At 50.6% G+C, this 115,343-nt stretch carries 100 protein-coding genes, 1 tRNA gene and 3 pseudogenes (2 of these 104 cut by a window edge); 42 read left to right on the top strand and 62 right to left on the bottom strand.

Annotated elements, in window-relative coordinates; genetic code table 11:
- Positions 1-1,557, bottom strand: partial view of a two-component regulatory system sensor histidine kinase BtsS gene (btsS, locus tag PS053_RS06035; protein ID WP_002461809.1) — the 5' portion only. The gene continues 129 nt to the left of window position 1, outside the view; 1,557 of the gene's 1,686 nt are visible here — the first part of the coding sequence; the start codon lies at positions 1,555-1,557; the stop codon falls past the left edge of the window.
- A gap of 221 nt (positions 1,558-1,778) precedes the next feature.
- Here btsS and mlrA point away from each other — a divergent pair, with 221 nt between their 5' ends.
- Positions 1,779-2,510 carry an HTH-type transcriptional regulator MlrA gene (gene mlrA, locus PS053_RS06040; RefSeq protein WP_001240387.1) on the top strand — a complete coding sequence of 244 codons (732 nt, stop codon included), beginning with the start codon at positions 1,779-1,781 and terminating at the stop codon, positions 2,508-2,510.
- Positions 2,511-2,569: 59 nt separating this feature from the next.
- Entirely contained in the window at positions 2,570-2,677 is a 108-nt protein-coding gene (locus tag PS053_RS06045) for a protein YohO (protein ID WP_001216963.1), read from the top strand.
- On the opposite strand, the gene PS053_RS06050 is transcribed toward PS053_RS06045, so the two are convergent.
- The 5 genes from PS053_RS06050 to bglX form a co-directional block, all read right to left on the bottom strand.
- A complete protein-coding gene (locus PS053_RS06050; protein ID WP_044709284.1) occupies positions 2,658-3,389 on the bottom strand; it encodes an ABC transporter permease in 732 nt (243 codons plus the stop codon). The two genes, PS053_RS06045 and PS053_RS06050, sit on opposite strands and share 20 nt — an antisense overlap.
- Positions 3,390-3,393: 4 nt before the next feature.
- The gene (gene yehX, locus PS053_RS06055; RefSeq protein WP_000569309.1) at positions 3,394-4,320 is read right to left on the bottom strand and encodes a glycine betaine ABC transporter ATP binding protein YehX; all 927 of its coding nucleotides are present in this window, start codon (positions 4,318-4,320) and stop codon (positions 3,394-3,396) included.
- Entirely contained in the window at positions 4,313-5,470 is a 1,158-nt protein-coding gene (locus PS053_RS06060; protein WP_000940764.1) for an ABC transporter permease, read from the bottom strand. The genes yehX and PS053_RS06060 overlap by 8 nt, the downstream gene beginning before the upstream one ends.
- Before the next feature lie 6 nt (positions 5,471-5,476).
- Positions 5,477-6,394 (bottom strand): glycine betaine ABC transporter substrate-binding protein OsmF, encoded by a 918-nt coding sequence (gene osmF / locus PS053_RS06065; protein ID WP_001131409.1) that lies wholly within the window; start codon positions 6,392-6,394, stop codon positions 5,477-5,479.
- A 273-nt stretch (positions 6,395-6,667) separates the two neighbouring features.
- Entirely contained in the window at positions 6,668-8,965 is a 2,298-nt protein-coding gene (gene bglX, locus PS053_RS06070; protein WP_159386905.1) for a beta-glucosidase BglX, read from the bottom strand.
- A 195-nt stretch (positions 8,966-9,160) separates the two neighbouring features.
- On the opposite strand from bglX, the gene dld reads away from it, so the two are divergent.
- Positions 9,161-10,876 (top strand): D-lactate dehydrogenase, encoded by a 1,716-nt coding sequence (gene dld, locus PS053_RS06075; RefSeq protein ID WP_000097339.1) that lies wholly within the window; start codon positions 9,161-9,163, stop codon positions 10,874-10,876.
- 263 nt (positions 10,877-11,139) lie between these two features.
- On the opposite strand, the gene pbpG is transcribed toward dld, so the two are convergent.
- A complete protein-coding gene (gene pbpG / locus PS053_RS06080) occupies positions 11,140-12,069 on the bottom strand; it encodes a D-alanyl-D-alanine endopeptidase (RefSeq protein WP_010342723.1) in 930 nt (309 codons plus the stop codon).
- 173 nt (positions 12,070-12,242) lie between these two features.
- Positions 12,243-12,830, bottom strand: coding sequence for a Yip1 family protein (locus PS053_RS06085; protein WP_000020074.1), 588 nt, complete (start codon positions 12,828-12,830; stop codon positions 12,243-12,245).
- A 169-nt stretch (positions 12,831-12,999) separates the two neighbouring features.
- Here PS053_RS06085 and PS053_RS06090 point away from each other — a divergent pair, with 169 nt between their 5' ends.
- Entirely contained in the window at positions 13,000-13,557 is a 558-nt protein-coding gene (locus tag PS053_RS06090; RefSeq protein ID WP_000354103.1) for a DedA family protein, read from the top strand.
- A gap of 52 nt (positions 13,558-13,609) precedes the next feature.
- Here PS053_RS06090 and mdtQ read toward each other — a convergent pair whose 3' ends face one another.
- The 8 genes from mdtQ to mhbT all read right to left on the bottom strand — a co-directional run bounded on the left by mdtQ (position 13,610) and on the right by mhbT (position 22,054).
- Positions 13,610-15,049 carry a multidrug resistance outer membrane protein MdtQ gene (gene mdtQ / locus PS053_RS06095; RefSeq protein WP_001078185.1) on the bottom strand — a complete coding sequence of 480 codons (1,440 nt, stop codon included), beginning with the start codon at positions 15,047-15,049 and terminating at the stop codon, positions 13,610-13,612.
- A 296-nt stretch (positions 15,050-15,345) separates the two neighbouring features.
- The gene (gene dusC, locus PS053_RS06100; RefSeq protein ID WP_001264857.1) at positions 15,346-16,296 is read right to left on the bottom strand and encodes a tRNA dihydrouridine(16) synthase DusC; all 951 of its coding nucleotides are present in this window, start codon (positions 16,294-16,296) and stop codon (positions 15,346-15,348) included.
- A 122-nt stretch (positions 16,297-16,418) separates the two neighbouring features.
- Positions 16,419-16,877 (bottom strand): IS200/IS605-like element IS200C family transposase, encoded by a 459-nt coding sequence (gene tnpA / locus PS053_RS06105; protein WP_000526135.1) that lies wholly within the window; start codon positions 16,875-16,877, stop codon positions 16,419-16,421.
- A gap of 191 nt (positions 16,878-17,068) precedes the next feature.
- A complete protein-coding gene (locus tag PS053_RS06110; protein ID WP_000170165.1) occupies positions 17,069-18,262 on the bottom strand; it encodes a 3-hydroxybenzoate 6-monooxygenase in 1,194 nt (397 codons plus the stop codon).
- A 14-nt stretch (positions 18,263-18,276) separates the two neighbouring features.
- The gene (gene maiA / locus PS053_RS06115; protein ID WP_000781179.1) at positions 18,277-18,921 is read right to left on the bottom strand and encodes a maleylacetoacetate isomerase; all 645 of its coding nucleotides are present in this window, start codon (positions 18,919-18,921) and stop codon (positions 18,277-18,279) included.
- 8 nt (positions 18,922-18,929) lie between these two features.
- The gene (locus PS053_RS06120) at positions 18,930-19,631 is read right to left on the bottom strand and encodes a fumarylacetoacetate hydrolase family protein (protein WP_000196037.1); all 702 of its coding nucleotides are present in this window, start codon (positions 19,629-19,631) and stop codon (positions 18,930-18,932) included.
- A gap of 15 nt (positions 19,632-19,646) precedes the next feature.
- Complete coding sequence (gene gtdA / locus PS053_RS06125) at positions 19,647-20,684, bottom strand: gentisate 1,2-dioxygenase (RefSeq protein WP_256879032.1); 1,038 nt, start codon at positions 20,682-20,684, stop codon at positions 19,647-19,649.
- A gap of 11 nt (positions 20,685-20,695) precedes the next feature.
- Positions 20,696-22,054, bottom strand: a complete 1,359-nt coding sequence (gene mhbT / locus PS053_RS06130) for a 3-hydroxybenzoate transporter MhbT (RefSeq protein ID WP_025238722.1) — start codon at positions 22,052-22,054, stop codon at positions 20,696-20,698.
- Positions 22,055-22,180: 126 nt separating this feature from the next.
- Here mhbT and PS053_RS06135 point away from each other — a divergent pair, with 126 nt between their 5' ends.
- From PS053_RS06135 to preA, 8 genes are all read left to right on the top strand, one after another.
- Positions 22,181-23,089 carry a LysR family transcriptional regulator gene (locus PS053_RS06135; protein WP_000024640.1) on the top strand — a complete coding sequence of 303 codons (909 nt, stop codon included), beginning with the start codon at positions 22,181-22,183 and terminating at the stop codon, positions 23,087-23,089.
- Between the two features lie 130 nt (positions 23,090-23,219).
- Positions 23,220-23,618: a CidA/LrgA family protein gene (locus PS053_RS06140; RefSeq protein ID WP_002461795.1), complete on the top strand. Its 399-nt coding sequence runs from the start codon at positions 23,220-23,222 to the stop codon at positions 23,616-23,618.
- Entirely contained in the window at positions 23,615-24,310 is a 696-nt protein-coding gene (locus tag PS053_RS06145; RefSeq protein ID WP_000968195.1) for a CidB/LrgB family autolysis modulator, read from the top strand. The genes PS053_RS06140 and PS053_RS06145 overlap by 4 nt, the downstream gene beginning before the upstream one ends.
- 129 nt (positions 24,311-24,439) lie before the next feature.
- Entirely contained in the window at positions 24,440-25,324 is an 885-nt protein-coding gene (gene cdd / locus PS053_RS06150) for a cytidine deaminase (protein ID WP_000553540.1), read from the top strand.
- Positions 25,325-25,523: 199 nt separating this feature from the next.
- Positions 25,524-26,243, top strand: a complete 720-nt coding sequence (gene sanA, locus PS053_RS06155) for an outer membrane permeability protein SanA (RefSeq protein ID WP_000920076.1) — start codon at positions 25,524-25,526, stop codon at positions 26,241-26,243.
- 2 nt (positions 26,244-26,245) lie between these two features.
- A complete protein-coding gene (locus tag PS053_RS06160; RefSeq protein ID WP_000383087.1) occupies positions 26,246-26,485 on the top strand; it encodes a DUF2542 family protein in 240 nt (79 codons plus the stop codon).
- A 325-nt stretch (positions 26,486-26,810) separates the two neighbouring features.
- Positions 26,811-28,049, top strand: a complete 1,239-nt coding sequence (locus PS053_RS06165; RefSeq protein ID WP_001136355.1) for an NAD(P)-dependent oxidoreductase — start codon at positions 26,811-26,813, stop codon at positions 28,047-28,049.
- Complete coding sequence (preA, locus tag PS053_RS06170) at positions 28,043-29,278, top strand: NAD-dependent dihydropyrimidine dehydrogenase subunit PreA (RefSeq protein ID WP_044709541.1); 1,236 nt, start codon at positions 28,043-28,045, stop codon at positions 29,276-29,278. The genes PS053_RS06165 and preA overlap by 7 nt, the downstream gene beginning before the upstream one ends.
- A 126-nt stretch (positions 29,279-29,404) precedes the next feature.
- On the opposite strand, the gene mglC is transcribed toward preA, so the two are convergent.
- From mglC to folE, 6 genes are all read right to left on the bottom strand, one after another.
- A complete protein-coding gene (gene mglC, locus PS053_RS06175; RefSeq protein ID WP_044709539.1) occupies positions 29,405-30,415 on the bottom strand; it encodes a galactose/methyl galactoside ABC transporter permease MglC in 1,011 nt (336 codons plus the stop codon).
- Positions 30,416-30,430: 15 nt separating this feature from the next.
- Positions 30,431-31,951, bottom strand: coding sequence for a galactose/methyl galactoside ABC transporter ATP-binding protein MglA (gene mglA / locus PS053_RS06180; protein ID WP_000255045.1), 1,521 nt, complete (start codon positions 31,949-31,951; stop codon positions 30,431-30,433).
- A 60-nt stretch (positions 31,952-32,011) separates the two neighbouring features.
- Entirely contained in the window at positions 32,012-33,010 is a 999-nt protein-coding gene (mglB, locus tag PS053_RS06185; protein WP_001036968.1) for a galactose/glucose ABC transporter substrate-binding protein MglB, read from the bottom strand.
- A gap of 279 nt (positions 33,011-33,289) precedes the next feature.
- Positions 33,290-34,330: an HTH-type transcriptional regulator GalS gene (gene galS, locus PS053_RS06190; RefSeq protein WP_000628621.1), complete on the bottom strand. Its 1,041-nt coding sequence runs from the start codon at positions 34,328-34,330 to the stop codon at positions 33,290-33,292.
- Positions 34,331-34,471: 141 nt separating this feature from the next.
- Positions 34,472-35,629, bottom strand: a complete 1,158-nt coding sequence (yeiB, locus tag PS053_RS06195) for a DUF418 domain-containing protein YeiB (RefSeq protein WP_256879031.1) — start codon at positions 35,627-35,629, stop codon at positions 34,472-34,474.
- 16 nt (positions 35,630-35,645) lie between these two features.
- Complete coding sequence (folE, locus tag PS053_RS06200) at positions 35,646-36,314, bottom strand: GTP cyclohydrolase I FolE (protein WP_001139616.1); 669 nt, start codon at positions 36,312-36,314, stop codon at positions 35,646-35,648.
- A gap of 327 nt (positions 36,315-36,641) precedes the next feature.
- Between folE and PS053_RS06205 the strand changes: the two are divergent.
- Positions 36,642-36,810, top strand: a pseudogene (locus PS053_RS06205) (esterase); the annotation flags it as partial.
- A gap of 31 nt (positions 36,811-36,841) precedes the next feature.
- On the opposite strand, the gene cirA reads toward PS053_RS06205, so the two are convergent.
- From cirA to yieE, 3 genes are all read right to left on the bottom strand, one after another.
- The gene (gene cirA, locus PS053_RS06210) at positions 36,842-38,821 is read right to left on the bottom strand and encodes a catecholate siderophore receptor CirA (protein ID WP_000489208.1); all 1,980 of its coding nucleotides are present in this window, start codon (positions 38,819-38,821) and stop codon (positions 36,842-36,844) included.
- Between the two features lie 292 nt (positions 38,822-39,113).
- Positions 39,114-40,583 carry a lysine-specific permease gene (gene lysP, locus PS053_RS06215; protein WP_000253265.1) on the bottom strand — a complete coding sequence of 490 codons (1,470 nt, stop codon included), beginning with the start codon at positions 40,581-40,583 and terminating at the stop codon, positions 39,114-39,116.
- 205 nt (positions 40,584-40,788) lie between these two features.
- The gene (gene yieE / locus PS053_RS06220; protein ID WP_000548306.1) at positions 40,789-41,670 is read right to left on the bottom strand and encodes a DNA-binding transcriptional regulator YeiE; all 882 of its coding nucleotides are present in this window, start codon (positions 41,668-41,670) and stop codon (positions 40,789-40,791) included.
- A gap of 99 nt (positions 41,671-41,769) precedes the next feature.
- On the opposite strand from yieE, the gene PS053_RS06225 reads away from it, so the two are divergent.
- The 3 genes from PS053_RS06225 (at position 41,770) to PS053_RS06235 (ending at position 44,842) form a co-directional block, all read left to right on the top strand.
- Entirely contained in the window at positions 41,770-42,819 is a 1,050-nt protein-coding gene (locus tag PS053_RS06225; RefSeq protein WP_000182049.1) for a YeiH family protein, read from the top strand.
- Positions 42,820-42,892: 73 nt separating this feature from the next.
- Entirely contained in the window at positions 42,893-43,750 is an 858-nt protein-coding gene (gene nfo, locus PS053_RS06230; RefSeq protein ID WP_059271203.1) for a deoxyribonuclease IV, read from the top strand.
- Positions 43,751-43,753: 3 nt separating this feature from the next.
- The gene (locus PS053_RS06235) at positions 43,754-44,842 is read left to right on the top strand and encodes a sugar kinase (protein WP_059214344.1); all 1,089 of its coding nucleotides are present in this window, start codon (positions 43,754-43,756) and stop codon (positions 44,840-44,842) included.
- Between the two features lie 54 nt (positions 44,843-44,896).
- Here PS053_RS06235 and PS053_RS06240 read toward each other — a convergent pair whose 3' ends face one another.
- The 6 genes from PS053_RS06240 to fruB all read right to left on the bottom strand — a co-directional run bounded on the left by PS053_RS06240 (position 44,897) and on the right by fruB (position 52,341).
- Entirely contained in the window at positions 44,897-46,147 is a 1,251-nt protein-coding gene (locus PS053_RS06240) for a NupC/NupG family nucleoside CNT transporter (protein WP_000353874.1), read from the bottom strand.
- A 92-nt stretch (positions 46,148-46,239) separates the two neighbouring features.
- Positions 46,240-47,178, bottom strand: coding sequence for a pseudouridine-5'-phosphate glycosidase (gene psuG, locus PS053_RS06245; protein WP_103053722.1), 939 nt, complete (start codon positions 47,176-47,178; stop codon positions 46,240-46,242).
- Complete coding sequence (locus tag PS053_RS06250; protein WP_059228017.1) at positions 47,166-48,107, bottom strand: pseudouridine kinase; 942 nt, start codon at positions 48,105-48,107, stop codon at positions 47,166-47,168. The genes psuG and PS053_RS06250 overlap by 13 nt, the downstream gene beginning before the upstream one ends.
- A gap of 457 nt (positions 48,108-48,564) precedes the next feature.
- On the bottom strand, positions 48,565-50,256 hold the full coding sequence (gene fruA / locus PS053_RS06255; RefSeq protein WP_000854462.1) for a PTS fructose transporter subunit IIBC: 1,692 nt from the start codon (positions 50,254-50,256) through the stop codon (positions 48,565-48,567).
- A 16-nt stretch (positions 50,257-50,272) separates the two neighbouring features.
- Complete coding sequence (gene fruK / locus PS053_RS06260; protein WP_000091258.1) at positions 50,273-51,211, bottom strand: 1-phosphofructokinase; 939 nt, start codon at positions 51,209-51,211, stop codon at positions 50,273-50,275.
- Positions 51,211-52,341: a fused PTS fructose transporter subunit IIA/HPr protein gene (fruB, locus tag PS053_RS06265; RefSeq protein WP_137646396.1), complete on the bottom strand. Its 1,131-nt coding sequence runs from the start codon at positions 52,339-52,341 to the stop codon at positions 51,211-51,213. Before fruB ends, fruK begins: the two co-directional genes overlap by 1 nt.
- Positions 52,342-52,708: 367 nt before the next feature.
- Between fruB and setB the strand changes: the two genes are divergently transcribed.
- A complete protein-coding gene (gene setB, locus PS053_RS06270; protein ID WP_000551986.1) occupies positions 52,709-53,890 on the top strand; it encodes a sugar efflux transporter SetB in 1,182 nt (393 codons plus the stop codon).
- On the opposite strand, the gene PS053_RS06275 is transcribed toward setB, so the two are convergent.
- A complete protein-coding gene (locus PS053_RS06275) occupies positions 53,887-54,141 on the bottom strand; it encodes a YkgJ family cysteine cluster protein (RefSeq protein WP_000389029.1) in 255 nt (84 codons plus the stop codon). The two genes, setB and PS053_RS06275, sit on opposite strands and share 4 nt — an antisense overlap.
- A gap of 154 nt (positions 54,142-54,295) precedes the next feature.
- Between PS053_RS06275 and yeiP the strand changes: the two genes are divergently transcribed.
- The 10 genes and pseudogenes from yeiP (at position 54,296) to yejF (ending at position 65,735) form a co-directional block, all read left to right on the top strand.
- Positions 54,296-54,868, top strand: coding sequence for an elongation factor P-like protein YeiP (yeiP, locus tag PS053_RS06280; protein WP_001136826.1), 573 nt, complete (start codon positions 54,296-54,298; stop codon positions 54,866-54,868).
- Between the two features lie 243 nt (positions 54,869-55,111).
- Positions 55,112-55,501 (top strand): annotated as a pseudogene (locus PS053_RS06285) (mannitol dehydrogenase family protein); the annotation flags it as partial.
- A gap of 174 nt (positions 55,502-55,675) precedes the next feature.
- A complete protein-coding gene (locus tag PS053_RS06290) occupies positions 55,676-56,662 on the top strand; it encodes a CobW family GTP-binding protein (protein ID WP_273774818.1) in 987 nt (328 codons plus the stop codon).
- A gap of 38 nt (positions 56,663-56,700) precedes the next feature.
- A complete protein-coding gene (locus PS053_RS06295; RefSeq protein WP_059238882.1) occupies positions 56,701-57,414 on the top strand; it encodes a phosphatase PAP2 family protein in 714 nt (237 codons plus the stop codon).
- A 411-nt stretch (positions 57,415-57,825) separates the two neighbouring features.
- Positions 57,826-58,392 carry a bifunctional murein DD-endopeptidase/murein LD-carboxypeptidase gene (gene mepS / locus PS053_RS06300; RefSeq protein ID WP_000241009.1) on the top strand — a complete coding sequence of 189 codons (567 nt, stop codon included), beginning with the start codon at positions 57,826-57,828 and terminating at the stop codon, positions 58,390-58,392.
- Positions 58,393-58,571: 179 nt separating this feature from the next.
- The gene (locus PS053_RS06305; protein ID WP_256879030.1) at positions 58,572-60,128 is read left to right on the top strand and encodes a cyclic di-GMP phosphodiesterase; all 1,557 of its coding nucleotides are present in this window, start codon (positions 58,572-58,574) and stop codon (positions 60,126-60,128) included.
- An 81-nt stretch (positions 60,129-60,209) separates the two neighbouring features.
- The gene (locus PS053_RS06310) at positions 60,210-62,024 is read left to right on the top strand and encodes an extracellular solute-binding protein (RefSeq protein ID WP_256879029.1); all 1,815 of its coding nucleotides are present in this window, start codon (positions 60,210-60,212) and stop codon (positions 62,022-62,024) included.
- Positions 62,025-63,119, top strand: a complete 1,095-nt coding sequence (locus PS053_RS06315; protein WP_059219501.1) for a microcin C ABC transporter permease YejB — start codon at positions 62,025-62,027, stop codon at positions 63,117-63,119. It abuts the gene before it with no gap.
- Positions 63,119-64,144 carry an ABC transporter permease gene (locus PS053_RS06320; RefSeq protein ID WP_256879028.1) on the top strand — a complete coding sequence of 342 codons (1,026 nt, stop codon included), beginning with the start codon at positions 63,119-63,121 and terminating at the stop codon, positions 64,142-64,144. Before PS053_RS06315 ends, PS053_RS06320 begins: the two co-directional genes overlap by 1 nt.
- A 1-nt stretch (position 64,145) precedes the next feature.
- On the top strand, positions 64,146-65,735 hold the full coding sequence (yejF, locus tag PS053_RS06325) for a microcin C ABC transporter ATP-binding protein YejF (RefSeq protein WP_256879027.1): 1,590 nt from the start codon (positions 64,146-64,148) through the stop codon (positions 65,733-65,735).
- A gap of 3 nt (positions 65,736-65,738) precedes the next feature.
- Here the strand turns inward: yejF and PS053_RS06330 are convergent, their stop codons facing one another.
- The 3 genes from PS053_RS06330 to rsuA all read right to left on the bottom strand — a co-directional run bounded on the left by PS053_RS06330 (position 65,739) and on the right by rsuA (position 68,331).
- Positions 65,739-66,083: a YejG family protein gene (locus PS053_RS06330; RefSeq protein WP_000202798.1), complete on the bottom strand. Its 345-nt coding sequence runs from the start codon at positions 66,081-66,083 to the stop codon at positions 65,739-65,741.
- A 334-nt stretch (positions 66,084-66,417) separates the two neighbouring features.
- Entirely contained in the window at positions 66,418-67,608 is a 1,191-nt protein-coding gene (gene bcr / locus PS053_RS06335; RefSeq protein WP_059218251.1) for a multidrug efflux MFS transporter Bcr, read from the bottom strand.
- 27 nt (positions 67,609-67,635) lie between these two features.
- Complete coding sequence (gene rsuA / locus PS053_RS06340; RefSeq protein WP_001234830.1) at positions 67,636-68,331, bottom strand: 16S rRNA pseudouridine(516) synthase RsuA; 696 nt, start codon at positions 68,329-68,331, stop codon at positions 67,636-67,638.
- A gap of 148 nt (positions 68,332-68,479) precedes the next feature.
- Between rsuA and radD the strand changes: the two genes are divergently transcribed.
- Positions 68,480-70,240, top strand: coding sequence for a DNA repair helicase RadD (gene radD, locus PS053_RS06345; protein ID WP_256879026.1), 1,761 nt, complete (start codon positions 68,480-68,482; stop codon positions 70,238-70,240).
- Between the two features lie 124 nt (positions 70,241-70,364).
- Positions 70,365-70,649, top strand: a complete 285-nt coding sequence (gene rplY / locus PS053_RS06350) for a 50S ribosomal protein L25 (RefSeq protein ID WP_000494194.1) — start codon at positions 70,365-70,367, stop codon at positions 70,647-70,649.
- A 75-nt stretch (positions 70,650-70,724) separates the two neighbouring features.
- Here rplY and PS053_RS06355 read toward each other — a convergent pair whose 3' ends face one another.
- The 4 genes from PS053_RS06355 to yejK all read right to left on the bottom strand — a co-directional run bounded on the left by PS053_RS06355 (position 70,725) and on the right by yejK (position 74,834).
- On the bottom strand, positions 70,725-71,135 hold the full coding sequence (locus PS053_RS06355) for a cytochrome c3 family protein (protein ID WP_256879025.1): 411 nt from the start codon (positions 71,133-71,135) through the stop codon (positions 70,725-70,727).
- A complete protein-coding gene (locus tag PS053_RS06360; RefSeq protein ID WP_223274169.1) occupies positions 71,132-72,772 on the bottom strand; it encodes an FAD-dependent oxidoreductase in 1,641 nt (546 codons plus the stop codon). The genes PS053_RS06355 and PS053_RS06360 overlap by 4 nt, the downstream gene beginning before the upstream one ends.
- Before the next feature lie 92 nt (positions 72,773-72,864).
- Positions 72,865-73,449 carry a NapC/NirT family cytochrome c gene (locus tag PS053_RS06365; protein ID WP_072256276.1) on the bottom strand — a complete coding sequence of 195 codons (585 nt, stop codon included), beginning with the start codon at positions 73,447-73,449 and terminating at the stop codon, positions 72,865-72,867.
- Positions 73,450-73,826: 377 nt separating this feature from the next.
- A complete protein-coding gene (gene yejK / locus PS053_RS06370) occupies positions 73,827-74,834 on the bottom strand; it encodes a nucleoid-associated protein YejK (RefSeq protein ID WP_256879024.1) in 1,008 nt (335 codons plus the stop codon).
- Positions 74,835-75,015: 181 nt separating this feature from the next.
- Between yejK and PS053_RS06375 the strand changes: the two genes are divergently transcribed.
- The 3 genes from PS053_RS06375 (at position 75,016) to PS053_RS06385 (ending at position 77,174) form a co-directional block, all read left to right on the top strand.
- Complete coding sequence (locus tag PS053_RS06375; protein WP_001135667.1) at positions 75,016-75,243, top strand: YejL family protein; 228 nt, start codon at positions 75,016-75,018, stop codon at positions 75,241-75,243.
- Between the two features lie 19 nt (positions 75,244-75,262).
- The gene (yejM, locus tag PS053_RS06380) at positions 75,263-77,023 is read left to right on the top strand and encodes an LPS biosynthesis-modulating metalloenzyme YejM (protein ID WP_256879023.1); all 1,761 of its coding nucleotides are present in this window, start codon (positions 75,263-75,265) and stop codon (positions 77,021-77,023) included.
- Between the two features lie 74 nt (positions 77,024-77,097).
- A tRNA-Pro gene (locus PS053_RS06385) sits at positions 77,098-77,174 on the top strand.
- 99 nt (positions 77,175-77,273) lie between these two features.
- Here the strand turns inward: PS053_RS06385 and PS053_RS06390 are convergent.
- The gene (locus PS053_RS06390) at positions 77,274-79,862 is read right to left on the bottom strand and encodes an autotransporter outer membrane beta-barrel domain-containing protein (RefSeq protein WP_256879022.1); all 2,589 of its coding nucleotides are present in this window, start codon (positions 79,860-79,862) and stop codon (positions 77,274-77,276) included.
- Between the two features lie 319 nt (positions 79,863-80,181).
- Between PS053_RS06390 and narP the strand changes: the two genes are divergently transcribed.
- The gene (gene narP / locus PS053_RS06395) at positions 80,182-80,829 is read left to right on the top strand and encodes a nitrate/nitrite response regulator protein NarP (protein ID WP_010319772.1); all 648 of its coding nucleotides are present in this window, start codon (positions 80,182-80,184) and stop codon (positions 80,827-80,829) included.
- A gap of 212 nt (positions 80,830-81,041) precedes the next feature.
- Here the strand turns inward: narP and ccmH are convergent, their stop codons facing one another.
- Genes ccmH through napF form a run of 15 tightly spaced genes read right to left on the bottom strand, consistent with a single transcriptional unit; the run spans position 81,042 to position 93,183 of the window.
- A complete protein-coding gene (gene ccmH / locus PS053_RS06400; protein ID WP_001211599.1) occupies positions 81,042-82,094 on the bottom strand; it encodes a cytochrome c-type biogenesis thiol:disulfide oxidoreductase CcmH in 1,053 nt (350 codons plus the stop codon).
- Positions 82,091-82,648 (bottom strand): thiol:disulfide interchange protein DsbE, encoded by a 558-nt coding sequence (dsbE, locus tag PS053_RS06405; RefSeq protein WP_000824458.1) that lies wholly within the window; start codon positions 82,646-82,648, stop codon positions 82,091-82,093. Before dsbE ends, ccmH begins: the two co-directional genes overlap by 4 nt.
- On the bottom strand, positions 82,645-84,588 hold the full coding sequence (gene ccmF, locus PS053_RS06410) for a cytochrome c-type biogenesis heme lyase CcmF (protein ID WP_000982414.1): 1,944 nt from the start codon (positions 84,586-84,588) through the stop codon (positions 82,645-82,647). Before ccmF ends, dsbE begins: the two co-directional genes overlap by 4 nt.
- Positions 84,585-85,064: a cytochrome c maturation protein CcmE gene (gene ccmE / locus PS053_RS06415; protein ID WP_001026416.1), complete on the bottom strand. Its 480-nt coding sequence runs from the start codon at positions 85,062-85,064 to the stop codon at positions 84,585-84,587. The genes ccmF and ccmE overlap by 4 nt, the downstream gene beginning before the upstream one ends.
- Complete coding sequence (gene ccmD / locus PS053_RS06420; RefSeq protein ID WP_054410634.1) at positions 85,061-85,270, bottom strand: heme exporter protein CcmD; 210 nt, start codon at positions 85,268-85,270, stop codon at positions 85,061-85,063. Before ccmD ends, ccmE begins: the two co-directional genes overlap by 4 nt.
- Positions 85,267-86,004, bottom strand: coding sequence for a heme exporter protein CcmC (ccmC, locus tag PS053_RS06425; RefSeq protein WP_002461755.1), 738 nt, complete (start codon positions 86,002-86,004; stop codon positions 85,267-85,269). Before ccmC ends, ccmD begins: the two co-directional genes overlap by 4 nt.
- A gap of 41 nt (positions 86,005-86,045) precedes the next feature.
- The gene (ccmB, locus tag PS053_RS06430; RefSeq protein WP_000971724.1) at positions 86,046-86,708 is read right to left on the bottom strand and encodes a heme exporter protein CcmB; all 663 of its coding nucleotides are present in this window, start codon (positions 86,706-86,708) and stop codon (positions 86,046-86,048) included.
- On the bottom strand, positions 86,705-87,328 hold the full coding sequence (ccmA, locus tag PS053_RS06435; RefSeq protein WP_000525603.1) for a cytochrome c biogenesis heme-transporting ATPase CcmA: 624 nt from the start codon (positions 87,326-87,328) through the stop codon (positions 86,705-86,707). The genes ccmB and ccmA overlap by 4 nt, the downstream gene beginning before the upstream one ends.
- A gap of 14 nt (positions 87,329-87,342) precedes the next feature.
- Complete coding sequence (napC, locus tag PS053_RS06440) at positions 87,343-87,945, bottom strand: cytochrome c-type protein NapC (RefSeq protein WP_000528369.1); 603 nt, start codon at positions 87,943-87,945, stop codon at positions 87,343-87,345.
- 9 nt (positions 87,946-87,954) lie between these two features.
- Complete coding sequence (napB, locus tag PS053_RS06445; protein ID WP_000835177.1) at positions 87,955-88,404, bottom strand: nitrate reductase cytochrome c-type subunit; 450 nt, start codon at positions 88,402-88,404, stop codon at positions 87,955-87,957.
- Positions 88,401-89,264: a quinol dehydrogenase ferredoxin subunit NapH gene (gene napH / locus PS053_RS06450; protein ID WP_000013487.1), complete on the bottom strand. Its 864-nt coding sequence runs from the start codon at positions 89,262-89,264 to the stop codon at positions 88,401-88,403. The genes napB and napH overlap by 4 nt, the downstream gene beginning before the upstream one ends.
- On the bottom strand, positions 89,251-89,946 hold the full coding sequence (gene napG / locus PS053_RS06455; RefSeq protein ID WP_000091299.1) for a ferredoxin-type protein NapG: 696 nt from the start codon (positions 89,944-89,946) through the stop codon (positions 89,251-89,253). The genes napH and napG overlap by 14 nt, the downstream gene beginning before the upstream one ends.
- 6 nt (positions 89,947-89,952) lie before the next feature.
- Positions 89,953-92,439 carry a periplasmic nitrate reductase subunit alpha gene (napA, locus tag PS053_RS06460; protein WP_000778050.1) on the bottom strand — a complete coding sequence of 829 codons (2,487 nt, stop codon included), beginning with the start codon at positions 92,437-92,439 and terminating at the stop codon, positions 89,953-89,955.
- Positions 92,436-92,699 carry a chaperone NapD gene (gene napD, locus PS053_RS06465; protein ID WP_000557370.1) on the bottom strand — a complete coding sequence of 88 codons (264 nt, stop codon included), beginning with the start codon at positions 92,697-92,699 and terminating at the stop codon, positions 92,436-92,438. The genes napA and napD overlap by 4 nt, the downstream gene beginning before the upstream one ends.
- Entirely contained in the window at positions 92,689-93,183 is a 495-nt protein-coding gene (gene napF, locus PS053_RS06470) for a ferredoxin-type protein NapF (RefSeq protein WP_000686749.1), read from the bottom strand. Before napF ends, napD begins: the two co-directional genes overlap by 11 nt.
- Positions 93,184-93,291: 108 nt before the next feature.
- Between napF and PS053_RS06475 the strand changes: the two are divergent.
- Together PS053_RS06475 and eco are read left to right on the top strand one after the other, a co-directional pair.
- Positions 93,292-93,456, top strand: a pseudogene (locus PS053_RS06475) (hypothetical protein).
- Between the two features lie 132 nt (positions 93,457-93,588).
- On the top strand, positions 93,589-94,077 hold the full coding sequence (gene eco, locus PS053_RS06480; RefSeq protein ID WP_000849212.1) for a serine protease inhibitor ecotin: 489 nt from the start codon (positions 93,589-93,591) through the stop codon (positions 94,075-94,077).
- Positions 94,078-94,728: 651 nt separating this feature from the next.
- Here the strand turns inward: eco and mqo are convergent.
- The 6 genes from mqo to ompC all read right to left on the bottom strand — a co-directional run bounded on the left by mqo (position 94,729) and on the right by ompC (position 102,385).
- Positions 94,729-96,375, bottom strand: coding sequence for a malate dehydrogenase (quinone) (gene mqo, locus PS053_RS06485; RefSeq protein WP_054410640.1), 1,647 nt, complete (start codon positions 96,373-96,375; stop codon positions 94,729-94,731).
- Between the two features lie 207 nt (positions 96,376-96,582).
- Entirely contained in the window at positions 96,583-98,226 is a 1,644-nt protein-coding gene (gene yojI, locus PS053_RS06490) for a microcin J25 efflux ABC transporter YojI (RefSeq protein WP_256879021.1), read from the bottom strand.
- Positions 98,227-98,301: 75 nt separating this feature from the next.
- Positions 98,302-98,952: a DNA oxidative demethylase AlkB gene (alkB, locus tag PS053_RS06495; RefSeq protein WP_256879020.1), complete on the bottom strand. Its 651-nt coding sequence runs from the start codon at positions 98,950-98,952 to the stop codon at positions 98,302-98,304.
- The gene (gene ada / locus PS053_RS06500) at positions 98,953-100,017 is read right to left on the bottom strand and encodes a bifunctional DNA-binding transcriptional regulator/O6-methylguanine-DNA methyltransferase Ada (protein ID WP_059218260.1); all 1,065 of its coding nucleotides are present in this window, start codon (positions 100,015-100,017) and stop codon (positions 98,953-98,955) included.
- Between the two features lie 73 nt (positions 100,018-100,090).
- The gene (gene apbE / locus PS053_RS06505) at positions 100,091-101,146 is read right to left on the bottom strand and encodes an FAD:protein FMN transferase ApbE (RefSeq protein WP_059257757.1); all 1,056 of its coding nucleotides are present in this window, start codon (positions 101,144-101,146) and stop codon (positions 100,091-100,093) included.
- 111 nt (positions 101,147-101,257) lie between these two features.
- Positions 101,258-102,385: a porin OmpC gene (ompC, locus tag PS053_RS06510; RefSeq protein WP_000865584.1), complete on the bottom strand. Its 1,128-nt coding sequence runs from the start codon at positions 102,383-102,385 to the stop codon at positions 101,258-101,260.
- Between the two features lie 737 nt (positions 102,386-103,122).
- Here ompC and rcsD point away from each other — a divergent pair.
- Together rcsD and rcsB are read left to right on the top strand one after the other, a co-directional pair.
- Positions 103,123-105,795: a phosphotransferase RcsD gene (gene rcsD / locus PS053_RS06515; protein ID WP_001249228.1), complete on the top strand. Its 2,673-nt coding sequence runs from the start codon at positions 103,123-103,125 to the stop codon at positions 105,793-105,795.
- Positions 105,796-105,811: 16 nt separating this feature from the next.
- The gene (gene rcsB, locus PS053_RS06520; RefSeq protein ID WP_002461744.1) at positions 105,812-106,462 is read left to right on the top strand and encodes a response regulator transcription factor RcsB; all 651 of its coding nucleotides are present in this window, start codon (positions 105,812-105,814) and stop codon (positions 106,460-106,462) included.
- Between the two features lie 192 nt (positions 106,463-106,654).
- Here the strand turns inward: rcsB and rcsC are convergent, their stop codons facing one another.
- A complete protein-coding gene (rcsC, locus tag PS053_RS06525) occupies positions 106,655-109,504 on the bottom strand; it encodes a two-component system sensor histidine kinase RcsC (RefSeq protein WP_256879019.1) in 2,850 nt (949 codons plus the stop codon).
- A gap of 166 nt (positions 109,505-109,670) precedes the next feature.
- On the opposite strand from rcsC, the gene atoS reads away from it, so the two are divergent.
- The 5 genes from atoS to PS053_RS06550 form a co-directional block, all read left to right on the top strand.
- On the top strand, positions 109,671-111,497 hold the full coding sequence (gene atoS / locus PS053_RS06530; protein ID WP_256879018.1) for a two-component system sensor histidine kinase AtoS: 1,827 nt from the start codon (positions 109,671-109,673) through the stop codon (positions 111,495-111,497).
- On the top strand, positions 111,494-112,879 hold the full coding sequence (gene atoC, locus PS053_RS06535; protein WP_000125274.1) for an acetoacetate metabolism transcriptional regulator AtoC: 1,386 nt from the start codon (positions 111,494-111,496) through the stop codon (positions 112,877-112,879). The genes atoS and atoC overlap by 4 nt, the downstream gene beginning before the upstream one ends.
- Positions 112,880-113,074: 195 nt before the next feature.
- Complete coding sequence (atoD, locus tag PS053_RS06540; protein WP_000850538.1) at positions 113,075-113,737, top strand: acetate CoA-transferase subunit alpha; 663 nt, start codon at positions 113,075-113,077, stop codon at positions 113,735-113,737.
- The gene (atoA, locus tag PS053_RS06545; protein ID WP_000339057.1) at positions 113,737-114,387 is read left to right on the top strand and encodes an acetate CoA-transferase subunit beta; all 651 of its coding nucleotides are present in this window, start codon (positions 113,737-113,739) and stop codon (positions 114,385-114,387) included. The genes atoD and atoA overlap by 1 nt, the downstream gene beginning before the upstream one ends.
- A protein-coding gene (locus PS053_RS06550) for a TIGR00366 family protein (RefSeq protein WP_256879017.1) crosses the window boundary here: on the top strand, positions 114,384-115,343 show its 5' portion. 363 nt of this gene lie beyond the right edge of the window; only the first 960 of its 1,323 coding nucleotides appear in the window; the start codon lies at positions 114,384-114,386; its stop codon lies off the right edge, out of view. The genes atoA and PS053_RS06550 overlap by 4 nt, the downstream gene beginning before the upstream one ends.

Consider the following 115,343-nt stretch of genomic DNA (forward strand, 5'->3'; position numbering starts at 1 on the left):
TCCGCTGGCACTGGCTACCGGATGGTACAAACCGGCATTGTCTTCAATCTCCAGCATTAAATGTTGCCCCTCACGTCGGGCGCTAATTGCCACTTTCCCTGTTTCCAGCAGTTGTGACGTTCCATGTTTAATCGCGTTTTCGACTATCGGTTGCAAAGTAAACGCTGGCAACTGCTGTTGAGATAATTCCTCAGGGATGGTTATGCTGACCTGCAACCGCGACTGAAAGCGCGCTTTTTCAATTTGCAGATAAGCATTTACATGTTCAATTTCATCAGCGAGGGTAACAAACTCCGAAGGACGCTTTAAGTTTTTACGAAAAAACGTCGACAGATACTGCACCAGTTGGCTGGCCTGTTCGCTGTCGCGGCGGATCACCGCTTTAATGGTATTAAGCGCATTAAACAGAAAATGGGGATTTACCTGGGCGTGTAACAGTTTGATTTCCGATTGTGTGAGCATCGCTTTTTGCCGTTCATATTGTCCGGCGAGGATCTGCGCCGAAAGCAATTGCGCAATCCCCTCGCCCAGCGTGCGGTTGATAGAACTGAACAAGCGGTTTTTCGCTTCATACAATTTGATGGTGCCCATCACTCGCTGATTTTCGCCACGCAGTGGAATCACCAACGTTGAGCCTAACTTGCATTGCGGATGCAACGAGCAACGGTAAGGCACTTCGTTGCCATCGGCGTAGACCACTTCGCCGGTTTCAATCGCTTTTAAGGTATAAGACGAAGAAATCGGTTTGCCAGGCAAATGGTGGTCGTCGCCAATGCCGGTAAAAGCCAGTAATTTCTCACGATCGGTAATCGCGACCGCACCAATATCCAGCTCCTGATACAGCACCTGTGCTACTTTCATGCTGTTCACTTCGTTAAAGCCCTGGCGCAGAATACCTTCCGTCGAGGCGGCCACTTTTAGCGCCGTTGCCGAAAATGCCGAGGTATATTTCTCAAACATGGCGCGTTTATCCAGCAATATACGCATAAACAACGCGGCACCTACGGTGTTGGTAACCATCATCGGCGCAGCAATATTACTGACCAGACGAACGGCATCTTCATAAGGACGGGCAATAGCCAGGATAATCAGCATTTGTACCATTTCCGCGACAAAGGTGACAGCGCCTGCGGTAATCGGGTTAAAAACCTTATCGGTACGGCCACGATGGATCAGAATGCTGTGAACCAGACCGCCGAGTAACCCTTCAACGATCGTCGAGATCATGCAACTCAGCGCAGTCATCCCTCCCATTGAATAACGGTGTAATCCCCCGGTCAGACCAACCAGACCTCCCACGACCGGGCCGCCCAGCAAACCGCCCATCACCGCGCCTATCGCCCGGGTATTGGCAATAGAATCGTCGATGTGCAATCCGAACCAGGTGCCCATGATGCAAAAGATGGAAAAGACGATATAGCAGAGAAATTTATGCGGCAGACGAACCGTGACCTGCATTAACGGTATGAATAATGGCGTTTTACTCATTAACCACGCAATGACTAAAAAAACGCACATCTGCTGAAGCAGCAGCAACACCAGATTAAAATCGTACATACCCGCAAACCACACATCCCTTTAAAACGCGTAACATACATGGCTCGCGTTTAACTTTCTTTGAACTGTTGCAGAAAAATGAAAAATCGTGAGTACGATCACCCAAAACAACCTGGCAAAAACAAAATCATCCTAAACGAGATCAAAAAACGGGCAAAACTACCTGGTTCGCCATTCTCCGTCTAAAGTTAAACCGGGACCTCGCGAGTAAGGGTAAGAGGATGGCGCTTTACACAATTGGTGAAGTGGCGTTGCTTTGCGATATCAACCCTGTCACGTTACGCGCGTGGCAGAGGCGTTACGGGTTGTTGAAACCGCAGCGGACAGACGGCGGTCATCGGCTGTTTAACGACGCGGATATTGACCGGATCCGGGAGATCAAACGCTGGATTGACAATGGCGTGCAGGTCAGCAAAGTCAAAATGTTGCTCAGTAATGAGAATATTGATGTGCAGAATGGCTGGCGCGATCAACAAGAAACGCTGCTTAATTACCTGCAAAGCGGTAATTTGCAAAGTCTGCGGATGTGGATCAAAGAGCGCGGTCAGGATTATCCCGCCCAGACGCTCACTACGCATCTGTTTATTCCACTGCGTCGACGGCTTCAGTGCCAACAGCCGACTCTGCAGACATTATTGGCGATCCTGGACGGCGTACTGATCAACTATATCTCTATTTGCCTGGCTTCAGCGCGCAAAAAACAGGGCAAAGATGCGCTGGTGGTTGGCTGGAATATTCAGGATACCACCCGTCTGTGGCTGGAAGGTTGGATTGCCAGTCAGCAAGGATGGCGCATTGATGTCCTCGCTCACTCACTCAACCAGCTACGCCCGGAATTGTTTGAAGGCCGCACTTTATTAGTCTGGTGCGGCGAAAACCAAACCTCTGCACAACAGCAACAACTCACCAGTTGGCAGGAACAGGGGCACGATATTTTCCCGCTTGGTATTTAATAATTCGTTAACAAATACGCTTTGCTGTACAATCCTTTCATTAACATAAGGAGTGCATTATGCGCATAGCTAAAATTGGAGTCATCGCCCTGTTTCTTTTTATGGCATTAGGCGGAATCGGTGGCGTCATGCTCGCAGGTTATACCTTTATTTTGCGTGCTGGCTAAGCGCCTGCACCAGCTTTTCAAACAGGCGGTCTACGATGATCGCCGCCAGTGCCACCAGCAACGCCCCCTGGATTACATAAGCGCTATTAAATCCGCTAAGTCCGATGATGATAGGCGTACCCAACGTGCTGGCCCCTACCGTTGAGGCGATGGTCGCCGTGCCAATATTAATAATCACTGAAGTCCGCACACCAGCCAAAATCACTGGCGCCGCCAGCGGTAGCTCTACCTTACGCAGTCGCTGACCACGGCTCATTCCCATGCCTTTAGCAACATCCGTCACGCTATCATCAATCGCGCCCAGTCCGGCAAGTGTCGCCTGCAGGATGGGCAATACGCCGTAAAGGATCAGCGCGATAATGGCAGGTTGCAGACCAAACCCGATAACCGGAACGGCGAGCGCCAGTACCGCCACTGGCGGGAAGGTCTGCCCTACTGCGGCGATAGTTTCCACCATCGGGCGAAATTCTGCGCCCCACGGGCGGGTGACGGCAATTCCGGCACCAGCGCCAATAATCACCGCAAACAAACTTGAAATCCCCACCAGCCAGAAATGCTCCAGCGTCAGGACAGCAAAACTTTCCTGCTGATAAACGGGCCGCGGCAGTTGTGGAAACAAAGCACTGAACAGCGGCTGGCTGTAAGGCAACCAGAAAATCAGCATTACAAACAGGGCTATAAGCCAGAACAGCGGATCGCGCAACATTTTCATACGATTACGCCTCTACCAGCAGATCCTGAAAATGCAGCGTACCGCAAGGCTGGCCCTGTGTGTTGACCACTGGCAGCACTTCGCATCCTCGGGCAACAAACAGTGAGAGCGCATCGCGAAGCGTCATCTCTTCTATCAACGCCTCACCTTCAGCGCGTTCGTCACGACGCACATAATCCGCCACACTACGCAATGACAACAGACGTACGCCCAGTTCACTACGCCCAAAAAACTGGCGGACAAAGTCGTTTGCCGGATAAGTAAGCATCGCCAACGGATTGCCCTGCTGCACCACTTCTCCATGATCCATCAACACCAGATGTTCTGCCAGCCGTAGCGCCTCATCAATATCATGAGTGACCAGCACAATGGTGCGCCCCAGCAAACGGTGAATGCGTGTCATCTCTTGCTGTAACGCGCCACGTGTTACCGGGTCCAGCGCGCCGAATGGCTCATCCATCAGCAGAACTTGCGGATCGGCGGCCAGCGCACGTGCCACTCCCACGCGCTGCTGCTGCCCCCCGGAAAGCTGATGCGGATAACGCTCGCGTAAATCTGGCTCCAGCCCCAGTAGCGCCATTAATTCGTCGATACGATCGTCAATCCGCGCCCGCGACCATTTTTGCAGTTGCGGCACGGTGGCGATATTTTGCGCCACGCTCCAGTGGGGAAACAGGCCAATAGATTGAATCGCGTAGCCCATCCGGCGGCGCAACTCCAGCACCGGCAGCGAGCGAATTTCCTCTCCGGCAAAGCGGATCACCCCACTGTCATGCTCCACCAGACGATTAATCATCTTCAGAGTGGTGGATTTACCGGAACCTGACGTGCCAATCAGCACCGAGAAACTCCCCTCCTGAAAATGAAGGTTGAGATCGTTAACGGCCTTTTGCGTGCCAAAAAATTTGCTGACATGGCTGAATTCAATCATGTTTTGTCACCTTCAGCAGTGCGATTAACAAATCGAACAAGGCATCAATAATTACCGCCAGCCCTATCACCGGGATCACTCCCAGCAAAACTAAATCGGTGGCGCTACTTAGCAACCCTTGAAAAACCAGCGCTCCGAAGCCGCCTGCGCCAATTAACGCCGCTACCACCGCCATACCAACGGTTTGCACCATCACCACTCGCAGACTGCGCAGAAATACTGGCAGCGCCAGCGGTAACTGAACACACAAGAAACGCTGCCCCTCACTCATCCCCATCGCACTGGCGCTTTCCAGCACATCGCGTGGGATCTGATTCAGGCCCACTACCACGCCACGCACCAACGGCAGTAAGGCGTAGAGCGCCAGCGCAATCAGTGCAGGCGTCATGCCCGTTCCCGCTATGCCAAGCGTTCCCAGCCACGGAAAGGCGGCAACCAGCCCGGCAAGCGGCGCAATCAACAAACCAAACAGCGCCACCGAAGGCACGGTCTGAATGACATTGAGCAGTGAAAAAATCGCCCCCTGCCGCGCGGTGGAAAAGTGGCACCAGACGCCCAGCGGCACGCCAACCACCAGCGCAGGCAGCACCGAACCAAACAACAGGATAAGATGTTGCGCCAGCGCGTCGTCAAACACATCCTGACGGTTGGCGTATTCTTTCATTATCGAGAGATCATTAAGCATGCCGGAGAACAGCAACCACAGCGGAATGATGGCAATCTGAATATGCAGCAACCAGCGCCATAGAGGATACGTAGTGATCCGGCGGATAGCATCGCTACAGGCCAGCAGTGACAACGCGGCAGCCAGCCAGAAACCACTGCCGGGGCTGGTACGCGCCAGTGCACTGCCATTTTGCGCCAGTTGTGTTGCGGCTTTTCCCGCGCCCCACACCAGCAACACGAAGACGAATTGCGCCAGGATGAGTGCAAAAATGTGACCTTTTCTACCAGGAATAAAGCAGGCGGTTAACCAGGCGCAACCAATGCCCACCAGCATCCAGATCGTTTGCGGCCACAGTTGCCAGAGATAACGCCCTTCACCAGAGACTAATCGGTTTGGGGCGTAACTGATAAACGGTAGCGCCGCCGCTATTGCCGCCAGCAATAGCAGCAATGCCAGAACAGGATTAATACGCAGATGTGCCACGAGAAATTATTTCGTCATCCCTTTTTGCTTCAGATAATCGGCTGCCACTTTTTTGGCATCCAGCCCTTCCACGGCAATGCTGGCGTTCAGTTTCTGCAGCGTTTTTTCGTCGAGACTGGCGAAAACAGGTTGTAACCACTGCGCCATTTGCGGGTACTCTTTCAATACCGATTCCCGCACCACTGGCGCAGGCGCATAAATTGGCTGGACGCCTTGCGGATCGCTTAAAGTTTGCAGCCCAAGCGCCGCTACCGGGCCGTCGGTGCCATAGGCCATCGCAGCATTGACGCCAGAGATCTGCTGGGCTGCGGCTTTAATCGTCACCGCCGTGTCGCCGCCCGCCAGCGACAGTAACTGATCCTGACCGAGTTTAAAGCCATAGGCTTTTTCAAACGCGGGTAACGCATCGGCGCGTTCAATAAACTCTGCCGAGGCCGCCAGTTTAAAAGTGCCGCCCTCCTTCAGATAGCGGCTGAGATCGGCAAGCGAAGCGAGTTTGTTTTTCTCAGCCAGCTCCTGACGTACGGCGATGGTCCAGGTGTTATTGGCTGGCGCAGGCGTCAGCCAGATCAACTTGTTTTGCTCTGCATCGAGCTTTTTGACTTTCTCGTAGCCCTGCCCGGCATTTTTCCACGCCGCATCGTTTTCATCTTTAAAGAAGAACGCCCCGTTGCCGGTATATTCCGGGTAGATATCAAGTTCACCGGAGGTGATCGCTCCACGTACCACAGGAGTCGTTCCCAACTGGACTTTATTCACCGTCGGTACACCGTGGCTTTCCAGTACTTGCAAAATAATGTTGCCGAGCAACGCGCCTTCGGTATCGATTTTTGAACCGACCTTAACGGGAGAAGCCGCCTGTAGCGGCAGGCTCACGGCTGCCAGCATAACCAGTGAACCAGCCCAAAGCGTTGAGAGTGGCATGATGCTTTCCTCATTCTTTTACTGTTGTTTTCAGCGAATTAAGAGAAAAGCATAGTTGATAATGGTGAGGTTAGCCTGAGCGGAAGGATTCAGTTGCAGAATCAGATATATACTTAAAGGGCATATTTTGTCCGGTGTTTCTTGCCGGATGCGGCGCAAACGCCTTATCCGGCCTACAAAGGGTGAAAATTCAATAGATTGCAACAATTCTGTAGGCCTGATAAGCACAGCGCATCAGGCAAAGGGCGCAGACGTCGCGCCCTTACTAAAGCATTACAGCAACTCAAACTCGCCTTTCTTAACGCGTGCGGAATCGGTGCCGATAAAGACGTTGAACTTGCCCGGTTCTGCATCGTATTTCATCTGCTGATTCCAGAACTTCAGCGCCTCAATATCGATCGGGAAGCTGACGGTCTGAGTTTCACCTGGCTTCAGAGTGATTTTCTCAAAACCTTTTAGCTGTTTCACCGGGCGACTCATGGAAGCCGTCACATCCTGCAAGTACATCTGGATTACCGTGGCCCCTTCGCGTTTACCGGTGTTAGTTACCTGCACGCTGGCGATCACTTTACCGTCACGCTTCATAGTTGGGGCAGAGAGTTTCACATCAGAGACGGTGAACGTGGTATAGCTCAGACCATATCCGAACGGATAGAGCGGGCCGTTAGCTTCATCAAAATAACGCGACGTGTATTTATTCGGCTTGTCGGCGTTATACGGACGACCGGTATTCAGATGGCTGTAGTAAACCGGGATCTGCCCGACAGAACGTGGGAAAGACATCGGCAGCTTACCGGACGGGTTGTAATCGCCAAACAACACATCGGCAATCGCATTACCGCCTTCAGTACCCGCAAACCAGGTTTCCAGAATCGCGTCGGCCTGCTGATCTTCTTTCACTAGCGCCAACGGACGCCCGTTCATCAACACCAGCACCAGCGGTTTGCCAGTCGCTTTCAGCGCCGTAATTAAGTCACGCTGGCTTTGTGGAATGGTGATATCGGTACGGCTGGAAGCTTCGTGCGCCATCCCCTGCGCTTCACCGACCACAGCCACCACCACATCAGATTGTTTCGCAGTCTGCACAGCTTCATCAATCATCTCTTGCGGCGATCGCGGATCGACTTTTACCGCCTCTTCATACTGATTCAGGAAATCAACGATACCTTTATCATTGGTAACATTCGCCCCTTTGGCGTACAGCACTTTACCGTTTTCGCCGACAGCGTTTTTAATCCCGGTCAGCACAGTAACAGATTGCTCGACAACACCTGCCGCTGACCAACTGCCCATGACATCACGTTTACTGTCCGCCAGCGGACCAACGACCGCAATGGTGGAAGATTTTTTCAACGGCAGCGTTTCAAGACGATTTTTCAGCAGCACCAGACTTTCGCGCGCCACTTCACGCGCTTCTTTGCGGTGCAGGCGACTTTCAGCATTGGTATCCACCGGGTCAGACTCTTTCGGCCCCAGATGGCTGTATGGATCGTTAAACAGCCCCATATCATATTTAACATTCAGCACATGGCGGGTAGCGTCGTCCAGCTCTGCCATCGTCACTTTACCGGACTTAATCAACCCCGGCAGATACTTCGAGTAATACTCATCGCTCATGCTCATGTTGATACCAGACTTCAGCGCCACACGTACCGCATCTTCCGGGTCTGCCGCCGTGCCATGTTTGATCAACTCTTTGATTGCACCGTGATCAGAAACAGTAATGCCTTTAAAACCCCACTGATCGCGCAGAACATCTTTCAGCAGCCAGGAATCAGAGGTTGCAGGCGTACCGTTGAGAGAGTTCAGCGCCACCATCACCGCGCCGCTGCCTGCATCCAGTCCCGCTTTGTACGGTGGCATATAGTCGTTAAACAGGCGCTGCGGACTCATATCGACGGTGTTGTACTCTTTACCGCCCTCTACCGCGCCGTAAGCGGCGAAGTGTTTCACGCTGGTCATCACCGAGTAGCGATCTGCCGGGCTTTTGCCCTGCATCGCTTCAACCATCGTTTTACCCATAACCGAGGTGAGATAGGTATCTTCACCAAAACCTTCAGAGGCGCGTCCCCAGCGAGGATCACGCGAGACATCAACCATTGGCGCCCAGGTCATATTCAGGCCATCGTCCGCCGCTTCATAAGCAGAGACGCGCCCCACGGTTTTCACCGTATCGAGGTTAAAAGAAGAGGCCAGACCGAGGCTAATCGGGAACACCGTGCGCTGACCGTGCAGCACATCGTAAGCAAAAAAGAGAGGAATTTTCAGGCGGCTGAGTTCCATTACCTGATCCTGCATGGCACGGATATCCTGACGAGTCACGGTATTAAAAATCGCCCCAACCTGCCCGTTTTTGATCATCTCGCGGATCGCCTCTTTCGGGTTATCCGGGCCAACGCTGATTAAACGTAACTGACCAATTTTCTCATCAACCGTCATTTTCTTAAGCAGTTCGGTGACGAAAGCATCCCGCGCTTCTGGCGTTAATGGATGGTTGCCGAATAAATCATCCGCCAGTGCTGGTTGTAGGGCCAGACTCACCGCGATACCTACTGAACATAGCCATTTCATGTGGATTATTCTTCCTCTGTTGCCTGACGTGGCAGCGAAAATGGTGCAAAAACCGTAGTTTGCCATAAGCCTGATGGAGAGAGAAAAAGAAAGCTCAGTTTATTGTCTGAATTTTCAAAATATTCACTCGCTGAATTGTTATACAAAGCGCTATTCTAGTTTGTGATATTTTTTCGCCACCACAAGGAGTGGAAAATGTCTTCCATGACAACAACTGATAATAAAGCCTTTTTGAATGAACTTGCCCGTCTGGTCGGTCATTCACACCTGCTCATCGACCCCGCAAAAACCGCCCGTTATCGCAAGGGCTTCCGTTCTGGTCAGGGCGACGCGCTGGCCGTTGTTTTCCCGGGATCGCTGCTGGAATTATGGCGAGTACTGAAAGCCTGCGTTGCTGCGGATAAAATTATTCTGATGCAGGCCGCCAATACCGGTCTGACCGAAGGTTCCACACCAAATGGTAACGACTATGATCGCGATGTCGTGATCATCAGCACCCTGCGTCTCGATAAACTGCATATTCTCGGCAAGGGCGAACAGGTTCTGGCGTATCCTGGCACCACGCTCTATTCGCTGGAAAAAGCCCTCAAACCGCTGGGTCGTGAACCGCACTCGGTGATTGGTTCATCGTGCATTGGCGCGTCGGTCATTGGTGGCATTTGTAATAACTCCGGCGGTTCGCTGGTACAGCGCGGCCCTGCATATACTGAAATGTCGTTATTCGCGCGTATAAATGAAGGCGGTAAACTGACGCTGGTTAACCATCTGGGGATTGATTTGGGTGAAACGCCGGAGCAGATCCTCAGCAAGCTGGATGACGATCGCATCAAAGAGGACGATGTGCGCCACGATGGTCGCCACGCCCACGATTATGACTATGTTCACCGCGTGCGGGATATTGAAGCCGACACGCCCGCGCGTTATAACGCCGACCCGGATCGCCTGTTTGAATCTTCCGGTTGCGCCGGAAAACTGGCGGTATTCGCCGTACGTCTCGATACCTTCGAAGCAGAAAAAAATCAGCAGGTGTTTTATATCGGTACCAACCAGCCAGAAGTGCTGACCGAAATCCGTCGCCATATTCTGGCGAATTTTGAAAATCTGCCGGTTGCCGGGGAGTATATGCATCGGGATATCTACGATATCGCAGAGAAATACGGCAAAGATACCTTCCTGATGATTGATAAACTTGGCACCGACAAGATGCCGTTCTTCTTCAATCTCAAGGGGCGCACCGATGCAATGCTGGAGAAAGTGAAATTCTTCCGTCCGCATTTTACCGATCGCGCAATGCAGAAATTCGGGCATTTATTCCCCAGTCATTTGCCGCCGCGGATGAAGAGCTGGCGCGATAAATATGAACATCATTTGCTGTTAAAAATGGCAGGCGATGGCGTTGGCGAAGCCAAATCGTGGCTGGTAGATTATTTCAAACAGGCCGAAGGTGATTTCTTTGTTTGTACGCCGGAGGAAGGCAGCAAAGCGTTTTTACACCGTTTCGCGGCGGCAGGCGCGGCAATTCGTTATCAGGCCGTGCATTCCGATGAGGTCGAAGACATTCTGGCGCTGGATATCGCCTTACGGCGTAATGACACCGAGTGGTATGAGCATTTACCGCCGGAAATCGACAGCCAGTTAGTGCATAAACTCTATTACGGCCATTTTATGTGTTACGTCTTCCACCAGGATTACATCGTTAAGAAAGGCGTGGATGTACATGCGTTGAAGGAACAAATGCTGGAACTGTTACGCCAGCGCGGCGCACAGTATCCTGCCGAGCATAACGTCGGTCATTTGTATAAAGCACCGGAGACGCTGCAGAAGTTTTATCGCGAGAACGATCCGACCAACAGTATGAACCCGGGGATCGGCAAAACCAGTAAGCGGAAAAACTGGCAGGAAGTAGAGTAAATACGGCTGGGCCGGATACAGATGGAGGCCTGATAAAATGCGCAAGCATCTCATCTGGCATCATGCCCGAATGCCGGATGCGGCGTGAACGCCTTATCCTGCCTACAGGTTCGTCACGATTGTCGGCCTGATAAAATGCGCAAGCATCGCATCTGGCATCGTGCCCGAATGCCGGATGCGGCGTGAACGCCTTATCCGGCCTACAGGTTCGTCACATTTGTAGGCCTGATAAGATGCGCAAGCATCGCATCAGGCAAACAAACTCAATCGTTCTGCGCCGTCTGCCCCGCCGCCATCTGGGCCGCTTTTTGTTTTTTATAATTCAACGCCGCAGCCGGAACTGGCATCACTTTACCGGTTTCAATCCACGTACGTAAACGGCTGGCATCGGCGAAATGGGTATATTTGCCAAACGCATCCATCACTACCAGTGCCACCGGTTTGTTATTGATAACCGTGCGCATCACCAGGCAGTGTCCCGCTGCATTAGTAAAACCAGTTTTGGTTAATTGAATATTCCAGTTATCGCGGTACACCAGATGGTTAGTGTTACGGAACGGCAGCGTATACGTCGGATTAGAGAAGGTCGCCATATCTTCCCGGGTAGTACTTAACTGCCCGATCAGCGGATACTGTTTGGTCGCAATCAACAGTTTTGTTAAATCACGGGCAGTTGAAACGTTATGTACCGATAACCCGGTCGGTTCAACAAAACGCGTATTGTTCATCCCAAGAGACTTCGCTTTCGCATTCATCGCCTTAATAAAAGCTTTGTAGCCACCGGGATAATGATGTGCCAGGCTTGCCGCCGCGCGATTTTCAGAGGACATCAGCGCCAGCAGCAGCATATCTTTACGGCTGATTTCGCTGTTCAATCGCACACGCGAATAGACGCCTTTCATCTCCGGGGTCTGGCTGATATCCACTTTCAGTTTTTCATCCAGCGGCAGTCGTGCGTCAAGCACCACCATCGCGGTCATTAACTTGCTGATAGAGGCAATCGGACGCACCAGATCCGGGTGGTTTGAATAGATCACCTTATTGGTATTGAGATCAACAATCATCGCACTACCGGAGGCAATCTCCGGCTGCGACGCTGTGGTAGCGGCTGCCGTTTTCGCAACGGCCTGCGGCGCAAAAGGTACAGCCAGCATCAGAGCAAGGCTAAATAAAGAAACTCGAAATTTCGGCATGATGAGCATTCAGATAGTGGTTCACGCGCACGAGTTGCGCACCGCCGGAGTAAGAATTTACTGAGGCTAGCGAAGCCATCATAACGAGCAAAAAGTGCGGTCGTCAAAGAAGAATCGTGAGGAAATGCTGCATTGCTGACATTTAAGCCAGCAATGCAACGTAAAAGAATTTTCTAGAACAAGCGATAACCGTAACCCCACAGAATAACGGTAATAGCGAGCAGCACTTCCAGCACCAGCACACCAATCGCCAGCGTCGAGCTGGAGAAGCTAAGACCTTCCTCTTTGTTGATATTCAGGAAGCTTGGAATACCGAGATAAAGCAGATAACCGGTGTAAAACAGCGCCACCGTGCCGACCAGCGCGCACAGCCATACCAGCGGGTAAAGCGCCACCAGGCCACTCAAAAACAGCGGCGTCGCAACGTACCCCGCAAAGACCATACAGTGCGCCAGCGACGGACGCTGCGGATAACGGCGCGCCATCCACCAGATAACTCGCCCCATTACCGCAACCCCGGCTAACATAACGCCATAAAACAAGACAGCCAGCGCCAGTCCGGTAAACCAGGATAACTTCAGAATAGTGCCATCACCAAAATTCCAGCCGATTTGCGTGGTGCCGATAAAGGCACAGATCACCGGAATCGCCGCCATTAGCAGAACGTGGTGGGTGTAATGGTGAGAAATCGTTTCGTTTTCACGATTAATCACCTGCATTTCACGATCGGGATGGGAAAACAGACCCCAGACATGGCTCATACCGCCCCCCTTGTTGTGAGTTGCTGAACCTGACAGTTCAAGTATAAGTCAGATTGTGATTATTTTTTGTTCAATCACTAAATTAGCGCGCCTCTCCGTGAGGCTTTTTCTGCGTGATTTATTGGCAGGGTGTATGCTTACAGGCAACCAAAGGGAGAAAGTCCGGTCTATGGATATCAATACACTCATCTCACAATATGGTTATGCGGCGCTGGTTCTTGGCAGTCTGGCAGAGGGTGAAACCGTCACCTTGTTGGGAGGCGTCGCTGCGCATCAAGGGTTGTTAAAATTCCCGCTGGCGGTACTTTCCGTGGCGCTCGGCGGCATGATTGGCGATCAGGTACTTTACCTGTGTGGAAGGCGTTTTGGCGGCAAGTTGCTGCGTCGTTTCTCGAAACATCAGGATAAAATCGAGCGGGCGCAAAAGCTAATCCAGCGCCATCCGTATCTCTTTGTCATCGGCACGCGTTTTATGTACGGCTTTCGGGTGATAGGTCCAACGCTTATCGGTGCCAGCCAACTACCGCCGAAAATCTTTCTGCCGCTAAATATTCTCGGCGCATTAGCCTGGGCACTGATTTTTACCAGCATCGGCTATGCAGGAGGACAGGTAATTGCGCCATGGTTGCACAGTCTCGACCAGCATCTGAAGCACTGGATTTGGTTGATTCTGATCGTAGTTTTGGTGATCGGCGTGCGCTGGTGGCTGAAACGGCGCGAGAGGTGAAACGCCGGATGCCCCCAACGTTTCCCGCTTAATGTTTTATATATGTGATAAATCAACCGCGTTTGTAGCCGCCACCCAACGCATTGGTGAGCTGGATGGAAGCATCCAGCCATTGCCCTTGCAAAAGCAGGCCGTTAGCCCGTTCGCGAAGTGCCGGAATTCTGGCCTCGCTGACGCGAGAACCGGCAATGATGCCCGCGTTAAAACGCGCCTGCGCCAGCCCAACTACCCGCAGGGCATCATGCTCAATTTGCGCCTGATGCTGGTTTTTTTCGGCCAGCGTTTGTACCTGGTTCGCCGCTCGCGCCACGTCATTCACGGCGTCGACCACCGCTTTGTTGTAGCTGGCAATTGATAAGTTACTTTCTGCTTTCGCAATATCAAGATTGGCATTAAGCCTGCCGCTGTCAAATATCGGCAACGTCAGACCTGCCGTAACGCCCATCTGCTGGGCGGAACTACGAAACAGATCGCTCAGGTGCAACGCGTCTTGTTGCAAGAAAGCCATCAGATTTATGTCGGGGTAAAATGCCGCTTTCGCTGCATCAATGGCGCTTAATGACGATGCGACATACCAGTGCGCCGCCTGTAAGTCAGCTCTGCGTGCCAACAAGGAATAACCCAGTTCATCAGGAAGCTGACTTTCCACTTTCGGCAGCGCAACCGGATGCAGCTTCAAAGCGCTTGACTGGTGGTTGGTCAACGCGCTTAACCGCGCCTCGATAATTTTCATTTTTCCCGCCACATCGTTGAGCTGTTGCTGGGTTTTGCTGGCATTAATATCCGTTTCTACACCTTCGACGGATGAGGTAATTCCACGCTGATAGAGCTGGCGATCGGTCGCAATAATGGTGTTCTGCTCTTTTTCGATTTGCTGCAAGACCGTGTTCAAGGCTGCCTGAGTTTGCCACTCCCAGTACAACCGTGCCACGCTGCCAGCCAGCAATTGCCGGGTCTGCTCACGTTCAGCCGCTTGCGCTTTAACTTTACCGAGGCGAGCCGTGACTTCCGCCCGATTCTTACCCCAGATATCCAGATGCCAGCCCGCTGTTAAGCCAAAAGTGCCGTTGGTGTACCACGGACCTGTAGTACCTGCCGCCGGGTCGGTCAGGGCAAACGGCCCCATTAATCCTTCTGCCGACATTTTTTGCCGCTCCATATCCGCAGAGAAATCAATCTGCGGACCGTCCTGAGTTGCTACGGCTTTCGCCTGTGCTTCAGCCAGTTGAATACGCTGTTCAGCCACCTGCATATCGGGAGCGTTTTGTAGTGCATTGTTAATTAAGGAAGTGAGTTGATTATCGTGATATGCCAGCCACCACTGGCTGTCTGGCCAGCCATTTTTCAGTGCCGCAGGTAATGCGGTGTCAACTTGCACAGCAGGTATTTGCTGGTTCAAAGCCTGACGGGTTTCATGCATTGGCGCACATCCCGCCAACAGTAGTAACAGCGGGAAACAGACACTTGCAGTGTAAAAAGAATCACGATTCATGTGGGTCATCAGGCAAGAAAAGGTGCGCGGATATTACCGTGTGTTGCGATATATTGTTTAGTTTCGCGTGGCAATACATCAACGGAAATAAAACGACATATTCAGAAAAATATACAGGGCGCGAATAATGTTCTCCAATTTATCTTAATCACGTATGGATGACTGGCGGTGACTGGTCATCCCTGCGCGCTCCTTGCGCCAGTTGCGATATATGGTTTAGCTCATAAAAGGAGCGCAACAAAATGATGAAGCTGAATAAGCGATTCATTGTCTCTGATGGGCTGCTAATTCCACTATTATCGCAGCCTATCGATATCAATTGCCTGAATAGCCCTTGCAATATCAGGGGAATTATTCAACGCCCGAATATGCTGAAATAATTCTGTTGCTTCATCATATTCTTTACGCAAATAACTCAACCACTGCTTAATCCGCGCGACGTGATATAACCCGGTATCGCCCTGTTTTTCCAGGCGGGTATATTTTTGCAGCAAAGCAACGACCTCCGGCCACGGCATTCGCGGTTCGTTATATTTCACCACCCGGCTCAGGTTGGGAATATTGAGCGCCCCACGCCCAATCATCACCGCGTCACAGCCGCTGATCGCCATGCATTGTTGCGCACTCTGCCAGTCCCAGATTTCACCGTTAGCAATCACTGGAATATCCAACCGCTGGCGAATCTCGCCAATCGCCTGCCAGTCGATATGCTCCGCGCGATACCCCTGCTCTTTTGTCCGCCCATGCACAACCAGCTCCGTGGCACCGGCTTGTTGAACAGCGTCGGCAATTTCAAATTTCTTCTCACCGCTGTCCCAGCCCAGACGCACTTTTACGCTGACGGGTAAATGCGCCGGTACGGCTTCGCGCATCGCTTTCGCTCCCAGGTAGATGAGTTCAGGATCTTTCAGTAACGTCGCCCCTCCGCCGCTGCCGTTAACGGTTTTTGACGGACAACCGCAATTGAGATCAACGCCCCAGGAACCTAACTCCACCGCACGAGCGGCGTTCTCTGCCAGCCATTGCGGAAACTGTCCCAGCAGTTGCACACGCACCAGCGTACCGGATGGCGTCCGACTGGCATTTTGTAGTTCAGGGCAAATGCGATGAAAAACTTTTACCGGCAGTAGCTGATCCACCACGCGGACAAACTCGGTGATGCACAGATCGTAGTCATTCACTTCGGTCAGTAATTCACGCACCAGAGAGTCAAGTACCCCCTCCATCGGCGCCAGTAACACACGCATATCATCACCCGCAAATAAATATCCTCCGGCATAGCCGGAGGTTTTTCAAATGCGCCTGTAAGGCTCTCTTACCAGCCGCGCCCTAACAGGCGCACACGATCTGACATTTGCATCCAACTTCCTTACTTACGGCCCGTAAACGGGCTGCCCGGATAGGGAATCGATAACTGCTCTCCCATTTTATCCTCTTCAAGCTGGTGCTTTATGTAATCCTGTATCTTCGCCGTGTTCTTACCCACCGTATCGACGTAGTACCCTCTGCACCAGAACTCCCTGTTCCTGTATTTGAATTTCAAATCCCCAAACTGCTCGTAAAGCATCAGACTGCTTTTCCCTTTCAGATATCCCATAAAGCCGGATACGCTCATTTTGGGCGGGATCTCCACAAGCATATGGATATGATCTGCACAGCATTCAGCTTCCAGAATCCGTACGCTTTTCCACTCACACAGCTTTCTCAAAATACTGCCTATTGCTCTACGCTTCTCTCTGTAGAACACCTGTCTTCGGTATTTTGGCGCAAAAACTATGTGATATTTACAGTTCCATCGGGTGTGCGCTAAGCTCTTTTCGTTCCCCATTGGGACCCCCTTTTGATTTCTTGTTTGACACTTGCAGTTGCCAGACCGCAAGGTGTTTTAACAAATCAAAAGGGGTTTTAATAACTGGCTCAAAGCTGAAAGCTTTCCAGAACCCCCAGCCTAGCTGGGGGTTTTCTGTGCACAAAAAATGAGGCGCTATGTTAGCGCCTCCGCTCAGCGGATTAAAGTGCTCAACGTGGTTGCAGGCAGTTATCTTCTTTCCAGCCGTATAACCACTCCATACTATGATAAAACTCTGCCTGCGATTTCCCTTTCCATAGCAGATTACGCACCTGGCGTTCTACGCCCGCAGCGTGATAAACCCGCCCCATTTCACGGGTCGACCAGACGATGCGCGCAGTGCGTGGAATACGTACCGACTCGTACAGTGCAAAGGCTTGTGCCGCATCACACTCACACTGCGCCAGCGCCTTGCCGAGCGTTACCGCATCTTCCAGCGCCATGCAGGCACCCTGTGCCATATATTGCGCCACCGGATGCGCCGCATCGCCCACCAGCGTAACACGCCTGGTTCCCCATTTCTCTACAGGCTCGCGATCGGCGGTTGACCAGCGTCGCCAGGAGGTCGGTTTATCCAGCATCTGCCGCGGACGCGGATGAATCCCCTCAAAATAAGAGAGCACTTCCTCTTTACTGCCATCCTTCACCCCCCACTCTTCCTGCTGACGACTGTGGAATGTCACCACCAGGTTGTACTGCTTGCCGCCACGCAAAGGGTAATGCACCAGATGACAGTGCGGCCCCGCCCACAGCACCGGCGCATTGATGCGCAAATCTTCCGGCATATCGGCACAATCGATAACCGCACGGTAGACCACATGCCCGGTAACACGCGGCGCATCGCCTAATAAACTCTGACGCACGACTGACTTCACCCCGTCGCAACCAATCAAAATATCGCCGGTCCAGCTATTGCCGCGATCGTCGAACACAGTCACGTCATCCGGCGTCTCGCGGATATCCACGACGTTTGTGGACGTGTGATATTCCACGCCCGGATGCGTCAGTACCGCTTCCCACACCGAGGCATGAATGTCAACGCGGTGGATCACCGCATAAGGACCGCCGAAATAGTCACGAAACGCCAGTCCGGTTTCAATGCGCACCACTTCTTCGGCGTTTACCGCATCCATCATGGTGATATGATCGGTAAACACCGAGCGCTGACGGGCGATTTCACCAACGCCGAGGCTGTCCAGCGCCGAAAAGGCGTTCGGCCCCAACTGAATACCCGCGCCAATCTCACCGATTTCGTGCGCCTTTTCCAACAGCACCACTTTGATCCCCTGACGGGCCAGTGACAGCGCAGTTGCCGCACCACCGATCCCGCCGCCCACAATTACTGCGCTTGTCACTTTGGTCATTATGATTCTCCTGGTCAGGCGGAAATTTTATCTTGTTGATTTTCTGGTGCTGCGGCAATGAACGCAGGCAACTGTGTGCAGGCGTCGTACACCACTTTGCAACGCGGATACCCACTCAAATCACAATTCATGCGTAGTGCGTTCGCCCATTGTGGGATAAGGCAACAATCTGCCAGCGTCGGCGTCCCACCCACGCAAAATTGCCCTGAAGAGCTCTGGCGCAGCAGTTGTTCCACCGCGCTTAACCCTTGCTGGATCCAGTGTGCATACCAGCGTTTTTTATCTTCTTCACTGACGTGCAGTTCTTCAGTCAGGTAGCGCAGCACACGCAGGTTATTTAATGGATGAATATCGCAGGCGATAGCATAGACAATTTCCAGTACCTTGTTGCGAGCCGGTTCTTCCTGCGGCAACAGCGGAACTTGCGGATAGTGACGATCCAGCCAGTCAATTATCGCCAGCGATTGACCGAGTGACTCGCCCTCGTCGGTCAGCAGCGTCGGCACCAACCCGAGCGGATTCATTCGCCGGTAGACCAGTTCGTTTTGCTGCCCAATGCGGATATTCACACCTTCGGTCTGGTAATCGATACCCTTTAGCGCCAGAGCGATACGTACCCGGTACGATGCTGAACTATTAAAAAAACTGTACAGCTTCATCTTGCACCTCAGACAATCTTCACCGCGATAGGCGTTAAACCTTCGACGTTACCCGTGATCACATCGCCTTTCACCACCGGGCCAACACCTTCCGGCGTGCCGGTGAAGATCAGATCACCCGGTTGCAGTTCAAAGAAGCCGGACAGGTAGCTGATGGTTTCATTCACTGACCAGATAAGATGATGAATATCGCTGCGCTGGTGATCTTCACCATTAACCTGTAACCAGATTGGTGCGTTATCAATCCCCCCCGTTTCGCTGGCTTTGTGCAGCGGTGCGATCGGTGCCGAGAGATCAAACGCTTTGCCAATTTCCCACGGGCGCCCCATCTGGCGCATCTCCATTTGACGATCACGACGGGTCATATCAAGCCCTGTGGCATAACCCCAGACATATTCATGAGCGTTTTCCAGCGGGATATCACAGCCCTTCTTACCAATCGCCACCACCAGTTCAATTTCATAATGATAGTTATCGGTCTGCGCCGGATACGGCAGCGCCAGCGTTTCACCAGCGGCAACAGGAACAACGGCATCTGCGGGTTTGCAGAAGAAAAATGGCGGTTCACGATCAGGATCAAAGCCCATTTCGCGGGCGTGGGCGGCATAGTTGCGTCCGACGCAGTAAACGCGACGTACGGGGAATTGTTCATCACTGCCAACAACGGGTACGGTAACGGGCGCTTGCGGTTCGAATACGTATTGAGTCATTTTTTCTCTCCCAAATTAATAACGCGCTTCGCGGAACAACCCGAGGGCTTCTTGTACCGGTCTGTCCGAAAAACTAAATAAAACGGTATCTTGCGTGGACTGGAATGACACACCGTGCCAGGTCGGCACCACGAAGATATCTTTTGCGGTAAAGGTGAAGGTTTCATTGCCGATAGTGACCTGCCCGCAGCCTTCTACTACGTGGTAGATGGTGCTGTCAGTGGTACGTGCCACGCGGGAGGCGAACCCTTTCGGTAGCAGTTGCAGGAAAGCGCCCATTGACGGCATCGGATAGCCGCCGGTGACCGGGTTGACGTAGCGCATTTTGTAGCCATCCCACTCATCGGCATCGCCCAGGCGGGTTAAATCGAGCAGTACTTCGCGGCTGCGGTCATAACGGTAATTAAAGATCGGCGAGGAATTCCCCGTCTGATGGCGCAGCGGCAACATATTGGCGGCATAACGCGGTAGGTAATCGCCCTCTTTACGCGTTACAGGTTGTTGCTCTTCCGAATAATCTTCGGCAAAACCACAGCCCAGCATGTTCACTAATGGCAGATCCAGCCCATCCAGCCAGATAACCGGTTCGTCGCCAGGGTTACCGTGATCGTGCCAGCGCCATTGCGGGGTCAGAATAAAATCGCCTTCATTCATTGGCGTGCGTTCGCCATCAACGGCTGTGAATGCCCCTTTACCTTCGACAATAAAACGCAGTGCTGACTGGTTATGCCGATGACTCGGCGCCACTTCGCCTGGCATAATCAGTTGTAAACCCGCATACAGCGTGGCGGTAATAGAGGAGTGACCGCGCAGCGCTGGATTTTCCAGTACCAGTACGCGGCGCACCGCCTCTTTCGCACCAATCAGGCTGCCGCTCTCCAGCAGCAGCGGGCGGATCTCCTGGTAATTCCAGTATGCTGACGCACAGTTAGCGTTAGGTGTTTTCGGCACCAGATGATGCAGTGACTCCCACAGCGGAGTCAGGTTTTGCCCGGAAATATGCTGATAAAATTGCTCGCGGCTGCTTTGGCTATTTTGATTGTTATCAGTCATTGAGATACTCCTTATTCGTTCACAACGCCTGCGCGAGGCAGGGAGTCAGGGACAGAAGTCGACTGGCGCACGACAGTAATCAGCAGGGTTAACATCACCGCACTGATCGCCGCAGGCACAGCGATAATGAAAAACAATGTGTCGAAAGAGAAATTCATCGCCATCATCACACCGCCAGACAGCGATCCGACAATCGCGCCGCAGCGACCCACGGCATTTGACCAGCTCACGCCCGTAGCACGACTTTGCGTTGGGTAAAGCGTGGCAGTCAGCGCATTCAGCCCCACCTGCGATCCGCTAATGCCAATGCCGGTGCCGAAAATAGCCAGCGCCATCAGCCATAATCCGTCCTGGCTTAATCCAATCATCACGATGCACACCGCGCCTATGGCATAGCTCAGGGCCAGAACACGGAAAGGATTAAACTTATCCATCAGTACACCTAATGCCAGTGCCCCCAACGTACCGCCAATCTGGAACGCGGCGGTGATCCAGGACGCATGTTGCAGATCGATTCCGCGATGATTCAGCAGCGTAGGCATCCAGCTTGAGAGCAGGTAAATAATCAACAGGCTCATAAAGAACACCACCCACAACATCAGAGTGACAGGCAACTGACGCCCCATAAACAGTTGGCGAATGCTGCCTTTGGCAATGGTTGCTGATTCATTGAGATAAAAGTGAGTATCGGCATAACGCTCGCAAGTAATGGCGCTCACGGTTTTTGCAATCACTGATTGCGGTAACTGACGGCGCACCTGCCAGCGCGGTGATTCCGGCAGAGTCACCAGCAACACAACAAACAACATCAACGGTAATACGCCTCCCAGTACCAAAATACCGTGCCACCCCATCACCGGCACCAGTTGCGCGCTGACGATCCCACCAAACGCAGACCCCAGGGTGAAGCCGCAAAACATCAGCGTCACCAGCGCACCGCGGCGGCGGGCAGGTAGATACTCCGAGGTCATGGTGATAGTGTTTGGCATCGCACCGCCCAACCCTAACCCGGTGAGGAAACGCAGGAATACCAGTGTTTGCAAATCTGGTGAGAAAGCCGAGGCAAGACTTAACGCCCCGAACAAAAAGACGCACAGCTCAATCACTCGTTTGCGACCAAAACGATCGGATAACGGGCCACAGAGCAATGCACCTGCAGTTAACCCCAACAGCCCAGCGCCAAACAGCGGTGCGAGATCGCCTGCAGTAAGTTGCCAGTGAGTACGAATATCAGGAGCAATAAAGCCGATAGCCGCCGTGTCAAAACCATCGAGCATGACCACCAGAAAACAGCAGATGATAACGCGCCACTGCATCTTGCCGACCGGAGCAGCATCGATAAGTGCTTGTAAATCACGTCGTTGAGTCATAGTGAATGCCTCAGTGCAGGTAAGGTAGATGTTTCTTTTGTTTTGTATATGTTGCGATATTGTGATTAAAGAGATGGAATGTACAATGGTATTTCGGGCAGAGAGATAACCTGGAGGTTATGACAAATGGCGAACTGGGCGCAGAAACTAAAACTGCATCACCTGCAAATGCTGGTAGCACTGGGCGAACAGGGCAATCTGACCCATGTCGCGCGGATGATGAATATCACCCAACCTGCGCTATCGAAATGGTTGTCACAACTCGAAGATGAGATCGGCCTCGCACTCTTTGAGCGGCACAGCAAAGGGTTACGCCCAACCGAAGGCGGTAAATTGTTATTGCAACATGCTCAGCGGTTAATCAATGACATGGAGCGATCGCAACATGAACTGACCCGCTTTAAACAAGGTGGATTGGTCGGCAGTCTGAAAATAGGCTGTTCTCCCGTCGCAACAGACTGCGTATCCCTGGCGATTTTGCATCTGCTCAAAGAGATGCCGACGCTGCACCTGAATATCGAAGAGAAGGTAATGACACCATTACTTCAAGATCTGCTGGCGGGTTCTGTGGATGTGGTAGTTGGACGTATTGGTGGTCGCGCGTTGCAACTGCCGCTGAATTACCAGGTGCTCTACACCGAGCCCGTGTGCTTTGTCGCCCGTCCAGAGCATCCACTGGCAAAATACGCCACCCTCACCTGGAATGATCTGGCTAACTGGCGCTGGATAGTCTGGCCAACCGGTACGCCAATTCGCATTAGCATTGATAACGCACTGGTAGACCACGGCGTAATGTTGCCAGAAAACACCATTGAGTCGGCGTCGATGAATGTCAGCACCAACCTGCTACAAAGCAGCGATATGATTTCCATTCTGTCGTTACGACTGGCGCAACGCTATGCCAGCCAGGGACAACTGGCAATCCTCAACTTACCGAAGATAGAACAGAAAGGCAGCGTCGGCGTATTCTGGCGTAGTAACGAATCCCTCTCTCATGCGTTAAGCCGATTTCTGCACTTTTTGCAGCAGGATTAGCGTGCTGAATTGGGCGCTCACCCGATACTCCTTTCCTGTTATTCAACTATGCTCAGTTTTCATGATGTGATCGGTAGCACATTTTACGGATTAATTGTATGATGAATCCATCTCATCTGGGGTGTTGATCATGAGTAAGACACTAAACATTATCTGGCAATATTTACGCGCTTTCGTCCTGATTTATGCCTGCCTGTATGCAGGCATTTTCATTGCTTCCCTGCTACCGGTAACCATACCCGGCAGCATCATAGGGATGCTGATTCTGTTTGTCCTGCTGGCCTTGCAAATTCTTCCGGCGAAGTGGGTCAATCCAGGGTGTTACGTTTTAATTCGCTATATGGCGCTGCTATTTGTGCCGATTGGCGTAGGCGTAATGCAATATTTTGATTTATTACGCGCGCAGTTTGGCCCGGTAGTCGTTTCCTGCGCCGTCAGTACGCTGGTGGTTTTTCTGGTCGTGAGCTGGAGCTCGCACCTGGTGCACGGTGAACGCAAAGTCGTTGGTCAGAAAGGAGAAGAAAAATGATGGCGAATATCTGGTGGTCCTTGCCGCTGACATTAATCGTCTTTTTCGCCGCCCGAAAACTGGCAGCGAAATATAAATTTCCGTTACTTAATCCATTGCTGGTCGCAATGGTGGTGATTATCCCTTTTTTACTGCTGACCGGCATCTCTTACAATAGCTACTTTAAAGGCAGCGAAGTGTTAAACGATCTGCTGCAACCGGCGGTCGTCGCGTTAGCCTATCCTTTATATGAACAGTTGCACCAGATCCGCGCACGCTGGAAATCCATCATCACTATCTGTTTTATCGGTAGCGTGGTAGCAATGGTTACAGGAACTGCCGTGGCATTGATGATGGGTGCTTCACCGGAAATCGCAGCATCAATCTTACCTAAATCAGTCACCACGCCAATTGCGATGGCCGTTGGCGGCAGCATCGGCGGTATTCCGGCAATTAGTGCGGTTTGTGTAATTTTCGTCGGCATTCTCGGCGCAGTATTTGGTCATACGCTGCTCAATGCCATGCACATTCGGACCAAAGCGGCACGCGGCCTGGCAATGGGGACGGCCTCGCACGCCCTTGGAACAGCGCGCTGTGCAGAACTGGATTACCAGGAGGGCGCATTTAGTTCGCTGGCGTTGGTACTGTGCGGGATTATTACGTCGCTCGTTGCGCCGTTCCTTTTCCCAATTATTCTGGCAGTAATGCGCTAAAATTTGCGATGCGTCGCGCATTTTTGATGTAAGTTTCACGCGTTGCATAATTAATGAGATTCAGATCACATATAAAGCCATAACGGGTTCGTACACTGTTATCCCATTACATGACTATGAGGCAACGCCATGCATCCACGTTTTCAAACTGCTTTTGCCCAACTTGCGGATAACTTACAGTCTGCACTGGAGCCTATTCTGGCAGATAAGTATTTCCCCGCGTTGTTGACCGGGGAGCAGGTCGCTTCGCTTAAAAGCGCAACGGGGCTGGACGAAGACGCGCTGGCATTCGCACTGCTGCCGCTGGCGGCGGCCTGTGCGCGTACGCCATTATCAAATTTTAACGTTGGCGCGATTGCGCGCGGCGTGAGTGGAACCTGGTATTTCGGCGCCAATATGGAATTTATTGGCGCAACAATGCAGCAAACTGTTCATGCCGAACAAAGCGCTATCAGCCACGCCTGGCTGAGCGGTGAGAAAGCGCTCGCTGCTATCACCGTTAACTACACGCCTTGCGGTCACTGTCGTCAGTTTATGAATGAACTGAATAGCGGGCTGGATTTGCGCATTCATCTGCCGGGCCGCGAAGCACACGCATTGCGTGACTATCTGCCTGATGCCTTTGGCCCAAAAGATCTGGAGATAAAAACGCTGCTGATGGACGAGCAGGATCACGGCTTTACGTTAACTGGCGACGCGCTTTCCCAGGCGGCGATTGCGGCGGCAAACCGTTCACATATGCCTTACAGCAAATCGCCCAGCGGCGTGGCGCTGGAGTGTAAGGATGGACGTATTTTCAGTGGCAGCTATGCAGAAAATGCCGCGTTTAACCCGACTCTGCCACCGCTACAGGGCGCGTTAATTCTGTTGAATCTCAAGGGTTATGATTACCCGGATATTCAGCGCGCGATTCTGGCAGAAAAAGCCGACGCGCCGTTGATTCAGTGGGATGCAACTTCCGCAACGCTGAAAGCCCTCGGTTGTAACAATATCGACCGCGTGCTTCTTGCTTAAGTCCTATGCCGGATGCGCTACGCTTATCCGGCCTACTGGTCTGATACGTTTCCTGGCCTGATAAAACGCGCTTAGCGTCGCGTCAGGCATGTAACCTCCCTCCCGGTGTCGAAAATCCCGGCAAACAGTTTTCCGTTTCTTGCGCAAAACCAGCAGGTAAAGTAGCCTGATTGAAATTTCCCAGGATCGAGTTTTCTGCATGTTAAAGCGCGTGTTCTACAGCCTGTTAGTCCTGATCGGCTTGCTACTGTTGACAGTGCTTGGCCTCGATCGCTGGATGAGCTGGAAAACTGCGCCTTATATTTACGACGAACTGCAGGATCTCCCCTATCGCCAGGTCGGTGTAGTACTTGGCACCGCAAAATATTATCGCACCGGAGTCATTAATCAGTATTACCGCTATCGCATTCAGGGGGCGATTAATGCCTATAACAGCGGTAAAGTAAATTATCTACTACTTAGCGGCGATAATGCGTTACAGAGCTATAACGAACCGATGACCATGCGCAAAGATTTAATTGCTGCTGGCGTCGATCCGGCCGATATTGTCCTCGACTATGCAGGCTTCCGTACACTGGATTCCATCGTGCGCACGCGCAAAGTCTTTGATACTAACGACTTTATTATTATCACCCAACGTTTCCACTGTGAGCGCGCATTATTTATCGCCTTGCATATGGGGATTCAGGCGCAGTGTTATGCCGTACCATCACCAAAAGATATGTGGTCGGTGCGTATTCGCGAATTTGCCGCCCGTTTCGGCGCGCTGGCTGACCTTTACATTTTTAAACGTGAACCACGATTTTTAGGGCCGCTGGTCCCTATTCCGGCCATGCATCAGGTGCCGGAAGATGCGCAGGGCTACCCCGCCGTCACGCCCGAACAGTTACTTGAATTACAAAAGAAACAAGGAAAGTAGTTATGGATGTACAGCAGTTTTTTGTCGTTGCCGTTTTTTTCCTTATCCCGATATTTTGTTTTCGCGAAGCGTGGAAAGGCTGGCATGCTGGCGCTATTGATAAACGAGTAAAAAATGCGCCGGAACCGGTGTATGTCTGGCGCGAAAAGAATCCGGGGCTCTTTTTCGCTTATATAGTGGCGTATATCGGTTTCGGTATTTTATCTGTCGGCATGATTATTTATCTTATATTTTACCGATAATGGTATTTTCTCTATAGTCCACTATTGAGAATAATTATTACTCCACTTGATAAGCTGTGGATATAGCATTCTGAGCCACAGCTATTTGTGAATCCTTTCACAGTTTAAATTCCCCCCGCCGTTTAGCCTTAATATCAGCACGTTATATTTGTCATTTTACCCTAAATAATTCGAGTTGCAGACAAGCGACGAGTGCATGAATCCTCAGTAGCTTACTCGAGTAAGTCACTGGGGCGAATGCGTGACGTCGCAACACATGTAATTTGAAGTATGGCGGGTAAATCAGGCGTTCGCCTTAATTACCCATAACATTAAGGAAGATCACATGCCGCAACAAAATTATCTGGATGAACTCACCCCGGCCTTTACGCCTTTGCTGGCGATCAAAGAAGCCTCCCGTTGTTTATTATGTCACGATGCCCCCTGTAGTCAGGCTTGCCCGGCGCAAACCGATCCAGGGAAATTTATTCGCTCAATTTATTTTCGTAATTTTAAAGGCGCAGCCGAGACAATTCGCGAAAATAATGCGCTCGGCGCCGTTTGCGCCAGAGTGTGCCCCACAGAAAAATTATGTCAAAGTGGTTGTACCCGGGCCGGTGTCGATGAACCGATTGATATTGGTCGCTTACAGCGTTTTGTTACCGATTTTGAACAACAGACCAAAATGGAGATTTATCAGCCTGGTAGCAAAACGCTCGGTAAAGTTGCCGTTATCGGTGCAGGCCCTGCCGGGTTGCAGGCCAGCGTAACACTGACGAACCAGGGTTATGACGTCACAATTTATGAAAAAGAGGCGCAGCCGGGCGGCTGGTTGCGTAATGGCATTCCGCAATTCCGCTTACCGCAGTCGGTACTGGATGCAGAAATCGCCCGCATTGAAAAAATGGGCGTGACCATTACGTGCAATTGCGAAATTGGTAACACGCTCACTCTGGAACAATTGAAAGCAGAAAACCGTGCGGTACTGGTGACTGTAGGTTTATCTTCCGGCTCCACCCTGCCTCTGTTTGAACATGCTGACGTCGAAATTGCCGTCGATTTCCTGCAACGCGCGCGTCAGGCGCAAGGCGATATCGATATTCCAGAGAGCGCATTAATCATCGGCGGCGGCGATGTTGCCATGGACGTTGCCAGCACGCTGAAAGTTCTCGGCTGTCAGACAGTCACTTGCGTGGCGCGTGAAGAGTTAGACGAGTTTCCGGCAAGCGAAAAAGAGTTTGCCAGCGCCAGAGATCTGGGCGTCTCAATTATCGACGGGTTTACACCTGTAGCGATAGAAGGCAATAAAGTCGCCTTTAAGCATGTCCGTCTACCAGGCGAACTCACAATGGCGGCAGATAAAATTATCCTCGCCGTTGGTCAACATGCCGAACTTGCCGCCTTTGCCGCGCTGAATCCACAGCGCAACACTATCGAAACACAAAACTACCAGACCCGTGATCCGCAACTATTTGCCGCTGGCGATATTGTTAAGGGCGATAAAACTGTGGTTTACGCCGTGAAGACCGGGAAAGAAGCCGCCGAGGCGATTCATCATTATTTAGAGGGAGCTTGCTCATGTTAACGAAAGATCTTTCTATTACCTTTTGCGGCGTTAAGTTTCCCAATCCGTTTTGCCTCTCTTCTTCGCCAGTAGGCAACTGTTATGAGATGTGCGCCAAAGCTTACGATACCGGCTGGGGCGGTGTCGTGTTCAAAACCATTGGTTTTTTTATCGCTAATGAAGTCTCGCCACGCTTTGATCATCTGGTTAAAGAAGATACCGGTTTTATCGGCTTCAAAAATATGGAGCAAATTGCCGAGCATCCTCTGGAAGAAAACCTGGCTGCGATCCGTCGCTTGAAACAGGATTATCCAGACAAGGTGTTGATCGCTTCGATCATGGGAGAAAACGAGCAGCAGTGGGAAGATCTGGCGCGTCTGGTGCAAGAAGCGGGCGCGGATATGATCGAGTGCAATTTCTCCTGTCCGCAGATGACTTCCCATGCTATGGGGAGCGATGTCGGACAAAGCCCGGTGCTGGTAGAAAAATATTGTCGGGCGGTAAAACGTGGTTCGACGCTACCGATGCTGGCAAAGATGACACCGAATATCGGTGATATGTGTGACGTAGCACTGGCGGCAAAACACGGCGGCGCCGATGGCATTGCGGCAATTAACACCGTCAAATCCATCACCAATATCGACCTTAATCAAAAGATCGGTATGCCGATCGTCAACGGTAAATCGAGTATTTCCGGCTACTCCGGTAAAGCGGTGAAACCAATCGCTTTGCGCTTTATTCAACAAATGCGCACACACCCGGAACTGCATGATTTCCCGATCAGCGGCATCGGCGGTATTGAAACCTGGGAAGATGCAGCGGAATTTTTATTGCTCGGCGCGGCGACATTGCAGGTCACTACCGGCATCATGCAGTACGGTTATCGTATTGTGGAAGATATGACGAGCGGTCTGTCGCATTATCTTGCCGACCAGGGATTTGACTCGTTGCAGGAGATGGTAGGGCTGGCGAATCACAATATTGTTCCGGCCGAAGATCTAGACCGTAGTTATATCGTGTATCCCAACATCAATCTTGATAAATGTGTCGGCTGTGGGCGCTGCTATATTTCCTGCTACGACGGTGGTCATCAGGCGATGGAATGGAGTGAGAAAACCCGCACACCGCATTGTAATACCGAGAAGTGCGTTGGGTGTCTGCTTTGCGGTCACGTCTGCCCGGTGGGTTGTATTGATCTCGGCGAAGTGAAGTTTAAAAAGGGAGAGAAAGAACACCCGGTAGCGTTGTAAAACCCGCGTCGCATCCGGCATTTGGTTCCTGTCGCCGGATGCGGCGTGAACGCCTTATCCGGCCTACAAAACCATACAGATAATAATGTTATGTGCGTTTATGGCCGAATGCGGTCCACATTCACATCACTTCTTACGTGCGTACTTCAGTGAATCCAGCGCCACGGCGAAGATAATAATCGCCCCTTTGATGATGTACTGCCAATACGGATTTACGCCGATGTACGTCAGCCCGTAGTTGATGACCGTAAAGATAATTACCCCGGTCACGACACCAATTACCGTCCCTACACCACCACTGAACGAAACGCCGCCCACCACGCACGCCGCGATAGCATCCAGTTCATACATAAAGCCAAGATTATTGGTGGCAGAACCGATACGCCCAGCTTCCAGCATCCCACCAAAGGCATAGAACACGCCAGACAGCGCATAAATCATCAACAGATTCAGGCCGACGTTAACGCCAGAAACTTTCGCCGCTTCCGGGTTACCGCCAATAGCAAAAATATTCTTGCCGAAGCGAGTTTTATTCCATAACACCCAGACAAACACGACAGCAATCAGCGCGTAGAAGGTGATGTAAGAGAGACGGAAGCTTCCCAGCGCAATAAAGCCCTGGGCAAAAGTGGAAAAACCGCTATCAAAACCAGAAATCGGCGACGCACCAACGAAGTCGTAATAGAGCGAGTTGATGCCATAAACGATGATCATCGTGCCGAGCGTGGTAATAAACGGCGTCACGTTGAGATAAGCAATAATCAGACCGTTGATCAAACCGATAACCGCGCCAATAGCACAAACAATCAGAATAACCAGCGCAATCGGCATCGTCGCCATTTCCGGGAACACTTTGTTAGCGTTATCCATTGACTGCAATAACGTCGCTGCTACCACCGCTGCCAGCCCTACCTGACGCCCGGCAGAAAGGTCGGTCCCCTGAGTAACAATGAGCCCCGCCACGCCAAGCGCGATAATAATACGTACCGATGACTGGGTGAGAATATTACTTAAGTTCAACAGACTTAAAAATGTTGGGTCCTGGAAAATAATAATCGCCAGCAAAACTAAAAGGACGACGTAAATACCGCCCTCTTTCAGATAAGTAAGAAAACCTTTCTTATTTAACGCACTCATAGGAAGCCCCTGGTCTTAAAGGTGCAAAGACGCAAGACGCAGAATTTCGTTTTGCGTTGTTGTTTTTGTATCGACAATTCCAGAAACGAGGCCATTGCTCATCACCAGAATACGGTCTGTTATCCCTAACAGCTCTGGCATTTCCGAGGAGATAATAATAATCCCCTTGCCTTTCTTCGCCAGCTCGGCAATTAACTGATAAATTTCAAACTTCGCCCCGACATCAATACCGCGAGTGGGTTCATCGAGCATTAATATTTCTGGTTGCGTTAACAGCCAGCGACCGATAATCACCTTTTGTTGATTACCACCAGAGAGTGAGCCAATCTGCGTACGGTGACCTGGCGTTTTTACCCGCATCGAGTCAATAACCCACTGGGTATCGCTTTTCATTCGCGAATTATCCAGTAGCCCCACTTTGTTTTTGTAGTTACGAATATTGGAAATTAATGAGTTAAAGCCGATATCCAGATAAGCATAAATCCCCGTTGATCGACGCTCTTCGGTCACCAACGCAAATCCATGGTTAATGGCTTCATTGGCATTATGGTTATTAATCTTTTTGCCATGCAGAGTAATGGTGCCGGAAGATTTCTCGCGGATGCCAAACAAAGTTTCGACAATGTCGGTACGTTTCGCCCCCACCAGACCAGCAATACCAAGAATTTCTCCTTTATGCAGATCAAACGAGACATCACGAATCGATGGCTGGCGTAGCGATGTCAGGTTGCGTACTTCGAGGATCACTTCACCGGGGTTGTTTTCTTTATCCGGGAAACGCTGGTTAAGAGAGCGCCCAACCATCATGGCGATGATCTTGTCCATTGTCAGCCCTGCCAGCGGTTCGGTGGCAATCCACTGACCGTCGCGCAATACGGTGACTTCATCACATAACTGAAAGATTTCTTCCATTTTATGCGAGATATAGACAATACCGCAGCCGCGTTCTTTTAATTTACGAATAATAGTGAACAGATGGTTGACCTCTTTTTCAGTTAACGAAGAGGTAGGTTCATCCATGATCACAATTTTCGCATTATAGGAAAATGCTTTAGCAATTTCGATCATCTGCATTTGCGAAACAGATAATGTACCGACGCGCGCACGCGGATCGATATCAATATCCAGTTCATCAAAAATCGCTTTGGTTTCGCGGTACATTTTATCCTGATCAACAAACATGCCTTTAGTGGGATATCGCCCCAGCCACATGTTGTCCATCACCGAACGTTGCAATACCAGGTTTAATTCCTGATGCACCATCGAAATACCGTTTTCCAGCGCTTCTTTGGCAGAATGAAAATCGATTTCTTTACCCTGAAATAAAATGGTGCCGGAATCTTTTTGGTAAATGCCAAACAAACATTTTAATAATGTTGATTTTCCCGCCCCGTTCTCTCCCATTAATGCATGGATAGAATGAGGTCGGACTTTTAAATTGACGTTATCAAGCGCCTTAACGCCAGGAAAAGACTTGTTGATACCACTCATTTCCAACAAGTATTCACCTGATGACGGAGTCGTTGAGCTGACCATATAATTTTACCTTGTTGGCCATACAATTTGGGCGCAATAACTTATTGCGCCCAATCGGTCTTATTTCTTGCTAAATTCAGCCAGATTATCTTTGTCTACGCCAACATAAGGAACGCGGACAATTTTGTTATCGATTTTCCAGTTGGTGCCATCAGCGGCCCCCTTGCCTTCAGCAAGATTTTTCGCCAGATCAAACGTCGCTTTCGCCTGGTTGTTAGCATCATTCAGCACAGTTCCTGCCATCGCACCGGATTTCACCAGCGCCAGCGCTTCTGGCAACGCATCGACGCCAAACACCGGAATGCTGCTCTTGTTGTGCGCTTTCAGCGCTTCTACCGCGCCCATTGCCATCGCATCATTGTTGGCGATAACCACTTCAATTTTGTTGGCGTTCGGGCCAGATAACCAGGCGTCCATCTTATCTTTCGCCTGAGCGGTATCCCACATTGCGGTGTCTAACTGTAGCTGTTCAGTTTTAATGCCTTTGTCATTCAGCTCTTTGATAACATAGGTGGTACGCGCTTCTGCATCAGGATGGCCCGGTTCGCCTTTCAGCAACACAAACTGAATCTGACCATCTTTGTTAAGATCCCAACCCTGATTCGCCGCCCAGTGTTTGGCAATCAGATCCCCCTGAATAATCCCGGACTCTTTGGAGTCAGTACCGACATAGTAGGCTTTGTCATAGCTATCCAGCGCCTTACGAGACGGCTCTTTATTAAAGAAAACTACCGGTACGTTTTGCCCACGTGCTTTTTCAATCACCGTACCCGCTGCAGCCGGATCAACCAGGTTGATTGCCAGCGCCTTCACCCCTTTTGCCAACAGCACGTCAATCTGATCGTTCTGTTTGGACTGGTCATTCTGTGAATCATTCATCAGCAGTTGCACATCTGGCGCGGCTTTCGCATCCTGCTCAATAGCCTTACGCACCACAGACATAAAGTTATCGTCGTACTTATAGATTGTTACACCAATGCGGGTATCAGCAGCATGTGCAGCAGCACCGAATAACATGCTGGCCATCACAGCAGACAGGGTTAACACCTTCTTATTCATGGTATCTCCGGTTTTTCTTATGCAGGGTAGTGCTTGAGATAGATGCTCGGCGGGGCAGCATAGTTAATGAAGTGTTACTGAACGCCGAAGCTCATTTTTTAAATTTCGTTCTTCCTTGCCCGGTAACACTCCAGAAAACGGCTTTAATTGTGGTTATGACGCCATAACCTCGGTAAAAACGATTATCTTATGTTACATATCAGTTACAGCGTTAAAACGGTGCAATCATAGCCATCGTATTGTTAATATACTGTGAAATCACTCACAAATTGAAAGCGGTTACATCGTCTGATTTGTTGAGTTAGTGATCGCTGCCGCATTCTGTCGCGTGGCTACAGAATGACGACGTACTAACGTCGGCATAAAGCAGTGGCTGGCGCGGGAATCAATCTTACCCGCAGCCCCCTGCAAGGCCAGTTCAGTCGCCATTTTCGCCATCGAGGCAATGGGATAACGCACGGTTGTTAACTGTGGGTCGGTGTAACGAGCGATGGGGATATCATCGAAACCGATGATTGAGAGATGTAACGGAACGACAATGCCGTTATCTTTTAATGCCGTCAGTGCGCCAGCGGCCATATTGTCGTTATAAGCAAAGACAGCAGTAAGTTGCAGATTGCGCCCCAGCAGTTCAACCATCGCCGCTTCCCCGCCCGGCATATCCGGCGTACCGGTGCCGATCCAGCTTTCCGACGGAACAATATCCTGCTCTTTCAGCGCGCTCATCCACCCTGCTTTGCGCATTGCATCATCTTCAATGCCATGACTGGAAGCCAGATAGCCGATACGTTGATGACCGTTATTCAGCAACATACGCGTTGCCATTCTGGCACCACTGATGTTATCCAGGCAGACGCAACGATGAGCGTATCCCGGAACAACCCGGTTAATCAGTACCATGCCGGGAATGTTATCCATAAACTGAGCCAGTTCGTCGTCGCTTAATGCTTTTGAGTGAACAATCAACGCATTACAACGTTGACGAATTAACACCTCAATGGCGTGGCGCTCTTTTTCCGCTTCATGGTAACTGTTGCCGATCAGGACATATTTTTGATGTTGCTGAGCAACAAGATCCACGGCTTTAACCAGCGCGCCGAAAAATGCATCAGAGACATCCATCACCACTACGCCGATGGTATCGCTCATCTGGGTTGCCAGTGCCTGGGCATTGGCGTTTGGTCGATAATCCAGCGCGCACACCGCTTTCATTACTGCTTCACGCGTGTCCGCACTCACCAGGGCGCTGTTATTTAATACCCGGGAAACCGTTGCCACAGAAACGCCAGCCTGACGCGCTACATCACGAATGGTGATCATATTCACTACCTGTTGTGAAATTGCAGTAGGTTACTGCTTGCTGGCGGCTATTTTGTCAGCACTGAATAGCGGACTTCGTGAATCGAGTCACAGCAATGGAAACGGTTACAGCCATTTTGTTAATGAATGTGATCAAGATCGTTATCTTGATGTTTTGGATAATGCAGGTCCGGCGGCACGCAAAGTTAACTGACGCCAGAGCCATTCTACCGGCCCCTGACGGAAATAGCGCAGCCAAATAACAGAGAAAAGCAGGTTTGCCAGCCATACCGGGACAACAAACGCCAGCAGTTCCAGACGGTCAAACTGCATAAACAGAGCAAGGTGATAAAACAGCGTGGTACAAAGCAGCGTTTGCAGCAGGTAGTTGCTCAGCGCCATCCGCCCGACGCAAGCAATCGCCAGCACCAATTTAAAGCGACTTAACTGCGGCCAAAAACCGAACAGCAGCGACGCATAGCCGATCGCCTGAAACGGCGCACTCAGTTCACGCGGCATCTGGAGTAAGAAAGCACACCAGCGATACGCCCAGTCCAGCCGCCATTGCAACACAATAGCGGGAAAGTTGATCAGCATACCAATCGCCACCAGCGCAAAACCGGTACGACGATAGTGGCGCAAGCTAAACTGCCCTTTCAGCCAGCCGCTACGCATCAACGCCGCGCCAATCAACATCATCCCCGCAAGTTGCCAGCCATACTGCGCGCCCAGCGCCAGTAAACTGTCCCCTACGCCATCAGCGCGGTTACTGATCGCCTCAACGCCACCGTGCAGTTTCCAGTATTTTTCATACAGAATGGCCGACGCATCCGGCGTCCAGGCGCGACTGGTTTGACTATCGGAAATCAATCCCAACAACAGCAACACGCCAAGCCCTACCAGGTACAGCATCACGCCAGAATTAAACAGACTTTTTACCGATGGCGCATCACGCACCAGACGCCAGCAAATTAACCCCACCAGTCCGTAAGCCAACAGAATGTCGCCGTCCCAGAATAACAATCCGTGAATAAAGCCCAGCAAAACTAATAACGTTAGCCGCGACTGGATCCAGCGTCTGCCGCGCGGCAGTAACATTTGCAGGCCAGCACCAAACAGCAACGCAAAAAGCGTGAGAAATTTAGCCTGACCAATAAGATCCAGAAATGCCCAGCTCCAGGCATCCTGCGGTGTAATGGTACCGTACCAGGCGGGATTGAGATAAGCCGCCTTTGGTAGCCCAAAGGCGCTAATGTTGAGAAGCAGGATCCCCAGAATGGCGACGCCGCGAACAAAATCGAGCGTGACGTTGCGCTCCATGGTTCCTGCCTTTTAATCAGTTGTGATGACGCACAGCACGCAGAAACTCGTGACGCGTATTCTGACTGGATTTAAACAAACCACCGAGGGAGGTTGTTGTCGTGGCGCTGGTTGCATCACGAATACCGCGCGCTTTCACGCAGTAATGCACCGCATCAATGGACACCGCCACGTTATTGGTGCCCAGCAGCGTTTGCAATGCAATAAGGATTTGCTGGGTCAGACGTTCCTGCACCTGCGGTCGTTGGGCAAAGAACTGTACGATGCGGTTAATTTTCGACAAACCGATGACAGAATCTTTCGGAATGTAAGCCACCGTCGCTTTGCCATCAATGGTGACAAAGTGGTGTTCACAGGTGCTGGTCAGAGTGATATCGCGCACTGTGACCATCTCATCCACTTTCATTTTGTTTTCAATGAGAGTGATTTTCGGGAAGTTGGCGTAATCCAGACCAGAGAAAATTTCATCGACATACATTTTGGCAATGCGATGCGGCGTTTCCATCAAACTGTCGTCAGCCAGGTCGAGATTCAGCAGTTGCATAATTTCGGTCATATGACCGGCAATAAGGCTTTTGCGCGTTTCGTTATCCATTTCATGCACGGGCGGGCGCAGCGGTGTTTCCAGTCCTCGCGCAACCAGCGCTTCATGAACCTGGGCCGCTTCTTTACTGAGTGATGGCATTTATCTTTCTCCTGCAGGTGTGGCGCCTCTGCCCTGCGTGGGGGCAAAGTTATTAAGCTGATTAGCAGCCTGATTATTGTGCGTGAGGCGGCGCACATAATCCAGTATTCACAGCGATAATTATTGTAATTGTCGCTACCTTTCATCAGTGAATGTTAAAACATCGTTGTACAAATGAGAAAGTGAAAGTTACTCACGGCGCATTGAATAAACGGTACGATGGAGAAAATGTAAACAACACAACAAGGAGCCACGCATGGAAATGCTCGCAGAGCACCGCTGTTTTGAAGGCTGGCAGCAATGCTGGAGGCACAACTCTCACGCCTTAATTGTGCGCTGATGCACGCCAGCAATGTCCTGGATGCAATTCCAGTGCTCATTGATCAGGACGATGGTCCTGCGTATCCAGCCAGGATACGATGATCACAGTGACGACTTCATCACCTCTTTTACCGGGGATCATCTGCGCTTCCATGCGCAGTATTTACTGACGTAAAAGCCCGCCCGGTTCGCCGGGCATCTTGCTATCAGAAACGATAGTCCACCGCCATAAAGTAACGACGACCGTCTTCGTTGTAGCTGTAGTCATCACGGCTGAGATCTTTATCGGTCAGGTTCAACACACCAGCACGCAGTTTGACATCTTTCGTCACCTGCCACGCTGCGCCTGTATTCCAGATCGTATAACCGCCCGGCGTTTTAGCTGTCGCGCTGTCAGCACGTTTTTGTCCGGTATAGTTACCAGAAACATAGAACGACCAGTCTTCCAGCGCCAGCGGTTTCCAGTCCAGAGTACCGTTAGCGGTATGGAACGGCAGATCGGAAAGCGGTTTGTTTTCGCCGTTGCTGACATCACGACCATCGTTATAGGTGTAGTTGAGTGACAGTTTCCATTGGTCGTTGAACGGAATTTTCAACTCGGTTTCCACACCCTGAATACGTGCTTTGTTAACGTTGTAATAACGAAACACCGGCACACCGTCTGCGGTAAAACCAACAAAGTTTTGGTAGCCCGGTGCAGCGTTAATGTCAGACGTACGGCTGATGCTGATACGATCTTTTACATCGTTACGGAAGACAGTCACGCTGGATTCAACGCCTTCCAGCCAGCCTTCTTCCCCCATATAGTAAAGCCCCAGCTCCCAGCTTTCGCTGGTTTCTGGTTTCAGATCCGGGCTACCAACAATCTTACATGCGCCACGGCAAGAATTGCTTGTCCAGTCGGGGCTAAGTTGTAACAGAGAAGGCGCTTTAAAGGCTGTCGCCCAGCCCCCTTTCACTGTTACGGTATCGGTAGCGTTATAGACCAGATAGGCACGCGGGCTCCAGTGTTCGCCGTAGGTTTCATGATCGTCCATACGTACGCCAGTGGTCAAAGACAGCGGTTCGAAGATCCGCCATTCATCTTCGATAAACAGCGCATACTGGCTGGCAGATGTTTTGCTGCTGGTCCCGCCAGTCAGGTTTACCGCATCATTAAGTTTGTCATGACGCCATTCGCCACCAAAGGTGACAAATTGATTAATCGCCGTCAGCGGCAATGTGTATTTACCGTCGACAGTATTACTTTCGGAAGTAATTGGGCTGCTATTGCCCGGGTTTTTGTTCTCGAGTTTCTCGCCATAGAATTTCAGTTCGCTGGTGCCGTACTCCCAGCGACCATTATGGCTGACGGAGTAGTTCTGGCGTTCCAGGCGATTTTTGTCCAGCGAGTCGGAATCACGATCCTGACGGTCAAAACCGTAACCAGCGGTAAAATCGTGATTTTGATTCGGCGTCCAGGCAAATTCGACATTACCGTCGCGGCTGGTGAATCCTTCAATACGCGGCGTTTCTCCGGTCCTGGCGGTCGTTGAGCTCTGCGGATCATCTTTTTCACGTTTCGCAAGACTGCCGTAGACTTTCATCCCCAATACGCCGTCAATCAGCGGACCACTGGTGAAGAATTGACCGTTATAGGTATCTCCACGATCGCGGTGTTCCTGAATAGTAGAATCAACCGTAACGGTTCCAGACCATTTCTGGCCGATTTTTTTAGTGATGATATTAACCACGCCGCCGAGCGCATCAGAACCATACAGCGAGGACATCGGGCCGCGCACGACTTCGATACGTTCAATGGAATCGACCGGGATCCAGTTCAGATCAAAATCATTATGGCGGAATACGGCGTTGCGGGAATTAACGCGTTTACCATCAACCAGGATCAGCGTGTAGCTACTGTCCAGACCACGAATACTAACGCCCTTGCGGTTGTCACCTTCGTTTGTCAGTTGCACGCCAGGCACATCTTTAAGCACATCTTTCAGATTCTGTACCGGTTTACGCTGCAGGTCTTCCTGAGTTATCACACTGATGCTGGCGGGCGCGTCTTTAAGGTTTTGTTCAACGGAAGAGGCAGTGACAACCATCGTTTCACCATCATCATCAACCGCTAACACGGGCCATGCACAAGAAATTGCGGACAAACACAGCCCGACCCGTACGAAAGGGTTCAACCTAAACATTCCATATCTCCATGAGGTCACTATAAAAATTTAAATGGGTTATCGCTCACATCTTCTGCATGTCCCCTCACGTACGGCAGCATCGCGGTGGACTTTTTATATGCAGGTGATCAGTCCAGAAAGCCTGGGCAGCCTCTGATTTGTCAGCCTTTTTGATTGCGCGTAACGATAATGCAAACAATAACAATTATCAATTCAATTGTTAAAATTTATATCCGCATGATTATCAAGGGAAAGCAAAATGAAAAAGCCTTCCCGGTTGGGAAGGCTTTATAAAGGAAGGCGTAAAAACTTATTTATTATCGTTCTGTGGGAACTTCATTTCGCTGTAGCGTACGAAGTGGGTTCCTTTAATCAGTTTGTAGCCGAACCAGATGATCAGGAATAGTGGAATACCGATATACGTCGCCGCTACGCCGCCCCAGTCAATGGTGTCTTTCAGGAACGCTTCATAGTTCTGGCCCAGAGTGATAATCAGGCACAGCACAAAGGCGAAAATCGGTCCCAGCGGGAAGAAGCCCGAGCGATACGGCAGATCGTTAATATCATGCCCCTGCAATACATAGCCCCGACGGAAGCGATAGTGGCTGATAGCAATTCCCAGCCAGGCGATAAAGCCCGTCATCCCGGAAGTATTCAGCAGCCACAGATACACTGTCTGGTTGCCAAACATTGACGTCAGGAAGCACAGACCGGCAATCACCGTCGTCGCATACAGGGCGTTACGCGGTACGCCGCCACGCGACAGTTTGGCGAAAATACGCGGCGCTTTACCGTCGCACGCCAGGGTGTACAGCATACGGGTAGACGCGTACATACCGGAGTTACCTGCCGACAGTACCGCCGTCAAAATGACCGCGTTCATCACCGCTGCCGCAGAAAGCAGACCCGCATGCTGGAACACCAGAGTGAATGGGCTGACGCTGATGTCTTTCACATCGTTACGCAGCAGACTCGGATCGGTGTACGGAATGATCAGACTGATAATCAGAATCGCGAATACGTAGAACAGCAGGATTCGCCAGAACACCTGACGTACCGCGCGCGGAATATTTTTCCCCGGCTCTTCAGATTCACCCGCAGCAATACCAATCAGTTCAGTCCCCTGGAAGGAGAAACCGACAATCATCGCCACACCGATCATCGCCGCAAAACCACCGGCAAACGGCGCTTCGCCAATTGTCCAGTTGCTCCAGCCTGCAGGCTGCGCGCCTTTGAAGATACCAATAATCATCATCACGCCGACAACGATAAAGATAATCACTGTCGCAACTTTGATCAGCGAGAACCAGTATTCCGCTTCACCAAAACCACGAACTGAGATGTAGTTCAGCAGGAAGATGATGCCGAGGAACAGCGCACTCCAGATCCAACCGGGAGTATCAGGAAACCACCAGCTCATGACCAACTGCGCGGCAACAAGGTCAACGGCAATAGTCACCGCCCAGTTGTACCAGTAGTTCCAGCCCAGCGCGAAGCCAAAGCCTTCTTCAACATAGTTCTGACCGTAAGTCGCAAAGGAACCGGAAACGGGCATATAGGCAGCCAGTTCACCGAGACTGGTCATCAGAAAGTAAACCATCAGACCAATAAGAATATATGAAAGCAGCGCCCCGCCCGGGCCTGCCTGAGAAATCGTTGCGCCAGAGGCAACAAAAAGCCCTGTACCGATGGAGCCGCCAATGGCAATCATCGTCAGGTGACGCGCCTTTAATTCACGGCGTAAGCCCGGCGCTTCTGTGGTTTTAGTTTCGGAAACCATACGAAAATGCTATCCATCATAAAAAATGAGGCGCGATTGTAGCAGACGATCTGCGATCCTTCCGGTAGAAATACGCAGTTATAAGAGACCTTCATGATCGCCCAGGGATTATAAGTAAAGCAGCCAATCTCTTTTCTGGCGAATGCATAACACTGGCGCTGCGTCACGAAATCGACACAGCGCCAGCCCGCTCATGTACAGCAATTTAACGCGGTAAATTAGCGGGATCGCAGTAGTCCAGAAAACGCAGTAACGCGTTGGAAAGATGCTTTTGCCGATGATGAATACGCCACAATGTGCGCATCAGGCGCGGCAGTGGGACAGCAACCTCACGTAAAGTGCCAGTCTGCAATTGCTCTTCAATCACGCGCCGCGACAAACAGCTAATTCCAAGCCCGTGACGTACCGCATGTTTGATGGCCTCAGAATTCCCTAATTCCATCGCCATTTCAAACTTCGGCAGATGCGACAATAACAGATAGTCGACAATCTCTCGTGTGCCGGAACCACGTTCACGCAGGATCCACGGCGCGCCAGCCAGCTGCTCCAGAGTAACCGGACCGTGAGCAAGTGGTGAAGTTGGCGCGGCAAAAACCACCAGTTCATCCTCCAGCCACGGTTCAGAAATAATTTCAGTGCTGTGACACGGCCCTTCAATAAAGCCAATATCAACACGAAAATCCAGCACTGCCTGTACCACGTCCTGACTGTTACCAACACTAAGTTCAATCGGCAACTGCGGATAATCAAGGCGATAACGAGCGATGACTGCAGGCAAAATGTAATTGCCAATGGTGCTACTGGCATAGACACGAATCGCGCCGTTGTCTTCACGAAACAGTTGTTCGATTTCAACGGCCTGTTCGAGCAGCGCCAACGCGCGTGGATAGAGCAACCGTCCGTGCTCATTGACGACAAGTCGTTTACCGACGCGATCAAACAGTTGCACGCCAAGCTGCCCTTCCAGATCGGTCAACGCCGCGCTCACTGCCGATTGCGACAACGCCAGCATCACCGATGCCTGGGTGGTTGATCCACTTTTCAATACTTCTGCAAAAACTTCCAACTGTCGGAGGGTGATGTGCATAGTCGCTTACCACTTATAAAGATTAATTATAAATATATAATCAATTTTATTTTTAAACCAGTTAGTTGTAACCTCTGTGCCCGGTTAAAGGAGAGGGTTATGACGAATATCACCTTACAGAAACAACATCGTACACTGTGGCATTTTATTCCGGGGTTAGCCCTGAGCGCAGTAATCACCGGGGTCGCCCTGTGGGGTGGTTCCATTCCCGCAGTTGCGGGTGCCGGGTTTAGCGCCCTTACCCTCGCAATCTTGCTGGGGATGGTTTTAGGCAACACCATCTATCCGCACATCTGGAAAAGCTGTGACGGCGGTGTGCTGTTTGCTAAACAATATTTATTACGTCTGGGTATTATTCTTTACGGTTTCCGTCTGACATTCTCACAAATTGCCGATGTCGGTATCAGTGGGATTATCATTGACGTGCTGACGCTGTCCAGTACTTTCCTGCTGGCTTGCTTCCTTGGGCAAAAAGTCTTTGGCCTGGACAAGCACACCAGCTGGCTGATCGGCGCGGGTAGCAGCATTTGTGGTGCTGCGGCAGTACTGGCGACTGAGCCGGTAGTGAAAGCGGAAGCCAGTAAAGTGACTGTGGCTGTCGCAACCGTCGTTATCTTCGGGACCATCGCTATCTTCCTCTATCCGGCGATATATCCGCTGATGACCCAATGGTTCGGCCCGGAAACATTCGGTATCTACATTGGTTCTACCGTGCACGAAGTGGCGCAGGTTGTGGCTGCTGGTCATGCCATCAGCCCGGAAGCTGAAAACGCGGCAGTTATCTCCAAAATGCTGCGCGTGATGATGCTGGCTCCGTTCCTCATCCTGCTGGCGGCGCGTGTTAAACAGCTGTCTCCGGCGAATGGCGGCGAGAAAAGCAAAATCACCATTCCGTGGTTTGCAATCCTGTTCATCGTAGTTGCCATCTTTAACTCGTTCCATCTGTTACCGCAGAGCGTTGTGAACATGCTGGTAACGCTGGATACCTTCCTGCTGGCAATGGCGATGGCGGCACTGGGTCTGACTACTCACGTCAGTGCGCTGAAAAAAGCCGGGGCGAAACCTCTGCTGATGGCACTGGTGCTGTTTGCCTGGTTGATTGTTGGTGGTGCTGTGATTAACCATGTAATTCAAAGCGTCATCGCATAAACCACTACATCTTGCTCCTGTTAACCCGCTATCATTACCATTTTCCTCCAGCGGGTTTAACAGGAGTTCACTCATGAAATACATTGGAGCGCACGTTAGTGCTGCTGGCGGTCTGGCAAATGCCGCAATTCGCGCCGCCGAAATCGACGCAACCGCGTTTGCCTTGTTCACCAAAAACCAACGCCAGTGGCGTGCCGCACCACTCACTACGCAAACCATCGATGAATTCAAAGCCGCCTGTGAAAAATATCACTACACATCGGCGCAAATTCTCCCCCATGACAGTTATCTGATTAATCTCGGTCATCCGGTCGCAGAAGCTCTGGAAAAGTCGCGTGATGCTTTTATTGACGAAATGCAGCGCTGCGAACAACTAGGACTCTCTTTGCTCAACTTCCACCCCGGTAGTCATCTGATGCAGATTTCAGAAGAGGATTGCCTTGCGCGTATTGCCGAATCCATCAACATTGCGCTGGATAAAACTCAAGGTGTCACCGCGGTGATTGAAAATACCGCCGGTCAGGGTAGCAACTTAGGATTTAAATTCGAACATCTCGCGGCGATTATTGACGGCGTGGAAGATAAATCCCGCGTCGGCGTCTGCATTGATACCTGCCATGCTTTTGCCGCCGGGTATGATTTACGTACCCCTGCCGAATGCGAGAAAACATTCGCTGATTTTGCACGTATCGTCGGCTTTAAATATCTGCGCGGCATGCACCTCAACGATGCGAAAAGCGCCTTTGGTAGCCGTGTTGACCGCCATCATAGCCTTGGCGAAGGCAATATCGGTCATGACGCGTTTCGTTGGATTATGCAGGACGACCGCTTCGACGGCATTCCACTGATCCTTGAAACCATCAACCCGGATATCTGGGCAGAAGAAATCGCCTGGCTAAAAGCGCAACAAACTGAAAAAGCGGTGGCCTGATCGATGAACGACAGGGAAAAGCAGATTCTTAAAATTCTGCGCCGCAACCCGCTGATTCAACAGAATGAAATCGCCGATATTCTGCAAATCAGCCGCTCACGCGTTGCTGCCCATATTATGGACTTGATGCGTAAAGGCCTGATTAAAGGCAAAGGATATATCCTTACTGAGCAGGATTACTGTGTGGTGGTGGGGGCAATCAATATGGATATTCGCGGAATGGCGGATATCCACTACCCAGAAGCGGCATCAAATCCCGGTACTGTTCACTGTTCAGCGGGCGGTGTTGGCCGCAATATCGCGCATAACCTGGCCCTGCTTGGTCGGGATGTGCATTTAATTTCAGCTATTGGCAACGATTTTTACGGTGAGACATTACTGGAAGAAACGCGCCGCGCGGGCGTGAACGTTTCAAGCTGTATTCGTCTGCACGGACACAGCACCGCAACTTATCTCGCTATCGCCAATAAGCAGGAAGAAACGGTCCTGGCAATCAATGACACACATATCCTGCAACAGCTAACGCCTCAACTGCTCAATGGTTCACGGGACTTGATTCGCCATGCTGGCGTGGTGCTGGCAGACTGTAACCTCACGCCTGAAGCCCTGGAATGGGTCTTTACCCTCGCTGATGAAATTCCGGTGTTTGTCGATACTGTTTCCGAATTTAAAGCGAGCAAAGTGAAAACCTGGTACAGCCGGATCCACACTCTGAAACCAACACAAAATGAACTGGAAATTTTGTGGGGTCAGCGGATTAAAGACGACGACGATCGCATCAGGGCTGTAAATTCGCTGCATCAACAGGGCGTTAAACGCATTTTTGTTTATCTGCAAGATGAATCTGTATTTTGCAGCGAAAAGGATGGCGAGCAATTTTTACTGACCGCGCCAGAGCATACGACAGTGGATAGTTTTGGCGCCGACGATGGTTTTATGGCGGGCCTGGTGTATAGCTTTCTGGAAGGAAGTAATTTTCGCGAGAGCGCCCGTTTTGCCATGGCCTGTGCGGCGATATCACGCGCCAGCGGCAGCATAAACAACCCTACCCTGTCTGCCGATAACGCGTTTTCATTAGTGTCGATAGTGTAAAAATGTTGCCGGATACGACGTTTGAGGCGTCTTATCCGGCTCATAAATCGCGCACTACGCTAAACCAATAAAGAACCCGGCAATGGTCGCACTCATCAGGTTGGAAAGCGTTGCTGCTGCCAGCGCCCGTAAACCAAGCTGAGCGATTTCCGGCGCACGTTTTGGCGAAATAGCGGAGAATGCCCCTACCACGACGCCAATAGACCCGAAGTTTGCAAAACCGCAGAGTGCGAACGAGATAATGGCAATGGTCTTGACATCCAGCGTACCGCCCGTTTGCAGATAGGGCGAGAAGTTGAGATAAGCGACAAATTCATTAATCGCCAGCTTCTGTCCAATCAAACTTCCGGCAAGATTGGCGTCATTCCAGTCCACGCCCATAATCCATGCCAGTGGGGCCAGCACATAGCCGAAAATGCTTTCCAGAGAAACATTGGCGAAACCAAACCAGCCGCCAATTCCACCAATAATGCCGTTGATCAGCGCAATGATCGCCACAAATGCCATCACCACCGTCGCCACACCTGCTGCAATTTTCAGCCCGGTCATTGCACCATTCGCCGCGGCTTCGATAATACTTTTTGGTGGCGTTTCGCTAAACGACAGATTTTCAAACGTAACTTGTGAAGGTTCCGTCGCTGGGCTAAGAATACGTGCAAACAGAATGCCGCCGGGAATAGCCATCAGCGAAGCCGCTAACAAATAATCAATCGGCACGCCCATTCCGGCATAACCAATCATCATCGAACCCGCAATAGACGCCATACCGCTACAAATTGCAGTAAACAGTTCGTTGCGGTTCAGACGATCGATAAACGGTTTCACGATCGCCGGGATCTCGTTTTGTCCGAGGAAAATCGTGGTAACCGCCACAAAAGATTCGATTTTGCTGATATTAAGGGCTTTCTGGAAAATACTGCCAAGAATGCGGATCAGCAGCCCCATCACGCCAATGTAGTACAGCAAGCTGATAAGCGCGGTAACAAAAATAATCGCCGGAAGTACGCGAAATGCGAAGATAAATCCCGCGCCGTCAAACAGGACGTCCATTTTCGGCCCCACCAGCGAACCAAAAATAAAGGCGCTCCCGGCGTCACTGTAGGACATCACTTTATGGACGCCTAACGCCGCCTGCTCGACGGCCCATTTTCCTGGTGGAAAATAGAGCATGATGCCGCCAATGGCGAATTGCAGCAGTAACGCAGCCCCAACGGTGCGTAAGCTGATACTTTTTTTATTCACAGACAATAAGAACGCAATTGCCAGCAATACCACCATCCCCACAACACTTCTCATTATATCCATAATGATTTTCCCTTCATGCCAGTAAACCCGGCGCAAAACCAGGTTTTGGTATGTTTGATGAGTACGGGCGACGGCTTTCTGCCCACCGGAAATTATCCCACGAGACGCTGATATTCTTTGGCAATTTCACTCGCCAGAATGGCGTTGTTGAATACCAACTGGATGTTGGATTTCAGGCTATCGCCGCCGGTCAGTTTCGCAACACGAGCTAACAGGAACGGTGTACTCTCTTTCCCGATAACCCCTTGTTCTTCTGCTTCGGCAATAGCCTGATCGATTGCCGCATTGATGGTTTCTTCCGGCATAGCAAACTGTTCCGGGATCGGATTCGCCACCACCAGGCCGCCGTTCAAACCGGTTTGCCATTTCACTGCCATTGCACGAGCGATGTCAGTGGCGCTATCGAGGCGAATGCTGACTTCAAATGGGCTGGTTCGGCAGAAAAACGCAGGCAGCGCTTTTGTCTGATAACCAATTAACGGTACACCGAAGGTTTCTAAATATTCTGTTGTTAATCCTAAATCGAGAATAGATTTTGCACCAGCACACACAACGGCAACATTGGTATTTGCCAGTTCCTGTAAATCGGCAGAAATATCGAAGGTATGTTCCGCGCCACGATGCACACCGCCAATACCACCGGTGGCAAATACTTTAATTCCAGCCAGCGCCGCGATAATCATCGTTGACGCAACGGTAGTGGCGCCATTTTTCCCTGCAGCAACGACAAAAGGTAAATCACGACGACTGACTTTCGTCACGTTATGTCCTTCACGGCCTAACAATTCAATTTCTTCTTTACTTAAGCCCACTTTCATCACGCCGCCAATAATGGCGATGGTAGCGGGTACAGCGCCCTGTTTACGAATAGTTTCTTCCACTTCAATTGCGGTCTGGGCATTTTGCGGAAATGGCATACCATGCGAAATAATAGTTGATTCAAGAGCTACAACCGGTTTTTTATTTTTTAAAGCTTCCTGTACTTCAGCAGATATTTGTAATAATTCAGGGGACAAAGTTAATTCAGACATTCAGTGTTCTCCACTAACGATGTAACATTGGCAATTGATAATTCAGGATTGTTGGTATATTCACAGGCGAGCGCCATTGACGAACATCCCTGCGCAAATCGGACAGAATCGATAAACGACATACCGTCTACCCAACAGGACGCCAGCCCCGCCATCATGGCGTCGCCTGCTCCGGTAACATTGATAACATTTGTTTTAATGGGGGCCGACCACCCGCTTTCACCGTTGATATCACTGTAGTAAACGCCATCTCCCCCCATGCTCAGCACCAGACGGTTCAGGCCGTGTTGATGAAACCAGGCGGCAACCTTTACCACATCTTCACGTCCAGAAAGTGCAATTCCACTTAGCGTTTCAGCTTCAAGGCGGTTAGGTTTCAGTGTATGAATTTTGCTCAAATGATCGCGGATTTTGACACATTTCCATGCTGATACCGGATCAACAAATACAGGTGTGTCTCCGCCATTTTTCAGAACCCAGGCCAGCGCGTCTTCACTAAGATTGCAATCCGCGATAATAACCCTTGCACCGCGAATAAATTCCTGATGTTGGGCGAGAAATTCTGCAGAAATACAGTCGCTAATATTCATATCATTTATCGCGACAAGCATTTCTCCGGTATTATCGAGCAGCGATAAGTAGCTGGAGGTATTTTCACCTGGCACAATTAAACATTTATCGACATAAACACCCGATTGATTAGTTTGCGCCAGCAATGATTGCCCATAGAAATCTCCACCTACCGCACTTAAAAGCCAGGCATTTTTTCCCAGCAACGCCAGATTATGCGCAATATTTCTTCCCACACCGCCTGGGGTAAATTTTATTTTTCCGGGATTCGAATCCGCATAATTCAATGGCTGATGTGAATACCCAGCCACATCAATATTCGCAGAACCAATAATTACTATGTAGTCCTTTTCGCGCATAGCACGCCCCCTGGCAATAAATTGCCAACGAAGAAATTGGGTAAAATAGTCATTACAGCAAATAAGACTATTAGAACATGTGTTCGGATTTAAACACATGTTCATAATAAGCTTGTTTAACGTAATGTAAATCGATCAGAAAAAACGAAATCAGCCAGATATGAAGACGGTCACAAAATTTGTCTATTTATGCAGCAACAAAAAGGAAAGTTGTGATGTGTAACACACAATATGGCAGACAAAGAAAAAGGGCAGAGATGTCTCTGCCCTCAGATTGTTGACAACGCGCGCTTTGTTCATGCCGGATGCGGCGTAAACGCCTTATCCAACCTACAAAAGCGCAAAAGATTCAATATATTGCAGGATTCAGGTAGGCCTGATAAGCATAGCGCATCAGACAAATTTGCGTTTGTCATCATCGGGGAAGAGATATCTCTGCCCCGATGATGAAAAGGAATTATGCGTTTTTTGCTACTACTTGTGTTTCGGGGCGTTTGAGGAATGCATAGGCCAGACCAGCGACCAGCGTACCTGCAATAATCGCCACCAGATAACCCAGCACGGGTGTAATTGCGCCCGGGATCAGCAGCACAAACAGGCCACCGTGCGGCGCCATCAGTTTCGCGCCAATCGCCATTGAGATTGCACCAGTCAGCGCCCCTCCAACGATACAGCACGGCAGAACACGCATCGGATCACGAGCAGCAAACGGAATTGCACCTTCAGAAATAAAGCACAGTCCCAGAACCAGAGCAGCTTTGCCGCCTTCCTGCTGCGCTTTGTCGAATTTGCGACGCGCCACCATTGTTGCCAGACCCATTGCCAGCGGTGGCACCATACCTGCTGCCATAATCGCTGCCATTGGGCCATAGGTTTGGGTACTCAACAGACCCACACCGAACGCGTACGCCGCTTTGTTAACCGGCCCGCCCATGTCAGTGCACATCATGCCGCCAAGGATCGCGCCCAACAGCACCGCATTCGCAGTACCCATAGTTTGCAGCCAGTGGGTCAGACCTTCGAGGATACCAGCAACCGGTTTACCAATCAGGTAGATCATCGCCAGACCGACCACCAGACTGGAAATCAGCGGAATGATCAGGATCGGTTTCAGCGCCTCCATACTCTGTGGCAATTTCAGTTGCGTGCTGATCAATTTCGCAATGTAACCCGCCAGGAAGCCCGCAATAATACCGCCAATAAAGCCAGAACCTGTGCTGACCGCCAGCATACCGCCAATCAGACCCGGCGTGAGGCCAGGACGATCGGCAATCGAGAAGGCGATATAACCTGCCAGTACCGGCACCATCAGCGCAAAGGCTGAACCGCCGCCAATCTGCATCAGTGCAGCAGCAAGCGTACCCGGCTCTTTAAACGCTTCGATACCAAAAGCAAAAGAAAGTGCGATACACAGACCACCGGCAACCACCATCGGTAGCATATAGGAAACGCCCGTCAGCAGGTGACGGTATGCACCAGCACTCTCTTTCTTACCTTCAGTCGTCGCCGTTTGAGCTTTGCCTGCCGGTTCGTACGGCGTTGCTTCAGCGACGGCTTTATCCAGTTCCTGCGCGGTTTTCTTCAGCGCCAGACCGGTAGAGGTGCGATACATCGGTTTACCGGCAAATTTCGCCAGATCCACTTCGATATCGGCTGCCACAATCACCAGATCTGCCGCCGCCACTTCTTCAGGCGTGATCGCATTACCCGCGCCAACAGAGCCACGAGTTTCAACTTTCACCCACCAGCCGCGTTTTTTCGCTTCGGTTTCAATGGCTTCAGCCGCCATAAAGGTGTGCGCTACGCCAGTTGGGCAGGCAGTCACCGCAACTACGCGTTTCGGGCCGCTGGCGGCAACCGGTGCTGTCACACTCACCGGCGCAGTGTAAGGTTTTGCATGACCTTTGGCTTCGCTCAAAAACAGCTCAGGGTGCGCAACTGCCCGGGAAATATCGCCCAGCCAGACATTTTTACCGTTCAGCGCGCTGTCGTTGGGGATGGAATCACCGAGAACAATCGCCATTTCAGCATCGTTAGGGTTATCAATGATTTCCAGTTTTGCTTTTCGCGCCGCCGCGCCCAGCAGGGTCTTCGCCATATAGGCGCGTGCCTGACCGAGATTAGCGTCAATAATCAGCAGCGTTTTCATTATGCCTCTCCTGCTGTCAGTTAAAGGGTTTTAAGTCGACGCGCGCCATCATTGCGGCCAACTGCGGACGATCGGTAATACCCACATTGCTTTGACTTACCGCCAGGGCTGCAACAGCAGTCGCCAGACGCAGTGTGTGCTCACTGGATTCACGCATCAGCAAGCCATAAATCAGGCCGCCGACCATAGAATCCCCTGCGCCAACGGTACTTACGACATCGACTGATGGTGGTTTGGCGATCCATTCGCCGGAGGCATTAACCCAAAGCGCGCCTTCGGCACCCAGTGAAATCACGACATGCGCAATGCCTTGTTCACGCAGCGCATGCGCAGCTTCAATCACATCTTTCATTTCAGGCAGTTTACGACCCGCCCAGATTTCCAGCTCGCGACGGTTAGGTTTCACCAGCCACGGCGCTGCTTTCAAACCTGCCACTAACGCTTCACGGCTACTATCAAAGATAATGCAAGGACACTGACTACGCAGGCGAGTCATCCAGTCGGTAAACGCTTCCGGGCTGACGCCGGACGGTAAACTTCCGCTGACACAGACCATATCGAACTGTCCCAGCCAGCTTAATGAATCATTAACAAAGCGTTCCCAGTCAGCAGGAGTCACTTCAAAACCAGAGAAGTTGAAGTCAGTCACTTCGCCGTCTTTTTCTGTCAGCTTAACGTTAATACGGGTGCGCCCCTGTACAACCTGGAAGCGGTTGGCAATGCCCAGTTCACTGAACAGTTGCTGAAACCCGTCCTGATTGTCTTTGCCGAGGAAACCGCCAACGGTGACATCAATGCCGAGATCTTTTAATACCTTAGCTACGTTGATGCCTTTACCCGCCGCATGCAGACCCGTAGTTTTCACCAGATTCACTTCGCCGCGTTCAATTTCCGGGCAAAAACCAACAAGATCATAAGCCGGATTGAGGGTGATCGTAGCAACACGTCTGCTCATCACGCGCCCTCCCCAAGGCCGGAGGCGATAGCGTCGCCAATAGCTTTCAGCGCCTGTTCAGCATCTGCTCCCTGAGCGGTAAAGCGCAGGCGATGACCTTTCTTAACGCCAAGTGCTACAACTTTCATCAGACTACGTCCATTTGCCGGTTTGCCGGTGCCATCGAGGTTTGTCACGGTAATATCACTGTTAAACTGTTTAATGGTATTGACCAGCATGGTGCCAGGACGAGCATGCAGGCCATGTTCATTGCGCACGACGAATTCCGCGCTTAACACATCATCGGTCAGTGCATCATCGCTGGTCAGTAGCGCAATCAGCGTTGCCGCATCTGCTTTCAGCAGACGCTCAGCCTTATTGTCGATCAACAAGTCGCTCAGACGCTTAAGTACCGCGACAGGCTGATCGTCATTCATTGCTACGCTAACTAACATTGCTGCGGTTCCGCCTTCGACATCGAAGGCATTCGCCGCACGGCTTACTGCAATGGCGCTACGCAGGTTGCCTTCCGCGCTATCATTTAGCCAGATCCCCTGTCCGAGGTTCAGCGGTTGTTCGTTGATGGCTTTGGTAACAAAAGTAGCGTCAACCGCGCCCGCTTCTTTCAGACGCGCGGCATTCAGCGCTTGCAGCGTCAGCAGATCGCTGGCGACGATATCCAGCGTCAACATTTCGTTGTCAAACTTAAGCTGTTCACTCTGTTTTTCGCCCATCAGCAACGCACGCAATTCTTCTGCGGTCGTCGCTGATTTCAGTTGTTCAGCAACGGAATCATCGCTCAGGACATGCGTTAGCTGACGCAACAATCCAAGATGTTCATCCGAGCTGGCGGCAATACCAATGGCGACATACGCCACCTGCCCTTCCCCCCAGGTCACGCCTTCCGGGAACTGGAATACCTGAACACCCGTTTTCAGTACCTGATCGCGGGTGTCGGTAGTGCCGTGAGGAATTGCAATCCCATTGCCGAGAAACGTTGAGGTTTGCTGTTCACGCGCCAGCATGCCGTTGACGTAGCCGTCAGCTACATTACCGGCCTGCACCAGCGCCGCAGCGACCTGGCGAATCGCCTCTTCTTTGTTTCCGGCCTTTTCGCCCGGATGGATGTCCTGTACGGATAACTGGAACATAGTTCTCCTCTCTTGCTGAATTGAAACGATTCAGCTTCTATGAGAAAAAAAGCGCCAACCTGAATTTGGATTAAACACAAGATTGCGCTGAAACGTTTCAAGAAAGCATAATACTTCTGCTTCAGCACGCAAGGAAAGCCGAAAAGTTATGTACAAAAGTTTGATGTGCTGCACAAAATTTTGCCAATTATCCTAATTGCTGATGGAAAAATCCGTTATCAGCAAATTCATTTCAGCCGCGTCAGCAGACGCTCAGCAAGAGTGAAATGGCATTTTGATTATTCGTGGCGCTTTTGATTTCGCTGCCTGTTTATTTTCTGACAAGCAGCGTAAACTCCGCGTCTTCATCTTTCAGTGATCGACCAGCATGCATAACTCCCCCGCAGTCTCCAGCGCAAAATCATTTGATCTGACCTCGACGGCGTTTTTAATCGTTGCCTTTCTCACTGGCATTGCGGGCGCTCTGCAAACCCCGACGCTAAGTATTTTCCTCACCGATGAAGTACATGCCCGCCCGGCAATGGTGGGATTCTTCTTTACCGGTAGTGCAGTCATCGGAATTCTGGTCAGTCAGTTTCTCGCCGGACGCTCTGATAAACGCGGCGATCGTAAGTCATTGATTGTCCTTTGCTGCCTGTTAGGTGTGCTGGCCTGTGCTCTTTTCGCCTGGAACCGCAACTACTTCATTCTGCTGTTTGTCGGCGTCTTTCTTAGCAGTTTTGGCTCAACCGCTAACCCGCAAATGTTTGCTCTTGCCCGTGAACATGCTGACAAAACCGGACGTGAAGCGGTGATGTTCAGCTCTTTTTTACGCGCCCAGGTTTCGTTGGCGTGGGTCATTGGCCCGCCGCTGGCTTATGCATTAGCAATGGGTTTCAGTTTTACAGTGATGTACCTCAGCGCTGCGGTGGCGTTTATTGTTTGCGGCTTAATGGTGTGGTTGTTTTTACCATCAATGCAAAAAGAGGTTTCTCTGGCAACCGGTACGGTTGAAGCGCCGCGTCGTAACCGTCGCGATACGCTGTTGCTGTTTGTTATTTGTACACTGATGTGGGGATCAAACAGCCTGTATATCATCAATATGCCGCTGTTTATTATCAACGAACTGCATCTCCCCGAGAAACTGGCGGGAGTGATGATGGGGACGGCCGCCGGGCTGGAAATCCCCACAATGCTGATTGCCGGTTATTTTGCCAAACGTCTGGGTAAGCGTTTTTTAATGCGTGTTGCCGCTGTGGGCGGCGTCTGTTTTTATGCGGGTATGCTGATGGCGCATTCACCAGTCATTCTTTTGGGCTTACAACTGCTTAATGCGATTTTTATCGGCATTCTGGGAGGGATCGGGATGCTCTATTTCCAGGACCTGATGCCCGGTCAGGCAGGTTCAGCAACCACGCTCTATACCAATACATCACGCGTGGGCTGGATCATCGCCGGTTCCGTAGCGGGAATCGTCGCAGAAATCTGGAATTATCACGCGGTGTTCTGGTTTGCGATGGTGATGATTTTAGCTACCCTGTTTTGCCTGCTACGTATTAAAGATGTTTAAGGCGCGGTCAGCCTTTCCAGATCGATAAGCCAGATCATTGCCTGCTGACGCGTGTTGCCGCACATTTCAACACTAGCTTGTAAGCCTGCGCAGACTTTCGGTCGTAGTGGAGAGGTAAAAATTTTGCAGCGTTGATGTTCATCAAGCTGGATACAGGGTGTATTGGCGGGCTTACCATCTGGCATACCGGGAATAGGGCTGGAGATTGAGGGGGCGGTGCAACACGCCCCGCAACCCGGACGGCATTCCATACATTGTTCTCTTAAGGTTAACCACCGGATTGATGAGCGCGCACAGTATCACCTTTTTTGCACCAGCAAAAGTGCGAATACCACTTGCCTGAAAGGCCCGTCGCGAGTAGTTTGTCGCGATATTTTTGACATTTTCGACAACAGGAATTTTTCGATGCCAAGAGCGAACGAAATTAAAAAAGGTATGGTACTGAATTACAACGGCAAACTGCTGCTGGTTAAGGACATTGATATTCAGTCGCCTACTGCCCGCGGTGCCGCTACGCTGTACAAAATGCGTTTTTCTGATGTCCGTACCGGGCTGAAAGTGGAAGAACGTTTTAAAGGCGATGATATCGTTGACACTGTGACACTGACCCGTCGTTACGTTGACTTCTCCTACGTCGATGGCAACGAATATGTCTTTATGGATAAAGAAGACTATACCCCATATACCTTCACGAAAGATCAGATTGAAGAAGAACTGCTGTTTATGCCGGAAGGCGGCATGCCGGACATGCAGGTGCTGACCTGGGATGGTCAACTGCTGGCCCTTGAACTGCCGCAGACCGTTGATCTGGAAATCATTGAAACCGCGCCAGGCATCAAAGGTGCATCTGCCAGTGCCCGTAACAAACCGGCGACATTGAGCACCGGCCTGGTGATTCAGGTACCAGAATACTTAAGCCCGGGCGAAAAAATTCGTATCCATATCGAAGAGCGCCGTTATATGGGTCGTGCTGACTAACTTCAGCCGCATTCAGAAAAGGGGTGCTCAGGCCGCCCCTTTCTACTGATAACAAAGTGCGCTTTGCTCATGCCGGATGCGGCGTAAACGCCTTATCCAGTCTACAAAACAACGCAAATTCACTACATTGCACAATCCATGTAGGCCTGATAAGTGTAGCGCATCAGGCAGTTTTACATTTGTCATCAATCTCAAAGGGACAGCTCAGGCTGTCCCTTTTTAAATTTATTATACCAATCTTCTATTCAGGGGGGCGATTTAACACAATATGCAGATAAGTTAATTGCTCGTTTTGCCAACCCGGCGCTAAAACATAAAACCTGGCAAATCGCGATGGATGGCAGTCAGAAATTACCACAACGTATGCTGGCAGGTATTCGTATTCATCTGGCGCGCCAAACGAACTGGCCGTTACTGGCATTAGGCATCGCAGGCTGGATGCGCTATGTGAGCGGTGTTGATGATGTCGGAAATGCTATTGATGTTCGCGATCCGCTGCACGATAAAATTCACGATCTCGTTGCGAACAGCAACAATGAGCAACGCGTTACTGCCCTGCTTTCTTTACGTGAAGTGTTCGGTGATGACCTGCCGGATAACGCCGACTTTGTTCAGGCTATCGAACATGCCTAGCGCCAGATTACGCAATTTGGCGCTCATCAGGCACTGTTAAATACCCTCAAAATTTAACGATTTCTGCGGTTAAAGCGGACGGAACACGGCTTCGTCCGCTCTCCTCTTCTCTTTTCCGATTTTTTTAGCCAGGATTAATACAACGTTAATTAATCAGATCATTGCGGAGCCGTTGTGACCAGAACTAACCTCATCACCGGTTTTCTCGGTAGCGGGAAAACCACTTCTATTCTTCATCTGTTAGCACACAAGAATCCGCAAGAAAAATGGGCGGTACTGGTGAATGAGTTTGGGGAAGTCGGGATTGATGGCGCTCTGCTCGCCGATAGCGGTGCGTTGCTAAAAGAGATCCCCGGCGGTTGCATGTGTTGCGTTAATGGATTACCTATGCAGGTGGGACTGAACACCTTGCTGCGCCAGGGAAAACCCGATCGTTTGCTGATAGAGCCAACTGGGCTGGGCCATCCAAAACAGATCCTCGATCTGCTAACAGCACCGGTCTATGAACCGTGGATCGATCTGCGTGCTACGTTATGTATTCTCGATCCGCGCCTGTTGCTGGACGAAAAAAACATCAATAATGAAAACTTCCGCGACCAGTTGGCGGCCGCAGATATCATTGTCGCCAATAAATCCGATCGTGCGACACCCGAAAGCGAACAAGCGTTACAACGCTGGTGGCAACAAAATGGCGACGGGCGACAATTAATTCACAGCGCTCATGGACAAATTGAAGGTCACCTTCTGGACTTGCCTCGTCAAAATTTCACCGAGTTGCCAACCAGCACCGCCCATTCACATCAACATATCGGAAAAAAAGGGTTAGCTGCATTAAGCCTACCAGAGCATCAGCGCTGGCGTCGTAGCCTGAACAGCGGGCAAGGGCATCAGGCTTGCGGTTGGATTTTTGACGCGGAGACAGTTTTCGACACCATTGGTATTCTGGAATGGGCGCGCCTTGCGCCAGTCGGACGTGTAAAAGGTGTGATGCGGATACCGGAAGGCCTTGTGCGTATCAACCGTCAAGGCGATGACTTGCATATTGAAACACAAAACGTTGCGCCGCCGGATAGCCGAATTGAACTGATTTCCAGCAATGAGGCTGACTGGAATGCCTTGCAGAGCGCACTGTTGAAGCTTCGTTTAGCGTCCAACGCGTAAGGTTGCCTGCGTTTTTCAGTAAAACAGAATGAGTTGTTATGAGCAAAAATTTGCCGCAAATAGTGTTGTTAAACATTATCGGCCTTGGGCTGTTTCTTTCCTGGTATATTCCGGCTAATCATGGATTCTGGTTGCCGATTGATACGAACATTTTTTATTTCTTTAATCAGAAACTGGTCGAAAGTAAGGCCTTTTTATGGTTGGTAGCACTGACCAATAACCGCGCCTTTGACGGCTGTTCACTGCTGGCGATGGGAATGTTGATGCTCAGCTTCTGGCTGAAGGAAAATGCCTCCGGCAGACGGCGTATTATGATTATTGGTCTGGTGATGCTATTAACAGCAGTAGTACTAAACCAACTGGGCCAGGTATTTATTCCGGTAAAACGGGCCAGCCCGACATTGACCTTTACCGATATTAACCGCGTTAGCGAACTGCTTTCAGTCCCAACGAAGGACGCCTCGCGGGATAGCTTTCCTGGCGATCACGGTATGATGCTGCTTATTTTTTCCGCATTTATGTGGCGTTATTTTGGAAAAGCCGCAGGGGGAATCGCCCTTATTATATTTGTGGTTTTTGCATTTCCCAGAGTAATGATTGGCGCTCACTGGTTTACGGACATCATTGTCGGTTCCATGACCGTGATATTGATTGGTTTACCCTGGTGGCTAATGACACCATTAAGTGATCGGTTAATCACCTTTTTTGACAAATCACTACCGGGAAACAACAAACATATTCCAAACAAATAACTCACAGTAATTAACATCATCAGGATTATTCCCCATTTTCGAAGAATCCTGATGATGCGCGGCGTTGCCGACACTCATCGATTAAAATAATCATTCTCTAAGCAAATGAATGGATTGCATGCATTTTGCTCAACTGTACTTAAATTAACCAATCCCGGTTATTAACTTTCTGTATCACTTTTTCTTATAAAAAATCATGTAAAACCACTCGCCAAGACCGCGTCAATCGGGTAATCTCGAACTCGTTTTGCCTCGGCGGTAAATTATCCTCACAGCATATAATTTTGTGCGTTAGTCCACAGATTTGGCCACAGGGAATTGTTTCAACGTGCCCAGGTAATTAGTCTCATCTCGTTTGGCATTTTTTATAACGATATTTGTCGTTAAGGACTTCAAGGGAAAACAAACAACATGGTCAAGTCTCAACCGATTTTGAGATATATCTTGCGCGGGATTCCCGCAATTGCAGTAGCAGTTCTGCTTTCTGCATGTAGTGCAAACAATACCGCAAAGAATATGCATCCTGAGACACGTGCAGTGGGTAGTGATACATCATCACTGCAAGCGTCTCAGGATGAATTTGAAAATCTGGTTCGTAATGTCGACGTAAAATCGCGAATTATGGATCAGTATGCTGACTGGAAAGGCGTACGTTATCGTCTGGGCGGCAGCACTAAAAAAGGTATCGATTGTTCTGGTTTCGTACAACGTACATTCCGCGAACAATTCGGCTTAGAACTTCCGCGTTCAACTTATGAACAGCAGGAAATGGGGAAATCTGTTTCCCGCAGTAATTTGCGTACAGGTGATTTAGTTCTGTTCCGTGCTGGTTCAACTGGTCGCCATGTCGGTATTTATATTGGCAACAACCAGTTTGTTCATGCTTCCACCAGCAGTGGCGTTATCATTTCCAGCATGAATGAACCGTACTGGAAAAAACGTTACAACGAAGCGCGTCGAGTACTTAGTCGCAGCTAATAAACCGTTTGGATGCAATCCCTTGGCTATCCTGACGCGTTAACAAAAGCACTGCTTATGCGGTGCTTTTTGTTTTACCTTCCGCGGTGAAAATGATGTTTCCGCGTTTGAATCCAGGCTATAGTCCCTCCATTAGCACCTCTTTACCGCTATCGTAATCTCAGGATATCAATAGAACTATGTTCATACGTGCCCCCTCTTCAGGCCGAAAAATCCTGCAAACCTGCGTCCTTGCAGGAATAATCATTGCACTTCTGGTCAGTGGTCTTCAGTTTCTGATGTCCTGGCATAAACATGAAGTGAAATACGATACGCTGATCACCAACGTACAAAAATATCTGCTCACCTATTTTGCCGATCTGAAAGCGACAACCGATCGTCTTCAGCCACTAACGATAACTACCTGTGAACAAGCGAATCCAGAACTCACCGCCCGCGCCGCGTTTAGTATGAATGTGCGCACATTTGTGTTGGTGAAAGATAAAAAGACCTTTTGTTCTTCCGCCACTGGTGAGATGGATATTCCGCTCAATGAACTGATTCCTGCGCTTGATATCAGCAAAGATATCGATATGGCAATATTACCCGGCACCCCAATGGTGCCTAACAAACCAGCCATCGTTATCTGGTATCGCAACCCTCTGTTGAAGAATAGCGGTGTTTTCGCAGCACTGAATCTCAACCTGACGCCTTATCTCTTTTATAGCTCACACCAGGAAGATTTCGATGGTATCGCCCTCATCATTGGCAATACCGCGATATCAACCTTTGCTTCGCATTTAATGAACGTCCATGAGCTAATCGGTACGCCGGTACGCGAAACCCAAATTACGGGTATTCCGCTAACCGTGCGTCTTTATGCCGATGACTGGACATGGAACGATGTATGGTATGCGTTTTTACTGGGCGGTATGAGTGGAACTGTCGTTGGGTTACTCTGTTATTACCTGATGACCGTGCGTATGCGCCCTGGCAGAGAAATCATGACGGCCATCAAACGCGAGCAATTTTACGTGGTTTATCAACCAGTAGTTGATACGCAAACGCTACAGGTTACCGGACTGGAGGTATTACTACGCTGGCGTCATCCGGTAGCGGGAGAAATTCCCCCGGATGCTTTCATCCACTATGCCGAGGCACAAAAGATGATAGTGCCTCTGACTCAGCATCTGTTTGAGCTGATCGCCCGCGATGCGGCAATATTACAAAACGTACTACCGGTAGGGGTGAAATTTGGCATTAATATCGCGCCGGATCATCTGCACAGCGAAAGTTTTAAAACTGATATACATCGGCTGCTCACCTCTTTGCCCGCACATTATTTCCAGATAGTTCTGGAGATCACCGAGCGCGATATGTTGAAAGAACATGAAGCCTCAAAGCTGTTCGCCTGGCTACACTCTGTCGGTGTAGAAATCGCTATTGATGACTTTGGCACCGGACACAGCGCACTTATCTATCTGGAACGCTTTACCCTCGATTATTTAAAAATTGATCGTGGATTTATTAACGCCATAGGTACGGAAACGGTCACCTCACCGGTACTTGACGCTGTACTGACACTGGCAAAACGTCTCAATATGTTCACGGTCGCGGAAGGGGTCGAAACACCTGAACAGGCACGCTGGTTACGTGAACGCGGCGTTAATTTCCTGCAAGGCTACTGGATCAGCCGACCATTACCGCTGGATGATTTTGTCCGTTGGCTTAAGAAACCGCATACGCCGCAGTGGTAAGGTGTGCTTATGTCCCTTATTATTCATTGTTAAGGCATGCCGGACTGCGGCTAATAATGAATAAAAGGAAATCCGTTGCAGATGATCGTACGCATACTGCTGCTGTTTATCGTTCTGTGCACCTTTGGTGTGCAGGCGCAGGCTATCAAGGAAAGCTATGCCTTCGCCGTATTGGGAGAACCCCGATACGCCTTTAATTTCAACCATTTTGACTATGTGAATCCTGCCGCGCCAAAAGGCGGGCAGATGACGTTATCCTCTATTGGTACTTTCGATAATTTTAACCGCTATGCACTACGCGGAAACCCCGGCGCACGCACCGAGCAATTGTACGACACGCTATTTACCACCTCTGATGATGAACCGGGGAGCTATTACCCGCTGATTGCCGAAAGTGCACGCTATGCCGACGATTTTTCCTGGGTAGAGGTCGCCATAAATCCGCGCGCACGTTTTCATGATGGGTCGCCGATTACTGCACGCGACGTTGAGTTTACTTTTCAAAAATTTATGACTGAAGGCGTGCCACAGTTTCGTCTGGTGTATAAAGGCACCACGGTCAAAGCTATCGCGCCGTTAACTGTGCGTATTGAATTAGCCAAACCCGGCAAAGAAGATATGCTCAGTTTGTTTTCGTTACCAGTGCTGCCAGAGAAATACTGGAAAGATCATAAGCTTAGCGATCCGCTCGCCACGCCTCCGCTCGCCAGCGGTCCATACCGCATTACGTCCTGGAAAATGGGGCAGAATATTGTCTATTCCCGCGTAAAAGATTATTGGGCGGCAAACCTGCCAGTAAACCGTGGGCGCTGGAATTTCGATACCATCCGCTACGATTATTATCTTGACGATAATGTCGCCTTCGAAGCATTTAAAGCCGGAGCCTTTGATCTGCGCATGGAAAATGACGCTAAAAACTGGGCCACGCGTTATACAGGCAAAAACTTCGACAAAAAATATATCATCAAAGATGAGCAAAAAAATGAGTCCGCACAGGATACACGCTGGCTGGCCTTTAACATTCAACGCCCGGTATTCAGCGATCGCCGGGTTCGGGAGGCCATTACCCTCGCCTTTGATTTTGAATGGATGAACAAAGCGTTGTTTTATAATGCCTGGAGCCGTACGAACAGCTATTTTCAGAATACCGAATACGCCGCCAGAAATTACCCCGACGCTGCGGAACTGGTGCTGTTGGCCCCCATGAAAAAGGATCTACCGCCCGAAGTATTCACGCAAATCTACCAGCCGCCGGTCTCCAAAGGAGATGGCTACGACCGTGACAACCTGTTAAAAGCCGATAAATTACTGAACGATGCGGGTTGGGTAATGCAAGGCCAGCAGCGCGTTAACGCCACAACAGGTCAACCGTTCCGCTTTGAATTACTGCTTTCGTCAGGCAGTAATAGTCAATGGGTATTACCGTTTCAGCACAGCCTGCAACGTCTGGGCATCAACATGGACATTCGCAAGGTGGATAACTCGCAAATCACTAACCGGATGCGCAGCCGCGACTATGACATGATGCCGCGCTTGTGGCGGGCAATGCCGTGGCCCAGTTCCGATTTACAAATATCCTGGTCATCGGAATATATCAACTCCACTTATAACGCCCCCGGTGTGCAAAGCCCGGTCATCGACGCGTTGATCAGCCAAATTATTGCCGCTCAGGGGAATAAAGAAAAATTACTGCCTCTGGGGCGCGCATTAGACCGCGTATTAACGTGGAATTATTACATGTTACCAATGTGGTATATGGCAGAAGACCGGCTTGCCTGGTGGGATAAATTTTCCCGTCCTGCCGTGCGCCCCGTCTACAGTCTCGGTATTGATACCTGGTGGTACGACGTCAATAAAGCGGCCAAACTACCGTCAGCCAGACAACAGGGAGAATAGATGGGCGCTTACCTGATTCGCCGCCTGTTACTGGTAATTCCAACGTTATGGGCGATTATCACCATCAACTTTTTCATCGTGCAAATTGCGCCTGGCGGTCCGGTCGACCAGGCCATCGCCGCTATTGAGTTTGGTAATGCCGGAGTATTACCCGGTGCAGGCGCTGAAGGTGTTCGCGCCAGCCATGCGCAAACGGGCATCGGTAATATCAGCGACAGTAACTACCGCGGCGGGCGTGGATTAGATCCAGAAGTGATCGCCGAGATCACTCATCGATACGGTTTCGATAAGCCGATCCACGAACGTTACTTCAAAATGCTCTGGGACTACATTCGCTTCGATTTTGGCGACAGCCTGTTTCGCAGTGCCTCGGTGCTAACACTGATTAAAGACAGTCTGCCAGTTTCCATCACCCTCGGTTTGTGGAGTACGCTGATTATCTATCTGGTATCGATTCCATTAGGTATTCGCAAAGCCGTTCATAACGGCAGCCGCTTTGACGTCTGGAGTAGCGCATTTATCATCATTGGCTACGCCATCCCGGCCTTTTTATTTGCCATCCTGCTGATTGTCTTCTTCGCAGGCGGCAGCTATTTCGACCTGTTCCCTCTGCGCGGCCTGGTTTCCGCTAACTTTGATTCGCTGCCGTGGTATCAGAAAATCACTGATTATCTGTGGCATATCACACTGCCGGTGCTGGCGACAGTGATTGGCGGCTTTGCGGCGCTCACCATGCTGACAAAAAACGCATTCCTTGATGAAGTGCGCAAGCAATACGTGGTGACTGCGCGTGCGAAAGGGGTGAGTGAAAAAAATATTCTCTGGAAACATGTGTTCCGTAACGCCATGCTGCTGGTGATTGCTGGTTTTCCGGCAACCTTTATCAGCATGTTTTTCACCGGCTCGCTGTTGATTGAAGTGATGTTTTCGCTTAACGGCCTCGGCTTACTGGGCTATGAAGCAACTGTTTCACGCGATTATCCGGTGATGTTTGGCACGTTGTATATTTTCACCCTGATTGGCCTGCTGCTGAATATTGTCAGTGATATCAGCTATACGCTGGTCGATCCTCGCATTGATTTTGAGGGACGTTAATGTCGCGACTCAGCCCCGTCAATCAAGCCCGTTGGGCGCGTTTTCGTCATAACTGTCGCGGCTACTGGTCGTTATGGATTTTTCTCGTCTTATTTGGTTTGAGTTTGTGTTCTGAACTGATCGCCAACGATAAACCGTTGCTGGTGCGTTATGACGGCAGCTGGTATTTCCCGTTGCTGAAAAACTACAGTGAACGTGATTTTGGCGGCCCACTGGCAAGTCAGGCGGATTATCAGGACCCGTGGCTGAAACAACGGCTGGAAGATAAGGGCTGGGTACTGTGGGCACCAATTCGCTTTGGCGCCACCAGTATCAACTTTTCTACCGATAAGCCCTTCCCCTCCCCGCCTTCACGGCAAAACTGGCTGGGAACGGATGCCAACGGCGGCGATGTGCTGGCGCGCATTCTGTACGGCACGCGGATCTCAGTCTTGTTTGGTTTGATGTTGACACTCTGCTCCAGCGTCATGGGCGTGCTGGCAGGCGCGCTGCAAGGTTATTATGGTGGAAAAGTCGATCTCTGGGGACAACGCTTTATTGAGGTGTGGTCGGGAATGCCGACGCTGTTTTTGATAATTCTGCTTTCCAGCGTCGTACAGCCTAACTTCTGGTGGCTGCTGGCAATCACTGTCTTATTTGGCTGGATGAGTCTGGTCGGCGTGGTGCGGGCGGAGTTTTTACGTACCCGTAATTTCGACTATATCCGCGCGGCGCAGGCGCTTGGCGTCAGCGATCGCAGTATCATTCTGCGTCATATGTTGCCAAATGCAATGGTCGCTACCCTCACCTTTTTACCGTTTATTTTATGTAGTTCGATAACCACTCTGACCTCGCTCGATTTCCTCGGCTTCGGTTTGCCGTTGGGCTCTCCTTCACTCGGCGAACTGCTGTTACAAGGGAAAAATAACCTTCAGGCGCCGTGGCTTGGGATCACCGCCTTCTTGTCTGTGGCGATTTTATTGTCTTTGCTGATCTTTATCGGTGAGGCAGTCCGCGACGCATTTGATCCTAATAAGGCGGTGTAGTATGACGCAAACTCTGTTAGCGATTGAAAATTTGTCGGTAGGTTTTCGCCATCAGCAAACCGTCCGTACTGTAGTGAATGATGTTTCACTACACATTGAGTCAGGCGAAACGCTGGCGCTGGTAGGAGAATCAGGTTCTGGTAAAAGTGTTACCGCGCTGTCGATTTTACGTCTGCTCCCTTCACCACCGGTTGAATATCTCTCTGGCGATATTCGTTTTCATGGCGAATCGCTGCTTCATGCCAGCGAGCAAACATTGCGTGGCGTACGAGGTAATAAGATTGCCATGATTTTCCAGGAGCCGATGGTGTCGTTAAACCCATTGCATACTCTGGAAAAACAGCTTTATGAAGTGCTTTTGCTCCATCGCGGTATGCGACGAGAAGCGGCACGCGGCGAAATCCTTAACTGCCTTGATCGCGTGGGCATCCGCCAGGCGGCAAAACGGCTGACAGACTATCCGCATCAGCTCTCCGGCGGAGAACGCCAGCGCGTGATGATTGCGATGGCCCTATTAACACGCCCGGAATTATTGATTGCCGATGAGCCAACCACCGCGCTGGATGTCTCCGTCCAGGCGCAGATCCTGCAACTGTTGCGCGAACTGCAACGCGAACTAAACATGGGTATGCTGTTTATTACCCATAACCTCAGCATTGTCAGAAAACTGGCCCATCGCGTGGCGGTAATGCAAAACGGTCGCTGTGTGGAACACAATAACGCCACTGCGCTATTTGCCTCCCCTGCTCATCCTTACACACAAAAATTGCTGAACAGCGAGCCGTCGGGAGATCCCGTGCCGTTGCCGGAGCCAGCCTCAACATTGCTCAATGTTGAAAAACTTCAGGTCGCATTCCCTGTTCGTAAAGGGATTCTCAAACGCATCGTGGATCATAATGTGGTGGTGAAAAGCGTCAGTTTTACACTGCGGGCGGGTGAAACGCTGGGTTTAGTTGGCGAGTCCGGTTCCGGTAAAAGCACAACAGGACTGGCGCTACTGCGGTTGATTCACTCTCAGGGCAGCATCATCTTTGACGGTCAGCCATTGCAGAATTTAAACCGCCGCCAGCTATTACCGGTTCGTCACCGTATTCAGGTCGTTTTTCAGGATCCGAACTCCTCACTCAATCCACGGCTAAACGTGTTACAGATTATCGAGGAAGGATTACGTGTCCACCAACCAACGCTTTCTGCCGCGCAACGTGAAGAACAAGTGAAAGCGGTAATGCATGAGGTGGGGTTAGATCCTGAAACACGCTACCGTTATCCGGCAGAGTTCTCAGGAGGTCAGCGGCAACGTATTGCGATTGCCAGGGCATTGATTCTTAAGCCTTCGCTGATCATTCTTGATGAACCGACATCATCGCTCGACAAAACGGTACAGGCGCAAATATTGACGCTATTAAAATCACTGCAACAAAAGCATCAACTGGCCTATCTGTTTATCAGCCACGATTTGCACGTTGTCCGCGCGTTATGCCATCAGGTAATCGTACTGCGACAAGGGGAAGTGGTAGAACAAGGGCCGTGTGCGCGTGTTTTTGCCGCACCGCAGCAGGAGTACACGCGTCAGCTGCTGGCGTTAAGCTGACGCTTAAAAAGGATTGTAGTTCGAGAAAGGTTCTGCGATTGCCACGCCAAAGTTCTTCAGTCGGCACGTGGCGGCAAACTCATCCTGACGATTCACAAACAGGCACGGTTCACCTTCACACTCCAGGACTGAGCACGGAACTTCAATGTCGCTTAACGCCTGACTTAATTTGTACATCACCGACCATGCATTATCGCCATCCGGGCTTAACAATTTAAGCGCTACCAGGCTGTTATCACCGCACGGTCCATTTTGCGGAATCGGTTCAACCTTCGAACCTGCGAAACCCGCAGACCAGCGATAGTTCTGCGGCAATCGATGGACGATTGAGAGTTGTAATGAAGTCACTTATTTTCCCCAGAAAGTTTGTTTAAACTCACAATTTATTTACATTGATTTTAACACATCATCAACAATCAGTCTTTAAACAGATCGTAAAGATTGATGCCTCACTTGCGTAGCCTTTATGCCTCTGATTTTAATGATTTCTGCAAGCGGGGTCACATTTGCGGGGCTATATGTACCCGTTTCTGAGATCTAACTCAACCTTTTTAACTACAATGATGTTACTTTTTACACAAATTGATTTTACATAAAATAAACATATATCGGAGAAATGATAGATTTACGGTTGATATGCATCAACAAAGGAAGCCTTTTAGCTTCCCCGTTGTGCAACAGATCACCGTTTTTTCGGTCGACTGGCGTAAAGACAGAAAAGAATGGAACTGGTCGCGCAGAACGCAATTGACCAGATCATTGGCCATGCGGAGTTGAACGTTGCCAGTGAGAGCAATGCGCCAACAATTGCGCCTATGCCAAAACGGAAGGTCCCCGCCAGCGACGATGCCGTTCCTGCCATATGGGGAAACTCATCCAGAATAACCGCCATCGCGTTGGATGAGACCATCGATACACAGCCAACAAACGCCGCTACACCGACAACCAGCGACCAGAATCCCAGCCCAAGCAGTGCACTGATGACCATCCATGCCGCCATAATAAATTGTATCCATAGTCCTGAGCGGAACATATTTAGCGCGCCAATCCGGCGAACAAAACGGCTGTTGAAGATGGTCATCACAAACAGGAAAACAATGTTCAGCGCAAAGTAATAACCGAAGTTTTCCGGTGCGACGTGGTTAATTTCGATGTAGACAAACGGTCCGGCGCTTAAGAACGAGAACATCCCAGCAAAGCTGAAACCGCTGGCCAGCATATAACTTAGTACCCGTTTATGACGAAACAGCGCGGCGAAATTACCGATGGTGGTACGAATGTGGAACGGCTGGCGACGCTCCGGCGGCAACGTTTCTTTGATCAGAAAGAAGATCATTGCCGAAGCCAGAATCGCAGCCACGGCCAGAATCCAGAAAATGTAATGCCAGCTCAACCACACCAGCACCCAACCGCCGACAATCGGCGCCATCAACGGCGCGATCGTGGTCACCAGCATGACAAACGACATCATCCGCGAGAACTCTTCTTTCGGGTAGATATCACGCATCAGAGCGTTGATAACCACGCTGGCTGCCGCAGCCGCCAGACCATGGAAGAAACGCATCACAATCAGTTGATCGATGGTTTGTGCCAACGCGCATGCCACTGCCGCCGCGGCAAACACCAGCGTGCCGCCAAGAACCACCGGCTTGCGCCCGAAGCTATCCGCCATCGGCCCGTAAATTAACTGCCCCAATGCAAACCCCAGAATATAAGTACTCAGGGTCATCTGCGTACTGCCCGCAGGAACCCCAAACTGCGTTGATATCACCGGTAACGCGGGCAGATACATATCAATCGACAGCGGCATCAACATGGCCAGCAGGCCAAGGATAAAGACAATAGCAAACGACGAATGCTGTCGGGTGGTCACAACGGGCTCCTGAATATATTTAACGTGTTAGCCGACGCTGGCGATTTCTTCTTCAGTTAATGGACGATATTCACCGGGTGCTAAATCTGCATCCAGCATAATGCCGCCAATGCGTTCGCGGTGCAGCTCTACTACGTGGTTACCCACAGCGGCAAACATGCGTTTCACCTGATGATAACGCCCTTCGCTAATGGTCAGGCGGACTTGCGTTGGCGTAATGACTTCCAGCACCGCCGGTTTAGTGAGGTCTTTTTCGTTGTGCAATTGCACGCCTTTGGCAAATTGCTCTGCCGTATCGTCAGCAACCGGAGACTCCAGCGTCACCAGATAAGTTTTCTCGCAGTGATGACGCGGAGAAGTAATACGATGCGACCACTGACCGTCATCGGTCATCAGCACCAGACCAGTGGTGTCGATATCCAGCCGCCCTGCCGCATGCAGTTTCCACGCTACGGGTTCATCCAGGAAATAGAGCACTGTTGGATGATCTGGATCGTCCGTAGAGCAAACATAGCCCTGGGGTTTGTTGAGCATGAAGTAACGCGGACCGTGTTGCTGCGCCAGTGGATTGCCATCATAAGCCACGTTGTGTTCTGGAAGCAGTTTAAACGCTGCATTGCGGACGATTTCGCCATCGACGGTGACACGGTTCGCACGGATTTCACGCCCGGCAATAGCACGGCTAACGCCGAGTTGCTGTGCGATAAATTTATCAAGTCGCATGTGTGTGATTTTGCCTGTAAAAACGGAGGTCGGGCATTGACCCGAAAATCAGAACTGTTGTTCACTCAGTATAGCGGTCTAATAACTTCCCTCAAGAGAAAAAAATCCGTGGCATACTATTAGCAGAATAATCTACCTACGCGAGACCATGATTTTTACACTCCGTCCATACCAGCAAGAAGCCGTGGATGCCACGCTCAACCATTTTCGTCGCCATAAAACCCCTGCCGTTATCGTACTGCCCACTGGCGCAGGTAAAAGTCTGGTGATAGCGGAACTGGCGCGGCTGGCGCGTGGTCGCGTGCTGGTGTTAGCACACGTTAAAGAACTGGTGGCGCAAAACCATGCAAAGTATCAGGCGCTGGGGCTGAAAGCTGATATTTTTGCCGCCGGACTGAAGCGCAAAGAGAGCCACGGTAAAGTAGTGTTCGGCAGCGTGCAATCGGTCGCGCGCAATCTTGACGCCTTTCAGGGGGAATTTTCGCTGTTGATTGTCGATGAGTGCCACCGTATAGGCGACGACGAAGAGAGCCAGTATCAGCAAATCCTCACTCACCTGACGAAAGTAAACCCCCACTTACGCTTGCTGGGGCTGACTGCCACGCCCTTTCGCCTGGGTAAAGGCTGGATCTATCAGTTCCATTATCACGGCATGGTACGAGGCGACGAGAAGGCCCTTTTCCGTGACTGCATTTATGAACTGCCGCTGCGCTATATGATTAAACACGGCTATCTGACGCCGCCAGAACGACTGGATATGCCGGTCGTGCAGTACGATTTCAGTCGCCTGCAGGCACAGAGTAACGGGCTGTTCAGCGAAACCGATCTCAACCGCGAGTTGAAAAAACAACAACGTATTACACCACACATTATCAGCCAGATTATGGAGTTCGCCGCAACGCGCAAAGGGGTGATGATTTTCGCCGCGACGGTTGAACACGCAAAAGAGATTGTCGGTTTGCTCCCCGCCGAGGATGCAGCTCTCATTACCGGTGACACGCCCGGCGCTGAACGTGACGTATTAATTGAAGATTTTAAAGCCCAACGTTTTCGTTATCTGGTCAACGTTGCAGTACTCACCACCGGATTTGACGCGCCGCACGTCGATCTTATTGCGATTCTGCGTCCCACCGAATCAGTGAGTCTTTACCAACAAATTGTTGGTCGCGGCCTGCGCCTGGCGCCCGGTAAAACAGATTGTTTAATTCTTGATTATGCGGGTAATCCTCATGACCTCTATGCGCCGGAAGTCGGTACACCAAAAGGCAAAAGTGACAACGTTCCGGTTCAGGTTTTCTGCCCAGCCTGTGGTTTCGCCAACACTTTCTGGGGAAAAAGCACCGCCGACGGCACGTTAATTGAACACTTTGGTCGCCGCTGTCAGGGATGGTTTGAAGATGACGATGGCCATCGCGAACAGTGTGACTTCCGTTTCCGTTTTAAAAATTGTCCGCAATGTAACGCAGAAAATGACATTGCCGCCCGCCGCTGCCGCGAGTGCGACACGGTATTGGTGGACCCGGATGATATGTTAAAAGCAGCGCTACGTCTGAAAGACGCTCTGGTGCTGCGTTGTAGCGGAATGACGATGCAACACGGTCATGACGAGAAAGGCGAATGGCTGAAAATAACCTATTACGATGAAGACGGCGCCGACGTGAGTGAGCGTTTCCGTCTGCAAACGCCCGCCCAGCGCACAGCTTTCGAGCAACTATTTATCCGCCCGCATACCCGTACGCCCGGCATTCCTCTGCGCTGGATAACCGCTGCCGATATCCTCGCCCAGCAAGCGTTGCTGCGCCATCCAGATTTCGTCGTCGCACGAATGAAAGGCCAATACTGGCAGGTACGTGAAAAAGTGTTCGATTATGAAGGTCGTTATCGCCGGGCGCATGAATTACGCGGTTAAAGGTAGTTTTGATTGATGTGAAAGGCGATTGAGTATAGAATCTCGCCCGCTTTTGCATACGCAAAGCAGATCACTTGCCTGTTGCTGGGTCGCCTGTAGCAGGATTAATTTAAGAGAGAAAGAAATGTTTACTATCAACGCAGAAGTACGTAAAGAGCAGGGTAAGGGTGCGAGCCGCCGCCTGCGTACCGCTAACAAATTCCCGGCAATCATCTACGGTGGCAACGAAGCTCCGCTGGCTGTTGCTCTGGATCACGACAAAGTCATGAACATGCAAGTTAAAGCTGAATTCTACAGCGAAGTTCTGACCATCGTTGTTGACGGTAAAGAAATCAAAGTTAAAGCTCAGGATGTACAGCGTCACCCGTACAAACCGAAGCTGCTGCACATCGACTTCGTTCGCGCTTAATCGCTGAATAAGTCAGACAAAAGAAAACGGCCTTTACGGGCCGTTTTCTTTTTATCGACGAACAAAAACCAGTAACTACTTAATCTTTACATCAAACTGGTGACAGTTGTTGCAATATAGCGGTTGCGGTTCTTTTTCATGCGAAGTGTGGCATACCGTGCAGCGAATTTCCCCGCCATGAGAATCATGGAATGATGCGACACGCGTCTTACCCGATTCTGGATACTCTTTCAATACCGGATTGCCCTCGGCATCTTTCTTACCATGATAATAACGCTCGCCAGGAGCATGGCAACTGACACACGTCGGCGTCATATTCTTGTTGGCATTGATATCATCGACATGACAGTTATTGCACTCAAGCCCTATCGTTTTATGCATCTTCATGCCGACAATTTCCTGAGCGCTGACAGAAGCCATGCCGATAAAACTACACAGTACACAAGCCAGAATGACTGTGACAACGCTCTTCAATAATTTGCTCATTTGCCACCTCCTTGTGTCTGCATTCTGGTGCTAATGATGTGCTTCGCGGCCATACGTCCTGACGTTAAAGCGAAGCCAGATGCCGAACCTTCTAACACCAAATCATAAGAACTGTCATACAGTCCGCCCATATCTTGCCCGACAACATACAGACCAGGGATGATCTTCTCATTGGTATCATAGACCTGCAGATCGCTGTTCATTTTCAAACCACCCAGCGTCAGAAAATAAGCCCGAATCCCTTTCACGGCGTAATACGGCCCTTTGTCCTGAAATTTAAACAAATGCTCTTTCTTGCGTCCCCAGTCAGGATCGAAACCGTCATCGGTATACTTGTTCACTTTGGCAATTGTGGCTTTCAAATTATCAGCCGGAACGTTGATCTGTTTCGCCAGATCATCCAGCGTTTCGCCTTTAAACAGCCATCCTTCTTTCATGCCAATCTCAATGGCCTGATCCAGCGCCTTCATCGGCTGCCCGGGTAAAACAATGGCATTAAACGGTGTTACGGGCCCTTCGTTAACCATCTTCTGGCGCATCGCGTCATCCCAGATAGAGTACATAACCCCACCGTTCATGGTGATAGCGTTGTATACGAGAGTAAAACTGGAACCCAGTGACTCATCGAAGAAACGTTCACCTTGTCTGTTGATCCACAGGAACGGCTGGCTTAACGATGTTCTGGCCTGTTTTTGATAGTCCGCGCCATTAAACTGGCGAATAGGAGGATCTTGATCGACATACGGGCTGTTACCGGCAATGGTTTGCATTCCGGCAGTGTCAGCGCCAATTTCCTGACCCATTTTAATACCATCGCCTTCGCGTCCATCAATCAGTGGTCCACGTAGTTTTACTGGAACCATGTTTTTCTGATTCACGTCGGTGATGTATTTTTCAATCATGTCACGGTTATTGGCAAAACCACCAGTTGCCACAATAACGCCTTTACCATAAGCAATAATTTTTTCGCCCGTAACACTGTTAACCGCTTCAACGCCAACCACTTCGCCGCTTTGTTTATCGCGAATAATCTTCTTAACAGGAGTTTCGGTATAGATTTGACCACCGCCATCAAGGATCTTCTTGTAAAAGCTTTTGGTCACGGATGCGCCGTTATGCTTATACATATGCCAGGTCCATAATGAATCTGACTGAGGGTAAATGGTGGTTTTTAGCGTAGTGAATTCGACACCATTGCTGGCAACCCAGTCGATGGTTTCACCTGAGTTTTTCATTAAAGCGTGCAAAGCACTGGCATTGGCTCGCCAGTGGTGGAAATCGATCGCTTTACCAAAAGCCTGATTCAGCGTGGCGCCTTTCCCCTCTTTTTTCTGCATCAAAGTGCCAATGCCTAAACTACCTTCAGGGTAAACACCTGCCCCACCAAGACTGGGCAATTTTTCGAAAATAACAACTTTAGCGCCTCCCTGTACCGCAGTCAGTCCTGCAGACATACCGGAAAGCCCGCCACCGATTACCACAATATCTGTTTGTATGACCTTCTCACTCACGGGTTCAACGGATGGATTTGACAGATTGATATGCGGGATCTTATTCATATTTCTGTCAGCATATGCGCTTACCGAAAGCGCCGTTAATATCCCAGCTAATAAGAAACCTCTGTGTAGTTTCCTCATAACGCGGTCCTTTTATGTGAAAATTAAAAACAAAATGAAACCCTTCTTATTTTTATACGAAACCAGAAACCCATTACGTTACTTATTCATAACTAGTGAGCCGCAGCCGAAACAGCAGGCAATTTATGTGCAATACCGGCATGGCAATCAATACAGGTTTTCCCCTCTTTAAGAGAAACCTCATGAAATGGCGCCATAAACTTTTTCTGTAGTTTTGAAATATCGTGACAGTTTCTACACTCCTGGGCATTATTTGCTCTCATTCTTGCCCATTCAGCTTTTGCCATTTCGCCACGGTGTGACTCAAATTTTTCAGGTGTATCAATTACGCCTGTCATATGGCCCCAAACCTCTTTAACAGCATGGGCTTTTCTGATCATCTTAGGAACAAACTCATCAGGAATGTGGCAATCAGCGCAAGCCACCTTCACACCGGTACGATTACTGCCATGAATAGATTTTTGAAAGCTGTCAGTGACGATGTTATCTTTCATTTCATGACAGCTCAGACAAAAACTATCCGTGCTGGTGTTGTGAATAACTGTATTTATGCCAACAAATAAACAGCCACCAAGAACAATAAAAACAAAAATCAAACATACCATTAGCTTTCGGGTTAAAGAGAAAACTTTTTTTGGCCGACAGCCGTTTTCACCTTCAGGATTTTCTTGCTCCATGCGGTTAATCCTTAAAATCATTCATATGATTAATAAAGCAATTCAAATACAACGACAATAATATTGATATTCAAAATGTATTCGCATTTTACATACAAAATAAATATATATGTATGACACTCAACAAAATCAATATAAATAAATAGAGTGACATTTCCAGTGTTACAGTTCACAAAAATATCGGAAATTGAAATCAGACGGGTGTCTTATAGAAAAAATAGTGTAAGCGAAAGGTATTTACGATATCAGTTGGTTTAATAACACAAACAATATATTAGAATGAAAAGCCAATCAGCAAGCCATTCAACTCACTGATTGACAATTATTATAATTTCCCCGCTACGGTCTCTCCATTGAGAAACGTCAAAGCAGTGGATTTAGTTTCCGCCAGAAGTCCGGCGCTGCAATTGATCACGCAAATTCGGCGGTGTGCCTTTAATGGTCAACGTATCGGTCGCCGGATCCCAGAAGATGCGTTCACCTAACAGCATCGCATCAAAGTTGATGGTTAAACCACCGCCGCTACCAGCAAACTTAGTCAACTGACGCAGCGTGCTACGGTCTGCCGGGAAGCTTTCTTCCAGTTCATACCCTTTTTCAGCCGCAAATTCCGTGAAACTCACTTCACTGACGCCCGCCAGTTCTTTCGACAGCGACTCCAGCTCGATCTCTTCACCCGCCTGCAATTGCTCATTACAGTAGCTATAAACCTGCTGGCGAACGTTCTGCCGTTCTGCTTTATCCAGCTGCGCTTCAGCAGTGAAATCATCCACGGCTTGTAACAAGCCACGGTTTTGCGCTTTCGCATTCAACCCTTCGCTGGCGCCGAGAAAATCCATAAAGAAATCGGCCACTTTACGCCCCACTCGCCCTTTCAGGAAAGTCAGATAACGAGTCGATTCTGGATTGGTTTCCCACTCAGTTAAATCAATACGCGCAACGATATCCGCATGGTTGATATCAAGATAATGAGTTGGGTTGATATCGAGATTTTCGTTAACGCGCATACTGCTCAGGTTGCTCAGTACCGTCACCAGCAGATATTCCACTGCCAGATAGCGATAATGACAAAACAGCACGAATCCGCCATCAGCGAAGGGGTATTTTGCTAATTCGTCGCGCAGACGCCCGGTTGCCGCCCGGCTAAATGCCAGAAAGTCTTCTTCGCCCTGACGCTGCAAACGCAACGTCTGCGCCAGTTCACTCTCTTCGCTAAACAAGCCATAGGCTTTGTTCTTGGCGCTATAGACCCGATGCAGCTCTGCCACCATCTCAACGACGGTTTCCGTCGGTTCCAACAATGAATCGCGCAACACCAGCTCAAGGTTCTGCTCATCACGCTTGATAAGCTGGTGCAGAGCAATCTGGTTGATATCCAGACTCATGATAAACTCTCCTTTAAGACCGGGCGGTATTCAACCACCACCGGTAAAGCGACGCAATAAAAGTTGGCGCTCATTTTACAGAAGGTCGCGTAACGAGAATGATTTAAAGCATAAAAAAGCGGAAAAAAAACTGGTGCTACGGTAATATGTTGCCCTTTCATCAACTAACTGATTTAGATTTATGCCGCAAATTTCCCGCTACAGTGATGAACAGGTTGAACAATTGCTCGCAGAGCTGCTCAACGTACTGGAAAAACATAAGGCTCCGACCGACCTTTCCCTGATGGTGTTAGGCAACATGGTCACTAACCTTATCAACACCAGCATTGCCCCGGCTCAACGCCAGGCAATTGCCAACTCTTTTGCCCGCGCCTTACAGTCCTCTATCAACGAAGACAAAGCGCACTAAGGGAAACAGATAACAGGTTATGGTAACTCATCGTCAGCGCTACCGTGAAAAAGTCTCCCAGATGGTTAGTTGGGGGCACTGGTTTGCACTGTTCAATATTCTGCTCTCACTCGTTATTGGCAGCCGTTACCTGTTTATCGCCGACTGGCCGACAACGCTTGCGGGCCGTATTTATTCCTACGTAAGCATTATCGGCCACTTCAGCTTTTTGGTGTTCGCCACTTACTTGCTGATCCTGTTCCCTCTAACCTTTATCGTCGGCTCCCAGAGGCTGATGAGGTTTTTGTCCGTCATTCTGGCTACTGCGGGGATGACGCTGTTACTGATTGACAGCGAAGTCTTTACCCGTTTCCACCTCCATCTTAATCCCATCGTCTGGCAACTGGTCATCAACCCTGACGAAAATGAGATGGCGCGTGACTGGCAGCTGATGTTTATCAGCGTGCCCATTATTTTATTGATTGAACTGGTCTTTGCGACGTGGAGCTGGCAAAAACTGCGCAGCCTGACACGTCGTCGACACTTTGCCAGACCGCTGGCGGCCTTCTTATTTGTCGCATTTATCGCCTCACATATCGTTTATATCTGGGCCGATGCCAACTTCTATCGTCCTATTACTATGCAGCGCGCCAACTTGCCGCTGTCGTATCCTATGACGGCACGACGTTTCCTTGAGAAACATGGTCTGCTTGATGCGCAGGAATACCAACGTCGGCTAATTGAACAAGGCAATCCCGATGCAGTTTCGGTTCAGTATCCGTTGAGCGAACTGCGCTACCGCGACATGGGCACTGGGCAAAATGTATTGCTGATCACTGTCGATGGTCTGAATTACTCACGTTTTGAGAAGCAAATGCCTGCGCTGGCGAATTTTGCCGGACAAAATATCACATTCACGCGCCATATGAGTTCCGGCAACACCACGGATAACGGCATCTTTGGCCTGTTCTATGGCATCTCGCCAAGCTATATGGACGGCATTCTGTCGACTCGTACGCCTGCAGCGTTGATTACCGCGCTTAACCAGCAAGGCTATCAGCTTGGGTTATTCTCATCGGATGGCTTTACCAGCCCTCTGTATCGCCAGGCATTGTTATCAGACTTCTCAATGCCGAGCGTGCAGACACAATCTGATGAACAGACCGCCACGCAGTGGATCAACTGGCTGGGTCGTTACGCGCAAGAAGATAACCGCTGGTTCTCGTGGGTTTCGTTCAATGGCACCAATATTGACGACAGCAATCAGCAAGCATTTGCACAGAAATATAGTCGTGCCGCAGGTAACGTTGACGACCAGATTAACCGTGTGCTTAATGCGCTGCGAGAGTCAGGCAAGCTGGACAATACGGTGGTGATAATCACTGCAGGTCGGGGGATTCCGCTGTCCCTGGAAGAAGACACTTTCGACTGGTCCCACGGTCATCTCCAGGTACCATTAGTCATTCACTGGCCAGGTACGCCGGCACAGCGTATCAATACACTGACCGATCATACCGATCTGATGACCACGCTGATGCAGCGACTGCTGCACGTCAGTACGCCTGCCAGCGAGTACTCACAAGGTCAGGACTTGTTCAATCCTGAACGCCGTCATTACTGGGTAACCGCTGCGGATAACGATACGCTGGCAATTACCACACCAAAAATGACGCTGGTACTGAACAATAACGGTAAATACCGCACTTATAATTTACGTGGTGAACGGGTGAAAGACGAAAAACCACAGTTAAGTTTGTTATTGCAAGTGCTGACTGATGAGAAACGATTTATCGCTAACTGATTAATTATAAATCAGTTAGCAAAATATCTTACTTGCAATCGGTGTAGAAAGCGGTAGTATTAGCACCCACAAGTCGGCACGTAGCGCAGCCTGGTAGCGCACCGTCATGGGGTGTCGGGGGTCGGAGGTTCAAATCCTCTCGTGCCGACCAAAAATCCCAAGAAAACCAACCGTAAAGGTTGGTTTTTTTATGCCTGCTATCTGTTCAGAAAACAGACCACGCCAAAACGCGGCCTGTTTATATTCGGCACTAGAATGTCCAGACCACGCCAGCTTGCGTATTCCAGGGCGATTCCACACCTGCGCCATTGCCATAACTGACAGACAAATGACCGCTTAAAGTCGGGGTAAACGATGACCTTATCCCAGCCTGATAAATTCCACTGGTTCCTGCCACATCATTATTAAATTTACCATCATCATTGACTTTCACCTGGTTAGAATCGGCGTATTCCTGACGCGCGGCGGCTTTCAGCCAGGGCTCCAGCGCGATGCCGTTTTGCAGGTCCATGTGATAGCTTACCTCTGTTCCTGCTTCAGCACGCAATATGCGCGTATTCCCCACATCGGCCCGCATACCGTTTGATAACGTGTAATCCTGGCCATCTGTGGTAAAGCCGGTAAATGCCAGATATGGTCTTACATTCCACAGATTTTTCCCCCAACGGAACCCGCTCTCGACATGAGCCCCCGCGCCGTTACTATTATAATCGCCAAATGCTGTTGCCCCATTACTCATCTTGCCATGAACGGTATTAGCAAACCGATCGACTTTCACAACGCCATCGACATAAGCACCATTTTGATGTTCCCAACCGGCATAGGCCCCCAGCGTATAGCTATCAATATTGCCTTTACCGCCACGATCAAAACCAACATCAGAATGAGAATAACCAAAGAACAGGCCGCGAATCGTGCTGCTTTCTTCACGGGAGAAACGGCTATCAATACCTAATGTTAATCCCGTCAATGTTTGCTCAAACGCTGCTCCAGCATCGGTGGTTACGTTATTGCGAGTATTAATTGCCGAACTCCACATTGCCGTATCGTAATTAACCCCTTTTACACTACCAAGACGTTCACGTACCGTGTCCAGTTCTGCGTCAAATACCAGCGGTTGTGCCGCCGCCATATTCAACACGGCAGTAGCCGAAGGAGTAACTTGCGCTCGGTTCTCCGCCAGACTCCAACTATGATTACCATTATCTTGTAACGTATATTCATACGTACCAATATCAACGACGCCGCCATTATTGCCCAACGTAAATGCCGCATCACCACCACCCGTTGTTACCAGTGTAAGGCTGTCTCCTGCTGCCGGACTTGCACCAGTATCCGTAACGAAGATTTTGAAATCGCCTGTTGCCTGACCAGTAACATTAAGTTGGTCGCTCTGATGAGTGGCCATATCAGTACGCATATAAAAATTGCCGCTACCCGCCAATGTATTCACCGTCAAATCAATATAATGCTCAGAGCCTGAAGCGACTCCCGTACGAGAAACAGGCTCATCCATCATGATAACATTCGAATTTCTCATATTTAGATGGGCAAAATAGAACCGCGTATACATAGCGCGCTGGTTTTCAGAGTATAAAGCGAAGCTTGAATGGTCCAGATTAACAGTCGCGTTAGCCGTATCTGCAAGAGCATATACGGCCAATAATGCGCCATTAGAAACATTCGTAGTCCCTGTTAAAACCGGGGCAGCGGAACCCTCAAGAGGAGACATTATCTGCAGCACTCCCGAGTCATCACTGACTGTAACGTTGTTTATTGTCCCAGCCCAGATAATTACCCGTCCGCCTAATATGTTCATACCCTCAGAACTCGCGTCATAAGAATATTGAGTCTGTCCATCGATATCAACCCGCCCCAGATTATATACCGCATATTTCATCACGGTCGTCCCTGTATCACTTCCCAGGTTTTGCATAGAGGCATATTCATCAACGATGGTATAGGATGCTTTGGTTTGTGGCTGAACAATTAACATAGAGCCATTATCCAATTCATAATTTATTGACTCACCATTCTTTATGCTGAATTCTCCCTTACTATTTTTACCACTGGCCTCCAGTACATTAGTTGAAATCGTTAAGACTCCCCCCGTTTTTTTATCAATGCCTATTGCGGTACCGCCATCCATCACTTTCAGGACGCCGCCATTATCCACTGTGGTATCATAGGCGAAATTATTTTCCTCAACTAACAAGCTTCCGCCATTTTCCAATAACACGTTGTTTGCAACCCCATCCTTGATGCTGAACTGACCCAGACGGTTTACGCCTTCCACCTCTGCAGCCCTCGTGGTTGCTTTAATAGCACTACCTGCTTTCTGATTTACCGCTATTGCATATCCCTGGTCTTTAATTTCCAGTAGCCCTCCCTTTTCGATAACAGCAAAGACAGCAATTCCACCGTTTTCTACAATTAGGCTTCCACCTTTAATAACAGCCTCATTCGCAGCGCCATAAACCTGTAGCACACCATTATTAATGGTAGTTTGGTTTGCTGCCCCCTCCACTTGAACAATTTGATAACCATCATTCAGTGTGGAATTATTCACTTCTCCCTCTGATTCAATGTACTGATATCCTCCATTAATTTCAGTATTATTACTTACGCCATATTTTTTAACATGCTGTTCCCCGGTGGCGGTAATTTTCGTATTATTCGTGGTTCCATAAACCGTCTGGATATCGTTTACCAGAACAACACCATCAACTGTCTCACCATAATCAACTGTTGATGCCGATATCATTGGTGAATATAACGCCGTAGCGACCAGAACAGATATTACGGAACGACAAAGACCAACCGAGTTGGATTGTTGCATCGAATTTTCATCCTCTGAAATTAATGGCTATAAGGGGCATTGGGTATAGAAAATACCAACTCATCTATACCTGGCATCATTTTTTAAAAACTGTTTAAAGAAATACAGAGATATTGTGATTGATTTTTTAGTTAATTTTCTTGATGGCAATATGATGCTAAAACCCCCATTCATAATGAAAATAGAGCAATAGCAAAGTGCGAAATCACAGTTTTCACTACATGCCCATACACAAAATGAGGTAACATTTACGCGCCTTTTAGCGTTACCAACGCTACGCTCAAACATAATGATTCTAATAAAACCTCAGGAGGCTACTATGCCTGAAGCAACGCCTTTTCAGGTGATGATTGTGGATGATCATCCACTTATGCGACGCGGTGTTCGTCAATTACTGGAGCTTGATCCTGGTTTTGAGGTGGTCGCCGAAGCAGGCGACGGCGCAAGCGCGATCGATCTGGCGAATCGACTGGATATCGACGTGATCTTGTTGGATCTCAATATGAAAGGTATGAGTGGCCTTGATACGCTCAATGCCTTGCGCCGGGATGGCGTTACCGCGCAAATTATTATCCTGACCGTTTCCGATGCCTCAAGTGATATTTTTGCGCTGATAGACGCTGGCGCCGATGGCTATCTGTTGAAAGATAGCGATCCAGAAGTGCTGCTGGAGGCGATTCGTGCCGGAGCAAAAGGCAGCAAAGTCTTTAGCGAACGCGTCAGTCAGTATTTACACGAACGTGAGATGTTTGGCGCCGAGGAAGATCCCTTCAGCGTGCTGACAGAGCGCGAGCTGGATGTTCTGCACGAACTGGCACAAGGCCTGTCAAATAAGCAAATTGCCTCGGTGTTGAATATTTCCGAACAAACGGTGAAAGTGCACATTCGTAATCTGCTGCGTAAACTCAATGTTCGCTCACGAGTGGCGGCCACCATTTTGTTCCTGCAACATCGCGGGGCGCAATAAAAAATAGCCCGATGAATTTACTATCGGGCTGAGATTGATGACAAACGCAAAACTGCCTGATGCACTATGCTTATCAGGCCTATGCGGCTCGGGCAATATATAGAATTTGCACGATGTTGTAGGCTGGATCAGACGCTCACGCCGCATCCGGCATAAACAAGGCGCACTTTGTCATCAGTCTGGCCCCGATGGCGTCACCATCGGGCCTCTTCTTATTTACTTTGTTGCGGCGACAAATGCTGCATTGCCTGCGCAATACTGCGCTCAATCACCACACGGCGAGTATCGTTGGCAGGCAAGAGTTTCAGCATCATCTCCCATGCCGCAACCGCTTCGCCAAAACGCTGCTGCTCAAAGGCATTAAACGCATACATGCTAAGCACGCGGATATTACTGTGGTCAGTTCTTACCAGTTGCCGTAACAACTCCCCTCCCAGTCGGTTGTCGTTGGGATCAGAAGAGCGTGTCAACGCTTCAGCATATCCCAGTGCGGCATCACTATTTTTGGGATCGAGTCGATACGCATTAGCGTATGCATCGGTCGCAATACTGGCATTGCCCAGCGCCATTCCAACGCGACCAAGCATAATCCAGCCCTCGATATCTCCCGGATTTTTTTGCAGTTGAGTACGCATCCCAAGAGCGAGACGCGACATCTCTTCTTCATTCAGCGGATCGGCTTTCGGATCCAATGCCCTGTCCAGCAAGGCCGGAGCCTGCGCCGTAGCCTGCTGCCAGATTTTCACCTGCTGATAATTCCCGGTCTGATAATAGCCAACGCCAGCAACGATCAGCGCGATGATAATTCCCGGCAGATAAATGATAAATCCTGCCCGTTTGCCCTCAGGGACGCTTTGTTCAGGAAATTCTTCCGGCGCCACGCGTACCCGCCGCCGCGAGCGGGAGTAAATCACCCAGCCGCCAATGCCGATAGCCACCACCGGCAGCACCCAAAGCAGCACGGTCAGCGGCGTTAACGGTGGATCGTAAGTAACAAAGTTACCGTAACGCGCCACCATATAATCGACAATCTCTTGCTTACTTTTGCCTTCCTGCATCAGTTCGTACACTTTCTGCCGCAGGTCGGTGGCAATCATCGAGTTGGAATCGGCAATGCTATTGTTCTGACATTTCGGGCAACGCAGTTCTTCAGTAAGCTGGCGGAACTGCTGCTCCTGCGCTTCATCTTTAAACTGCAACACATCGATAGTCGCCAGCGCCGAGCCAGAGATCATCAGCATCAGCACGCCCAATAAAAATCTCATTGTGCGGCCTCCTTACTGTATTTCTCCCACAACGGCTTGATCTCTTCTTCCCAGACACGAGGATTGAGATCGCCCGCGTGGCGATAGCGAATGATGCCGTTACCGTCGATAAGGAACGTTTCCGGCGCACCATACACGCCCAGATCCAGCCCTAACATACCGTCACCATCAAACAGGCTTAACGCGTAAGGATTACCTAACTCTTTCAGCCAGCCAATCGCTTTCTGCCTGTCGTCTTTATAGTTCATGCCAACGACGCGGATGCCCTGCGCAGAAAGCTGATTCAGATACTGATGTTCCGCACGGCAGGTCGGACACCAGGTTGCCCAGACGTTGAGCAGCACTGGTTTGCCCTGGGTCAACACATCCGCCTGATAAAACTGCCCCGGATTGTCCAGTGATTCGAGACGAAATTTCGGCACCGGCTTGCCAATAAGCGCCGATTCCAGATTAGTCGGATCGTCTCCTTCAGCATTACGCGCCAGTTGCCATAGCAACGCCGCGGCAATCGCCAGGAAGATAATCAAAGGAAGTAACAATACTTTGCGCTTCATACAACCTCCGGCGCAGTTTTTTGCGGATTGACGCGCTTGCGATAGCGAGGATCAAGCAAACACAACAGCCCGCCTAATGCCATCATCAGCCCGCCCGCCCAAATCCAGCGAACAAACGGTTTGTAGTAGAGACGCACAGCCCATGCGCCGTTTTCCAGCTCTTCACCAAGCGCCGCATACAGGTCACGAGTGATGCCGCCGTCAATAGCTGCTTCGGTCATCATTGAACCCGCGGTGTTGTAATAACGTTTTTCCGCATACAGCACCGTCTCTGGTTTACCGTCGCGCGCTACGCCGATAGTTGCCACGCCACCGCGCCAGTTCGGGCCAGTCACCTCTTTGACATCACGGAAGGTGAAGCGATATTCATGAATATCGACGCTATCGCCGGACTTCATGCGCACATCACGCTCAACGCTGTAATTCTGGCTAAAGGCAATGCCAACAATTGTCACTGCCAGCCCCAGGTGAGCCGCCACCATTCCCCAATAACTGAAGGTCGTTTTTGTGCCGCGAGAAATACGTAGCGCCGCTTCCGCAATGGCCAGCACGGCAATCCAGCAGGCCATTGCCAGGCCGAGTACCGTCATCGCCACGATTTTGCTTTCAAGCAGCCACGGCAACAGCAGAGACAGTACCAGCGTAGAGATGAAGGCGATAATCAATAAATTGCGGATTTTACGCGGGCGATCGCGCCCCCAGCGCACCAACGGACCAATACCGAGCAGCAGTGCAAACGGCACCATCAGCCAGGTAAACATGGTGTTGAAGAACGGTTCACCGATGGAGATACTGCCCAACCCCAGTTGCTTATGCACCAGTGGCAGCAACGTGCCCAGCAATACCACCAGCATTGCGGCGACCAGCAGAACGTTATTCGCTAACAGCAGAGATTCCCGCGACCACAGCGCATTGTTCACCCGTGAACGCACTTTGTGTCCACGCGCAGCAAACAGCAGCAGCGAGCCGCCAATCACCAGCACCATAAAGGCGAGGATAAACATACCGCGCGCCGGATCCGAGGCAAACGCATGTACCGACACCAACACGCCGGAACGCACGAGGAAAGTCCCCAGCAAACACAGTGAGAAAGCACAAATAGCAAGTAATAGCGTCCATGCTTTAAAACTGGCGCGCTGTTCAGTAACAGCCAGTGAGTGCATCAGCGCAGTCCCAACCAGCCACGGCATAAACGAGGCGTTTTCAACCGGATCCCAGAACCACCAGCCGCCCCAGCCGAGTTCGTAATAGGCCCATGCGGAACCAAGTACAATGCCGAGCGTCAGGAAAATCCACGCCGCCAGCGTCCACGGGCGAGAAAAACGTGCGTAAGTGCTGTCCAGACGACCACTCAGCAAAGAAGCAATCGCAAAGGCAAATGCCACGGAGAAACCGACATACCCCATATAGAGCAACGGCGGATGGAAGATTAACCCCGGATCCTGCAACAGTGGGTTAAGGTCGCGACCTTCAATCGGAAAGTTCGGCAGCGTGCGGGAAAACGGGTTAGAGGTAAAGAGAATGAACAGCAGAAAACCGACGCTAACCATTCCCATCACCGCCAGTACGCGGGCCACAATATCCAGCGGAATACGCTGACTAAAAATCGCCACCGCAAAGGTCCAGCCGCTCATCAACAGCACCCACAGCAACAGTGAGCCTTCATGCGCGCCCCATGTCGCCGCCACGCGATACCACACCGGAAGCTGAGTATTGGAGTTGCTGGCAACATAGGTGACGGTAAAGTCGTTCACCACGAAAGCATTGACCAGCACCAGAAATGCGCCGGCTACGCACATAAACAGCAGCCAGGCAAACAGTCGCGACGAGGCCATCATCCGCGCATCCCCGCGCGCCACGCCCCATAACGGATAAACAGACAGTAGTAGCGCAATCCCTAGCGCCAGACACAGCAGCCCGTTACCAATTTCTGGCATCATGATGCGGGATCCTTATAAGCACTTGCCGGGCGGCGGTGGTTAGCTTCCATCGCCTTCTCAACTTCTGGCGGCGTATAGTTTTCATCGTGTTTTGCCAGCACTTCTTTGGCGAGGATGTGATTGCCTTTTTCCAGCTCGCCCTGTACCACAACGCCCTGCCCTTCACGGAACAGATCCGGCAAAATGCCTTCGTAGGAGACATCCACCGAGCCTTCTGCGTCGTAAATAGTGAAAGTCACTTTCAGCGAGTTGGGATCGCGCTGCACGCTACCCGGCATTACCATTCCGCCAACGCGCAGACGTTGACCAACTTCCGGCATCTGCTGGGTTTCACGTTTACCGTAGAGAATTTCACCCGGCGTATAAAAGAGATCGATATTAGAGCGCAACGCATACAGCACCAGACCGATGGTCAGCGCCAGCCCCGCCAGCACGGCACAGGCAATCCACAAACGGTTTTTACGGCGAATATTCATGCAGCCTCCTGCTGTTGCGCAGCACGTAAACGCGCCTCACGCGCCCGCTGTTGCGCCACGCCACGTAAAATTGCGCGATGCTGCATCACCGAGTGCACCACTAAAACCGCCAGCGGAATAACGGTCATCGCCACCGCCAGCCAGACAAAAAAGGCGTAACCGCCCATTGTGAAAAAATCATTCCAGGAAGCAAATGCAGGGGTCATTTACGGCCTCTTTTCAGTATCAGTTCACTCACCCACGGACGGCGTTTTTCCATCAGCAAAATCAAATTACGCATCCGCATCAGCGTCAGCGTAACAGACAGCAACAGGACGCCAAAAATCGACCAGCGCAGCGGAGAACGCATTGCCGGATCGATGCTTTGCTGCATCCGCGTTGATCCCTGATGCAGGGTGTTCCACCACTCCACGGAATAATGAATTATCGGCAGGTTCACCACGCCAATCAGCACCAGAATACCCGCCGCACGCCCCGCCAGACGGCGATCGTCAAAGGCGTGCCACAGGGCAATCACTCCCACGTAAAGAAACAGCAACACCAGTTCAGAAGTCAGACGCGCGTCCCATACCCACCAGGTACCCCACATCGGTTTTCCCCACGCGGAGCCGGTAACCAACGCAATAAAGGTAAACACCGCACCAACTGGCGCCATCGCCGCCACCGCCAGATTGGCCATTTTCATCTGCCAGACAAGACCGATAAACGCCGCCACCGCCATCGACGCATAAATCCCCATCGACCACATCGCCGCAGGTACATGTAGATAGATAATGCGATAACTATTTCCCTGTTGATAATCAGCGGGAGCGAAGCCGAATCCCCAGATCCAGCCGACGGTAAGCACAACCACACTGGCGATTGCCAGCCACGGTATAAACCAGCCACAGATTTGATACAGCCGTGGTGGGATCGCCAGTTGATGTAGTGTTTTCCACATAGTTCCGATACCAGACTTGAACAAAAATAAGTAAATCAGCGTTATTGAATGCTGATTCGTAACGCCGCCGCCGTCGCAAAAGGACTTAATGTCGCAGTACCTGCCAGCAGCGCGCCTAAAATTGCCAGATACCCGTCAACGGGCAAATGCATTGAAGCCGCGTCCATTGCCGCAGTGGCAAAGATGAGTAATGGGATGGTCAGCGGTAGCACCAGAATGCTGAGCAGCACTCCCCCGCGCTTGAGTCCCACCGTTAGCGCCACGCCCGGCGCACCGAGAAAGCCCAGTGTTGGGGTTCCCAGCAGCAGCGTCAGCGCCATCACTTGCCAGCCATAGACATCCATTCCCAGTAGCAATGCCACCAGTGGCGAGAGGATGAGTAACGGCAAGCCGGTTACCATCCAGTGCGCCATCACCTTCGCCAGCACAACGGCGGGCAAGGGTAATGGCAACAACATTAATTGTTCAAGACTGCCGTCCTGTAAATCGTCACGGAACAGTCGCTCCAGTGCCAGCAAGGAGGAAAGCAGCGCCGCCACCCAGATAATGCCAGGGGCGATTCGCGCCAGCAGTTGCGGCTCCGGGCCGATACTGAGCGGAAAAAGAGTAATAACAATAAGAAAGAACCATAGTGGATTGGCGATTTCGGCGCTATGGCGAAACGCCACACGCAGTTCAAGACGGAAAATACGCCAGAACATCATGCGTCCCTCGTTTGCGTCAGCGAAATACGGCGAATTTTACTTTCAGCGACGTTGAGCGGCTGGTGAGTGGTCAGAATCACAATCCCCCCCTGCTCCGTATGCTGCGCCATACACTGGGTCAGACGATCGACGCCGTTAACATCAATCGCAGTAAAAGGTTCATCGAGGATCCACAATGTGGCGCGAGTCAGCCACAAACGCGCCAGAGCAACACGACGCTGTTGCCCGGCAGAAAGTTGATTAACAGGAATATCTTCGAATCCGGCAAGCCCGGCCTGCGCCAGAGCGTCCAGACATTGTGCGGTATCGCCTTCGCGATGATAAAAGTGCAGATTTTCTAACGCCGTCAGCCGGGTTTTGATCCCCGGCTGATGGCCTATCCATAACAAATTTTGATGGTAGCTGTCGCGTACCTGATGCAAGGGCTGCCCTTGCCAGAGAACATCACCTGCATCAGGGCGAGACAATCCCGTCAGCAGACGAAGAAGCGTTGTCTTCCCCGCACCATTGCTGCCGGTAATTTGTACCCACTCTCCTGCATTCAGCGTAAAGGACAAACCGCTAAATAAAGTTCGTTCATCCCGTTCGCAGAGTAATCCTCTGGCTTCAAGCATACCCACGCAATAACACCCTGTTAAAAACCTGGTTTGACTTCGCGCATATCAGGCAGCTTGTGCGCTATCCCTTTATGGCAATCAATACAAGTTTGCCCATCTTTCACTGCCTGATCATGCATCTTCGCAGCAACAGATTTCTGAGCGGTTGTATCCATATACTCGAAGTTGTGACAGTTACGGCACTCCTGCGAGTTATTATCCTTCATTCGCCGCCACTCATTCTGTGCCATAGTCAGGCGATGAGCTTCGAATTTCTGCGGCGTGTCAATAACGCCAAAGATTTTACCATACAGCTCTTTACTTGCTTTGAGCTTGCGTATGATTTTGGGCACAAACTCATGCGGAACGTGGCAATCCGGGCAGGTCGCTCGCACGCCGCTACGGTTGTTGTAGTGCACGGAATCCATGTACTCCTGATACACCGTATTGCGCATTTCGTGACAGCTAATACAGAACTCTTCGGTATTGGCTTTTTCCATACCGGTGTTAAAGCCGCCCCAAAAGACGATGCCGCCGACAAAACCAATCAACAACAGCGTGCCCAGCGCCAGACGGCTGGGAGTACGCCACCATTTCCACAGGCGCTTAATCAGACCAGGCTTACGGTCAGAATTTCCCATAATAACCTCTTATTTCCCGTAACCTTTTGATGGGGTAAAGGTATTCCCCACGATTGGCGCGGTATCGGCCTGCGGTACGTGACATTGCAGACAGAAGTAACGACGCGGAGCCACTTCTGCGCCTACTTTGCCGTCACTATCCATAAAGTGAGTAGGACTGATGCGCGGTGCGCCGGTAGTGCGATAACTTTCAACACCGTGGCACTGTAAGCAGCGGTTGGTATTGGTCGTTACCTGATAACCTTCAACGCTATGCGGGATCATTGGTGGTTGATTCACATAGTTCAGCGGCATCCGCTCCTGCTCTTTTGGCATCCGAATGGCCCCTTCCTGTGTCCCGGATACTTCCGGCGACTGGCTAAAATCGACGCCATTAGCCGCCCAAACCGCGCCGCTTACCACCAAGGCCAGCATCGCCGTCCATTGACACAGCGCTTTCTTCAGGTCATGGCTTTTCATGATTTCGCTCCCGAACTCCATCGTGTAGTTATTGTAAATACATCCTCAGAACAGACATCCACGCAGCGACCGCACGTCATGCAATCGCGGCTGGTGACCTGCACCGGGCTTTGTTCATCCAGCACCGGGGCACGTAGCACATGCGGTTCCGGGCAAACATGAAAACAATCCATACAGCGGTTACATTTCTGCCGATCGGTGGCCGCAACGGTGATAACACCTTTGCTACCCAGCACGCCATACAACGCGCCAACCGGACAAATGTGCCCGCACCAGCCGTGTTCAACGACCAGTAGATCAAATAAAAACAGCGCGAGAATAAGCAGCGCGCCGCTGCCGAATCCCATTACCAGACTGCGCCCCATCAGGGAAACGGGGTTGATCCATTCCCAGATGAGCGTACCGGTTAAGGCCGATCCTACCAGGATGACAACCAACAACACGTACCGAATATGACGTGGGATTGTCGCGGACTGATTGAGTTCAAATCGCCTGCGCAACCAATTCGCTAAATCGGTAATCGGGTTCAGCGGGCAGACCCAGCTGCAAAATAATCGCTTTCCTGCCAGGGCGTAGAGCACAGTGATAATCACTGCACCAGTCAATGCCACTGCGGCTGGCAGATGACCGCTGGCAAGGCTTTGTAGCGTCATCAGCGGATCGGTCAGCGGGACAGTGTCGAGCAACAAGCTACTGCTGTAGTTGCCATGCAAAATCCACACGCCAAACCACGGACCGCTCAGAAACATGCCCAGCACGAAGAACTGGCAAAGGCGACGCAACACCAGCCAACGGTGACTGCGCCACCAGCCTTTTTTCGCCAGCGCCTCTCGCCCGGCGTCACGTTTACGATTTGCCATCGTTCCCCTCCAGCCAACCGAAGCGGTAGTGGTGACCTAACTCCCCTTTCGCCAGAGACAACGGCAACACCTTGATTGCCGGTTGTTCCAGCACGCACACTTTTTCGCACTTACCGCAGCCGGTACAGGCATCGCTGTGAACCGTTGGCAGAAAACGGGCGTGCTTGCCGGTACGCGTATTGCGTTCCAGCTCCAGGGTAATCGCTTCATCAATTTTCGGGCATTCGCGATAACAAACATCGCAGCGCAATCCCTGAAAGTTGAGGCAGTTCTCCTGGTCCACCAGCACTGCCAGCCCCATCCGCGCGTCATCGATCGATTCGATCTCGCGATCCAGCGCGCCACTGGGGCACACTTTGGCGCACGGAACGTCCTCACACATTTCGCAAGGAATATCCCGCGCGACAAAATACGGCGTACCTGCCGACAGGCCAGAGGCCAGCGTCGCCAGTTTTAAGGTGTCGTAAGGGCAAGCCTGAACACACTGACCGCAACGTACACAGGCACTGGCAAAGGCGTTCTCGTTTATGGCTCCGGGCGGGCGCAACCGCACGCCAGATGCGCGTGCGGTTTGCTGTTGTAACCCCAGCGCCACGCCCACGGCAGCCAGCCCGCCTGCTGTGCGAACGACATCGCGCAGAAAGCGGCGGCGACCATTTTGAGGTTTCGCTGACCGGGACATAATGGCTTACACCTTCTCCAGTTTGACCGCGCACTTCTTGAAGTCCGTCTCTTTCGAGAGCGGATCGGTCGCGTCCAGCGTCAGTTTGTTAACCAACTGTGCGGCGTCGAAGAACGGCATGTACACCAGGCCCTGCGGCGGACGGTTACGACCACGCGTTTCGACAATCGAGATAACCTCACCACGGCGAGAAACCACTTTTACTTTGTCGCCACGACGCAAGTCGCGTTTTTTCGCATCCAGCGGATGGATAAACAGCACGGCCTCCGGGAAGGCACGGTGCAGTTCTGGTACACGGCGAGTCATACTGCCGGTGTGCCAGTGCTCCAGTACGCGTCCGGTAGAAAGCCACAGGTCATACTCTTCATCCGGGGCTTCTGCCGCCGGTTCAAACGGCAGCGCGAAGATCACCGCTTTGCCATCCGGTTTGCCGTAGAACTTGTAACCTTCGCCCGCTTTCACGTACGGGTCGTTACCTTCGCTGTAACGCCACTGGGTTTCTTTACCGTTAACCACTGGCCAGCGAATACCACGCGCTTTGTGATAGTCGTCGAACGGCGCGAGATCGTGACCATGACCGCGACCAAACCACGCGTACTCTTCGAACAACCCTTTTTGCAGATAGAAGCCCAGCTCGCGGGATTCATCGTTCAGTTGATCTTCCGCCAGTTCGGATACCGGGAATTTGCTCACTTCCGGGGTAGCATACAGCACCTCATACAGCGTTTTGCCGCGCAGTTCCGGTTTCTTCGCCAGCAACTCTTCCGGCCACACTTCTTCAGTTTTGAAGCGGCGGGAGAACTGGACCAACTGCCAGAGATCCGATTTCGCCTCGCCCGGCGCCTGTACCTGTTGACGCCAGAACTGAGTACGGCGTTCAGCGTTACCGTAAGCACCCTCTTTCTCTACCCACATTGCAGTCGGCAGGATTAAGTCGGCTGCCAGCGCACTGACCGTCGGATACGGGTCAGAGACGATAATAAAGTTGCGCGGATCGCGCCAGCCCGGCATACGTTCTTCATTAATGTTCGGCCCGGCCTGCATGTTGTTGGTACACATCGTCCAGTAAACATTCAGCGTGCCGTCTTTCAACGCACGGTCTTGTGCTACCGCGTGCAGACCGATTTTTGCCGGGATCGTGCCGCTCGGGATATTCCACTTCTTCTCGCAGATATCACGGTGTTTCTCGTTGGTCACCACCATGTCCGCAGGCAGACGGTGAGCAAAGGTGCCCACTTCACGCGCAGTACCACACGCGGAAGGTTGCCCCGTCAGGGAGAACGGACCGCAGCCCGGCTGGGAAATTTTACCCGTCAGCAGGTGCAGGTTGTAAACCAGGTTGTTGGCCCACACGCCGCGGGTATGCTGGTTGAAGCCCATCGTCCAGTAGGAGATGACTTTCTTGTTCGGATCGGCATACAACTGCGCCAGTTGTTCCAGCTGATCTTTCGGCACGCCAGTCATTTCGGCGGTTTTTTCCAGCGTATATTCGGCAACGAAGGCTTTGTAATCTTCAAAGCTCATCGGTTCGGACGCGTCGGATCCCGGGTTTTTCGCCGCTTTTTCCAGCGGATGAGTCGGACGTAAGCCATAACCGATATCCGTCACCCCTTTGCGCAGGTTGACGTGCTTGCTCAGGAAGTCCTGATTCACCGCATTGTTTTGAATGATATAGTTGGCGATATAGTTCAGGATCACCAGGTCAGACTGTGGCGTAAAGATGATGCCGTTATCTGCCAGTTCAAAGCTACGATGCTGGTAAGTAGAAAGCACCGCCACAGTGACATCCTGATTAGAAAGGCGACGGTTAGTGATGCGCGACCACAGGATCGGGTGCATCTCCGCCATGTTCGCGCCCCACAGCACAAACGCATCAGCCTGTTCGATGTCGTCATAGCAGCCCATCGGCTCATCCATACCAAAGGTACGCATGAAGCCAACAACCGCCGACGCCATACAGTGACGCGCGTTCGGGTCGATATTGTTCGAACGGAAGCCCGCTTTGAACAGCTTGGACGCGGCATAACCTTCCCAGATAGTCCACTGACCAGAACCGAACATACCGATCGACTCCGGCCCTTTTTCTTTCAGGGCAGTTTTGAATTTCTCTTCCATCACATCGAAGGCCTGGTCCCAGGTGATTGGGGTGAATTCGCCTTCTTTGTCATATTTACCGTTTTTCATACGCAGCAGCGGCTGCGTTAAACGGTCTTTACCGTACATGATTTTGGGCAGGAAATAGCCCTTAATGCAGTTCAGGCCACGGTTAACCGGCGCATCCGGGTCGCCCTGACAGGCCACCACACGCCCCTGTTGCGTTCCGACCAGAACGCCGCAACCCGTACCACAGAAACGGCACGGCGCTTTATCCCATTTAATGGCTTCCTGCTGACCAACAACGGCGCGGGCAACGCCCGGCACGCTGAGACCGGCAGCCGCCGCAGCGGCCGCAACGGCGTTAGCTTTCATAAAGCTACGACGACTGAGTTTCATGGTGTTTCCTCACCTTGCTCTTCCTGCTGGTGATAAACCAGCGACACCGCCAGCACGCCCTCTACATTGCGTACTGACTCAATAGTTTGAATTAGCGTTTCGCTGTCTTCGGCTTCCGCTACCACAATCAACTGACCGCTCGGCACGTCGCTGACGGCGACTTCACAGCCGGGAAAGGCGTTCAGTTGGCTGCTGATATCTGGAATTCGCTCGCTTTTTGCCTGGACCACCAGGCTGCAAACTTGCCAGTTAGTGTGCATGGAGATACTCCGCAGTTATGGCTGATACCGGACAACTGGCTGCACATGCACCACATCCGTTGCAAAGTTGATTATTAAGTTGCGGTTGGTAGATCCCAGAAAGCGTCGGGCGAAAGATAATTGCCATCGGTTCACAGCTATCCTGGCAGCGACGGCATTCAACGGCCTGATACGCCAGGCACGCTTCCCCAATGGTGAACTGCAAATCCCAGGCCCTGGTGTGGCGCGGAGAAAATAGCGATTCGGGGCAAGCTTGCGCACAGGCGTAGCAGAAACTACATTCATTATTTTTGAAATCGACGGTTGGATAGCCACCTGCGCCGCGCTGCAATATACCGTTTTCACAGGCATTAATGCAGGCATCACAGCGAGTGCAATGGGTCAGAAAATGAGACTCGTCACCGGACCAGGGCGGACGGATACCGTTACTGGTTTTGCGCCAGCGACCAGTGAGTATGCCCCGACGGGATGCATCAATTTTCACATTGACCTTCCATCATTAACGCACTCTGAAATCAGAGAACGACCAAATAAACCGCATAATTAATAAGTCATTTTTATGAGCGTTAAGATATTAAAGGATGTGTCAGAGATGCATACCCCGATCGAGGTAAAACCTGTTGCCGGATCAAAAGAGTGGCGGGAAAGATGGTAAAAACGGGGTTTTGCTCACATTTCAAATGGTTATAAACAAAATTATATAGCGATAAATTCACCAAAGATATTTCTCCAGCCGCCACTATTCATCAGTACATAACACTAACAGAGCAGGTTAAATTGTCTGAATCTCCTTTAAATCATTCACAAAGCAAATTAATAAATTTAGTGAATATGTTAATCTTCAGCGACATCATTGGTGAAAACCTATAAATGAAGAAAGGAATACAAAATGAAGACTATTCTACCTGCCGTTTTATTTGCTGCTTTCGCCACAACCTCGGCCTGGGCGGCAGAAAGCGTCCAGCCGCTGGAAAAAATCGCGCCGTACCCACAAGCTGAAAAAGGAATGAAACGTCAGGTGATTCAGCTTACACCGCAAGAAGATGAATCTACCCTCAAAGTAGAACTGTTAATCGGTCAGACACTGGAAGTGGATTGCAATCTGCATCGTCTTGGCGGGAAACTGGAAAGCAAAACCCTGGAAGGCTGGGGCTATGATTATTATGTCTTTGATAAAGTCAGCTCCCCGGTTTCAACGATGATGGCTTGCCCGGATGGTAAGAAAGAGAAGAAATTTGTCACCGCATATCTGGGCGATGCCGGAATGCTGCGTTACAACAGCAAACTGCCAATCGTGGTGTATACGCCAGACAATGTGGATGTGAAGTACCGTATCTGGAAAGCGGAAGAGAAAATTGACAACGCGGTAGTTCGCTAAACTGCTGTTAAGTGCAGCGCCCCACAGGTCGGATAAGGCGATTACGCCGCATCCGACATCCAATCCCGGAGCCGATTGCCTGATGCGACGCTGGCGCGTCTTATCAGGCCTACGCCGCTGTGAAATGCAGCCCACGTAGGTCGGATAAGGCGGTTACGCCGCATCCGACATCTGACGCCCGAGCCAGGTGCCTGATGCGACGCTGGCGCGTCTTATCAGGCCTACGCCGCTGTGAAGTGCTGCGCCCCACAGGTCGGATAAAGCGGTCACGCCGCATCCGACATCCAATCCCGGAGCCGGGTGCCTGATGCGACGCTGGCACGTCTTATCAGGCCTACGCTGCGGTGAAGTGCCGCACCCCGTAGGTCGGATAAGGCGGTTACGCCGCATCCGACATCTGACGCCCGAGCCAGGTGCCTGATGCGACGCTGGCACGTCTTATCAGGCCTACGCTGCTGTGAAGTGCCGCACCCCACAGGTCGGATAAGGCGGTCACGCCGCATCCGACATCCAATCCCGGAGCCGATTGCCTGATGCGACGCTGGCGCGTCTTATCAGGCCTACACCGCTGTGAAGTGCAGCCCACGTAGGTCGGATAAGGCGGTCACGCCGCATCCGACATCTGACGCCCGAGCTGGGTGCGGCGCATCATTACAACGCAATATCCGCCACTTCTTTCTGTACAGGTTGCGGTTTTACCTGCGGTTTCGGCGTGCTGTCTGCCGCCTGCGGCTTGTCATATTTCAGGCCCAGCACCTCGCTGGTGTACTGCAACTCACGTTCTGTCGCTGCCACATCGCCATTCAATTTGCTGCCGTAGGAGGGAACTATTGATTTCAGCGTGGCCTGCCATTGCGGACTGGATACACGATCGCTAAACACTTTTTCCAGCAAATTCAGCATAATCGGCGCAGCAGTTGACGCCCCCGGCGATGCCCCCAACAGCGCGGCAATGGTTCCTTGCTGGTCACTGACGACTTCTGTTCCCAGACGCAAAACGCCGCCTTTCTCGGCATCACGCTTGATAATCTGCACGCGCTGCCCCGCCTGCCATAAACGCCAGTCTTCTTTTTTCGCTTGCGGATAGTACTCTTTCAACGCTTCAAAACGATCGTCTTCGCTCAACATCACCTGACTCACCAGGTATTTCACCAGATCAAAATTATCCAGCCCGACGTGCATCATCGGCATCATGTTTGAAGCGGTGGTAGAACTCATCAAATCCCACAGTGAACCGTTTTTGAGGAATTTCGTTGAGAAAGTAGCAAAAGGCCCGAACAGCACCACGCGTTTACCATCCAGAACGCGGGTATCAATATGTGGAACCGACATCGGCGGCGCGCCAACGGATGCCTTGCCATATACCTTCGCCAGATGGTGATTAACCACGTCAGGGTTTTCCGAAACGAGGAACTGCCCCCCCACCGGGAAACCCGCGTAGTCTTTTGCTTCCGGGATCCCGGACTCCTGCAACAACTTCAACGCCGCACCGCCCGCGCCAATAAAGACAAATTTCGCGCGGATGTTATGCGCAGTGCCATTTTTCAGATCGGCAACCGTGACGGTCCAGGTATTATCGTCATTACGTTTCAGGGCGCGGACTTCGCTGCTGAGCTGCAGCGAAAAGTTAGATTTCTTTTGTAATGAAGCGATCAACTGACGCGAGATCTCGCCATAATTCACATCAGTGCCGATTTCTGTACGCGTGGCCGCTATTTTCTGCTGCGGATCACGCCCTTCCATCACCAGTGGCGCCCACTCTCTGATTTGCGCATGATCTTCAGAATAACGCATACCACGGAACAGTGAACTTTGTTGCAATGCGGTATAACGGGCACGCAGGAAGTTAACATTATCTTCGCCCCAGACAAAGCTCATGTGCGGAACAGTATTGATAAACGATCGCGGAGTTCGCAGCACGCCGCGCTCTACCTGGTGGGCCCAGAACTGGCGGGAAATCTGGAATGCTTCGTTAATGGCGACTGCTTTTTCAATACTGATGCTGCCATCGGCGTTTTGCGGGGTGTAGTTCAGCTCCATCAACGCAGAATGCCCGGTTCCGGCGTTGTTCCAGCCGTTCGAACTCTCCTGCGCGACGCCCTCAAGGCGCTCTACCATGGTCATCGACCATTCCGGTTCCAGCTCCCGCAGATAGGTTCCCAACGTGGCGCTCATAATGCCGCCGCCAATCAACAGTACATCAGTTTCCTGCTCCTCGGACGTTTTCGCTTTTGCCGTCATCGAAACGGCATTAAGCCCCACGGCCATCGAGAAGAGCATGGCAGTCACTTTTTTCATCTTGTTAATGCCTTACTTTTAGTCGCTTTATTGCAGGTGAGATTTGCGCGGCATCAACGGTAACACTTAAGTAACAACATTTAAATAATGTTTATAAATTATATTCTAATTTTAGAAACATTATGATTTCGTTGATTAATTATAGGGTTATTGGAAAGAAAGGATTTTTACCTGGTGGCGGAAAACCACCAGGTAAAAGTGAAAACATCATGCCGTCCGGGCAACGGCATCACGTGAAGCCGCATCGCGTTCTTCGCCGATCAGCTCGCTAAGCTGCCCGCTGCGCATCTCCAGCAGGCGGTCAGCGTGGATAAAGTAGTGATCATCATGGCTGATAGCAAAAATGGTTTTACCCATCTCCTGCATTAACGGCAGCAACACCTGATAAAACTCACGGCGGAAGTGTGGATCCTGATCCGCCGCCCATTCATCCAACAGGATAATGTCGCGTTCTTCTGCCAACGCCAGCAACAACGCCACGCGTTTTTTCTGCCCTTTTGATAACCTCAGGTTAAGAATTCGCCCATTACTTAACTCAAGCTTATGGCCCATTTTCAACTGAGCCAGCCACTTTTCGACCAGTTGCGGGTTAGCAGGTTTCCCCCTCGGCCCCAGTAGTTGATCGAACAGCCAGACATCGGTAAATACCGCTGAAAACAGCTTGCGATAATCTTCTGTTTTTTCACCGCGGACAGGTTTGCCATCCAGCAGAATTTCTCCGCTTTGCGGCTGATATAAGCCAGTCAACAACATCGCCAGCGTTGATTTACCGCTACCGTTGCCACCAATAAGAAACAACAGTTCGCCACGTTTAATGGTGAGGTTAATCGGCCCAACGGAAAAAGCGTTATCCTGATAGCTAAATGTTACATTACGCAGCTCCAGCGTTTGCCAGTCAGGAAATGCCTGCGGGCGTGGGAATTCCGCTTTAAAAGGCGCGAGCGCAAATTTGTTCAGCTTGTTAAACGCCACCTGTGCCGTCAACAACGTCGGCAATGCGCCAACTGCCGAAAGTAGCGGCGTTCGCAGGAACAATAATGTTAGTGAATAGGTCGCCGCAACGTTGGTATCAGCCCAACCGAGACTATTCGCCATCCAGAATACCAGTCCGATAGCCCCCAGCATCATTATGTTCGACCAGTTTACGGCGCTGAGATGGAACGTATCGGCGCGGATAATATGATGGCGATATTCTTGCGCATCGGGAATGTAGAGATTGTTAAATACGTACTCGGCACGCTCGCGGTTCAGCGTCAGCTCTTTGCGCCCTTCCAGCACCGTTTGAAAATCCGTATACAGCTTGTCTTCTGTTTCACGCAAAGTGGTCATGTGTTTGTACACCCGCGCCACCAGCACAAAACCGCCCCAGATGGTAATCGCCATCCAGATAACCGTGACCAACAACATTTTGCCCGACAGCATCCACAGATACGCCGCCGCCCCTACGGTGAGAATAATCCCCTGCACCAGTTCCGGCAGACGAACAAAAGCGATGGTGATGTTGCGCACATCGCTGGTTAACCCTGCCAGCAACGAGGCGCTACCCAACTGTTCGATACGCTCAACGTGAGTATCCAGAATTCGTTTGATAAATTCGCTACGCAGTCGGTAGACGAAGTGGTGCCCCAGCGTGGTAAGCGCCAGTTGCGATCCGAGGGTGACCGCCATCAGCAACAGCAGTAAGCCAAGAAACTCCGGCAACACCAGTAGACTGGCATCCGCCGTTTCGATAAGACGCTGATTGATAAAAGCAATTAAGCCAATGCCTAACGCCGCGCTGGCGAGGCTCAGCGCCATCACGCTGATAAATGGCCAGCGATACTGCCGCCAGACAAGTACAAGAAGTTCCATGCAGAAAACCCGGACAATGAATTACAGCCCGCAGTTTAAACATCTCTTTGCTCACAGCAATAATAATTCTTATTTTTATTCTTTTTTACCTGCCTGACGGAATGTCAGATTGTAGCGACAGTCGGCAGTTAGCGGATGAAACCCCGTTTTTAGCGGTTGAATGCCGTGATAAAACAGCCGTGATTCACCGCCCCACACCACCACATCGCCATGTTCCAACAACAATCGTTTTAGTGGATCACTTCGTTTCAGGCCGCCAAATTGAAAAATAGCGGGTAATCCCAGAGAAACAGAGACAATCGGCGCGCGTAGATCCGCTTCGTCTTTATCCTGATGCAGCGACAGTTTAGCCCCAGGACCATAGCGATTAATCAGGCAGGCGTCCGGCTGAAAATCCCGATATCCCGCCGCCATTGCCGCCTGCTGACATAAATCACGAAAACTTTGCGGCATAGCGGGCCACGGCTTTTCTGTTTTTGGATCAATGGCTGAATAAAGATAGCCTTGCCGATGGGGGGTCCAGCCCAGACGTCCGCAGTTAGTCATCGCCACTGACATGGTATACCCGCCCGGTGTGACCATCTGGCGAAACGGCGACTGGCTGGTGACGCCGTTGATTCCCTGCATCAACTGTTCTGCGACGTTAAAAACAAAACGGCGCAGGATCACCGCGCCAGGCGCCAGCGGTTCCTGCCAGGGTTCAGCATTGGCAAACAGATCCAACATTTATGTATCCTCATTTTCAGCTTCGCGGCGTAGTAATTGCGCTTTGCGTGCCACCCCCCAGCGGTAACCGGAAAGCGCCCCATCACCACGTACTACCCGATGGCAGGGAATAACGATAGCCAATTTATTAGCGGCGCAAGCGCTTGCCACCGCACGTACTGCTTTCGGTTTGCCGATGGTGTTCGCCAGTTGCTGATAACTCACGGTTTCACCACAAGGAATGGTACACAATGCCTGCCAGACTTGTTGTTGAAAAGCGGTTCCCCGAATATCCAGCGGTAACATCAACGGCGTATCGCGATGATTGAGGCTGGCGATCACCTCGCGCACATGCTGCTGAAACGTCGGGTCAGCGGGCGCGTTATCGGCGGCAGGAAACATCTGCTGTAGCTCGCTAATTAACATCGCGTCATTATCGCCCAGTAGTATCGCACAAATCCCCCGCTCGCTTTCTGCCACCAGGCAGCGGCCCAGCTCACAGTCGGCCAGCGCATAACGCACATCAACGTTCTCTCCGCCATGACGAAACTGTTTTGCCGTCATACCCAGAGTTTTATCCGCCTTACGATAGTAACTACTGCCGTCCGGGAATCCGGCGTTGAGAATCGCCTGAGTGACGCTCTCCCCTTTCGCCAGCGATTCCCGCAGGCGACGAGCGCGCCAGGCCTGTTGCCAGGCTTTTGGCGTCATTCCGGTGGTGGCTTTAAATAAACGATGTAAATGGAATGGGCTCATCGCCACCTGTTCGGCTAAAGCGTCAAGGGTGACGGGAGTCTCCTGTTCCAGCAAACGGCAGGCTCGGGTGATTTTATCCAATCGATGTTGCTGAGCATTAGCTTTGTCAGGCTGGCAGCGCTTACACGGGCGAAACCCGGCGGCAAGCGCCTCGCCGGCATCAGCATAGAAGGTTACATTTTCCCGCAAGGCATGTTTAGCCCGACAAGAGGGGCGACAGAAGATGCCCGTGGTACGTACGGCGAAAACGAATTCGCCGTCGGCGCTCGGGTCACGGGCTAAGACAGATTGCCAGCGTTGATCGTCAGTTAAGCGTGTGGTGTTTTTCATAATCAGCTCCCTGGTTAAGGATAGCCTTTAGTCTGCCCGGTCACCGTCACGTAAAAACTAACAATCTTGCGCTTTAATTTTTTTCGCTGACCAGGAAGCTTTTAAACTGCGGCGACATCCAGGTTTTAAAGTTATCGCCTTCTTTGGTGATCATATAGACCGCCAGCCCTTCCCGACGAACGACTTCTTTTGCTTTATCCGGCCCGAGTACCATCAAGCCAGTATCCCAGGCATCGGCTTCCTGCGCCGTGGGCGCAATCACCGTCACGGATACCAGATTGTGTTCGATTGGCCGCCCGGTTTGTGGATCAATAACATGGGAAAGGCGTTTGCCATCCAGTTCGTAATAATTACGGTAGCTGCCGGAGGTGCTAATCCCGTGACCGTTGATATCGACCACCGCCTGAACTGCATTCTCTTTATCGGTCGGTTTTTGGATCGCCACCCGCCACGGCAGGCCTTCTCCGTTCATACCCCGGCTGTTCAGCGCACCGCCAACTGACACCAGATAACGGGAAATACCTTCCTGCTCCATAAGACGCGCCAGATGATCTGCCGCATAGCCTTCGCCGACAGTGGAGAGATCGACATATAAATCCGGCAGATCTTTTTGCAGATATTGTTGGTGATATTTATTAATAACCGTCAGGTGCTGTAAGCCAGTTTTGGCTTTCATTGCGTCGATCTGTTCCTGGCTCGGAATTTGTACCGGCTGTTGTTCCGGGCCAAAGCCCCACAGATTCACCAGCGGCCCGACGGTAATATCCATTGCCCCCTCCGTTTTCGCGCCAATGCGTAGCGAAGTGGTGACAATATCGGCCAATGCTTCATTTACTGGCCACGGCGTCAGACTTTGTGAGTCGTTAAAGCGCATCAGCGCGGAATCTTTTTTATAGGTCGAAAGCAGTTGATCGTCGGCGTCGAGCTGGGTCTGAATCTTCTCTTTAAGTTCAGCACTGCGTTTGGCGTCAATACCCGGAATGCTGGCGCGCCAGAAGGTCCCCATGGTTTTACCTTCAAGAACGGTAACTTCAGTAGCCTGGGGGGCGGCGGGTTGTGGCTGTTGATCGCAACCAACAAAAAGGAGCGCGGCAGTCAGCAATGCCACGCGAGTAAAGCTTATTTCCATACGTGATTATCCTCATGCGAACGGTCGCAAGAGTACACCAAAAAACGGCGTTTGTACGCTGAAAACCATGAAAAAAGGGCCCGCAGGCCCTTTGTTCGATATAAATCGAGATTAGAACTGGTAAACCAGACCCAGAGCTACGATATCATCAGTGTTGATGCCAGCAGCGCGGGTGAACTGGTTGTCGTCCAGCAGGTTGATTTTGTAGTCAACGTAGGTGGACATGTTTTTGTTGAAGTAGTAGGTCGCACCAACATCAACATATTTCAGGATATCTTCGTCGTCGTAGTTACGACCAGCGATGGTACCCAGGTTTTTACCTTTAGACTGCAGATATGCTACAGACGGACGCAGACCGAAGTCGAACTGGTACTGAGCAACAGCTTCGAAGTTCTGTGCTTTGTTCGCCCAACCCAGGGAACCTACGCGAGTTGCGTTGTAGGTCTGGGTGTACTGAGCCGCCAGGTAGATGTTGTTAGCGTCGTATTTCAGACCACCAGTGTAGGTTTCAGCGCGGTCGCCAGTACCGATCAGGCCAGTGTTGTTCTGATCCCAGGTACGTTTGGAGCTGGAAACTGCAGCACCGATACCGAAACCTTCGTAATCATAAGTGATAGAACCGCCAACACCGTCGCCGTTCTGACGCAGAGCGTTACGACCGTTGTTGGTGATGCCATGACCGGTGTAATCCTCAGAACCTTCACCGCTTACGCTGCCGTTTTGACCCTGATACTGAACAGCAAAGTTCAGACCGTCAACCAGACCGAAGAAGTCGGTGTTACGGTAGGTCGCGAAGCCGTTACCACGCTGCTGCATGAAGTTATCAGAACCGTAGGTATCGCCGCCGAATTCTGGCAGAACGTCGGTCCAGGAAGTTACGTCGTAAACAACACCGTAGTTACGACCGTAGTCGATAGAACCGATGTCCTGGAATTTCAGACCAGCAAATGCCACACGGGTCCAGGAGTTGTTTTCGCTTTCTGGAGCGTTGCCCTGGATCTGATATTCCCACTGGCCGTAACCGGTCAGCTGGTCAGTAACCTGAGTTTCACCTTTGAAGCCAAGACGCATGTAGGTCTGGTCGCCATCTTCTGACTTGTTGTCAGAGAAATAGTGCAGGCCGTCTACTTTACCGTACAGATCTAATTTGTTGCCGTCTTTATTGTAAACTTCAGCAGCGTTTGCTGCGCCTGCTACCAGCAGAGCTGGGACCAGGAGGGACAGTACTTTAACTTTCATGTTATTAACCCTCTGTTATATGCCTTTATTTGCTTTTTTATGCCACTGCATACTGATTAACCCTCATTAATCAGTCGGCAACCCCATTCTCCCCAAAAATGCAGAATAATCCAACACGAATATGATACTAAAACTTTTAAGATGTTTCATTTATCGCTATAGATGTTTCAAAATGTAAATATGACGGAACTTTTTCAGATCCTGATGAATCGACAAAATAAGCATCTAACATCAAACAATAATAATTCAGCTATTAAAACAATAACTTATTCTTAAGCATTTGACAGCACTGAATGTTAAAACAAAATCTTCACTCATAACTAAAATATGTCCCGCTATCATCATTAACTTTATTTATTACCGTCATTCATTTCTGAATGTCTGTTTACCCCTATTTCAACCGGATGTATCACGTCCGGTTTTTTTTACCCATCTTTACACACCTTCTATTTTTTTGTGCTACCGTAGCAAAAGCATAACATTTACCGATCATTTCACGAAAAATTAACAGCAATATAATCGACATTCCCGCCCGTTTATTTACGATTAATTTTGTTCATTTTCTGATGGTAATTTGTACAGATGCGAAGCGTTTGTACATTTATTTTCATCTGTGCAGAATAATAAATACCTTCGGAGAATAAAGACGCCGCAATCAGGTAAGAGTCTGGAATTTCGCACTGTACCCTTTATACTGCCCTATCACTTCGCCATGTTTTAACAGGTCATAAACACGAATGCGTCAGAAAAAGACAACGGCAACGACCCGCTTTTCACTTCTACCGGGGAGCATTACCCGCTTCTTTTTACTGTTGATCATTGTGTTGCTGGTAACCATGGGCGTGATGGTACAAAGCGCCGTCAACACCTGGCTGAAAGATAAGAGCTATCAGATTGTTGATATCACTCACGCAATTCAAAAGCGGGTGGATACCTGGCGTTACATGACCTGGCAAATCTATGACAATATCGCCGCGACCACCACGCCATCCTCCAGTGACGGTTTACAAGAGACACGTCTGAAACAAGATGTCTATTATCTGGAAAAGCCGCGTCGTAAAACGGAAGCGCTGATCTTCGGCTCCCACGACAGCTCAACCCTTGAGATGACGCAGCGGATGTCAGCTTACCTGGACACGCTGTGGGGCGCAGAAAACGTACCGTGGTCAATGTATTATCTCAATGGTCTGGATAACAGCCTGGTGCTGATTTCTACCCTGCCATTAAAAGACCTTACATCCAGTTTTAAAGAATCGACCGTCAACGATATCGTCGATTCACGCCGTGCAGAGATGTTACAGCAGGCTAACGCGCTGGATGAACGAGAAAGCTTTTCCAATCTGCGCCATCTGGCCTGGCAGAACGGTCATTACTTTACCCTACGTACTACTTTTAACCAGCCGGGGCATCTGGCAACGGTAGTCGCTTTTGATCTGCCTATTAATGATTTAATCCCACCAGGTATGCCGCTGGACAGCTTCCGCCTTGAGCCAGACACAAGCGCAACGGGTAGCAATAATAATGAGAAAGAGACGACGGATAGCGTCAGTATCAACTTCAATAGTTCAAAAATAGAGATCTCCTCAGCACTCAACACCACAGATATGCGTCTGGTCTGGCAAGTCCCTTATGGCACTTTGCTGCTGGATACGCTGCAAAACATCCTGCTGCCGCTGCTGCTGAACATTGGTTTACTGGCGCTGGCATTATTTGGCTATAGCACCTTCCGTCACTTCTCCGGGCGCAGCACAGAAAATGTCCCCGGTACCGCAGTGAATAACGAACTGCGTATTTTGCGGGCAATAAATGAAGAGATTGTCTCTCTGTTACCGCTCGGCCTGCTGGTTCACGATCAAGAAGCCAACCGCACCGTTATCAGCAATAAAATTGCCGATCATCTGCTGCCGCATCTGAATCTGCAAAACATCGCCAGCATGGCGGAACAGCACCAGGGCATTATTCAGGCGACGATCAATAACGAGCTGTATGAAATCCGCATGTTCCGCAGCCAGGTCGCGCCGCGCACACAAATTTTCATTATTCGCGATCAGGATCGCGAAGTGCTGGTGAACAAAAAACTCAAGCAAGCCCAGCGTCTGTACGAGAAAAACCAGCAAGGGCGGATAGCCTTTATGAAAAACATCGGCGATGCACTGAAAGAACCGGCCCTGGAGCTTGCCGAACGTGCGGGAGAACTCAACTCACCAGAAAGCAAACAACTGGCAAATCAGGCCGATGTGCTGGTACGGCTGGTCGATGAAATTCAGTTAGCGAACATGCTGACAGACGATAGCTGGAAGAGCGAGACAACGCTTTTCTCCGTGCAGGATTTAATCGATGAAGTTGTGCCGACAGTATTGCCCGCGATCAAACGCAAAGGTTTGCAACTACTGATTAACAATCATCTGACAGCGCACGACATGCGCCGCGGCGATCGCGATGCCTTACGTCGTATTTTGCTATTACTGATGCAATATGCCGTCACCTCAACACAATTGGGTAAAATTACCCTCGAGGTTGATCAAGATAAATCCTCGGAAGAACGCCTGACTTTCCGAATTCTGGACACCGGAAACGGCATAAGTATTCATGAAATGGATAATTTACACTTCCCTTTCATCAACCAGACTCAAAGCGATCGCTATGGCAAAGCTGATCCGCTGACATTCTGGTTATGCGATCAACTGGCGCGCAAACTGGGCGGTCATTTAAACATCAAAACGCGGGATGGGCTTGGTACACGTTACTCCGTGCATATCAAAATGCCTTCAACAACCCCGGAGGTTGCAGAGGAAGAAGAGCGTTTACTGGATGATGTCAGCGTGATGGTGGACGTAACTTCCACAGAAATTCGGAATATTGTCACTCGCCAGTTGGAAAATTGGGGCGCGACCTGTATCACACCTGATGAAAGATTAATTAGTCAAGATTATGATATCTTTTTAACGGATAATCCGTCTAATCTTACTGCCTCTGGTTTGCTTTTAAGCGATGATGAATCTGGCGTACGGGAAATTGGACCTGGTCAATTGTGCGTCAATTTCAATATGAGCAACGCTATGCAGGAAGCGGTCTTACAATTAATTGAAGTGCAACTGGCGCAGGAAGGGGGGACAGAATCGCCTCTGGGAGGAGATGAAAATGCGCAACTCCATGCCAGCGGCTATTATGCGCTCTTTGTAGACACAGTACCGGATGATGTTAAGAGGCTATATACTGAAGCAGCAACCAGTGATTTTGCTGCGTTAGGCCAAACGGCTCATCGTCTGAAAGGCGTGTTTGCCATGCTAAATCTGGTACCCGGCAAGCAGTTATGTGAAACGCTGGAACATCTCATTCGCGAGAAGGATGTCCCAGGAATAGAAAAATACATCAGCGACATTGACAGCTATGTCAAGAGCTTACTGTAGCAAGGTAGCCTATTACATGAACAATATGAACGTAATTATTGCCGATGACCATCCGATAGTACTGTTCGGTATTCGCAAATCACTTGAACAAATTGAGTGGGTAAATGTCGTCGGCGAATTTGAAGACTCTACAGCGCTAATCAACAACCTGCCGAAGCTGGATGCGCATGTGTTGATCACCGATCTCTCCATGCCTGGAGATAAATACGGTGACGGGATCACGTTGATCAAATACATCAAGCGCCATTTCCCTGGCCTGTCGATCATTGTTCTGACCATGAACAACAACCCAGCAATCCTTAGCGCAGTACTGGATCTGGATATTGAAGGGATTGTACTGAAGCAAGGCGCGCCGACAGATCTGCCGAAAGCCCTTGCCGCCCTGCAAAAAGGCAAGAAGTTTACCCCGGAAAGCGTTTCTCGTCTGTTGGAAAAAATCAGCGCTGGTGGTTACGGTGACAAACGTCTCTCACCAAAAGAGAGTGAAGTTCTGCGCCTGTTTGCTGAAGGCTTCCTGGTGACCGAGATTGCTAAAAAGCTCAACCGCAGTATCAAAACCATCAGTAGCCAGAAGAAATCCGCGATGATGAAACTGGGCGTCGAGAACGACATCGCTCTGCTGAATTACCTCTCTTCTGTGACGTTAAGCCCGGCAGATAAAGAGTAACCTCCTGCAAGCCAGATAAAACGCCCCAGCGTCGCATCTGGCATTTGCACCGATTGCCGGATGCGGTGTAAACACCTTATCCGGCCTACATTATTTCAATAGATTGCAATAATGTAGGCCAGATAAGACGCGCCAGCGTCGCATCTGGCATTTGCATCGATTGCCGGATGCGGTGTAAACACCTTATCCGGCCTACGAATCCCGGGATTTCCTGACCCTCTCGACATATACCGTCAGCGTCTGTTTTATGACATCCAGCGTCACCGGCTTCGACAGACAACTGTCCATACCGGACTCCAGACACCGCTGCTTTTCTTCGGCCAACGCATTGGCAGTTACCCCTATTACCGGCAACGTCAGCCCCAACTGACGAATACGTTGCGTCAAGCGATAACCATCCATATTTGGCATGTTGACGTCGCTAAGCACGATATCGATATGATTCTTGCTAAGTACATTAAGCGCATCAACGCCATCATTCGCTGTTTTACATTGATAGCCCAACGATCCCAACTGATCGGCCAGCAAACGACGGTTAATCGGATGATCATCCACGACCAAGATCATCATATCGTCATTATCACTGACCGCTTTGTCCGTCGACGGCAGAGAGTGAGCAGGATCGTCACTCTCCATCCCGATCAGATAAATACGCGCCAGCAATGCCGGTAACTCATGCGCAGCCGCCACACTGTGCACCCATTCCCCAGGCGCCTTCTCTAGTGGAATGCCAATATGCCGACGGCAGAAAGTCACCACTGCTCTACCCTGCCATTTTTCACTCACCGCATCATCGGTGATTAATACATCCTCTGGCGCCGGTTTCTGGCCTTTGTATGTTGCAACATCCACGCCGCTACGCGACAAACAGGATTCGATAAACTGACATAGCGATGCATTACGTACCGCCAGCCAGCAGCGTTTGCCGCTTAAGCCTTCCACGCCTTTTTTCTGCGAGTACTGCGCGCCATACAACGGAATACGTACGGTAAACTGACTCCCCATTCCCGGTTCAGAATCCACCGAGATGTCACCATCCATCATGCTGATTAATTTTTCACAAATTGCCAGCCCCAGCCCGGTGCCCTGGAAGTTACGTTGAACCCCAGTCCCCACCTGGAAGAATGGATCAAACAGCCGCACCACTTCTTTTGCCGGAATCCCCACGCCAGTATCGCGTACGCGAATAGAAAGATAATCTCCCTCGACGCGAACATGCAGAACAATGCAACCAGTATCGGTAAATTTAATAGCATTACTCAACAGGTTGGATATCACCTGCTGCAAACGCATCGGATCGCCGTTTAAGGCCACTGGCACATCCGGTTCAATAAAGCAGTACAGGCCAAGTTGTTTACGCACCACCAACGGCAAATAGTTAGCCGTAATGTGGTTCATGACTTCGCGCGGCGAAAATTCTCGCGGTTCAATTTTCAACTGTTCCGATTCAATCTTCGAAAAGTCGAGAATGTCGCTGATAATCTTCAACAACAGGCTGGAAGAGTTGTTCATTGCTGTCACCAGACGATCAACGCCTTTCGGTAACTCTTTGGTTTGCAATAGATCCAGGTTACCAATAATGCCATACAGCGGTGTGCGCAGCTCATGGCTCACGGTGGCAAGGAACATTGATTTCGACTGGCTCGCCTGTTCCGCCGCTTGCGCCATCTCCTGCAGCGACTCTTCCATCTTCACGCGCGAAGAAACATCCACCAGCACACAAATCGCCACGTTTTCATTGCGATAGCGCGAGTGAACAAAACTAATCTGCAAATTAGTATTATTACTGGTCAGAACATCAACAAAATTGACCTGCTGACCACAAATGATCTGCGTCAGGCGCTGGCGATCCTCATGCGTAAGCATATTGAGATAGGTATGCGCCAGCTCGTTACTCAGAATATTGACACCATCAACAGTCCGCAAAATGCAGATCCCCACCGGTGCAGAGGCGACAATCTTGCGGTTAAACTGCTCGTGTTCTTCCAGTCGTTGAGCATCACTTTCTGCCGGAATGAAAATACGCCGCTCATACATCCGCGCAAGGGTAAACAACGCGGCTCCCGCAATCACATTCAGCAAAATCGCATTGAGGATCAGCATACGAATGCGTTCCAGCACCTGATCAACAGGTACCGAGTAGACAATACTTAATGAAGATGGCGGTAGATTTTTCTTCAGCACCAGTTCACGAAAGCCTGGCGTATACCCAAACCAGGAACGTTCCTGCATCCAGCGCGGCTCAGCTTCAATTTTACTTTCCGCGCCGGTAAGCGAAATCAGGGTATGACCATTCTCATCAAGAATGGTGACGCCCATTGGCAGCGTGCCTGGCAGGAAAAAGTTATCCATGCGAATTGTCTGCTCAACCCCCAGTAACGCCTGCAATCGGTTTGCCAGATACACCGGCGTCAGTGCATAAAAATATCCCACTCCAGGGCGCGGACCTTCACTAATCCAGTACAGATTGCTGCCGCGGTCATCCTGCGGTGCGTTACGGTATTTATTGATGCGTTCATGCAGAGCTTTAAGAGCGGCATCGCGTTCAACGGGCATATCACGCAGGCCAAAGTTCGCCATGCAAAGATTATCGCTGCCGATAAAAAACACGCGGTTGAGATCATAAGCGGCAGAGAAATTATCGCGCCAGTAACGCATAAACCACGCCAGAGACTCCAGAGATCCTCGCCAGGTGTTACTCATTGCAGAACAATCAGAATCCGCAAACAGCGGCTCAAACACCGGCACATCTACTTGCGTTTCACGTCCACGTGGAGAAAGCACGCCGTTTTCTACAGACAGGCGATTTTCAGCAATGTACTTCAGCTCTTTCATCACATCCGAGGTACGCTGAATAAACCGCTGGGCCTGATCCGAGCTCAGATTAAATTCCTGACGAATCTCAGATTCTCGCTGATGCAGCGCATTAACAATGTAAAAAACTGATGAAAACGCAATCAATAACCAGAGTAACAACGCCAATGCTCTGAACATATAGCGTGAAACTTTCAGGGTTGTACGAAAAGAAGCAAGGTATTTCAAAGGGGAGAAGCTCCGCCTCAAGTGACTGATGGAGTGTGGTTAAAGTAACGGTAAAAACGTGTCACCGCAATGTTCTCTCTTCTCTGGAATATGATACACCGCCGAGAAATCATCGTCTTACCCCCTGATAATTATCATTTGCCGGACAAGATGGATGGATTTCATCATGCATTATATGAAGTGGATTTATCCACGCCGCTTACGCAATCAAATGATCCTGATGGCAATCCTGATGGTCATTGTCCCAACGCTTACTATTGGTTATATCGTAGAAACGGAAGGACGTTCAGCAGTCTTATCTGAAAAAGAGAAAAAACTTTCTGCCGTGGTCAGCTTGCTTAACCAGGCGCTGGGCGATCGCTACGCTCTCTACACGGACTTACCACGCGAGGAACGCATCCACGCATTAAATGCAGAACTTGCCCCCATTACCGAAAATATCACTCACGCCTTCCCTGGCATCGGCGCTGGTTATTACAACAAAACGCTGGATGCAATAATCACCTACGCGCCTTCAGCGCTATATCAGAATAATGTGGGCGTTACCATTGCCGCAGATCACCCTGGTCGCGAAGTCATGCGTACAAATACCCCTTTGGTTTATTCAGGCAGGCAGGTGCGCGGCGATATTTTGAATTCAATGATTCCCATTGAGCGTAATGGTGAAATCCTCGGCTATATCTGGGCCAATGAATTAACCGAAGATATTCGCCGCCAGGCCTGGAAAATGGATGTGAGGATTATCATTGTGCTCACCGCCGGTTTGCTGATAAGCCTGCTGTTGATTGTGCTTTTCTCCCGTCGCCTGAGCGCCAATATAGATATCATCACCGACGGCCTCTCGACTCTGGCACAAAATATTCCCACTCGATTACCACAATTGCCCGGTGAAATGGGGCAAATCAGTCAGAGTGTTAACAACCTCGCCCAGGCACTGCGTGAAACGCGAACACTTAACGATCTGATTATTGAAAACGCTGCCGATGGCGTCATTGCCATTGACCGCCAGGGTGATGTAACCACCATGAACCCAGCAGCAGAAGTCATCACTGGCTATCAACGTCATGAACTGGTAGGGCAGCCTTACTCCATGTTGTTCGACAATACTCAGTTCTACAGTCCAGTACTGGATACGCTGGAACATGGCACCGAACATGTAGCGTTGGAGATCAGTTTTCCAGGCCGTGACCGCACCATTGAACTCAGTGTCACTACCAGTCGTATTCATAACACGCACGGTGAAATGATAGGTGCTTTGGTGATTTTCTCTGATTTAACTGCCCGCAAAGAAACCCAGCGCCGCATGGCGCAAGCAGAACGCCTCGCCACACTGGGTGAGCTAATGGCTGGCGTGGCGCATGAAGTACGTAATCCGCTGACGGCTATTCGTGGTTATGTACAGATCTTGCGCCAACAAACCCGTGCCCCAATACATCAGGAATATCTGTCCGTAGTACTCAAAGAAATCGACTCAATTAACAAAGTCATTCAGCAATTGCTCGATTTTTCACGCCCACGCCACAGTCAATGGCAACAAGTCAGCCTCAATGCATTGGTTGAAGAAACTCTGGTACTGGTGCAAACCGCCGGCGTACAAGCGCGGGTCGACTTCATTAGCGAACTGGATAATGAATTAAGCCCGATTAACGCCGATCGTGAACTGCTGAAACAGGTACTACTGAATATCCTGATTAATGCCGTCCAGGCTATCAGTGCACGAGGGAAAATTCGCATTCGAACCTGGCAGTACAGCGACTCACAACAGGCCATTTCGATAGAAGATAACGGCTGTGGCATCGATCTCACGCTACAAAAAAAGATCTTCGATCCCTTTTTCACCACCAAAGCCTCAGGAACCGGGCTTGGTCTGGCGTTAAGTCAACGCATCATTAATGCCCATCAAGGTGATATTCGCGTCGCCAGTTTGCCGGGCCACGGCGCAACCTTCACGCTTATTTTACCGATCAACCCACAGGGAAATCAGACTGTATGACTGCTATTAATCGCATCCTTATTGTGGATGATGAAGATAATGTTCGCCGTATGCTGAGTACCGCTTTTGCACTACAAGGATTCGAAACACATTGTGCGAACAACGGACACACAGCATTACACCTGTTTGCCGATATTCACCCTGACGTGGTGTTGATGGATATCCGCATGCCAGAGATGGACGGCATCAAGGCACTCAAGGAGATGCGCAGCCATGAGACCCGAATACCCGTTATTCTGATGACGGCCTATGCGGAAGTGGAAACCGCCGTCGAAGCGCTACGCTGCGGGGCCTTCGACTATGTTATCAAACCGTTTGATCTCGATGAGTTGAATTTAATCGTTCAGCGCGCTTTACAACTCCAGTCAATGAAAAAAGAGATCCGTCATCTGCACCAGGCACTGAGCACCAGCTGGCAATGGGGGCACATTCTCACCAACAGCCCGGCGATGATGGACATCTGCAAAGACACCGCCAAAATTGCCCTTTCTCAGGCCAGCGTCTTGATTAGCGGTGAAAGCGGCACCGGGAAAGAGTTGATTGCCAGAGCGATTCACTACAATTCGCGGCGGGCAAAGGGGCCGTTCATTAAAGTCAACTGCGCGGCGCTGCCGGAATCGTTGCTCGAAAGTGAACTGTTTGGTCATGAAAAAGGTGCATTTACTGGTGCACAAACCTTGCGTCAGGGATTATTTGAACGTGCCAACGAAGGTACTCTGCTCCTCGACGAAATTGGCGAAATGCCGCTGGTACTGCAAGCCAAATTACTACGCATTCTGCAGGAACGGGAATTTGAACGGATTGGCGGCCATCAGACCATAAAAGTTGATATCCGCATCATTGCTGCCACCAACCGTGACTTGCAGGCAATGGTAAAAGAAGGCACCTTCCGTGAAGATCTCTTTTATCGCCTTAACGTTATTCATTTAATACTGCCGCCTCTGCGCGATCGCCGGGAAGATATTTCCCTGTTAGCTAATCACTTTTTGCAAAAATTCAGTAGTGAGAATCAGCGCGATATTATCGACATCGATCCGATGGCAATGTCACTGCTTACCGCCTGGTCATGGCCGGGAAATATTCGAGAGCTTTCCAACGTTATTGAACGCGCCGTCGTGATGAATTCAGGCCCGATCATTTTTTCTGAGGATCTTCCGCCGCAAATTCGTCAGCCAGTCTGTAATGCTGGCGAGGTAAAAACAGCCCCTGTCGGAGAGCGTAATTTAAAAGAGGAAATTAAACGCGTCGAAAAACGCATCATTATGGAAGTGCTGGAACAACAAGAAGGAAACCGAACCCGCACTGCTCTAATGCTGGGCATCAGTCGCCGTGCATTGATGTATAAACTCCAGGAATACGGTATCGATCCGGCGGATGTATAACACCAAAACTTGCTATGCAGAAATTTGCACAGTGCGCAATTTTCTGCATAGCCGCTCATTCTCCTTATGAATCCCCATCTAATTTATCCTTTTCTATTCAATTATTTAAATAACAACATCCAATAATCTCATTCTGGCACTCCCCTTGCTATTCCCTGACTGTACCCACAACGGCGTATGCAAGAGGGATAAAAAATGAAAACAAAATTGATGACATTACAAGACGCCACCGGCTTCTTTCGTGACGGCATGACCATCATGGTGGGCGGATTTATGGGGATTGGCACTCCATCCCGCCTGGTTGAAGCATTACTGGAATCTGGTGTTCGCGACCTGACATTGATAGCCAATGATACCGCGTTTGTTGATACCGGCATCGGTCCACTTATCGTCAATGGTCGAGTCCGCAAGGTGATTGCTTCACATATCGGCACTAACCCGGAAACAGGTCGGCGCATGATATCTGGTGAAATGGACGTCGTCCTGGTGCCACAAGGTACGCTAATCGAGCAAATTCGCTGTGGTGGCGCTGGGCTTGGTGGTTTTCTCACCCCAACTGGTGTCGGCACCGTCGTAGAAGAAGGCAAACAGACACTGACACTCGACGGTAAAACCTGGCTGCTCGAACGCCCGCTGCGCGCCGACCTGGCGCTCATTCGCGCTCATCGTTGCGACACACTTGGCAACCTGACCTATCACCTTAGCGCCCGCAACTTTAACCCCCTGATAGCCCTTGCGGCTGATATCACGCTGGTAGAGCCAGATGAACTGGTCGAAACCGGCGAGCTGCAACCTGACCATATTGTCACCCCTGGTGCCGTTATCGACCACATCATCGTTTCACAGGAGAGCAAATAATGGATGCGAAACAACGTATTGCGCGCCGTGTGGCGCAAGAGCTTCGTGATGGTGACATCGTTAACTTAGGGATCGGTTTACCCACAATGGTCGCCAATTATTTACCGGAGGGTATTCATATCACTCTGCAATCGGAAAACGGCTTCCTCGGTTTAGGTCCGGTCACGACAGCGCATCCAGATCTGGTGAACGCTGGCGGACAACCGTGCGGCATTTTACCCGGCGCAGCCATGTTTGATAGCGCCATGTCATTTGCGCTAATCCGTGGCGGTCATATTGATGCCTGCGTGCTCGGCGGTTTGCAAGTAGACGAAGAAGCAAACCTCGCGAACTGGGTAGTGCCTGGGAAAATGGTGCCCGGTATGGGTGGCGCGATGGATCTGGTAACCGGGTCGCGCAAAGTGATCATCGCCATGGAACATTGCGCCAAAGATGGTTCAGCAAAAATTTTGCGCCGCTGCACCATGCCACTCACTGCGCAACATGCGGTGCATATGCTGGTTACTGAACTGGCTGTCTTTCGTTTTATTGACGGCAAAATGTGGCTCACCGAAATTGCCGACGGGTGTGATTTAGCCACCGTGCGTGCCAAAACAGAAGCTCGGTTTGAAGTCGCCACCGATCTGAATACGCAACGGGGTGATTTATGATTGGTCGCATATCGCGTTTTATGACGCGTTTTGTCAGCCGGTGGCTTCCCGATCCACTGATCTTTGCCATGTTGCTGACATTGCTAACGTTCGTGATCGCGCTTTGGTTAACACCACAAACGCCAATCAGCATGGTGAAAATGTGGGGTGACGGTTTCTGGAACTTGCTGGCGTTCGGTATGCAGATGGCGCTTATCATCGTTACCGGTCATGCCCTTGCCAGCTCTGCTCCGGTGAAAAGCTTGCTGCGCACTGCCGCCTCCGCCGCAAAAACGCCCGTACAGGGCGTCATGCTGGTCACTTTCTTCGGCTCAGTCGCTTGTGTCATCAACTGGGGATTTGGTCTGGTTGTCGGCGCAATGTTCGCCCGTGAAGTCGCCCGGCGAGTACCCGGTTCTGATTATCCGTTGCTCATTGCCTGCGCCTACATTGGTTTTCTCACATGGGGTGGCGGCTTCTCTGGCTCAATGCCTTTGTTGGCTGCAACACCGGGCAACCCGGTTGAGCATATCGCCGGGCTTATCCCGGTGAGTGATACTCTGTTCAGTGGTTTTAACATTTTCATCACTGTGGCGTTGATTGTGGTGATGCCATTTATCACCCGCATGATGATGCCAAAACCATCTGACGTGGTGAGTATCGATCCGAAACTACTCATGGAAGAGGCTGATTTTCAAAAGCAACTACCGAAAGATGCTCCACCGTCCGAGCGACTGGAAGAAAGCCGCATTCTGACGTTGATCATCGGCGCACTCGGTATCGCTTACCTGGCGATGTACTTCAGCGAACATGGCTTCAACATCACCATCAATACCGTCAACCTGATGTTTATGGTTGCGGGTCTGCTGCTACATAAAACGCCAATGGCTTATATGCGTGCTATCAGCGCGGCAGCACGCAGTACCGCCGGGATTCTGGTGCAATTCCCCTTCTACGCTGGGATCCAACTGATGATG

The sequence above is a fragment of the Escherichia albertii genome, assembly GCF_028622335.1.
Taxonomy (GTDB): Bacteria; Pseudomonadota; Gammaproteobacteria; order Enterobacterales; family Enterobacteriaceae; genus Escherichia; species Escherichia albertii.

Bases quoted from the DNA above. Each gene is read 5' to 3' on its own strand.
- mlrA (WP_001240387.1), top strand. From the start codon at position 1,779: ATGGCGCTTTACACAATTGGTGAAGTGGCGTTGCTTTGCGATATCAAC.
- PS053_RS06045 (WP_001216963.1), top strand. From the start codon at position 2,570: ATGCGCATAGCTAAAATTGGAGTCATCGCCCTGTTTCTTTTTATGGCA.
- PS053_RS06050 (WP_044709284.1), bottom strand. From the start codon at position 3,389: ATGAAAATGTTGCGCGATCCGCTGTTCTGGCTTATAGCCCTGTTTGTA.
- yehX (WP_000569309.1), bottom strand. From the start codon at position 4,320: ATGATTGAATTCAGCCATGTCAGCAAATTTTTTGGCACGCAAAAGGCC.
- osmF (WP_001131409.1), bottom strand. From the start codon at position 6,394: ATGCCACTCTCAACGCTTTGGGCTGGTTCACTGGTTATGCTGGCAGCC.
- bglX (WP_159386905.1), bottom strand. From the start codon at position 8,965: ATGAAATGGCTATGTTCAGTAGGTATCGCGGTGAGTCTGGCCCTACAA.
- dld (WP_000097339.1), top strand. From the start codon at position 9,161: ATGTCTTCCATGACAACAACTGATAATAAAGCCTTTTTGAATGAACTT.
- pbpG (WP_010342723.1), bottom strand. From the start codon at position 12,069: ATGCCGAAATTTCGAGTTTCTTTATTTAGCCTTGCTCTGATGCTGGCT.
- PS053_RS06085 (WP_000020074.1), bottom strand. From the start codon at position 12,830: ATGAGCCATGTCTGGGGTCTGTTTTCCCATCCCGATCGTGAAATGCAG.
- PS053_RS06090 (WP_000354103.1), top strand. From the start codon at position 13,000: ATGGATATCAATACACTCATCTCACAATATGGTTATGCGGCGCTGGTT.
- mdtQ (WP_001078185.1), bottom strand. From the start codon at position 15,049: ATGAATCGTGATTCTTTTTACACTGCAAGTGTCTGTTTCCCGCTGTTA.
- dusC (WP_001264857.1), bottom strand. From the start codon at position 16,296: ATGCGTGTGTTACTGGCGCCGATGGAGGGGGTACTTGACTCTCTGGTG.
- tnpA (WP_000526135.1), bottom strand. From the start codon at position 16,877: ATGGGGAACGAAAAGAGCTTAGCGCACACCCGATGGAACTGTAAATAT.
- PS053_RS06110 (WP_000170165.1), bottom strand. From the start codon at position 18,262: ATGACCAAAGTGACAAGCGCAGTAATTGTGGGCGGCGGGATCGGTGGT.
- maiA (WP_000781179.1), bottom strand. From the start codon at position 18,921: ATGAAGCTGTACAGTTTTTTTAATAGTTCAGCATCGTACCGGGTACGT.
- PS053_RS06120 (WP_000196037.1), bottom strand. From the start codon at position 19,631: ATGACTCAATACGTATTCGAACCGCAAGCGCCCGTTACCGTACCCGTT.
- gtdA (WP_256879032.1), bottom strand. From the start codon at position 20,684: ATGACTGATAACAATCAAAATAGCCAAAGCAGCCGCGAGCAATTTTAT.
- mhbT (WP_025238722.1), bottom strand. From the start codon at position 22,054: ATGACTCAACGACGTGATTTACAAGCACTTATCGATGCTGCTCCGGTC.
- PS053_RS06135 (WP_000024640.1), top strand. From the start codon at position 22,181: ATGGCGAACTGGGCGCAGAAACTAAAACTGCATCACCTGCAAATGCTG.
- PS053_RS06140 (WP_002461795.1), top strand. From the start codon at position 23,220: ATGAGTAAGACACTAAACATTATCTGGCAATATTTACGCGCTTTCGTC.
- PS053_RS06145 (WP_000968195.1), top strand. From the start codon at position 23,615: ATGATGGCGAATATCTGGTGGTCCTTGCCGCTGACATTAATCGTCTTT.
- cdd (WP_000553540.1), top strand. From the start codon at position 24,440: ATGCATCCACGTTTTCAAACTGCTTTTGCCCAACTTGCGGATAACTTA.
- sanA (WP_000920076.1), top strand. From the start codon at position 25,524: ATGTTAAAGCGCGTGTTCTACAGCCTGTTAGTCCTGATCGGCTTGCTA.
- PS053_RS06160 (WP_000383087.1), top strand. From the start codon at position 26,246: ATGGATGTACAGCAGTTTTTTGTCGTTGCCGTTTTTTTCCTTATCCCG.
- PS053_RS06165 (WP_001136355.1), top strand. From the start codon at position 26,811: ATGCCGCAACAAAATTATCTGGATGAACTCACCCCGGCCTTTACGCCT.
- preA (WP_044709541.1), top strand. From the start codon at position 28,043: ATGTTAACGAAAGATCTTTCTATTACCTTTTGCGGCGTTAAGTTTCCC.
- mglC (WP_044709539.1), bottom strand. From the start codon at position 30,415: ATGAGTGCGTTAAATAAGAAAGGTTTTCTTACTTATCTGAAAGAGGGC.
- mglA (WP_000255045.1), bottom strand. From the start codon at position 31,951: ATGGTCAGCTCAACGACTCCGTCATCAGGTGAATACTTGTTGGAAATG.
- mglB (WP_001036968.1), bottom strand. From the start codon at position 33,010: ATGAATAAGAAGGTGTTAACCCTGTCTGCTGTGATGGCCAGCATGTTA.
- galS (WP_000628621.1), bottom strand. From the start codon at position 34,330: ATGATCACCATTCGTGATGTAGCGCGTCAGGCTGGCGTTTCTGTGGCA.
- yeiB (WP_256879031.1), bottom strand. From the start codon at position 35,629: ATGGAGCGCAACGTCACGCTCGATTTTGTTCGCGGCGTCGCCATTCTG.
- folE (WP_001139616.1), bottom strand. From the start codon at position 36,314: ATGCCATCACTCAGTAAAGAAGCGGCCCAGGTTCATGAAGCGCTGGTT.
- cirA (WP_000489208.1), bottom strand. From the start codon at position 38,821: ATGTTTAGGTTGAACCCTTTCGTACGGGTCGGGCTGTGTTTGTCCGCA.
- lysP (WP_000253265.1), bottom strand. From the start codon at position 40,583: ATGGTTTCCGAAACTAAAACCACAGAAGCGCCGGGCTTACGCCGTGAA.
- yieE (WP_000548306.1), bottom strand. From the start codon at position 41,670: ATGCACATCACCCTCCGACAGTTGGAAGTTTTTGCAGAAGTATTGAAA.
- PS053_RS06225 (WP_000182049.1), top strand. From the start codon at position 41,770: ATGACGAATATCACCTTACAGAAACAACATCGTACACTGTGGCATTTT.
- nfo (WP_059271203.1), top strand. From the start codon at position 42,893: ATGAAATACATTGGAGCGCACGTTAGTGCTGCTGGCGGTCTGGCAAAT.
- PS053_RS06235 (WP_059214344.1), top strand. From the start codon at position 43,754: ATGAACGACAGGGAAAAGCAGATTCTTAAAATTCTGCGCCGCAACCCG.
- PS053_RS06240 (WP_000353874.1), bottom strand. From the start codon at position 46,147: ATGGATATAATGAGAAGTGTTGTGGGGATGGTGGTATTGCTGGCAATT.
- psuG (WP_103053722.1), bottom strand. From the start codon at position 47,178: ATGTCTGAATTAACTTTGTCCCCTGAATTATTACAAATATCTGCTGAA.
- PS053_RS06250 (WP_059228017.1), bottom strand. From the start codon at position 48,107: ATGCGCGAAAAGGACTACATAGTAATTATTGGTTCTGCGAATATTGAT.
- fruA (WP_000854462.1), bottom strand. From the start codon at position 50,256: ATGAAAACGCTGCTGATTATTGACGCTAATCTCGGTCAGGCACGCGCC.
- fruK (WP_000091258.1), bottom strand. From the start codon at position 51,211: ATGAGCAGACGTGTTGCTACGATCACCCTCAATCCGGCTTATGATCTT.
- fruB (WP_137646396.1), bottom strand. From the start codon at position 52,341: ATGTTCCAGTTATCCGTACAGGACATCCATCCGGGCGAAAAGGCCGGA.
- setB (WP_000551986.1), top strand. From the start codon at position 52,709: ATGCATAACTCCCCCGCAGTCTCCAGCGCAAAATCATTTGATCTGACC.
- PS053_RS06275 (WP_000389029.1), bottom strand. From the start codon at position 54,141: ATGGAATGCCGTCCGGGTTGCGGGGCGTGTTGCACCGCCCCCTCAATC.
- yeiP (WP_001136826.1), top strand. From the start codon at position 54,296: ATGCCAAGAGCGAACGAAATTAAAAAAGGTATGGTACTGAATTACAAC.
- PS053_RS06295 (WP_059238882.1), top strand. From the start codon at position 56,701: ATGAGCAAAAATTTGCCGCAAATAGTGTTGTTAAACATTATCGGCCTT.
- mepS (WP_000241009.1), top strand. From the start codon at position 57,826: ATGGTCAAGTCTCAACCGATTTTGAGATATATCTTGCGCGGGATTCCC.
- PS053_RS06305 (WP_256879030.1), top strand. From the start codon at position 58,572: ATGTTCATACGTGCCCCCTCTTCAGGCCGAAAAATCCTGCAAACCTGC.
- PS053_RS06310 (WP_256879029.1), top strand. From the start codon at position 60,210: ATGATCGTACGCATACTGCTGCTGTTTATCGTTCTGTGCACCTTTGGT.
- PS053_RS06315 (WP_059219501.1), top strand. From the start codon at position 62,025: ATGGGCGCTTACCTGATTCGCCGCCTGTTACTGGTAATTCCAACGTTA.
- PS053_RS06320 (WP_256879028.1), top strand. From the start codon at position 63,119: ATGTCGCGACTCAGCCCCGTCAATCAAGCCCGTTGGGCGCGTTTTCGT.
- yejF (WP_256879027.1), top strand. From the start codon at position 64,146: ATGACGCAAACTCTGTTAGCGATTGAAAATTTGTCGGTAGGTTTTCGC.
- rsuA (WP_001234830.1), bottom strand. From the start codon at position 68,331: ATGCGACTTGATAAATTTATCGCACAGCAACTCGGCGTTAGCCGTGCT.
- radD (WP_256879026.1), top strand. From the start codon at position 68,480: ATGATTTTTACACTCCGTCCATACCAGCAAGAAGCCGTGGATGCCACG.
- rplY (WP_000494194.1), top strand. From the start codon at position 70,365: ATGTTTACTATCAACGCAGAAGTACGTAAAGAGCAGGGTAAGGGTGCG.
- PS053_RS06355 (WP_256879025.1), bottom strand. From the start codon at position 71,135: ATGAGCAAATTATTGAAGAGCGTTGTCACAGTCATTCTGGCTTGTGTA.
- PS053_RS06360 (WP_223274169.1), bottom strand. From the start codon at position 72,772: ATGAGGAAACTACACAGAGGTTTCTTATTAGCTGGGATATTAACGGCG.
- PS053_RS06365 (WP_072256276.1), bottom strand. From the start codon at position 73,449: ATGGAGCAAGAAAATCCTGAAGGTGAAAACGGCTGTCGGCCAAAAAAA.
- yejK (WP_256879024.1), bottom strand. From the start codon at position 74,834: ATGAGTCTGGATATCAACCAGATTGCTCTGCACCAGCTTATCAAGCGT.
- PS053_RS06375 (WP_001135667.1), top strand. From the start codon at position 75,016: ATGCCGCAAATTTCCCGCTACAGTGATGAACAGGTTGAACAATTGCTC.
- yejM (WP_256879023.1), top strand. From the start codon at position 75,263: ATGGTAACTCATCGTCAGCGCTACCGTGAAAAAGTCTCCCAGATGGTT.
- PS053_RS06390 (WP_256879022.1), bottom strand. From the start codon at position 79,862: ATGCAACAATCCAACTCGGTTGGTCTTTGTCGTTCCGTAATATCTGTT.
- narP (WP_010319772.1), top strand. From the start codon at position 80,182: ATGCCTGAAGCAACGCCTTTTCAGGTGATGATTGTGGATGATCATCCA.
- ccmH (WP_001211599.1), bottom strand. From the start codon at position 82,094: ATGAGATTTTTATTGGGCGTGCTGATGCTGATGATCTCTGGCTCGGCG.
- dsbE (WP_000824458.1), bottom strand. From the start codon at position 82,648: ATGAAGCGCAAAGTATTGTTACTTCCTTTGATTATCTTCCTGGCGATT.
- ccmF (WP_000982414.1), bottom strand. From the start codon at position 84,588: ATGATGCCAGAAATTGGTAACGGGCTGCTGTGTCTGGCGCTAGGGATT.
- ccmE (WP_001026416.1), bottom strand. From the start codon at position 85,064: ATGAATATTCGCCGTAAAAACCGTTTGTGGATTGCCTGTGCCGTGCTG.
- ccmD (WP_054410634.1), bottom strand. From the start codon at position 85,270: ATGACCCCTGCATTTGCTTCCTGGAATGATTTTTTCACAATGGGCGGT.
- ccmC (WP_002461755.1), bottom strand. From the start codon at position 86,004: ATGTGGAAAACACTACATCAACTGGCGATCCCACCACGGCTGTATCAA.
- ccmB (WP_000971724.1), bottom strand. From the start codon at position 86,708: ATGATGTTCTGGCGTATTTTCCGTCTTGAACTGCGTGTGGCGTTTCGC.
- napC (WP_000528369.1), bottom strand. From the start codon at position 87,945: ATGGGAAATTCTGACCGTAAGCCTGGTCTGATTAAGCGCCTGTGGAAA.
- napB (WP_000835177.1), bottom strand. From the start codon at position 88,404: ATGAAAAGCCATGACCTGAAGAAAGCGCTGTGTCAATGGACGGCGATG.
- napH (WP_000013487.1), bottom strand. From the start codon at position 89,264: ATGGCAAATCGTAAACGTGACGCCGGGCGAGAGGCGCTGGCGAAAAAA.
- napG (WP_000091299.1), bottom strand. From the start codon at position 89,946: ATGTCCCGGTCAGCGAAACCTCAAAATGGTCGCCGCCGCTTTCTGCGC.
- napA (WP_000778050.1), bottom strand. From the start codon at position 92,439: ATGAAACTCAGTCGTCGTAGCTTTATGAAAGCTAACGCCGTTGCGGCC.
- napD (WP_000557370.1), bottom strand. From the start codon at position 92,699: ATGCACACTAACTGGCAAGTTTGCAGCCTGGTGGTCCAGGCAAAAAGC.
- eco (WP_000849212.1), top strand. From the start codon at position 93,589: ATGAAGACTATTCTACCTGCCGTTTTATTTGCTGCTTTCGCCACAACC.
- mqo (WP_054410640.1), bottom strand. From the start codon at position 96,375: ATGAAAAAAGTGACTGCCATGCTCTTCTCGATGGCCGTGGGGCTTAAT.
- yojI (WP_256879021.1), bottom strand. From the start codon at position 98,226: ATGGAACTTCTTGTACTTGTCTGGCGGCAGTATCGCTGGCCATTTATC.
- alkB (WP_256879020.1), bottom strand. From the start codon at position 98,952: ATGTTGGATCTGTTTGCCAATGCTGAACCCTGGCAGGAACCGCTGGCG.
- ada (WP_059218260.1), bottom strand. From the start codon at position 100,017: ATGAAAAACACCACACGCTTAACTGACGATCAACGCTGGCAATCTGTC.
- apbE (WP_059257757.1), bottom strand. From the start codon at position 101,146: ATGGAAATAAGCTTTACTCGCGTGGCATTGCTGACTGCCGCGCTCCTT.
- ompC (WP_000865584.1), bottom strand. From the start codon at position 102,385: ATGAAAGTTAAAGTACTGTCCCTCCTGGTCCCAGCTCTGCTGGTAGCA.
- rcsD (WP_001249228.1), top strand. From the start codon at position 103,123: ATGCGTCAGAAAAAGACAACGGCAACGACCCGCTTTTCACTTCTACCG.
- rcsB (WP_002461744.1), top strand. From the start codon at position 105,812: ATGAACAATATGAACGTAATTATTGCCGATGACCATCCGATAGTACTG.
- atoS (WP_256879018.1), top strand. From the start codon at position 109,671: ATGCATTATATGAAGTGGATTTATCCACGCCGCTTACGCAATCAAATG.
- atoC (WP_000125274.1), top strand. From the start codon at position 111,494: ATGACTGCTATTAATCGCATCCTTATTGTGGATGATGAAGATAATGTT.
- atoD (WP_000850538.1), top strand. From the start codon at position 113,075: ATGAAAACAAAATTGATGACATTACAAGACGCCACCGGCTTCTTTCGT.
- atoA (WP_000339057.1), top strand. From the start codon at position 113,737: ATGGATGCGAAACAACGTATTGCGCGCCGTGTGGCGCAAGAGCTTCGT.